Origin of the sequence: Kitasatospora sp. NPDC057595 (genome assembly GCF_042800875.1) — a bacterium.
Taxonomy (GTDB): domain Bacteria; phylum Actinomycetota; class Actinomycetes; order Streptomycetales; family Streptomycetaceae; genus Kitasatospora.
In genome coordinates, this window is the sequence record NZ_JBHVGL010000001.1 from 284,724 (window position 1) to 399,504 (window position 114,781).

General features: G+C 73.3%; 97 protein-coding genes, 2 tRNA genes and 1 pseudogene (1 of these 100 running past the window's edge). 66 read left to right on the forward strand and 34 right to left on the reverse strand.

The genetic code is table 11. The annotated features are described in order from the left end of the window. Positions 1–135: 135 nt before the first annotated feature. The gene (serC, locus tag ACFU9E_RS01270) at positions 136–1,254 is read right to left on the reverse strand and encodes a phosphoserine transaminase (protein WP_380684638.1); all 1,119 of its coding nucleotides are present in this window, start codon (positions 1,252–1,254) and stop codon (positions 136–138) included. Between the two features lie 146 nt (positions 1,255–1,400). Next, a complete protein-coding gene (locus ACFU9E_RS01275) occupies positions 1,401–2,501 on the reverse strand; it encodes a citrate synthase 2 (protein WP_380684637.1) in 1,101 nt (366 codons plus the stop codon). A gap of 415 nt (positions 2,502–2,916) precedes the next feature. On the opposite strand from ACFU9E_RS01275, the gene pdxH reads away from it, so the two are divergent. The 4 genes from pdxH to ACFU9E_RS01295 all read left to right on the forward strand — a co-directional run bounded on the left by pdxH (position 2,917) and on the right by ACFU9E_RS01295 (position 12,027). After that, the gene (gene pdxH, locus ACFU9E_RS01280; RefSeq protein ID WP_355375740.1) at positions 2,917–3,549 is read left to right on the forward strand and encodes a pyridoxamine 5'-phosphate oxidase; all 633 of its coding nucleotides are present in this window, start codon (positions 2,917–2,919) and stop codon (positions 3,547–3,549) included. A 240-nt stretch (positions 3,550–3,789) separates the two neighbouring features. Further along, positions 3,790–5,292, forward strand: a complete 1,503-nt coding sequence (locus ACFU9E_RS01285) for a TIR-like protein FxsC (RefSeq protein ID WP_380684636.1) — start codon at positions 3,790–3,792, stop codon at positions 5,290–5,292. Continuing rightward, complete coding sequence (gene fxsT, locus ACFU9E_RS01290) at positions 5,289–9,425, forward strand: FxSxx-COOH system tetratricopeptide repeat protein (RefSeq protein ID WP_380684635.1); 4,137 nt, start codon at positions 5,289–5,291, stop codon at positions 9,423–9,425. The genes ACFU9E_RS01285 and fxsT overlap by 4 nt, the downstream gene beginning before the upstream one ends. A 301-nt stretch (positions 9,426–9,726) precedes the next feature. Continuing rightward, positions 9,727–12,027 carry an FxsB family cyclophane-forming radical SAM/SPASM peptide maturase gene (locus ACFU9E_RS01295; RefSeq protein ID WP_380684634.1) on the forward strand — a complete coding sequence of 767 codons (2,301 nt, stop codon included), beginning with the start codon at positions 9,727–9,729 and terminating at the stop codon, positions 12,025–12,027. 449 nt (positions 12,028–12,476) lie between these two features. Here ACFU9E_RS01295 and ACFU9E_RS01300 read toward each other — a convergent pair whose 3' ends face one another. Continuing rightward, complete coding sequence (locus tag ACFU9E_RS01300; protein ID WP_355375709.1) at positions 12,477–12,671, reverse strand: DUF397 domain-containing protein; 195 nt, start codon at positions 12,669–12,671, stop codon at positions 12,477–12,479. Positions 12,672–12,673: 2 nt separating this feature from the next. Continuing rightward, a complete protein-coding gene (locus tag ACFU9E_RS01305; protein WP_355375711.1) occupies positions 12,674–13,543 on the reverse strand; it encodes a helix-turn-helix transcriptional regulator in 870 nt (289 codons plus the stop codon). A gap of 269 nt (positions 13,544–13,812) precedes the next feature. On the opposite strand from ACFU9E_RS01305, the gene ACFU9E_RS01310 reads away from it, so the two are divergent. Both ACFU9E_RS01310 and ACFU9E_RS01315 read left to right on the forward strand, forming a co-directional pair. Further along, complete coding sequence (locus ACFU9E_RS01310) at positions 13,813–14,181, forward strand: ATP-binding protein (RefSeq protein ID WP_380687164.1); 369 nt, start codon at positions 13,813–13,815, stop codon at positions 14,179–14,181. A gap of 174 nt (positions 14,182–14,355) precedes the next feature. Further along, entirely contained in the window at positions 14,356–15,318 is a 963-nt protein-coding gene (locus tag ACFU9E_RS01315; protein ID WP_380687162.1) for a 2-hydroxyacid dehydrogenase, read from the forward strand. 63 nt (positions 15,319–15,381) lie between these two features. Here ACFU9E_RS01315 and ACFU9E_RS01320 read toward each other — a convergent pair whose 3' ends face one another. The 3 genes from ACFU9E_RS01320 to ACFU9E_RS01330 all read right to left on the reverse strand — a co-directional run bounded on the left by ACFU9E_RS01320 (position 15,382) and on the right by ACFU9E_RS01330 (position 18,835). Then, positions 15,382–16,749 (reverse strand): phophatidylserine decarboxylase associated domain-containing protein, encoded by a 1,368-nt coding sequence (locus ACFU9E_RS01320; RefSeq protein ID WP_380687160.1) that lies wholly within the window; start codon positions 16,747–16,749, stop codon positions 15,382–15,384. 142 nt (positions 16,750–16,891) lie between these two features. Continuing rightward, positions 16,892–17,845 carry a DUF4231 domain-containing protein gene (locus tag ACFU9E_RS01325; RefSeq protein ID WP_380687157.1) on the reverse strand — a complete coding sequence of 318 codons (954 nt, stop codon included), beginning with the start codon at positions 17,843–17,845 and terminating at the stop codon, positions 16,892–16,894. 225 nt (positions 17,846–18,070) lie between these two features. Next, positions 18,071–18,835 (reverse strand): SIS domain-containing protein, encoded by a 765-nt coding sequence (locus tag ACFU9E_RS01330; RefSeq protein ID WP_380687155.1) that lies wholly within the window; start codon positions 18,833–18,835, stop codon positions 18,071–18,073. A gap of 223 nt (positions 18,836–19,058) precedes the next feature. Between ACFU9E_RS01330 and ACFU9E_RS01335 the strand changes: the two genes are divergently transcribed. From ACFU9E_RS01335 to ACFU9E_RS01345, 3 genes are all read left to right on the forward strand, one after another. Beyond that, positions 19,059–19,751, forward strand: a complete 693-nt coding sequence (locus ACFU9E_RS01335; RefSeq protein ID WP_355375726.1) for a metal-dependent transcriptional regulator — start codon at positions 19,059–19,061, stop codon at positions 19,749–19,751. A 912-nt stretch (positions 19,752–20,663) separates the two neighbouring features. Further along, positions 20,664–22,040 carry a transcriptional regulator gene (locus tag ACFU9E_RS01340; protein ID WP_350553764.1) on the forward strand — a complete coding sequence of 459 codons (1,377 nt, stop codon included), beginning with the start codon at positions 20,664–20,666 and terminating at the stop codon, positions 22,038–22,040. Positions 22,041–22,226: 186 nt separating this feature from the next. Then, entirely contained in the window at positions 22,227–23,375 is a 1,149-nt protein-coding gene (locus ACFU9E_RS01345; RefSeq protein ID WP_380680096.1) for a hypothetical protein, read from the forward strand. A 142-nt stretch (positions 23,376–23,517) separates the two neighbouring features. Here ACFU9E_RS01345 and ACFU9E_RS01350 read toward each other — a convergent pair whose 3' ends face one another. Beyond that, positions 23,518–24,816, reverse strand: a complete 1,299-nt coding sequence (locus ACFU9E_RS01350; protein ID WP_380680093.1) for an ABC transporter substrate-binding protein — start codon at positions 24,814–24,816, stop codon at positions 23,518–23,520. Positions 24,817–24,992: 176 nt separating this feature from the next. Between ACFU9E_RS01350 and ACFU9E_RS01355 the strand changes: the two genes are divergently transcribed. Together ACFU9E_RS01355 and purU are read left to right on the forward strand one after the other, a co-directional pair. Then, positions 24,993–25,508 carry a hypothetical protein gene (locus ACFU9E_RS01355; protein WP_355375735.1) on the forward strand — a complete coding sequence of 172 codons (516 nt, stop codon included), beginning with the start codon at positions 24,993–24,995 and terminating at the stop codon, positions 25,506–25,508. A gap of 203 nt (positions 25,509–25,711) precedes the next feature. Beyond that, positions 25,712–26,578 (forward strand): formyltetrahydrofolate deformylase, encoded by an 867-nt coding sequence (purU, locus tag ACFU9E_RS01360; protein WP_380680090.1) that lies wholly within the window; start codon positions 25,712–25,714, stop codon positions 26,576–26,578. 24 nt (positions 26,579–26,602) lie between these two features. On the opposite strand, the gene ACFU9E_RS01365 is transcribed toward purU, so the two are convergent. Then, the gene (locus tag ACFU9E_RS01365; protein WP_380680087.1) at positions 26,603–27,835 is read right to left on the reverse strand and encodes a zf-HC2 domain-containing protein; all 1,233 of its coding nucleotides are present in this window, start codon (positions 27,833–27,835) and stop codon (positions 26,603–26,605) included. Then, positions 27,832–28,512 carry a sigma-70 family RNA polymerase sigma factor gene (locus ACFU9E_RS01370; protein WP_380680084.1) on the reverse strand — a complete coding sequence of 227 codons (681 nt, stop codon included), beginning with the start codon at positions 28,510–28,512 and terminating at the stop codon, positions 27,832–27,834. Before ACFU9E_RS01370 ends, ACFU9E_RS01365 begins: the two co-directional genes overlap by 4 nt. A gap of 581 nt (positions 28,513–29,093) precedes the next feature. Here ACFU9E_RS01370 and ACFU9E_RS01375 point away from each other — a divergent pair. The 5 genes from ACFU9E_RS01375 (at position 29,094) to ACFU9E_RS01395 (ending at position 33,660) form a co-directional block, all read left to right on the forward strand. Further along, complete coding sequence (locus tag ACFU9E_RS01375) at positions 29,094–29,618, forward strand: ATP-binding protein (protein WP_380680081.1); 525 nt, start codon at positions 29,094–29,096, stop codon at positions 29,616–29,618. 493 nt (positions 29,619–30,111) lie between these two features. Next, a complete protein-coding gene (locus ACFU9E_RS01380) occupies positions 30,112–31,485 on the forward strand; it encodes an MFS transporter (RefSeq protein ID WP_380714696.1) in 1,374 nt (457 codons plus the stop codon). Positions 31,486–31,507: 22 nt separating this feature from the next. Beyond that, a complete protein-coding gene (locus ACFU9E_RS01385) occupies positions 31,508–32,035 on the forward strand; it encodes a GNAT family N-acetyltransferase (RefSeq protein WP_380680075.1) in 528 nt (175 codons plus the stop codon). A gap of 111 nt (positions 32,036–32,146) precedes the next feature. Continuing rightward, positions 32,147–32,524, forward strand: a complete 378-nt coding sequence (locus ACFU9E_RS01390; protein ID WP_380680072.1) for a DUF4229 domain-containing protein — start codon at positions 32,147–32,149, stop codon at positions 32,522–32,524. A gap of 11 nt (positions 32,525–32,535) precedes the next feature. Continuing rightward, positions 32,536–33,660: a LacI family DNA-binding transcriptional regulator gene (locus ACFU9E_RS01395; RefSeq protein WP_380680069.1), complete on the forward strand. Its 1,125-nt coding sequence runs from the start codon at positions 32,536–32,538 to the stop codon at positions 33,658–33,660. Between the two features lie 118 nt (positions 33,661–33,778). On the opposite strand, the gene ACFU9E_RS01400 is transcribed toward ACFU9E_RS01395, so the two are convergent. Continuing rightward, entirely contained in the window at positions 33,779–35,005 is a 1,227-nt protein-coding gene (locus tag ACFU9E_RS01400; protein WP_380680066.1) for an MFS transporter, read from the reverse strand. Between the two features lie 379 nt (positions 35,006–35,384). Here ACFU9E_RS01400 and ACFU9E_RS01405 point away from each other — a divergent pair, with 379 nt between their 5' ends. After that, complete coding sequence (locus tag ACFU9E_RS01405; RefSeq protein ID WP_380680063.1) at positions 35,385–36,716, forward strand: dicarboxylate/amino acid:cation symporter; 1,332 nt, start codon at positions 35,385–35,387, stop codon at positions 36,714–36,716. A 236-nt stretch (positions 36,717–36,952) separates the two neighbouring features. Here ACFU9E_RS01405 and ACFU9E_RS01410 read toward each other — a convergent pair whose 3' ends face one another. Next, entirely contained in the window at positions 36,953–37,156 is a 204-nt protein-coding gene (locus ACFU9E_RS01410; RefSeq protein WP_344337792.1) for a cold-shock protein, read from the reverse strand. 366 nt (positions 37,157–37,522) lie between these two features. Between ACFU9E_RS01410 and ACFU9E_RS01415 the strand changes: the two genes are divergently transcribed. The 7 genes from ACFU9E_RS01415 to ACFU9E_RS01445 all read left to right on the forward strand — a co-directional run bounded on the left by ACFU9E_RS01415 (position 37,523) and on the right by ACFU9E_RS01445 (position 45,565). Continuing rightward, on the forward strand, positions 37,523–38,425 hold the full coding sequence (locus ACFU9E_RS01415) for a menaquinone biosynthetic enzyme MqnA/MqnD family protein (RefSeq protein ID WP_380680060.1): 903 nt from the start codon (positions 37,523–37,525) through the stop codon (positions 38,423–38,425). Positions 38,426–38,548: 123 nt separating this feature from the next. Further along, positions 38,549–40,231, forward strand: a complete 1,683-nt coding sequence (locus tag ACFU9E_RS01420; protein ID WP_380680057.1) for a serine/threonine-protein kinase — start codon at positions 38,549–38,551, stop codon at positions 40,229–40,231. 130 nt (positions 40,232–40,361) lie between these two features. Next, a complete protein-coding gene (mqnC, locus tag ACFU9E_RS01425; RefSeq protein ID WP_380680054.1) occupies positions 40,362–41,585 on the forward strand; it encodes a cyclic dehypoxanthinyl futalosine synthase in 1,224 nt (407 codons plus the stop codon). Between the two features lie 14 nt (positions 41,586–41,599). Then, a complete protein-coding gene (locus ACFU9E_RS01430; RefSeq protein WP_380680051.1) occupies positions 41,600–42,391 on the forward strand; it encodes a hypothetical protein in 792 nt (263 codons plus the stop codon). Between the two features lie 292 nt (positions 42,392–42,683). After that, entirely contained in the window at positions 42,684–43,271 is a 588-nt protein-coding gene (locus tag ACFU9E_RS01435; RefSeq protein ID WP_380680048.1) for a hypothetical protein, read from the forward strand. Positions 43,272–43,414: 143 nt separating this feature from the next. Then, a complete protein-coding gene (locus ACFU9E_RS01440) occupies positions 43,415–44,107 on the forward strand; it encodes a demethylmenaquinone methyltransferase (RefSeq protein ID WP_380680045.1) in 693 nt (230 codons plus the stop codon). 174 nt (positions 44,108–44,281) lie between these two features. Beyond that, positions 44,282–45,565, forward strand: coding sequence for a geranylgeranyl reductase family protein (locus tag ACFU9E_RS01445; protein ID WP_380680099.1), 1,284 nt, complete (start codon positions 44,282–44,284; stop codon positions 45,563–45,565). 107 nt (positions 45,566–45,672) lie between these two features. On the opposite strand, the gene ACFU9E_RS01450 is transcribed toward ACFU9E_RS01445, so the two are convergent. Together ACFU9E_RS01450 and ACFU9E_RS01455 are read right to left on the reverse strand one after the other, a co-directional pair. Further along, positions 45,673–46,005, reverse strand: a complete 333-nt coding sequence (locus ACFU9E_RS01450) for a MazG-like family protein (protein ID WP_380680042.1) — start codon at positions 46,003–46,005, stop codon at positions 45,673–45,675. A 122-nt stretch (positions 46,006–46,127) separates the two neighbouring features. Further along, a complete protein-coding gene (locus tag ACFU9E_RS01455) occupies positions 46,128–46,799 on the reverse strand; it encodes a peptidylprolyl isomerase (RefSeq protein ID WP_380680039.1) in 672 nt (223 codons plus the stop codon). Positions 46,800–47,029: 230 nt separating this feature from the next. On the opposite strand from ACFU9E_RS01455, the gene ACFU9E_RS01460 reads away from it, so the two are divergent. Then, the gene (locus ACFU9E_RS01460; protein WP_380714697.1) at positions 47,030–47,959 is read left to right on the forward strand and encodes a DMT family transporter; all 930 of its coding nucleotides are present in this window, start codon (positions 47,030–47,032) and stop codon (positions 47,957–47,959) included. 16 nt (positions 47,960–47,975) lie between these two features. Here ACFU9E_RS01460 and ACFU9E_RS01465 read toward each other — a convergent pair whose 3' ends face one another. Next, positions 47,976–48,602, reverse strand: coding sequence for a hypothetical protein (locus ACFU9E_RS01465; protein ID WP_380680034.1), 627 nt, complete (start codon positions 48,600–48,602; stop codon positions 47,976–47,978). Positions 48,603–48,792: 190 nt separating this feature from the next. On the opposite strand from ACFU9E_RS01465, the gene ACFU9E_RS01470 reads away from it, so the two are divergent. The 20 genes from ACFU9E_RS01470 (at position 48,793) to ACFU9E_RS01565 (ending at position 72,536) form a co-directional block, all read left to right on the forward strand. Continuing rightward, positions 48,793–49,857, forward strand: a complete 1,065-nt coding sequence (locus tag ACFU9E_RS01470) for a sensor histidine kinase (protein WP_380680032.1) — start codon at positions 48,793–48,795, stop codon at positions 49,855–49,857. Between the two features lie 133 nt (positions 49,858–49,990). Beyond that, the gene (locus tag ACFU9E_RS01475) at positions 49,991–50,650 is read left to right on the forward strand and encodes a response regulator (protein ID WP_380680030.1); all 660 of its coding nucleotides are present in this window, start codon (positions 49,991–49,993) and stop codon (positions 50,648–50,650) included. Between the two features lie 437 nt (positions 50,651–51,087). Further along, a complete protein-coding gene (locus ACFU9E_RS01480) occupies positions 51,088–51,447 on the forward strand; it encodes an NADH-quinone oxidoreductase subunit A (protein ID WP_014137597.1) in 360 nt (119 codons plus the stop codon). A 60-nt stretch (positions 51,448–51,507) separates the two neighbouring features. Continuing rightward, complete coding sequence (locus ACFU9E_RS01485; RefSeq protein ID WP_030300882.1) at positions 51,508–52,062, forward strand: NADH-quinone oxidoreductase subunit B family protein; 555 nt, start codon at positions 51,508–51,510, stop codon at positions 52,060–52,062. Next, positions 52,059–52,772, forward strand: coding sequence for an NADH-quinone oxidoreductase subunit C (locus ACFU9E_RS01490; protein WP_380680027.1), 714 nt, complete (start codon positions 52,059–52,061; stop codon positions 52,770–52,772). The genes ACFU9E_RS01485 and ACFU9E_RS01490 overlap by 4 nt, the downstream gene beginning before the upstream one ends. Next, entirely contained in the window at positions 52,772–54,127 is a 1,356-nt protein-coding gene (locus ACFU9E_RS01495) for an NADH-quinone oxidoreductase subunit D (protein WP_380680024.1), read from the forward strand. The genes ACFU9E_RS01490 and ACFU9E_RS01495 overlap by 1 nt, the downstream gene beginning before the upstream one ends. After that, positions 54,124–54,879 (forward strand): NADH-quinone oxidoreductase subunit NuoE, encoded by a 756-nt coding sequence (gene nuoE / locus ACFU9E_RS01500; RefSeq protein ID WP_380680021.1) that lies wholly within the window; start codon positions 54,124–54,126, stop codon positions 54,877–54,879. The genes ACFU9E_RS01495 and nuoE overlap by 4 nt, the downstream gene beginning before the upstream one ends. Beyond that, the gene (nuoF, locus tag ACFU9E_RS01505) at positions 54,879–56,240 is read left to right on the forward strand and encodes an NADH-quinone oxidoreductase subunit NuoF (RefSeq protein WP_380680018.1); all 1,362 of its coding nucleotides are present in this window, start codon (positions 54,879–54,881) and stop codon (positions 56,238–56,240) included. The genes nuoE and nuoF overlap by 1 nt, the downstream gene beginning before the upstream one ends. Next, a complete protein-coding gene (locus ACFU9E_RS01510; RefSeq protein ID WP_380680016.1) occupies positions 56,237–58,720 on the forward strand; it encodes an NADH-quinone oxidoreductase subunit G in 2,484 nt (827 codons plus the stop codon). The genes nuoF and ACFU9E_RS01510 overlap by 4 nt, the downstream gene beginning before the upstream one ends. After that, positions 58,717–60,075, forward strand: coding sequence for an NADH-quinone oxidoreductase subunit NuoH (gene nuoH / locus ACFU9E_RS01515; RefSeq protein WP_380680013.1), 1,359 nt, complete (start codon positions 58,717–58,719; stop codon positions 60,073–60,075). Before ACFU9E_RS01510 ends, nuoH begins: the two co-directional genes overlap by 4 nt. A gap of 6 nt (positions 60,076–60,081) precedes the next feature. Then, positions 60,082–60,693, forward strand: coding sequence for an NADH-quinone oxidoreductase subunit NuoI (nuoI, locus tag ACFU9E_RS01520; RefSeq protein ID WP_380680010.1), 612 nt, complete (start codon positions 60,082–60,084; stop codon positions 60,691–60,693). Beyond that, positions 60,690–61,613 (forward strand): NADH-quinone oxidoreductase subunit J, encoded by a 924-nt coding sequence (locus ACFU9E_RS01525; RefSeq protein ID WP_380680007.1) that lies wholly within the window; start codon positions 60,690–60,692, stop codon positions 61,611–61,613. The genes nuoI and ACFU9E_RS01525 overlap by 4 nt, the downstream gene beginning before the upstream one ends. Continuing rightward, positions 61,610–61,909: an NADH-quinone oxidoreductase subunit NuoK gene (nuoK, locus tag ACFU9E_RS01530; protein WP_030300898.1), complete on the forward strand. Its 300-nt coding sequence runs from the start codon at positions 61,610–61,612 to the stop codon at positions 61,907–61,909. The genes ACFU9E_RS01525 and nuoK overlap by 4 nt, the downstream gene beginning before the upstream one ends. A 13-nt stretch (positions 61,910–61,922) precedes the next feature. Next, positions 61,923–63,818 (forward strand): NADH-quinone oxidoreductase subunit L, encoded by a 1,896-nt coding sequence (gene nuoL / locus ACFU9E_RS01535; RefSeq protein ID WP_380680004.1) that lies wholly within the window; start codon positions 61,923–61,925, stop codon positions 63,816–63,818. Between the two features lie 37 nt (positions 63,819–63,855). Further along, positions 63,856–65,517 carry an NADH-quinone oxidoreductase subunit M gene (locus ACFU9E_RS01540; RefSeq protein ID WP_380680001.1) on the forward strand — a complete coding sequence of 554 codons (1,662 nt, stop codon included), beginning with the start codon at positions 63,856–63,858 and terminating at the stop codon, positions 65,515–65,517. Further along, positions 65,514–67,148, forward strand: coding sequence for an NADH-quinone oxidoreductase subunit NuoN (gene nuoN / locus ACFU9E_RS01545; RefSeq protein WP_380679998.1), 1,635 nt, complete (start codon positions 65,514–65,516; stop codon positions 67,146–67,148). Before ACFU9E_RS01540 ends, nuoN begins: the two co-directional genes overlap by 4 nt. A gap of 323 nt (positions 67,149–67,471) precedes the next feature. Beyond that, positions 67,472–68,482: a polyprenyl synthetase family protein gene (locus ACFU9E_RS01550; RefSeq protein WP_355374374.1), complete on the forward strand. Its 1,011-nt coding sequence runs from the start codon at positions 67,472–67,474 to the stop codon at positions 68,480–68,482. 127 nt (positions 68,483–68,609) lie between these two features. Then, positions 68,610–69,272, forward strand: a complete 663-nt coding sequence (locus ACFU9E_RS01555) for a LuxR C-terminal-related transcriptional regulator (RefSeq protein WP_380688376.1) — start codon at positions 68,610–68,612, stop codon at positions 69,270–69,272. 235 nt (positions 69,273–69,507) lie between these two features. After that, positions 69,508–71,487, forward strand: a complete 1,980-nt coding sequence (locus tag ACFU9E_RS01560; protein WP_380688374.1) for a 2-oxoacid:acceptor oxidoreductase subunit alpha — start codon at positions 69,508–69,510, stop codon at positions 71,485–71,487. Further along, positions 71,484–72,536 (forward strand): thiamine pyrophosphate-dependent enzyme, encoded by a 1,053-nt coding sequence (locus tag ACFU9E_RS01565; RefSeq protein WP_380688372.1) that lies wholly within the window; start codon positions 71,484–71,486, stop codon positions 72,534–72,536. Before ACFU9E_RS01560 ends, ACFU9E_RS01565 begins: the two co-directional genes overlap by 4 nt. Before the next feature lie 74 nt (positions 72,537–72,610). Here ACFU9E_RS01565 and ACFU9E_RS01570 read toward each other — a convergent pair whose 3' ends face one another. Together ACFU9E_RS01570 and ACFU9E_RS01575 are read right to left on the reverse strand one after the other, a co-directional pair. Next, positions 72,611–72,811 carry a DUF6011 domain-containing protein gene (locus ACFU9E_RS01570; protein WP_380690226.1) on the reverse strand — a complete coding sequence of 67 codons (201 nt, stop codon included), beginning with the start codon at positions 72,809–72,811 and terminating at the stop codon, positions 72,611–72,613. A 98-nt stretch (positions 72,812–72,909) separates the two neighbouring features. Further along, complete coding sequence (locus tag ACFU9E_RS01575) at positions 72,910–73,329, reverse strand: winged helix-turn-helix transcriptional regulator (RefSeq protein WP_380690230.1); 420 nt, start codon at positions 73,327–73,329, stop codon at positions 72,910–72,912. Positions 73,330–73,451: 122 nt separating this feature from the next. Here ACFU9E_RS01575 and ACFU9E_RS01580 point away from each other — a divergent pair, with 122 nt between their 5' ends. Together ACFU9E_RS01580 and rarD are read left to right on the forward strand one after the other, a co-directional pair. Continuing rightward, positions 73,452–74,303, forward strand: coding sequence for an SDR family oxidoreductase (locus ACFU9E_RS01580; RefSeq protein WP_380690228.1), 852 nt, complete (start codon positions 73,452–73,454; stop codon positions 74,301–74,303). Positions 74,304–74,450: 147 nt separating this feature from the next. Beyond that, positions 74,451–75,431 carry an EamA family transporter RarD gene (gene rarD, locus ACFU9E_RS01585; protein ID WP_380714698.1) on the forward strand — a complete coding sequence of 327 codons (981 nt, stop codon included), beginning with the start codon at positions 74,451–74,453 and terminating at the stop codon, positions 75,429–75,431. On the opposite strand, the gene ACFU9E_RS01590 is transcribed toward rarD, so the two are convergent. Genes ACFU9E_RS01590 through ACFU9E_RS01600 form a run of 3 tightly spaced genes read right to left on the reverse strand, consistent with a single transcriptional unit; the run spans position 75,421 to position 78,615 of the window. Next, positions 75,421–76,305, reverse strand: coding sequence for an ABC transporter permease (locus ACFU9E_RS01590; protein ID WP_380690198.1), 885 nt, complete (start codon positions 76,303–76,305; stop codon positions 75,421–75,423). The two genes, rarD and ACFU9E_RS01590, sit on opposite strands and share 11 nt — an antisense overlap. Beyond that, positions 76,292–77,275 carry an ABC transporter ATP-binding protein gene (locus ACFU9E_RS01595; protein WP_380714699.1) on the reverse strand — a complete coding sequence of 328 codons (984 nt, stop codon included), beginning with the start codon at positions 77,273–77,275 and terminating at the stop codon, positions 76,292–76,294. Before ACFU9E_RS01595 ends, ACFU9E_RS01590 begins: the two co-directional genes overlap by 14 nt. 56 nt (positions 77,276–77,331) lie before the next feature. Beyond that, positions 77,332–78,615 carry an outer membrane lipoprotein carrier protein LolA gene (locus ACFU9E_RS01600; protein ID WP_380687324.1) on the reverse strand — a complete coding sequence of 428 codons (1,284 nt, stop codon included), beginning with the start codon at positions 78,613–78,615 and terminating at the stop codon, positions 77,332–77,334. A 188-nt stretch (positions 78,616–78,803) separates the two neighbouring features. Between ACFU9E_RS01600 and ACFU9E_RS01605 the strand changes: the two genes are divergently transcribed. Together ACFU9E_RS01605 and ACFU9E_RS01610 are read left to right on the forward strand one after the other, a co-directional pair. Further along, on the forward strand, positions 78,804–81,422 hold the full coding sequence (locus ACFU9E_RS01605; RefSeq protein WP_380687322.1) for a bifunctional FO biosynthesis protein CofGH: 2,619 nt from the start codon (positions 78,804–78,806) through the stop codon (positions 81,420–81,422). Positions 81,423–81,607: 185 nt separating this feature from the next. Then, entirely contained in the window at positions 81,608–82,723 is a 1,116-nt protein-coding gene (locus ACFU9E_RS01610; RefSeq protein WP_380687320.1) for an ADP-ribosylglycohydrolase family protein, read from the forward strand. A gap of 157 nt (positions 82,724–82,880) precedes the next feature. Here ACFU9E_RS01610 and ACFU9E_RS01615 read toward each other — a convergent pair whose 3' ends face one another. From ACFU9E_RS01615 to ACFU9E_RS01625, 3 genes are all read right to left on the reverse strand, one after another. Further along, entirely contained in the window at positions 82,881–83,090 is a 210-nt protein-coding gene (locus ACFU9E_RS01615; protein ID WP_380687318.1) for a DUF397 domain-containing protein, read from the reverse strand. Beyond that, the gene (locus ACFU9E_RS01620; RefSeq protein ID WP_380687316.1) at positions 83,087–83,950 is read right to left on the reverse strand and encodes a helix-turn-helix domain-containing protein; all 864 of its coding nucleotides are present in this window, start codon (positions 83,948–83,950) and stop codon (positions 83,087–83,089) included. Before ACFU9E_RS01620 ends, ACFU9E_RS01615 begins: the two co-directional genes overlap by 4 nt. A gap of 655 nt (positions 83,951–84,605) precedes the next feature. Beyond that, positions 84,606–85,361 carry a GPP34 family phosphoprotein gene (locus ACFU9E_RS01625; protein WP_380689382.1) on the reverse strand — a complete coding sequence of 252 codons (756 nt, stop codon included), beginning with the start codon at positions 85,359–85,361 and terminating at the stop codon, positions 84,606–84,608. 300 nt (positions 85,362–85,661) lie between these two features. Here ACFU9E_RS01625 and ACFU9E_RS01630 point away from each other — a divergent pair, with 300 nt between their 5' ends. Next, a complete protein-coding gene (locus tag ACFU9E_RS01630) occupies positions 85,662–88,013 on the forward strand; it encodes a hypothetical protein (RefSeq protein WP_380689379.1) in 2,352 nt (783 codons plus the stop codon). A 38-nt stretch (positions 88,014–88,051) separates the two neighbouring features. Here ACFU9E_RS01630 and ACFU9E_RS01635 read toward each other — a convergent pair whose 3' ends face one another. Next, the gene (locus tag ACFU9E_RS01635) at positions 88,052–88,999 is read right to left on the reverse strand and encodes a YhjD/YihY/BrkB family envelope integrity protein (protein ID WP_380687647.1); all 948 of its coding nucleotides are present in this window, start codon (positions 88,997–88,999) and stop codon (positions 88,052–88,054) included. Positions 89,000–89,098: 99 nt separating this feature from the next. Then, the gene (locus ACFU9E_RS01640; RefSeq protein ID WP_380714700.1) at positions 89,099–90,598 is read right to left on the reverse strand and encodes a glycosyltransferase family 39 protein; all 1,500 of its coding nucleotides are present in this window, start codon (positions 90,596–90,598) and stop codon (positions 89,099–89,101) included. Between the two features lie 270 nt (positions 90,599–90,868). On the opposite strand from ACFU9E_RS01640, the gene ACFU9E_RS01645 reads away from it, so the two are divergent. After that, positions 90,869–90,941 (forward strand) — tRNA-Arg (locus ACFU9E_RS01645). Between the two features lie 87 nt (positions 90,942–91,028). On the opposite strand, the gene ACFU9E_RS01650 is transcribed toward ACFU9E_RS01645, so the two are convergent. After that, positions 91,029–91,868, reverse strand: a complete 840-nt coding sequence (locus ACFU9E_RS01650) for a phosphatase PAP2 family protein (protein WP_380687643.1) — start codon at positions 91,866–91,868, stop codon at positions 91,029–91,031. A 393-nt stretch (positions 91,869–92,261) separates the two neighbouring features. On the opposite strand from ACFU9E_RS01650, the gene ACFU9E_RS01655 reads away from it, so the two are divergent. Together ACFU9E_RS01655 and ACFU9E_RS01660 are read left to right on the forward strand one after the other, a co-directional pair. Next, entirely contained in the window at positions 92,262–93,233 is a 972-nt protein-coding gene (locus ACFU9E_RS01655) for a sigma-70 family RNA polymerase sigma factor (protein WP_350553867.1), read from the forward strand. Positions 93,234–93,412: 179 nt separating this feature from the next. Beyond that, complete coding sequence (locus ACFU9E_RS01660; protein WP_380687641.1) at positions 93,413–93,643, forward strand: hypothetical protein; 231 nt, start codon at positions 93,413–93,415, stop codon at positions 93,641–93,643. Between the two features lie 21 nt (positions 93,644–93,664). Here ACFU9E_RS01660 and mscL read toward each other — a convergent pair whose 3' ends face one another. The 5 genes from mscL to ACFU9E_RS01685 form a co-directional block, all read right to left on the reverse strand. Further along, positions 93,665–94,084: a large conductance mechanosensitive channel protein MscL gene (mscL, locus tag ACFU9E_RS01665; protein WP_380687649.1), complete on the reverse strand. Its 420-nt coding sequence runs from the start codon at positions 94,082–94,084 to the stop codon at positions 93,665–93,667. Between the two features lie 29 nt (positions 94,085–94,113). Continuing rightward, on the reverse strand, positions 94,114–94,413 hold the full coding sequence (locus ACFU9E_RS01670) for a hypothetical protein (protein ID WP_380687639.1): 300 nt from the start codon (positions 94,411–94,413) through the stop codon (positions 94,114–94,116). Positions 94,414–94,645: 232 nt separating this feature from the next. Further along, positions 94,646–94,972 (reverse strand): FmdB family zinc ribbon protein, encoded by a 327-nt coding sequence (locus ACFU9E_RS01675; RefSeq protein WP_380687470.1) that lies wholly within the window; start codon positions 94,970–94,972, stop codon positions 94,646–94,648. Between the two features lie 128 nt (positions 94,973–95,100). After that, a complete protein-coding gene (locus ACFU9E_RS01680) occupies positions 95,101–96,375 on the reverse strand; it encodes an MFS transporter (protein ID WP_380687475.1) in 1,275 nt (424 codons plus the stop codon). A 455-nt stretch (positions 96,376–96,830) separates the two neighbouring features. Then, positions 96,831–98,321, reverse strand: a complete 1,491-nt coding sequence (locus ACFU9E_RS01685; protein WP_380687472.1) for a potassium/proton antiporter — start codon at positions 98,319–98,321, stop codon at positions 96,831–96,833. Positions 98,322–98,625: 304 nt separating this feature from the next. Here ACFU9E_RS01685 and ACFU9E_RS01690 point away from each other — a divergent pair, with 304 nt between their 5' ends. Continuing rightward, positions 98,626–101,370, forward strand: coding sequence for a penicillin acylase family protein (locus ACFU9E_RS01690; protein WP_380687474.1), 2,745 nt, complete (start codon positions 98,626–98,628; stop codon positions 101,368–101,370). Between the two features lie 103 nt (positions 101,371–101,473). On the opposite strand, the gene ACFU9E_RS01695 is transcribed toward ACFU9E_RS01690, so the two are convergent. After that, positions 101,474–102,049: a 5-formyltetrahydrofolate cyclo-ligase gene (locus ACFU9E_RS01695; protein ID WP_380714729.1), complete on the reverse strand. Its 576-nt coding sequence runs from the start codon at positions 102,047–102,049 to the stop codon at positions 101,474–101,476. A gap of 104 nt (positions 102,050–102,153) precedes the next feature. Between ACFU9E_RS01695 and ACFU9E_RS01700 the strand changes: the two genes are divergently transcribed. The 8 genes from ACFU9E_RS01700 (at position 102,154) to ACFU9E_RS01735 (ending at position 108,649) form a co-directional block, all read left to right on the forward strand. After that, complete coding sequence (locus ACFU9E_RS01700; protein WP_380687851.1) at positions 102,154–103,149, forward strand: GGDEF domain-containing protein; 996 nt, start codon at positions 102,154–102,156, stop codon at positions 103,147–103,149. A gap of 12 nt (positions 103,150–103,161) precedes the next feature. Further along, a complete protein-coding gene (gene galU / locus ACFU9E_RS01705; protein ID WP_380687853.1) occupies positions 103,162–104,082 on the forward strand; it encodes a UTP--glucose-1-phosphate uridylyltransferase GalU in 921 nt (306 codons plus the stop codon). A 26-nt stretch (positions 104,083–104,108) separates the two neighbouring features. Next, the gene (glp, locus tag ACFU9E_RS01710) at positions 104,109–105,464 is read left to right on the forward strand and encodes a gephyrin-like molybdotransferase Glp (protein WP_380687855.1); all 1,356 of its coding nucleotides are present in this window, start codon (positions 104,109–104,111) and stop codon (positions 105,462–105,464) included. A 187-nt stretch (positions 105,465–105,651) separates the two neighbouring features. Next, positions 105,652–106,107, forward strand: coding sequence for a cyclic pyranopterin monophosphate synthase MoaC (moaC, locus tag ACFU9E_RS01715; protein ID WP_380687857.1), 456 nt, complete (start codon positions 105,652–105,654; stop codon positions 106,105–106,107). Next, entirely contained in the window at positions 106,104–106,607 is a 504-nt protein-coding gene (locus ACFU9E_RS01720; RefSeq protein WP_355370300.1) for a MogA/MoaB family molybdenum cofactor biosynthesis protein, read from the forward strand. The genes moaC and ACFU9E_RS01720 overlap by 4 nt, the downstream gene beginning before the upstream one ends. Continuing rightward, on the forward strand, positions 106,604–107,230 hold the full coding sequence (locus ACFU9E_RS01725) for a GNAT family N-acetyltransferase (RefSeq protein ID WP_380286195.1): 627 nt from the start codon (positions 106,604–106,606) through the stop codon (positions 107,228–107,230). Before ACFU9E_RS01720 ends, ACFU9E_RS01725 begins: the two co-directional genes overlap by 4 nt. Before the next feature lie 150 nt (positions 107,231–107,380). Continuing rightward, positions 107,381–108,409 carry a hypothetical protein gene (locus tag ACFU9E_RS01730; protein ID WP_380714701.1) on the forward strand — a complete coding sequence of 343 codons (1,029 nt, stop codon included), beginning with the start codon at positions 107,381–107,383 and terminating at the stop codon, positions 108,407–108,409. Between the two features lie 166 nt (positions 108,410–108,575). Continuing rightward, positions 108,576–108,649: transfer RNA gene (locus ACFU9E_RS01735), tRNA-Ala, on the forward strand. Between the two features lie 178 nt (positions 108,650–108,827). On the opposite strand, the gene ACFU9E_RS01740 is transcribed toward ACFU9E_RS01735, so the two are convergent. Both ACFU9E_RS01740 and ACFU9E_RS01745 read right to left on the reverse strand, forming a co-directional pair. Then, entirely contained in the window at positions 108,828–109,706 is an 879-nt protein-coding gene (locus tag ACFU9E_RS01740) for a peptidase (protein ID WP_380689678.1), read from the reverse strand. A 2-nt stretch (positions 109,707–109,708) separates the two neighbouring features. Beyond that, positions 109,709–111,022: a VWA domain-containing protein gene (locus tag ACFU9E_RS01745; protein ID WP_355370292.1), complete on the reverse strand. Its 1,314-nt coding sequence runs from the start codon at positions 111,020–111,022 to the stop codon at positions 109,709–109,711. 293 nt (positions 111,023–111,315) lie between these two features. Here ACFU9E_RS01745 and ACFU9E_RS01750 point away from each other — a divergent pair, with 293 nt between their 5' ends. The 4 genes and pseudogenes from ACFU9E_RS01750 to ACFU9E_RS01765 all read left to right on the forward strand — a co-directional run. Beyond that, a complete protein-coding gene (locus tag ACFU9E_RS01750; protein ID WP_380689681.1) occupies positions 111,316–111,828 on the forward strand; it encodes a DUF1269 domain-containing protein in 513 nt (170 codons plus the stop codon). Between the two features lie 226 nt (positions 111,829–112,054). Beyond that, positions 112,055–112,642: pseudogene (locus ACFU9E_RS01755) on the forward strand (penicillin-binding transpeptidase domain-containing protein); the annotation flags it as partial. 247 nt (positions 112,643–112,889) lie between these two features. Next, the gene (locus tag ACFU9E_RS01760; RefSeq protein ID WP_380685675.1) at positions 112,890–114,377 is read left to right on the forward strand and encodes an amino acid permease; all 1,488 of its coding nucleotides are present in this window, start codon (positions 112,890–112,892) and stop codon (positions 114,375–114,377) included. 129 nt (positions 114,378–114,506) lie between these two features. Further along, positions 114,507–114,781, forward strand: the beginning of a protein-coding gene (locus tag ACFU9E_RS01765; RefSeq protein WP_380685677.1) for a glycosyltransferase 87 family protein. It continues 1,147 nt past the right edge of the window; only the first 275 of its 1,422 coding nucleotides appear in the window; the start codon lies at positions 114,507–114,509; its stop codon lies off the right edge, out of view.

Below are 114,781 nucleotides of genomic sequence, written 5' to 3' on the forward strand. Positions count from 1 at the left end.
TTGGTCCCCGCGGCGGTGGTCCGGCGGGTGGTCTTGGTGCGGGCCCGCTCGCGGGACACCGGGTACGGCCGCAGCGGGGAGAGGGCCCCCCGCCGCGGGGGGGGGCCCCTTCTCCCGTCTGTCCGTGCGGAGCGGTCAGAGCCGCTCGACCACGTAGTCGATGCAGACCGTGAGCGCCTCGACGTCCGCCGGGTCGATCGCCGGGAACATCGCGACGCGCAGCTGGTTGCGGCCCAGCTTGCGGTACGGCTCGGTGTCGACGATGCCGTTGGCGCGCAGCGCCTTGGCGACGGCGGCGGCGTCCACCGAGTCGTCGAAGTCGATCGTGCCGACGACCTGCGAGCGCTCGGCCGGCTTCGCCACGAACGGGTTGGCGAACGAGGACTTCTCGGCCCAGCCGTACAGCCGCGACGAGGAATCAGCCGTACGGGCGACGGCCCAGTCGAGCCCGCCGTTGCCGTTCAGCCACTCCAGCTGGTCGGCCAGCAGGAACAGGGTGGCGATCGACGGGGTGTTGTACGTCTGGTCCTTCGACGAGTTGTCGATGGCCGTCGGCAGGTCGAAGAACGGCGGGATGTACCGGCCGGAGCCGGCGATCTCGGCGGCGCGCTCCAGCGCGGCGGGGGAGAACGACGCCAGCCACAGGCCGCCCTCGGAGGCGAAGGACTTCTGCGGGGCGAAGTAGTAGACGTCGGTCTCGGCGATGTCCACCGGCAGGCCGCCGGCGCCCGAGGTGGCGTCCACCAGGACCAGCGAGCCCTCGTCGCCGCCGGCCGGGCGGGCGATCGGCATCGCGACGCCGGTGGAGGTCTCGTTGTGGGTGAGCGCGTAGACGTCCACACCGGCCTCGGCGACCGGCAGCGGGTGGGTGCCGGGGGCGGTCTTGATCACGCTCGGCTCGGCCAGCCAGGGCGCGGCCTTGACGGAGGAGGCGAACTTGGAGGAGAACTCGCCGAAGTCGAGGTGCTGGGACTTCTCCCGTACCAGGCCGAAGGCCGCGATGTCCCAGAAGGCGGTGGACCCGCCGTTGCCGAGTACCACCTGGTACCCCTCGGGGAGGGAGAACAGGCTGCTCACGCCCTCGCGCACGCGCTTGACCAGGTTCTTCACCGGGGCCTGGCGGTGCGAGGTGCCGAGCAGGGAGGTCTCGGTCGCGGCGAGGGCACTCAGGGCCTCGGGGCGCACCTTGGACGGGCCGCAGCCGAAACGGCCGTCGGCGGGCTTGATGTCAGCGGGGATCTGGATCTGAGCCACGGGGCGCAGCCTACCCGCCGGGATGGCCGGAATCGACGGCGGTCCGCCCGCTGAGATGGCCTCGACCGGCCTGCGAGCTGCGGAAACAGCGGGTCCGGTTCGAATGCCGGACCCGCTGCGGGGTGAATTCGCGGCCGACCTGCGGGTCAGCGGGCGATGGCCTCGTAGCCCTCGATGTCGCGCGGGCTGCGCGGGCCGGGGCCGATGTAGCGCGCGGCGGGGCGCACGAGCCGGCCCGTGCGCTTCTGCTCCAGGATGTGCGCCGACCAGCCGGCCGTCCGGGCACAGGTGAACATCGAGGTGAACATGTGCGCCGGGACCTCGGCGAAGTCCAGCATGATGGCGGCCCAGAACTCGACGTTGGTGGCGAGCACGCGGTCGGGGCGGCGGTTGTGCAGCTCCTCCAGCGCGGCCTTCTCCAGCGCCTCGGCGACCTCGAAGCGCGGGGCGCCGAGTTCCTTGGCGGTGCGGCGCAGCACGCGGGCGCGGGGGTCCTCGGCGCGGTAGACGCGGTGGCCGAAGCCCATCAGGCGCTCGCCCTTGTCCAGCGCGTTCTTCACCCAGGTGGTGGCGTCGCCGGTGCGCTCGATCTCCTCGATCATGCCGAGCACCCGGGACGGCGCGCCGCCGTGCAGCGGGCCGGACATCGCGCCGACCGCGCCGGAGAGGGCGGCCGCGACGTCGGCGCCGGTGGAGGCGATGACCCGGGCGGTGAACGTCGAGGCGTTCATGCCGTGCTCGGCGGCGGAGGTCCAGTAGGCGTCGATGGCCTTGACGTGCTTGGGGTCGGGCTCGCCGCGCCAGCGGATCATGAACCGCTCGACGACGGTCTCGGCCTTGTCGATCTCGCTCTGCGGGACCATCGGCAGGCCCTGGCCGCGGGCCGACTGGGCGACGTACGAGAGCGCCATGACGGCGGCCCGGGCGAGGTCGTCGCGGGCCTGATCGGCGTCGATGTCCAGCAGCGGCTTGAGGCCCCAGACCGGGGCGAGCATGGCGAGCGCGGACTGCACGTCGACCCGGATGTCGCCGGAGTGGACCGGGATCGGGAACGGCTCGGCGGCCGGCAGGCCGGGGTTGAACTTGCCGTCCACCAGCAGGCCCCAGACGTGGCCGAAGGAGACATTGCCGACCAGGTCGTCGATGTCGACGCCCCGGTACCGCAGAGCGCCGCCTTCACGGTCGGGTTCGGCGATCTCGCTCTCGAACGCGACGACACCTTCGAGCCCGGGTACGAAGTCGGACATGCACGGCTCCTTCAGTTCTGCGATCGGCGGCCGCCGTGGTGGGGAGGCGCGCCTCTGACCGAATGGTGGTTGGCACTCGGTGCCAGGGTGACAGGCACGGGGTGCATTGCGCCATACACCACGGTGGTGATGTTTCCCCCGGGCCCGCTTGACTTTTCGCCCGACGGCCGGTCGTACCCGGCGGATCCGCGGAAGCAAGGGCGCGGTTGCGGACAAATCACCGTACGACGGGCAGTCGATCGGTGGCGAGTCACCTTATCTCCAGCCGGGGTTTGTCCGGAGGTAGCGGTGCCGGTTGCTTGTCGTACGGGATGATGTTGACGTGCAGACCCCGGACCGCGCCCAGTCGACGCCCCTGACCCCCGCCACCCGGATCCTGGCCGACGAGGCCCGCCCCGGACCGGACCTCACCGTGATGCGCAAGCACTACGCGCACGAGGGCCTGGTCGAGGAGCAGCTCGCCGCCGAGCCGATCGGCCAGTTCGGCCGGTGGTTCCACGACGCGGACGACGCGGGGGTGGTGGAGCCCAACGCGATGGTGCTCTCCACCGCCGACGCCGCCGGGCGGCCCAGCGCGCGCACCGTGCTGCTCAAGGCGTTCGACGCCCGGGGCTTCGTCTTCTTCACCAACTACGGCTCCCGCAAGGGCACCGAGCTGGCCGCCAACCCGCACGCGGCGCTGCTCTTCCCGTGGGTCGCGCTGGCCCGTCAGGTGATCGTCCAGGGGCGAGTGGAGAAGGTCGGCCGGGACGAGACCGCGGCCTACTTCCGCACCCGCCCGCACGGCTCCCAGCTCGGCGCCTGGGCCAGCGAGCAGTCCAGCCCGGTCGCCTCGCGGGAGGTGCTGGAGCAGCGCTACGCGGAGCTGGAGCGGCGCTACCCGGAGGGCGAGGGGGTGCCGGTGCCGCCGTTCTGGGGCGGGTACCGGGTGGTGCCGGCGAGCGTGGAGTTCTGGCAGGGGCGGGAGAACCGGCTGCACGACCGGCTGCGGTACGTCGCCGAGCCGTCCGCCCCGACGGGCTGGCGGGTGGAGCGGCTCTGCCCCTGAGGCGGGCGCGGCGCTGCCCTTGAGGCGGGTGCGCCGCTGCCCCCGAGCCGGGCGCGGCGCTGCCCGTCAGGGCGCCCGGCGGACGCCGGGCGCTCCCCGGCCGCACGCCCCTGACCAGGGGCGTCGAGGTCACGGGCCGGAGTTGTGACGACACCGCGACAACTTCCTCCGCCCACCGGCTGACCGGCCGTCACCCCACCAGTATGGTGGGGACGTTCACCGGTCGGTGGGGGGTTGTCGGTGCGGCCGTACTTCTTCTTCAGCTACGCGCGGCGGGACCATCAGGTCGGAGGCGCCTTCGTCGACCAGTTCTTCACCGACCTCCGGGACGAACTGGCGCGGATCGAGCCCGAGGCCGGACCGGCCGAGCTGGCCTACCGCGACACCGAGCAGCTGAGGGTCGGCGACGACTGGGAGCGGCAGCTCTCCCGGATGGTCGGCGCCAGCCGCACCATGGTCGCGCTCTACTCGCCCGCCTACTTCGCCAGCGACTACTGCGGCAAGGAGTGGACCGCCTTCGACCACCGGACGCGCCGCCACCAGGAACAGACCGGCGAGAGCGTCGCGGCCCTGATCCCCGTGCTGTGGGAGCCGCCGCCCGAGGAACTGCCCGCCGAGGTGCGGCGGATCCAGTACGTGCAGGACGACTTCGGCGCGGAGTACGCCGCCGGCGGGCTGCGCCACCTGCTGCGCACCGACCCGCACGGCACCGCGTACCGCCTGGTGGTGCGGGTGATCGCGGAGCGGGTGCGGGAGGCCGCCGCCTGGCGGGTCACCGAGCACCGGGACCTCGACCTCGGGCGGGTGGAGGGCTGCTTCCCGCTGCCGGAGGTCGGCATGACCGCCGGACGCAGCAGTCAGGTCCGGCTCTTCGTCGCCGCCCGCTGGGCCGGGGACCGGACCGCCGCGGCGAACGGCGACCGCGTCCCGCCGCAGCGCTCCGAGGCCGGGCCGGCCGCGGGGACGGACGGCGCGGGCGGCTTCGACGAGCGGTACCACGGCGGCTGGTACGGGGCGCACCCCCGGGACTGGGCGCCCTACCACCCGCCCCGGCTGCCCTCGCTGGCGGTCCAGGCCCAGCAGGTGATCACCCGGGCCGGGCACAGCACCAGCCTGGAGACGATCGGCCCCGACCTCGCCGACGCGCTCGACCGGGCCCGGGAGAACAACGAGGTCAGCGTGCTGCTGGTGGACCCGTGGGCGGCCGGCCGGGAGCCCTACCGGCAGGCGCTGCGCGACTTCGACCGGCAGAACCACCCCGTCACCGCCGTCCTGCTGCCCGACAGCTCCGAGGACCCGCCGCCGGGTCCGGCGCGCACCCGGCTCTGGGAGGGGGTGCGCGACGTGTTCTCGCGCACCTGGTTGCACCGGTCCGGGCCCGAGCCGCTCTTTCGCATCCACGTCCGGCGGGAACGCTTCGAGCGCGAGCTCCTGTCGACGGTGACCGTGGCCCAGAACCGACTGCTGGACCAGATCGACGACGACCCGGTGACGGCCCGCGCCCAGTTCGGGCTCGGCCCCGACCCGCGGCCGATGCCCGGGCTCACCATCCCGGCCTGGCCGCCGCCCGCCTCGCCGCGCCCGCCCGAGCCACCGGACCCCCCGGCCCAGGCGGGCCCGCGACTGCCGCGCCCGGGGAACACTCCGGGGAACGGGGCCGCCCCCGGGGCACGGGCGGTCCTGCGAGAGGAGACCGTGCCCCCGGCCACCCGGGCGCCCAGTGAAGGAGAAGCGGACCGATGAGCCCCGAGCACGCCGCCCTCGCGGACCACGGGTCCGCCGCGCTGGCACCCCCAGAGACCGGCACCGTCGTCACCTTCTACTCGTTCAAGGGCGGCACCGGCCGCACCATGGCCCTCGCCAACCTGGGCTGGATCCTGGCCAGCCAGGGCCTGCGCGTCCTGGTGGTGGACTGGGACCTGGAGGCCCCGGGCCTGCACCGCTACTACCACCCGCTGCTGGTCGACCCCGAACTCCACGCCACCGACGGCCTGATCGACATGCTCCGGGCCTACGTCGACGAGGCGCTGCCCGGCCCCGACCGCCCCGGCCCCGGCCCGGACCCGCAGGACTGGCTGGCCGCCCCCGGCCGGCTGGAGCAGTACCTGTGCGGTCTGGCGCTCGACCTGCCGGACGGCGGCCGGCTCGACCTGATGCCGGCCGGCCGGCAGAACGCCGCCTACTCGGCCGCCGTCACCAGCTTCAACTGGCGCAGCTTCTACACCCGCGCCGACATCCGCGGCGCCGAGTTCCTCTGCGCGCTGCGCGAGCAGTGGACCAGCAGCTACGACTACGTGCTGATCGACAGCCGCACCGGCGTCAGCGACACCTCGGGCATCTGTACCGTGCTGATGCCCGACACCGTCGTGGACTGCTTCACCCTCGGCGCCCAGAGCATCCGCGGCGGCGTCGACGCGGCCCGCGCCATCGTCGACGCCGACGAGCGCGAGATCCGGGTGCTGCCCGTCCCGATGCGCGTCGAGGACGCCGAACGCGCCGGGCTCGCGGCCGGCCGCGACCTCGCCCACGACGCCTTCGCCCCGTACCTGGGCCGCTGGCTCGGCCCCGAGCACCGCGCCGCGTACTGGAGCGACGTCGAGGTGCCGTACAAGCCGTTCTACGCCTACGAGGAGGTGCCGGCCACCATCGTGGACCGGCCGCAGCAGGGCCGCACCCTGCTCGCCGCCTTCGAACGGCTCGCCGCCTGGCTCACCGACGGCCGGGTCCGCGAACTGCGGCCCGTCCCCGACGCGGCCCGCCGCCGGCTGTACGCGGCCTACCTGCGCAAGGGCCGCACCCGCTCCCGCCAGGTGTACGTCAGCTACGCCCCCAGGGACCGGGTCTGGGCCGAGTGGATCGCCGGGACCCTGCGCGGCTTCGGCTACCTGGCCACCCTGCACAGCGCCGCCGTGCCGCTCGACCCCGGTCCGCCGCAGGCCGCCGCGCTGCCCGAGGCCGCCGGGCCGCTGGACGGCGACGGCCGGCTGCTCGCCGTGCTCACCGGCGACTACGCCGCCCTGCCGCGGGCCCGGGAGATCTGGCGCCGGCTGACCACCCAGGACCCGGTGAGCGATGCCGGCGGCCTGCTGGCGGTGCGGGTCGGCGTGCCGGAGCCGGCGGAGCCGCCCCAGTTCGCCGGCCACCGGGCCCTGGAGCTGGCGACCGGCTCCGCCGAGCAGGCCGAGTCGCAGCTGTTCGAACTGATCGGCCCGCCGCCCGGTGCCGGGCGCTGGATGGACTCCGGCGAGTTCAGCGTCGCCCGCCTGCCGCGCTTTCCCGACAGCCGCCCCGCCATCCGGAAACTGCCGCCGCGGCTGTCCACCTTCATCGGCCGGACGCGGCTGCTGGAGGCCGTCCGCGACGGCTTCACCGCCGGCGCCGACGGGGCGCCGGTCCAGGTGCTCTACGGCATCGGCGGGGTCGGCAAGTCGCAGGCCGCGATCGAGTACGCGCACCGCTTCGCGTCCGCCTACGACGTGCTCTGGTGGGTGCCCGCCCAGCAGCCCGCGGTGATCCCGCAGCGGCTCGCCGAACTCGCCCCCGGCCTCGGTCTGGAGACCGACGGCGACGTCACCCGCACCGCGCGCGCGGTGCTCAAGGCGCTCGGCAGCGGCCGGCCGTACCGCCGCTGGCTGCTGCTCTTCGACAACGCCGAGGACCCGGAGCTGCTGGACCCCTGGCTGCCCGCCGCCGGGCCGGACGGCCACGTCCTGGTCACCTCGCGCGACCGGCGCTGGGCCCGCCGGCCCGGGCGCACCGAGGTGGAGGTGTTCGACCGCGCGGAGAGCGTCGAACTCGTCCGGAACTCCAACACCGGCGTCGAACGGGCCGATGCCGAACGGATCGCCGAGCTGCTGGGCGACCTGCCGCTCGCCGTCGGCCAGGCCGCCGCCTGGCTTCAGGAGACGCCGATGCCGGCGGCCACGTACGCCGACCTGCTCGACGAGACGCTCACCGACATCCTCGACCGCTCGGCCCGTTCCGGGGCCGGCAGTGGTTCCGGCGCCGGTTCGGGTGTCGGTTCCGGCGTCCCGGGTGCCGGTTCCGGCAGCGGCCCGGGCAGCGGGCGGGCCGCCGAGGAGGGCCCCAACGCCACGGTCACCGAAGCCACCTGGCGGATCGTGGGATCCGACCTGCGGCTGATCAACCCCCCGGCCGCCCGGCTGCTGGAGATCTGCGGCTTCCTCGGCCCGGAGGCGATCCCGATCGGGCTGCTGTACAGCCCGCCGGTGATCGAGGCGATCGACCTGCCGGCCGGCGTCGGCGACCACCGGCTCGCCGTCGGCGACATCCTGCGCACCGTCAACCAGTTCAACCTGGCCCGCTACGACCAGGCCGCCGGGACGCTGGTGGTGCACCGGATCGTCCAGGCGCTGCTGCGCGAGCAGGTCGCGGCGGCCGACTGGGACCGGGTCCGCGGCGTGGCGCACCGGGCCCTCGCCCTCGCCGACCCCGGCGACCCGGACGCACCGCACCACTGGCCCCGGTACGCCGAACTGCTGCCCCACCTGCGCCCGTCCGGCGCGGAGGAGTCGACCGACCCGGCGGTCCGGCAGTGGATCGTCAACTCGGTCCGCTACCTGTGGCAGCGCAGCCTCCACGAGGCGGGCCGGGAGCTGGCCGAGTGGGTCCTCGCCCGCTGGCGCCAGGTCGGCCCGCTGGACACCGAGCGCGACGTCAGGGTGCAGCTGCTGCGCGTCCAGCTCGGCAACATCCAGCGGACCCTGGGGCTGGCCCGGGAGGCGTACGAGAACGACCGGGACGCCTTCGAGCGGCTGACCTCGCTGCGGGGCCGGGACCACCGGGACGTGTTCCCGGCCGCCACCAGCCTCGGCGCGGACCTCCGGCACCTCGGCCGCTACGCGGCGGCACGGGAGCTGGACGAGGAGACGCTGGCGGGCGCCCGCCGGGTGCTGGGCCACGACGACCGGCGCACGCTGATGGCGGAGAACAACCTGGCCATCTCGATCGCCCTGGCCGGGGACTTCATCGAGGCGGTGGCCATGCACGTGCGGCTGTATCCGCGGAAGCTGGAGGTGTTCGGCAAGCACAGCCCGTACACCCTCGGCGGGTCGGTCACCTACGGTCACGCGCTGTCCGAGGTGGGGCGTCTGAACGAGGCACTGCCCCGGCTGGACAAGGCCGTCCGCCGGAGCCGGGACGTGTTGGGGGAGGACCACGACGACACCCTGCGCGCCAGGCGGTACCGCAGTGCCACCCTGCGCCGGCTGGGCCGGCTCCCGGAGGCCCTGGTCGAGGCCGAGGACGTCCACCAGCGGTTGTGCGGGCGCTACGGGGCGGACCACCCCGCGAGCGCGGCCGCCGCCGGGACGCTGTCGGCGGTGCTCGGCGTGCTCGGCGACGGCGAGCAGTCGGTCGAGCTCGCCGAGGACGCGCACCGGTACTACCGGGACCACCTCGCCGCGGGGCACCCGGCGGAGCTCATCGCGGCGGGCAACCTCGCGGTGGCCTTCCGCCGCTCCGGCCGGGTCGAGGAGGCCCGGCCGATCTCCGGCGAGGTCCTCGCCGGCCTGCGCGGGGTGCTCGGCGAGCACCATCCGTGGGTCGCCTTCGCCCGGCTCAACCGGGCGAACGACGTGGCCCGTACGGGTGCGTACGACGAGGCGCTCGCGCTGGCCGACGAGGCCGCCGTCCTGCTGGACGACCGTCTCGGCCCGGACCACCCGGACACGCTGGCGGCCTCGGCGAACCTCGCGCTGGCGCTCACCGCCGTCGGCGAGCCGGGGCGGGCGGCGGAGTTGGGGGCGCGGACGCTGGCCCGGGTCCGCGCGGTCCTGCCCGAAGGGCACCCGCTCACCGAGGCCATCCGGGTGGGGGAGTGGCTGGACACCTTGATCGAGATGCCGCCGACGTGACGGCGGGCCGGGCCGGCGGGAGAGGGGAGTCGTCCGTGGAGCGGACCGCGGAGCCGGGTGCGGTGCCCGGGCCGGCTGTGTCCGGGCAGGCTGTGCCCGGATGGGCCGGGCCCGGGCAAACGGGGCCGTGCGGCACCGGGGACCGCCCCGCCCTCGCCGACCTGGCCAGACTCGACGCGGGTGAGCTGGCCGGCCGGCTCGAACTGGCCCTGGCCGGTGCGGGGGTCCGACCGGTCTCTCCTTTCGACTCGGCTATTTGAAAAGATGATTAGCGGGCGTCCGGCCCTGGAAACGTGCCGACATGACGCCTCCTCCGCAGCCGCTCACGCAGGTCGTCCTGAAGGTCCACAGCCGGTGCGACCTCGCCTGCGACCACTGCTACGTCTACGAGCACGCCGACACCGGCTGGCGCTCCCGGCCGCGGGTGATCGGGGACGCGGTGCTGGCCGGGGCCGCCGAGCGGATCGGGGAGCACGCCGCCGCGCACGGGCTGACCGTCGTACGGGTCGTCCTGCACGGGGGTGAACCGCTGCTCGCCGGCCCGGCGGTGATCCGGCGGGCGGCGGAGCTGCTGCGGGCCGCGCTGCCCGAAGTCTGCGACCTGGACCTGCGGCTGCACACCAACGGGGTGCGGCTGGACCGGGAGCACTGCGAGCTGTTCGACGAACTCGGCATCCGGGTCGGCCTCTCGCTGGACGGCGACCGGACCGCCAACGACCGTCACCGCCGGTTCGCCGACGGCCGCTCCAGCCACTCGCGGGTGCTGCGGGCCGTCGGGCTGCTGCGCGAGCCCCGGTTCCGGCACCTGTACGCGGGGCTGCTCTGCACCGTCGACGTGGCGAACGACCCGGTGGCCGTCCACCGGGCGCTGGCCGAACTGGAGCCCCCGGCCGTGGACTTCCTGCTTCCGCACGCCACCTGGGAGCGGCCGCCGCGGCGCCCCGCCGGTGCGGGCGCGACGCCGTACGCCGACTGGCTGCTGGCCGTCCACGCGCGCTGGGAGGCGGACGGCCGCCCGTTCGCCGTCCGGACCTTCGACTCGGTGCACCGCACCCTGTCGGGGCTGCCCGGCCTGAGCGAGGCGCTCGGGCTGGAGCCGGTCGACCTGGTGGTGGTGGAGACGGACGGGACGTACGAGCAGGCGGACAGCCTGCGGACGGCGTACGACGGCGCGCCCGCCACCGGGATGGACGTCTTCCGGCACAGCCTCGACGACGTCGCCCGGCATCCGGGGACGGCCGCCCGGCAGTCGGGCCTGGCCGGGCTGAACGCCACCTGCCGGGCCTGCCCGGTGGTGCGCTCCTGCGGCGGGGGGCTGTACGCGCACCGCTACCGGGACGGCTCCTTCGACCACCCCTCGGTGTACTGCGCGGACCTGCGGGCGCTGATCGACGGCCTGGCCGACCGCGCCGGGGGCGTGCGGCGCCCCGCTCCGCCGGTGGACGTCGCCGGGCCGGCACTCACCGATGAGCAACTCGACGAACTGGCCGCCGGATTGGGCGGACCGGAGACCGTCCGCGCGCTGGCCCGGTCCCAACTCGCCCTCACCCGGGCGATGCTGGCCGCCGTGCACGGCTCCTCCGGGCTGCCCCGCTCGGCGGCCTGGGAACTGCTCGCCGAGCTCGACGCCGCCGAACCCGCCACCGTGGACTCGGTGTTGGCCCACCCGTACGTCCGGGCCTGGGCCGCGCGACGGCTGACCGGCGACCCGGGTGCCGGTCTCGGCCCGCTGGCCGAACTGGCCGCCTCGGCAGCGGTGTTGGCGGGGCGCGGGGACGCGGTGGCGGTGCCGGTCCAGGACGGTTCCCTCCACCTTCCGACCCTCGGCCGCCTGGTGCTCGGCGCGGGCGTCCGAGAGGTGCGGGTCACCGGCGGGCGGACGGGCTGGACGGCGCGCGCGGACGACGGCACGCTCACCGGTCCGGATGATCCGCGCTGGCAGCCGGTCCGCCGGATCGGACTGACCGGCGGCCGGACGCTCGCGCTGGAGGACGTGGACCCGCAGCGGTCCGCCCACCGCTGGCCGCTGGCGGACCGATTGGACGACGCCGAATTCTCCTTCTGGACGAGGGATTTGATCGATGCCGCCGACCTGCTCGACCGCGACCTGCCCGAGTACGCGGCCGGCCTCTGGGCGGGCCTGAGCACCGTCACTCCACTGCGGCCGAGGCCGGACAGGCACGACGTCAGCTCGGCGGCCCGGCAGGCCTTCGGCGCGGTCGGCATCGCCCGCCCGCGAACGGCGCCGACGCTGGCGCTGCTGCTGGCCCATGAGTTCCAGCACGTGAAGCTGGGGGCGGTGCTCGACCGCTGGGAGCTGTACGACCGCGCCGACACCCGCTTGTTTGAGCCCTTCAACCTCTCCCCGCGCCCGATCGGCTCCCTCTTCCAGGCGGTCTACGCCCATCTCGCGGTCACCGCCTTCTGGGGCACCCGCGCCCGCACGGACCCGTCCGCGCAGCCCCGCTTCACCCACTGGCGCGCCCTCACCGACGAGGCAGTGGACCTGCTCGCCACCAGCGGCGCGCTGACCCCCCTCGGCCACCGCTTCGCCACCGGGGCGAGGCACTCGGTGGACGCCTGGCTCAGGATCACGGCCTGAGCCCCCGGGTTGGTCGACCAGGAACAAGGCCAAGTAGCGCCGGCCGGTCCCGCACCGCGAACCCGGCCTCTACCTGTCCAACGTCAGCACGCTCGACTCGACGCGGGGCATCGTCCAGGATTTCCGGTAGCAAGGCGACGTTCACCGGCTGCGACCTCGGCCGGGCCGTTGTAGAGGCCTGCGCCCTGCGGTCGGCCGAGTTCGGCCGAGGGAAGTACCAGGACCTCGATCTGCGCGGAAACGATCTGAGCACCATCCGGGGCGTCGGAAACCTGGGCAAGGTCATCATCGACCGGACCCAGCAGGCCCAATTCGCCGAAGCCCTGGTCGCCGAGCCGGACGTGACATCCTCGACGACCGGCGGTGAGACCGTCTGACCGGGCCCCACCTGCCGTTGGTGTTCCGGGCTGCTCCCGCGCGTCGCGGGAGCAGCCCGGAGGAGTTGGGGGTCAGTGGGTGAGGTGGTCGAACTCGCCGGCCTTGGCGCTCTGGAGCCAGGCGGCGAGGTTGGCCTTGGTGATGGTGAGGACGGCGGCGGGGTCGTCGGACTCGCGGATGTGGATGGCGTTTCCGGCGGATGCGATCTCGACACACTCGGCGGCGTCCCCGCTGAACGTCGACTTCTGCCAGTTGAACTGCTCCATGGCTACCTCCCCAGGAGTTTGTAACGGACGTGCTGGATCATGCCCCACGAGTCTCGAAAGGCAGGCGATGGCCCGTCCACACTGGCATTCAGGGGCGGGAGCGCCATGCCCTTGAGGCGGTCGAACTTCCGTCGGAACGCGGCCACTCCCTCAGGATCTCCGACGAACGTCGGGCCATGTGGGTTCTCCAGCAGAACAGTGTCCAAGCGAGGGTGTGCCCCGTGCATCAGCAGGAACGCTGTGTCGGTCGACGCGTAGACCGTGGAGTCGAACGGGAGGATCTGGATCGTCACATGAGGCAGGCGAGCCATCTCGATGAGGTGGTTCAACTGCTCCCGCATGACGGCCGGACCGCCGTACATCATGTGCAGGGCGGCTTCGTGGATCACGGCATGGAAGGGCGAGGACCTCTCGGCCGTGATCATCTGCTGGCGACGAAGCCTGAACTCGACCTTCTTCTCGGCGTACTCGTGGATCACCTCGATGTACGCCTTCGTCTGCAGGAAGCCGGGGATCAGATGCGTCTGGTAGTTGATGAACGACGTGGACGTCGCCTCGAACTCGGCCAGATCGAGAGCTTCAGGCACAACGTGGGGCCGGTACTCGGTCCACCAGCCCTTGCCGTTGCTCTTGCACATGGCGATGAGGCCGGCCCGGTACTCGGGGTCATGGGCGCCGCAGGTGTCGAGCCAGAGGTCGAGTCGCTCAAGATTGAGGCCGAGTCGGCCAGCCTCGGTGTGGCTGACAGCGGGGCTCTTCATTCCGAGTACGTCGCCGATCTCGGCAGAGGACAGGCCTGCGGAGTTGCGCAGACGTCTCAGCTCATCGCCGAATCGACGCTGCCGTTCGCTGATGTCGGTCCTGAACCCCACGTACGTGCCTCCCTGTGTGGACGAGTCGAATCCTACTGACAGTATGGGGTCAAGCACAGAGTGTGTTGCACAATTGAGGGGCATTCCCCTAAAGTTGCTACCGACCGCTCGCCGAACGGTTTGTCAGTAATGCTCATCCTTGCGGCAGTTGGTACCGGCTGCCCGGGCACCGAAGAGCACTCGCATGCGGCGCCTCCAGTCCCGCTACGGGCTTGTTCACGGCGACAGACCCCAAGGTGTGCCCCCTCTACACCGCAGGGAGATTCCCCGTGTGTACCCCCAACCTCAACTCCCCCACCCTCACCCTCGCCCGGCAGTCGTTGCGCGACGCGATGGCGCGCGCCGGGTGGGAGGACGACCGCATCTTCGACGCGGAGCTCGCGCTCGCCGAGCTGATCGTCAACGCCTGGCGGCACGGCCTCACGGTTGCGCCCGTCGTCCTGGTCGTCATCGTCGACAACACCCTTCGAGTCTCGGTCGGTGATGAGAGCCACGACCTCCCCGACCAGCGGGGACCCCTCGAACTCGCCGAGTGCGGTCGGGGCCTTCAGCTCGTCGAAGGGCTCACCCACCGCTGGGGCGCGGACCCCCAAAAGAGGGGCAAGCTCGTCTGGTTCGAGCTGGACTCGGCCACGTGACGATCTTCTTCGGCCTCCTCGTCCTCGTCTCCGCATGCTTTGGAGCGGTTGGCGAGGTGCTGACGAGGTCACTACGGGACCGTGTCGACGAGGCCGGGCGAAAGCAGGTGCCATAGATGGCACCCGCCCCCTCGCCCTGCCCTGGCGAGGGGGCGGAGCGTACCCTCAAACCTCATGAACGAGCAGCCCCCGGTCCTGGTCACCCGCCGTCTCGCACCCGGTGTCGTCGAACGGCTCACCGCGAACCTCCCGGCCACCGTGCACGACTCGGACCTGCCGATGGCGCGCGCCGACCTCCTCGCCGCTGTCCGCGGTCGGCGGGCGCTGATCACCACGCTGGACGACCGGGTGGACGCCGAACTCCTCGACGCGGCGGGGCCCGGTCTCAGGGTGGTGGCCAACCACGCGGTCGGGTACCACAACGTCGACCTCGCCGCCTGCGCCGAGCGCGGCATTCCGGTCACCAACACCCCCGGCGTGCTGACCGCCGCCACCGCCGACATGGCCTGGGCCCTGCTCCTGGCCGCCACCCGCCGCCTCGGCGAGGGCGAGCGCCTGCTGCGCTCCGGCGAGGCCTGGGCCTGGGCGCCGAACTTCCTGCTCGGCCTCGAACTGACCGGCACCCGGCTGGGCGTGCTCGGCATGGGCCGGATCGGCCGGGCGGTGGCCCGCCGTGCGCGCGGCTTCGACATGCCGGTCAGCTACCACAACCGCAACCCGCTGCCGCCCGAGCAGGCCGAGGGCGCCGGGTGGCTGCCGCTGGAGCAGTTGCTCTCCACCTCCACCGTCCTCGTCGTCACCTGCCCGCTCAGCGACGCCACCCGCCACCTGCTGGACGCCCGCCGGCTCGCCCTGCTGCCGCGCGGTGCGGTGGTGGTCTCGATGACCGCCGGCGTCGTCGACGAGGATGCGCTGGCCGCCGCCCTGGAGTCCGGTGCGCTGTTCGCCGCCGCCGTCGACAACTTCGAGCACGAGCCGGCCGTTCCCTCCGCCCTGCTCGCCCAGGACCGCGCCGTCCTCGCGCCGCACCTCGGCAGCGCCACCGTCCGCACCCGCCAGGCCATGGGCGACCTCGCCGTCGACAACGTCCTCGCCGTCCTCGACGGCAAGGAGCCGGTGACGCCGGTCGGCCGCTGAGGCATGGACCCTGGCGCAGGAAGTCGGACCCGCCGACTTCCTGCGCCGGAGGCGTGCGTACGGCTACGGCCCGGTGAGGTGGTTGGTGGTGGCGATCCGCATGCCGGCGAAGATGGGCGGGCCGGCGTCCATGTCACCGCTGTTGTTGGGTGGGGTGTCGAACTGCTTGATGACGCCCTTGCTGAAGATCAGGCACACGCTGGAGCCGCCGTAGCTGAACCGCCCGATCTCCTCTCCCTTCGCGAGCCGTTGGCCCTTGGTGATCGGCTGGCCGTCGGCGTCGAGGAAGGCGACCGAGGAGATCTCGGTGATGCCGATGGGCAGGAAGCCGACCAGCATCTTCTTGCCGTCGTCGAGGCGGAAGTCGCTCTCGACGAGGAGCAGTCCGCGGGTGTTCACCGACGCCTGGTAGCCCTGGGACTGGGTGCCCGCGCTCGGGTCCATGCCCGCCGACCGCAGTTCGCTGAACATCAGGCCGGGAATGACCCGCGGCGCCTCGACGACGGTGCCGGCGATCGGGGTCCACCAGCGGTGGTAGTCGGCGCCGGACAGGAACGACTGGTACACGTGCCCGCCGACGAAGCGCTGCACGTAGTCGCCCGGCTTCCAGTCGGGGTCGCCGGGGTCGGTGAGCATGTCCGTGAGCGAGTAGGGCTGGCCCTTCAGGTAGTACTCGTCGGACGCCTGCGTCACCTGCGCCCAGCGGACGACGGTCCCGTCGTTGGACGAGACGATCACCTGCGGGTCGGTGGGGCCACTGACCGGGCGGAACTGCTCGCGCTTGATCTGCCGGTGGAAGAAGGCGTTGAAGGAGGAGGGGGTCGGCGTGATATCGAACTCGTACAGCTTGAGCTGCTCGTAGGCGGGCTGGGACAGCCAGCCGTCGGGCAGCTTGTCGTTGAGGTACTCGGCGCTCTTCTCCGAGTTCAGGAAGTCGTACCAGGCCTGGAGGATCTTCCTGAGCGCGTTGTTGAACTCCTGGTCCCGGAAGGCGTCCCAGCCCCACTCGGTGAACATCATGTACACGAACAGGGTCGACAGCGGGAAGAAGTTCCGCTTGGCGGGGTCCCAGTTGTAGGCGACCGGGCTGGTGACGATGTGGGCGAGCCGGTCGAGCAGGTCCTTGATCTCCTTGATGCCGTGCTGATGCTCCTCCGGTACGTCGGAGATCATTCCGTTCACGAGTTTGCGCAGCGGCTCGTCCGTCTTGAGCAGGTCGTCGAGGGCTTTGACGGACGGCGGCCAGTCCTTCGGATCCAGGCCGATGTCCTCGATCGTCCGGGTGAGCTCCTCGTGCCACTCGTCCACGGCGCCGCGACGTCGGGGGAGATAGCCGGCGGCGACCCCGTGCAGCGCTTGGTAGCGCCGGTCGAACTCCCCTTCCCGTTGCCGTGCCTCGGCCGGGGCGGTCTGGGTCTCGCTGGTGGTCACAGCAGTCACATCCTTGCTTACGCGGTGGGACGACTACTGCTTCCAGGCCACGCCGCCCGCCCTTCGGCCCGCAAATCGTGTAGGCCGAACGGGTGAATCTGGTGAACCGGGTGATCAGGTGACCAGGCGACCGGCCCCGGGGCTACTCGCGCTCGGCGGAGCTGTTGACCTCGCGACGGGCCTGCCAGGTGGTGTGCTCGCGGGAGACGGCGTCCTCGGCGTCGCGGGACAGCCGGGCCCAGACTTCCTCGGCGTCGGGGGAGCCGACGTCCAGCCGGGCGAGCTGCGCGCGTATCTGGGCCAGCTCGTCGGCGGCCAGCCCGTAGGCGGCGGCCAGCGGACGGTACTGGCGCAGCTGGGCCCAGGCGGTGACGGACGCGGCCACGGCGGAGACCGCGCCGAGCGCGTCGAAGGAGAACTCGCCCATCGCCCGCATCACCGCGAGCACCAGGCCGAGCAGCGGCAGCCCCACGCCCGCCACCCCGGTCCAGAAGCCGGCGCGGGCGCAGTAGCGGGCCTTGGACCGGTACCAGTCGTGCTGGACCTGGATGCGTTCGCGCAGGTAGACGTCCCGGCGGACGGCCAGCGGCTGCTCGCGCAGACCGCGCATCGCGGCCGTGATCTGACTCTCGGCGGGCCGGCCGGCCAGCCCGGGGCCGACCGCGCGGCTGCCCCGGAAGGCGTGCAGTACCCGGCCGAGCTGGAGGCCGTACAGGCCCTCGGCGTCCGGCAGCGGGCGCGGGGGCGGCTGGACGGCATCGGCGCGGACGGCGAACTTCCAGGCGAGCGTCTTCACCGACTCGGCGGCGGCCCGGCCCTCGTACCAGAGGCCCTGGGGGTTCTGCCGGCTGGTCACGGCGGAGAGGCCGATCGCGCCGAGGTAGGCGACGGCGGCGAGCCAGGCCCACGGCGTGCCGTCGGCGGAGCCGGCCGTGGCGGCCACGACCAGCAGCACCAGCTCGGTGGCGGACAGCCGGACCGCCCGGTGCTGCCCCTGCTGGGAGGCCGAGTCGGCCGCCCAGAAGAGCTCCGGCATCAGCTCCTGCTCCCGCACCCGGTCCATTCCGCCCGCGCCCGACGTCATCCCGTCCCCCACTCGCCGCTCCTCCGCCCGGCATTACCTGCCCCGGCGGGAGGCCCGGTACGCCTCGGGAGGGGTGGTCCGGGTGGGGCCGCAGTGGTGGAACGGGCCCTGTGGTGCGGGCGGACGGGCCCGCCGTGGGCGGGGTTGTCCATGGCGGGCGGTCGGCCGGTCGGCCGGTCGGCGTAGGCGACCCGGCGCCGACGGCCGACCAGCCGTACGACAAACGGACCGGTGCGATCAGAAGGTGTAGAAGATCCGCTCCGCGTTGTCGGACATCTGCTTGGCGTTCCACTCGGTGCCGCCGGGCACGTTGCCGGAGCGGAACAGCGGCGGGGTGGGGCCGGTGCCGGCGAGTGCGGCGTCGGCGAGCCGCTCCACCGCGGTGGCGACCACGGCCTGCATCAGCGCGCTGGTGACGATGGTGGAGACGGGGCCGAAGGTGGTCTCGGCTCCGGGGTGGGTCAGCTCGCCGTCACCGACCGCGATCTTGTTGTCCAGGACGACGTCGCAGTGGTCCTTGAGATACGTGCCGGAGGGGTGGCCGGAGCCGACCTCGCCGGGGTAGGCGAGCGAGGTCAGCCCGATCACCTTCAGGCCCCGGTCGCGGGCGTGCTGGGCCAGCTCGACCGGCATCACCTGGCGGCCGGAGAGCGAGATCACGAACAGCAGGTCGCCGCTGGTGGCGGGGGTGAGGTCCAGGGTGGTGGTGGCCAGGCCGGAGACCCGCTCCAGGGCACTGGACAGCGGCGCCGGCATCACCGTGACCCCGGCCATCCCGGGGACCTCCAGCAGGTTGATCGGGACCAGCCCGCCGGCCCGGTAGACCACGTCCTGGGCGGCCAGCGAGGAGTGGCCGGCGCCGAAAGTGAAGACCCTGCGCCCCTCGGTGATCGCGTCGGCCAGCAGGGCGGCGGCCGCCCCGATGTTCTCCGCCTCCTCCTCGCGGACCCGCCGGAGGTGGGCGATCGCGGCGTCGAAGTACCGGCCGACCAGCTCGCTCATCTGCTGCCTTCGCTCTCTGCCGGTGGGGGATCCGGCCGGGTGGGGGGCGGTCCGTGATGGTCCGGACCGCGGGGGAGAAAGCTATGGCGAGCACCGTGCTGCCTCACCGGTGCCGCTGTCAACAGGCACGGAATGCGGCCCCCCGCACCCCGGGACGGGCCCGGCAGTCGGTGCGGTAGGTCAGAATTGGCGATGAGGACACCGAGGAACGGAGCCAGCGGCGATGTCTGGGCTGATCGACACCACTGAGATGTACCTTCGCACCATCCTGGAGCTGGAGGAGGAGGGCATCACCCCGATGCGCGCCCGGATCGCCGAGCGCCTGGAGCAGAGCGGTCCCACGGTCAGCCAGACGGTCGGCCGGATGGAACGCGACGGACTGCTGCGCGTCGCGGGTGACCGGCACCTGGAGCTGACCGAGGAGGGGCGCCGGCTCGCGGTGCGGGTGATGCGCAAGCACCGCATCGCCGAGTGCCTGCTGGTCGACGTGATCGGCCTGGAGTGGGAGCAGGTGCACGAGGAGGCCTGCCGCTGGGAACACGTGATGAGCGAGACGGTCGAGCGCAAGGTGCTCGCCATGCTCGGCCACCCCACCCAGTCCCCGTACGGCAACCCGATCCCGGGGCTGGACGAGCTGGGCGACGCCAAGGCCGAGGGCGAGGGCTTCGACGCCGGGCTCGTCCCGCTGGACTCCGTGGCGCCGGGCGCCGACGGCGCCGACGTGGTGGTCCGCCGGATCGGCGAGCCGATCCAGACCGACGGCGACCTCATGCGCACGCTGCGCCGGGCCGGGGTCCGTCCGGGGTCGACGGTGCGGGTGAGCGCCGGGGTCGGCGGGGTGCTGGTGGGCACCGGCGACAACGCCGCCGAGCTGGGCAAGGAGATCGCCGCGCACGTCTTCGTCGCGCAGGCCTGACCGTACGGGCGGCGGCGGGACGGCGCGGCCGTCGCCGCGGGCGGCCGAACGAGAACGACCGGGCAACGCCGAACGGGGCCGGGCGCTCCCCGCGCTCCCGGCCCCGTTCGGCCCTCCCCGTCCCCACCCGTCCCCACCCGTTTCCGTGACACCGGCCTCCCCGAACCCGGCCGGTGCCACGGCCCCGCCCTGCCCCTCCCGTTTCCCTCCCGTCCCCTCCGGTCTCCCCTCCGTCCCTCCCGTCCGCCTCGCCCGGCTTCCCCGACCGAGCGCCCCGTCCGGCGGCCCCCCACGTTGGAAGTTCTCCCACTCGGACGATCAAGGCAATCCTTGAGTGCTGTCACTCGTACGAGGGGCTTTCCTCCCTGATCAGCGGGTACACCGAAGCCTTATCCGCACATGCGTATGACGGGCCCCGACTCCGGTGGGAGACAAGGCCCGTCACTTGTGCGCGGGGTCTCGCGCGTCGCGCGCCCTCACCCGATCGGCGCAGGGGCGGCAGTTCGGGAGGCGGTCAGTCCACCGCCGCCGGGAGGGCCGGCCGCGCGGCGGCGGGGGCCCGGGGGAAGTCGGCGATGGCGTCCACGGGGTACTCAACTACCGTGCGTGAGACGAGTTACGGGGGGATCCCGGTCGCTGCGCCATGCGGGGGCTCTTCACCCGAACCGGTGAGGCGGACCGTGCGGGAGCGCGCCGGGGGGAGGCGGGGTGGGCGCAGTGGGGGCGCACAGGAGCATTCTCCCGGGCGCGCGGGGGGTGGGGATCGTCACCGTGGGTATCCCGGTGGCGTTGCTGATCGCTAACCTTGTGTCAGTTTCCTTGAACGGTCGGACAGTCGGCAACTCGGCAACCGAGATCAGCAGAAAGCGTCGCCCGCCGGCCGGGACCGGAGGGTGTGGGGAGGCGAAGCCAATGGCCGCGAGACCACTTGTCGCACGACAGCCCAACGAGCGTCTCCAGCAGCTGATCCAGGAGGCCAGCTGCTCCAACGCCGGTCTGGCACGGAGAGTCAACCTCTGCGGTGCCGAGCACGGTCTTGACCTGCGGTACGACAAGACCTCCGTCGCGCGCTGGCTCCGCGGCCAGCAGCCGCGCGGGCAGGCCCCGGCGGTGATCGCCGAGGCGCTCGGCCGCAAGCTGGGGCGCAGCGTGTCGGTCGAGGAGATCGGCATGGCCGACGGCAAGAACCTCAGCTCCGGCATCGGTCTGCAGTTCGCGCCGACGCTGGGCGCCGCACTGGAGCAGGTGTGCGAGCTGTGGCGCAGTGACGTCGGCCGCCGGGACTTCCTGACCGGGGCGACGGTGGCGGCCTCCGCCCTGGTGGAGCCCAGCCGGGACTGGCTGATCACCCCGCCCGACCCGGTGGTGGCCCGCACCGGCGGCACCAGGGTCGGTCCGACGGACGTGGCGGCCGTCAAGGCGACCACCGCGATGCTGGTCGACCTGGACCACCGCTTCGGCAGCGGGCACGTGCGCCCGGTGGTGGTGCACTACCTCAACAGCGTGGTCTCTGGGCTGCTCGGCGGCTCCTACCGGGACGAGACCGGCCGCCAACTGTTCGCGGCCGTCGCGCGGTTGACCGAGCTGGCGGGCTACATGGCGGTGGACACCGGCCAGCCGGGCCTGGCCCAGCGGTACTACATCCAGGCGCTGCGGCTGGCCCAGGCCGCCGACGACCGGGGCTACGGCGGCTACGTGCTGGCGGCCTCGATGAGCCACCTGGCGGCGACCCTGGGCAACCCGCGGGAGATCGCCCAGCTCGCCCGGGCCGCCCAGGAGGGCGCCCGGACGGTGGCCACCCCGACCGCGATGGCGATGTTCTACGCGGCCGAGGCGCGCGGGCACGCCCTGCTCGGCGACGCCAAGGCCTGCGAGGCGGTGGCCGCCAAGGCGCTGGAGATGATGGAGAAGCGCCGCCCGGAGGACGACCCGGACTGGATCGTGCACTTCGACGACGCCTACCTCGCCGACGAACTGGCCCACTGCCACCGGGACCTCGAACAGGCCGGCCCGGCCGAGCACTACGCCCGCCGGGCGCTCGACCTGCACCCGCCGACCCGGGTGCGGCGCCGCGCGGTGGACCTCGTGCTGCTGGCGACGGCGCAGCTCCAGCAGCGGGACGTCGAGCGGGCCTGCGAGACGGGCGCCCAGGCGGTCCGGCTGCTGAGCGGGCTGCGATCCAACCGGGGCGTGGAGTACCTGGACGAGTTCCGGCGCCGTCTGGAGCCCTACCGGGAGCAGCGGGTGGTGCGCGAGTTCCAGGCCCGGGCCGAGGCGGAGGCCGCCTGATCCGGGGGCCGTCAAGGAGGACGGCGGGGAGCGTGCAGGGTCGGTGAGGGATGGACCGCCCACGTGGTCGGCCGGTTCCGTGAACCGGTAGCGTGGGCGCGACGTCCAAGGAACTGTGATGCCCCCAAGAACCGACGAGATGTGGTCCGCCGTCAGCGCGCGGTCGTGCACAGGTGAGGAATCGCGTTGAGCCAGCGCCGCTCGTACCCCAACTCGGGTGACTTCAACCTGGACGACCTGTTCCGGCCGGAGCCCGGTCAGCAGCCCGGTCAGCAGCCGGGTCCGCCACAGGGCCCGCAGCCGGGGCAGCAGTCGGGGCAGCAGCCCGGCCCGCCGTCGCCGGGGCAGCCGTACGGGCCGCCGCAGGGACAGCACCCCGGTCAGCCGGCGCAGGGACACCAGTACGGGCCGTACCCGGGGCAGCCGGCCGGGCAGCCGGAGTACCTCGGCGACAGCGCGCTGCCGACCCAGGCCATCCCGGTCCAGCAGCCGGGCTGGGGCGGCGCCCCGCAGCCGGGCTACCCGGCCGACCCGGCCCAGGCGACCCAGTACCTGCCGCCGTACCCGGCCGGGGACCCGCAGGCGGCGGGCGGCTACCCGCCCGCGCAGCCGGGGTACGCCGACCGGCCCGCGCCGGGCTACCCGGACCACCCGGGCGAGGCCCCGGGCGGACGGGACGGCGGCCGCGGCGGCCGTCCCTCGTCCAAGCTGCTGATCGGCGGCGTGGTGGCGGGCGGTGTCGCGGCGGCCGTCCTGGTCGCGGTGCTGCTGAACGGCGGCGACGACACGGCCGGTACGGCGAAGAAGGCCGTCCCCCCGGTGACCGGCAGCGGTACGGCCGCCGCCACGGCCCAGAGCGCGGGCCCGACGACCGCCTCGGTCAACCCGGAGGTCAAGGCGCAGGCCCAGTCGCTCTCCGACCTGCTCGGCACCGCCAACGACAGCCGGCAGGCGGTCATCGGCGCGGTCGCCGCGGTGCAGAAGTGCGACAAGCTGCCGGAGTCTCAGCAGGCGCTGACCGCCGCGGCCGGGCAGCGCCGGGAACTGCAGACCAAGCTGGCCGGGCTGAAGACCGACAAGCTGCCCGGCGGCCCGCAGCTGGTCGAGCAGCTGAACGCGGCGTGGACGGCCTCGGCGACCGCCGACGACGAGTACGCGGCCTGGGCCGCGGACGCCCAGGGCGGCTGCGACCCGAAGAAGAACGACAACCAGCACTACAAGAACGCCGTCGCCGCGAGCGGTACCGCCACCACGGCGAAGAAGCAGGCGGCCGGGCTCTGGAACACCGTCGCCGGCCAGACCGGTCTGCCCACCCGCACCGACGGCGACCTCTGACCCCGGCCGGACGGTACGGCGGCACCGTCCCGCACCGTCCCGCACCGTCCCGCACCGGACCGCGGCCGGCCGGCGCCGGAAACGCGAAGGGCCCGACCGGTGGACGGCCAGGCCCCGGGAACCGCGGGGTGGAACGGGCGGATCAGGCCGGCGGCTTGCCCCCGGTGAGCACCCAGCGCACGTCGACGAAGCCGGGCCGCTGCAGCGTCAGCTGCCCGCCCTTGACCACCTGGTAGGTGACCCAGGTGTTCACCAGCCGGGGCGACTCGGTGCTCGGCAGCATGTTGGTGGTCGCCCAGTTCAGCGGCGGGGTGAGCCCCACGTCGATCTGCTCGCCACCGTCCAGCAGGCCGGTGACCGCCTTGCTGGAGACCGCGCGTCCGGCCGCGGCCAGCCGGTCGGAGATCTGCCGGAACACCTCGTAGGCCACCCACGTGGTCTGCACCCCGGGGTCGGCGGCGTCGATGTGCCGGCCGGCGCTGTCGGAGCGGATCACCGCACGCAGGCCGTCCCAGATCTTGGCCGACTCCGGCGGGTACCAGCCGGTCACGAAGGCGCCGGCGAGCGGGCCGGAGTCGCCGCCGGTGGAGTCGACCACCGACTGCTGCACACTGCCGATCACCGAGGCGATCCGGGTGTTCTTGGCACCGGTCCGGCGGAAGGCGTCGAGCAGGTTGCCGGTCGGCTCGGCGCCCAGCGCGCTGGTGACGCAGCTGCCCGGCTGGTCGCCGCCGATCGCCTTGCGGACCTCCGGCGAGTAGTCGTTGGACTTCTCCGGCGCCTTGACGTCCAGCAGCTTCATCCCGGACGGCTTGAGCGCGTTGCCCAGGTAGCCGAGCAGGTTGTCGCCGGCCGGGGTGTCCGGGCGGATCAGCGAGACCGTCTTGCAGCCGGCCTCCACCAACTGCCGGCCGCTGCCGCCGATCAGCGCCGGCATGCCGCCGCCCACCGGGTAGGACAGCGGGCTGCTGAACTCCGGCTGGGACAGCCCGTAGCCGCCGATCAGCGGGATGCCGGCCCGTTCCAGGACGGGCATGAAGTCGTCGCCGAACTGGCTGTAGGAGCCGAGCACCGCGACCGCCTTGGCGTCCACCGCCTGCTGGGCGCAGGCCTTGGAACCGTCGGAGGTGTTGTGCTCGTTGCAGGTGATGACCCGCAGTCGGCGGCCGTGCAGGCCGCCCTTGACGTTGATGTCCCGCCCGATCGCCTCGGCGAGGGCGGTCATCCCGGGGCGGTCGGCCGAGCCGGTGTCGGACGGTGCCCAGGTCATCACGGTGAGGTCGCCGCTGCCGGTGGCGGCATCGGCCGGTCCGCCGCACGCGGAGGCCGAGAAGAGGGTTGGGAGCACCGCCGCGGCGGTCGCGACGGCAGCGATCGGGCGCCGGCGGCGCCGTCCCGCGATCGGGTGCATGGCCTGGGACGAGCCCCTGCGGCTGGTCATCGGTCTTTCCCTCCCTGGGCGCAGTGTGCTGCGCACTGGTTCCAGCCAATCCCCGGTGGAGCAAGCCGAGAGGGCCGTCCAGCCAACAGCCGGCAAACGGGGGTGGAAATCCGAGGGGGAACGCGTGTAGATCGGGAGTGGAGCACCAACGGTGGGGGAACGTACGATCGATTCCCATGTCCGCCAGCACAGAATCTTCGTATCGGTCTGCCCGAAACCCTTCTCGTCCGGGTCACCGCTCCAGCACGATGGGCGGCATGCCGCTCAACGACCTTCCCTGGTGGCGCTGGCGGGCCCGACTCCGCTCGGCGCTGCACATGCTCTCCGACCCCGGGTTCCAGCGGGAGGCCTGGCTGGCCGGCCGCGAGGGGTACGGCGACGTCACCGACGCCGTCTACCGCCTGGTGGAGGACACCTGGCTGGACCGCTGGTCGGCCGAGAAGTACGTCGGCACGATCTTCCGGGACTCCGCCGAGGCCACGCTGGTGGACGTCGCGGTGCTGCGGGTGGTGCGGATCCTGCACGAGGTCGGCGCGGACGCCCCCGCCTCCGCCTACCTGGAGCACCACGGCTGGCCGGAGGCGGTCCGGGCGGCCCGCGAGGCGCACGTCAAGCTGGCGGTCAACGACGGCGAGGACCCGGACGTCCCGCCGCGCTCGCTGGACGTGCTGCGGATCCTGACCCAGGTCTGACCCGGGTCCGGTCCGGGTCCGACCCGGGTCCGAACCGGGTGGGACCCGGGTCCGAACCGGGTGGGACCCGGACCGGAAGGGGCCCGGCGGCCCGGCGCCGGGCGGGCCCGTCCGCAGTGCGGGCAGCCGGGCGGGGGTCGTCCCGGAGTGTGACACGCTGGAGCATTCACACCAGTACGAGCCCAGGACGGGATACCCCCACCGTGGAACAGCAGCCGGCCAGCGCCCAGTACGTCCTCACGCTGTCCTGCCCGGACAAGCAGGGCATCGTGCACGCGGTCTCCAGCTACCTCTTCATGACCGGGTGCAACATCATCGACAGCCAGCAGTTCGGTGACGGGGACAGCGGTCTGTTCTTCATGCGGGTGCACTTCTCCGCCGCCGAGCCGGTGACCGTCGACAAGCTGCGGGCGAGCTTCGCCGCGATCGGCGCCTCGTTCGGGATGGACTGGCAGATCCACCCGAGCGAGGAGAAGCTGCGGATCGTCCTCCTGGTGAGCAAGTTCGGGCACTGCCTGAACGACCTGCTGTTCCGCACCCGGATCGGCGCGCTGCCGGTCGAGATCGCCGCGGTGGTCTCCAACCACACCGACTTCCGCGACCTCACCGAGGGCTACGGCATCCCGTTCCACCACATCCCGGTGACCCGGGAGACCAAGGCCGAGGCCGAGCAGCAGCTGCTGGACCTGGTCGCCAAGCAGAACGTCGAGCTCGTCGTGCTGGCCCGCTACATGCAGGTGCTGTCGGACCGGCTGTGCACCGAGCTCTCCGGCAAGGTGATCAACATCCACCACTCCTTCCTGCCGAGCTTCAAGGGCGCCAAGCCGTACCACCAGGCGCACGTCCGGGGCGTGAAGCTGATCGGCGCCACCGCGCACTACGTCACCGCCGACCTGGACGAGGGCCCGATCATCGAGCAGGAGGTGGCCCGGGTGACCCACGACATCACCCCGGACCAGCTGGTCGCGCTCGGCCGGGACGTCGAGTGCCAGGCGCTGGCCCGCGCGGTGAAGTGGCACAGCGAGCACCGGGTGCTGCTGAACGGCACCCGGACGGTCGTCTTCGCCTGAGCGAGCAGGCTTCGGGCCGGGACCCTAGGGCCGGGAGAGCAGCGGCGTCGCGCGCAGCACCTCGCGGATCGCGGCCCGGTCGCCGTGCTCGCCGACCGGCAGCCGGTCCGGGTCGCGGTGCGCGGCGGCCAGCTGGCAGAACTCCAGTCCGTCCAGCACCATCACGGCCACCGGTTCGCCGACCGGCGGGCCCGCCTCCGGACCGTCCAGCGGTATCAGCCACTCCCCGGCGGCCGGGCCGTCGATCACCAGCCGGACCCGGCGGCCGGTCCGGGCCCCGTCCGCGCGCCCGGGGCCGCCGTCCGGCGCGCCGACCGCCGCTCCGGTGAGCTCGGGGTGCGCCGCCCGCTGTCCGGCCAGCGCCGGCGGCAGCATCCGCACGGCCAGGTCGATCATCTGCCGCAGGTGCCGCGGGGCCGGCGGGTCGTACGGGTAGGCGACCGCGCGGGCGACGTCCTCGCCGTGCACGTAGCACTCGAAGGCCCGGTCGACGAAGGCGTCCCGGAGCGGGACGGTCGCGAAGCCGAAGTCCACCGGGGTGTTGCCCTGCGGGGCGAGCGCGGCCGAGCGGACCAGTTGGTGGCAGTGCCGGCGCCACCGGGCGCGGATCCGCTGCGGCGGCTGGCCGGCCTGTTCGGCGGTGAGCCGGGCGGTGCGCTCGGCGATCCGGGCCCAGGGCCGGCCGGCCTGCTGCGGAACCCGGGGCACCGATGGGAGGACGGCCTCCTGCGGCGGGACCCGGCGCTCGGCCACCGGCCCGGTGCCGGACGCGGCGGTGCCGACGGGACCGGTGCCGGACGGGACGGGGTCGGGCAGCCCGAGGGCGACGGCCAGGTAGCCGTCCACGGCGGCGAGGTGGCAGAGCACCTCGGCCGGGCGCAGGTACTCGGTGCCGCCGTGCCAGGGCAGTTCGGCGACCTCCTGCCACTCCTCCGGGCCGAGGTCGCGCAGCAGCGCGTCGAACTTGGCGGTCTCGGCCGCGTACGGCATGCCCCAGGCGGGGACCGGCAGATCGGCCGGGCGGCGGGCCAGGCACCAGTCGAGCACCTGCTTGCGCAGTGCGGCGGGCTGGTCCAGCGGCTCCTCGACGGAGAGCCAGCCGGCCGCCTCGCGCAGTCGCTCGGCCTGCTCGGCGCACTCCGGGCAGCCGGCCAGGTGGGCTTCGACCTCGGCGCCCTCGCGGGGCTGGACGGCGCCCAGCGCCCAGGCGCCGAGCAGCGAGCGCAGGGCCTCGTGCTGCTCGTCGGTGATCGTCACGTCCCCCCGCCCTCCTTCCACCGCGCGCTCCCGTCCGCTCGTTCCGTGGCCGACGGGTCCGCGCCGTCCGGGCCGGCTCGTTGCGCGTCGGCTCGTCCCGGGTCGGCCGGGGCGGGGCCCCGGTGCCGGGCGCGCTCCTGCTCCAACTCGGTGGCGAGCAGTTCCAGTCCCTGTCGCATCCGCTGCTTGGCGGCCTGCTCGCTGATCCCCAGCCGGCGGGCCGTCTCCTGGTAGGTGCGGCCGTCGTAGTAGGACTCCGTGATGGTCTCACGCAGCGGTTGCGGCAGGGCGGCGACCGCGTACTGGACCCGGGCGGCGGCGGCCACCGCGCGGATCTCGTCGTGGAACCCGTCCTGCGCGTCGTCGCCCGCGAAACCCGCCTCCGCGGCGCGGCGCGCCCGCAGCCGGTCCACCGCGCGGCGGTGGGTCAGCGCGCCGAGCCAGGCGCGGAGCGAGCCGCGGGCCGGGTCGAAGGCCTCGGGGTGCTCCCAGACGTGGGCGAATATCTCCCGGGTGAGTTGCGCCGCCGCGGTCTGGTCGGCCAGTATCCGCCCGGCCAACCCGTGGACCATCGGCGCGAGTTGGTCGTACAGCTCGCCGAGGGCAGTCTCTTCGCCGCGGGCCAGGCGCCGCTGCAGCTGCTCGTCCCGGCGCGGGGCGCCGTCGGTGGTGGCCACCGGTCACCACCCCTCCTGCCGGACCGACCGCTGACGGTCCCACGGTAACCCGCGCGGTTCGGGCGGCGCGCGGATTCGGCGGAGAACGGAGGCCGGGGCTTCGGATCGTCAGATCGTGGGATCTGCCGTCGATCCTGCGGTTGAGCTGTTCGAAGGGGGCTGGACATATGTCGCACGGGTGGTTCGCGAGTGGCGGGTGCGGCGGGAGGGGCGGACGGCGGTAGGTTCGCCTCTGCGTCGTGGGCCGGGCGGTCCGGGCCGGTCGGCTCGGGCCGGGCGATCGCCGGTCCGGGGCTCGCCAGAGTGAGCGGGACAGTATGCCCTGCCCCGTCCCCCGATCGCTGGAATATGCCCGAAGCGCTTGCTGCGGTCCGCCGGCCGACTCATCCTGAGGCGTATTCGTGTCGCGGCCGGTGCGGCGGCGGACGAGGTGGCGCGGGCGCGCCGCGGCGGGTGCGGCGTGCGGTCACCCCGCCGGGCGGCGGCCCGACGGACGGCCGGCCCGGTGCGCGCCCTGGCCGGGCGGGCGACCAGGGCCCGGCCGAGACGGTGGCCGAACTGCGAGTGCGGGTGGTGGAGCGGTGCAGGTTCTTCAGGTACAGCTTGCGGTGCAGGCGGACCCCGCCGAGGTCGGCCGGGCCCGTCGGTGGGTCCGCTCGCGGCTGCTCAACCACGGGGTGGACCCGGACGCTCCGATCGCCGAGACGGTGGTCCTGGTGGTCTCCGAACTGGTCACCAACGCCGTGGTGCACACCGGTTGTCCGGCCGTGCTGCGGCTCTGCTTCCCGCTGGGCGACCTCCCCGGCGCCGTACCGGACGCCGCCCCGGGCACGGCCGGACGCGACGGGGTGCGCGAGTCGGCGACGGTCGGTCCGCTGCGGGTCGAGGTCGCCGACGCCAGCCAGGTCGCCCCCGCCCCCCGGCACGCCGGGGCGGACGTCGACGCCACCAACGGGCGCGGCCTGGAACTGGTCGAGCTGCTCTGCGACCGCTGGGGCTGGTACCCCGACGGCACGGGCAAGCGGGTCTGGTGCGAGATCAGCCCGGACGCCCGGCCCGCGGATCCGCTCACCGCCGTCGACTGGGCGGCGCTGGCGCAGCCCTGACGGGCCCCGCCCGCGCGGCTCTGACGTCCCATGGGCCCCGGGGCCGAAAGCTGACGCAACCATTCCGAATTTCGGACAAACCATTGACGTGACGTATCCGACTGATCACGCTTGGGTGCAGCTCTCCGTCGCGAGGGGACGCCGAGGGAACACCCGAACGCCACTGCGGTGCTGCTGTCCAGGGGGACCACGTCAGCAAGGGGGGCCGCGGGTCGGCCGTACGTTGGCTCCTTGGCGAGTGCGGAGGGCGTGGCACGGGTTCAGGGCCCGTGTGCCGAGGTTGGATGGCGGCCGGCCGTGCCGTGCTCGGGGTGCGTGCGGCCCGCCGCCATCCGATCCGCCCGCCGCGGGTGGTCCTTTTCGGCCACCCGGCCCGCGCGCCGAACCTCGGATTCCGGCCGGGCCGGTTCCCGCCCCCGGTTGGCCCGATTCCGGCGGAAGTCGGCAGTCCCGCCCCTCGTGGTCCGTCCGCGCGGTCGGGAGACTCTGCCGGGTGAACGAGACCGACGCCCCCACCGGACGCCCAACACCCACCGGACGCCCAACACCCGCCGGACCGTCAGCGTCCGCCGGACCCTCAGCGCCCACGCCCGTCCGCGCGCCCCGGGTGCACTACGCCTGGGTGGTGGCCGGCGTCGCCCTGCTGGTGCTGCTCGGCTCGGCCGGATTCCGTTCCACGCCCAGCCTGATGATGGACGCGCTGCACACCGAGTTCGGCTGGTCGATGGGCACGATATCCGCCGCCACCTCGGTCAACCTCACCCTCTACGGCCTCACCGCGCCGTTCGCCGCCGCGCTGATGGACCGGTTCGGCGTGCGACTGGTGGTGGTCTGCGCGCTGCTGACGATCTCGGTCGGCGCCGGACTCACCATGCTGATGCGCCAGCCCTGGCAGCTGATGCTCTGTTGGGGCGTGCTGGTCGGCCTCGGCAGCGGCTCGATGGCCGGCGCGTTCGCCACCACGATCACCGGGCGCTGGTTCCGGGCCCGGCAGGGGCTGGTCACCGGCGTGCTGACGGCCGCCGGCGCGGCGGGCAACCTGGTCTTCCTCCCGCTCGGTGCCTGGCTGGTCGAACAGCACGGCTGGCGCACGGCGGTCGTGGTGGTCTCGCTGGCGGCCAGCGCGGTGGCCGTCCCGGTGCTGCTGCTGATGCGCGAACGGCCCGCCGACCTCGGCCTGCTCCCGTACGGCGCGACCGAGCCGCCGCCGGCGCCCGTCGGCGGGGACCGGGCGCTGGCCCGCTCGCTGCGGGTGCTCCGGGAGGCCGCCCGCACCCGGGCGTTCTGGCTACTGGCCGGCTCGTTCGCGATCTGCGGCGCGACCACCGCCGGACTGGTCGGCACCCACTTCATCCCGGCCGCCCACGATCACGGCATGCCGGTCACCACGGCGGCGAGCCTGCTCGCGCTGATCGGTGTGTTCGACGTGATCGGCACCGTCGCCAGCGGCTGGTTCACCGACCGCCTCGACGCCGGGCTGCTGCTGATCGTCTACTACGCGCTGCGCGGGCTCTCGCTGCTGGTGCTGCCGCAGCTGTTCGCGGGCTCGCTGGAACCGCCGATCCTGGCGTTCGTCATCTTCTACGGGCTGGACTGGGTGGCCACCGTGCCGCCGACCGTCGCGCTCTGCCGCCGCCACTTCGGGGAGGACGCGCCGATCGTCTTCGGCTGGGCGCTGGCCTGCCACCAGATCGGCGCCGCCGTGGTGGCCGGCCTGGCCGGATTCGCCCGGGACGCGCTCGGCGACTACGACCTCGCCTGGTACACGGCCGGCGGGCTCTGCGCGGTCGCGGTGCTGCTCTGCCTGGCGCTGCGGGAGCGCGGACCGGAAGGCGGGCGGGAACGGACCGCCGCCGTCGTGTCGTAAGGGGCGACTAGGCTCCGGAGTCATGACGCTGAGCTTCACCCTCGATCCCGCACTCGACCCCGCGCTGCGCGCCGAGATCACCGGCCTGTGGACGGCCGCGAGCAACGCCGGCGGGGCCGTCGGCTTCGTGCACCGGGTGACCGAGGAGGAGGTCCGGGCCGCCGGGGAGCGGCAGTTCGCCGGGACGGCACCGGCCGGACCGGACCGGCTGCTGATCGCCCGGGAGCCCGGGACCGGCCGGCTCGCCGCGATGCTGGTCTTCGAGTCGATGCGGTTCGGGCCGATGGACCACTGGCGGCTGGTGGTGAAGGTCATGGTCCACCCCGAACTCCAGGGGCGCGGGTACGGCGTCGCGCTGATGGCCGAGGCCGAGCGGATCGCCCGCGGCTGGGGCCTGGAGGGGCTGAAGCTCCAGGTGCGGGGCGGGCTCGGCCTGGAGTCGTTCTACGCCCGCAGCGGTTACGTCGAGGTCGGCCGGGTGCCGGCCACCATCCGGGTCGCGCCCGGTGACGACCGGGACGACGTCATCATGTGGCTCGACCTGCGCTGATCGCGCGGTCGCCCGGGCGCTGCCCGGTGGGACCCGTTCCCCGCCGGGGGTGTCGGGCATGCTTCACTGGGAGACCGGCCCGGTCCCCAGCGCAGTAAGGATGTGTCCCCGGTGGGCAGCAATGTCAGCAAGAAGTCGCACGCCACGCTCCGCTACACCTCGATGCGGGTCTCGATCTTCCTCGGCTGCCTGCTGATCGCGCTGCTCCTCGGGCACTTCCAGGTCATCCCGGTCTCCGGCGAGGCCGGCGTGGTCTTCCTCTTCCTGCTGGCGGCGGTCGCCTCGGCCCCGCTCAGCTACGTCCTGCTGAGCCGCCAGCGCGACGAGATGTCGGCGGAGATCTCCGGCAAGGTGGACGGCATCCGGACCCGGACCGCCTCCAAGATCGCCGCGCAGAACGCCGAGGAGGACGCCGCCGACGAGGCCGCCCGCGCGGCGGCCGCCAAGAAGGCCGCCTCCGGCCCCGCCGCCTCGGCCCCGCAGAACTGACCCGCGCCGCCGTGCCGGAGAACGCCGCACCGGGCAGCGCCGCACCGGAGAACGCCGCGCCGGACAGCGCCGCACCGGACAGTGCCGGGGCCGGGGACACCGGTGGGCCCGTGGCCGGAACCTGGCCGGCCCCGGTCCGCCGCCCCACCGGCCGGGACGTCGCCCGGCTCGCCGGGGTCTCGCAGGCCACCGTCTCGCTGGTGTTCTCCGGCTCCGAGGCCGGCCGCCGGGTCTCCGACGCCACCCGCGAGCGGGTCCGGGAGGCCGCCCGCGGTCTCGGCTACCGCCCGCAGGCGGCCGGCCGGCAACTGCGGCTGGGCCGCAGCGGCATGATCCTGCTGGCCGTGCCGAACATCCTCGGCCCGTTCTTCGGCCGGGTCCTGGAGGGCGTCCACGAGGAGGCCGGCAAGTACGGCCTGGCCGTGGTGGTCAGCTCCGGCTGGGGCAGTGCCACGCTCGCCGAGGCCGCCACCACCAGCCGCTTCGACGGCCTGCTGATCTGCTCCCCGGACGACAGCCAGCTCGGTGAGCTGCCCGCCGACACCCCCGCCGTCTTCCTGGACGCCGACCCGGGCACCGACCGGGCCCGGCCGACCATCGAGCTGGACGTGGCCGGCGGCATGCGGGCCGCGGTCGAGCACCTGGCCGCGCTCGGCCACCGCCGGCTCGGCCGGCTGCGCTCCACCCACTCCGCGTACACCTTCCGGGTCCGCCAGGCCGCCTTCGAGGAGACGGTCCGGGCGCTCGGCCTGGACGTGGTCGAACTCGGCGTCAGCCTGAACGAGGGCCACCCGGCGGCGCGCGAGGCCGCCCACCGGCTGCTCGCCCGCCCGGACCGGCCGCACGCGGTGATCTGCGACGACGACGTGGTCGCCTCCGGCGTCTACCAGGCCGCCGCCGAGCGCGGGCTGCGGGTGCCCGGCGACCTCTCGGTGATCGGCATCGACAACGTCCCGGTGGCCGCGCTGCTCGCCCCGCCGCTGACCACCGTCGACCTGCCCGGGGAGGAGCTGGGCCGGGTCGGGGTGGCGGCGCTCGCCGGGCTGCTCCGCGGTGAGCCGGTCGCGCCGGTGCCGCCGCTCGCCACCTCGCTGGTGCGGCGCTCCTCCACCGCCGCGGCGCCGGACGCCGGCTGACCGTCCGTTCGGACCGCGCCGTGGTCCGTGCGCTCGTCCGCGCCGAAGAAGTGGCTGCGCCCGTCGTCCAGACCACCCGGTCCGACGGGCACAGCCACGTTGGGGGATGCGGCGGGCGTCAGCCCGCCGGCACCGGTTCGGAGGGCAGCGACGGCGCCGCGGCCGGCTCGGCGACCGGCCGGAACCAGCGGCGGGCGCCGAACAGCAGCAGTGCGCCCAGGCCGATCCCGCCCGCCGCGCACAGCGCCACCGGGCGCAGCGAGCCCTCCGCGAGGTGGCCCGAGACGGCGTAGCCGAGCGAGTTGCCGGTCGCGAAGAGGGTGACCAGCCAGGCGAAGGCCTCGGTCACGGTGCCGGTCGGGGCCAGCTCGGCGACCAGGACGAACGCCGCCGCCAGCAGCGGGGCCAGCGCGATCCCGGAGACGAAGGCGAGCCAGGCCATCGCGACCGGTCCGGGGAGCAGGATCAGCGGCAGGTAGCTGACGGCCATGCCGAGCGCCATCAGCCAGGTGCGGGTGGCCGTCGAGCTGCGCCACGGCACCGCGCCGTAGGCGAGTGCGCCGAGCAGTCCGCCGAGCGCCGCGAGGGCCAGCAGGGTGCCGGCGCCGCCGGGCAGGCCGTCCGCCGCGTGGGCCTCGGCGTAGGCGATGAACAGCACGTTCTGCGCGCCGACCGCCCAGCCGGCGCCGGCCAGGCCGAGCAGCAGCAGGACCAGGCCCGGGGAGTGCAGCGGTCCGAGCAGGCCGGAGGAGTGCGCGCGCGGCGGGGCCTGCCAGGCCCGGGCCGGCGCGGTGGTGGCGACGACGGCCGCCCCGATCAGGCCGAGGGCCGCGGCCACCCAGAGCGCGGCGACCGCGCCGACCGTGCCCGCGATGCCGGCGACCGCGAGCGGGCCGGCGACGTAGAGGGTCTGCTGGGAGGCGGAGTCGAAGGCGTAGGCGGTGTCGAGCTGGTCCTCCTCGACGACGTCCGGCCAGAGCGAGCGCAGGCAGGGTTCGAGCGGGGGCATGGCCAGCCCGGCGATGGCGGCGCCGAGCGGGGCGGCGACCGCGGAGCCGGGGGCCAGCGCCAGCAGGGCGTAGCCACCGCCGGCGACCACCGCGGAGACCAACAGGACGCGGGGCTGCCCGGTGCGGTCCACGATCCGGCCGAGCACCGGTCCGCCGACGGCCGCCGCGATCGCGTACGCGGCGGTGGCCAGGCCGATCCGACTGTACGGCGCGTGGACCTCGCGCAGCGCGAGGGCGATCACCAGGGCGGTCATGCCGGCCGGGAGGCGGCCGAGCAGGGTGCCGAAGAGTAGGCGGCCGACGTGCGGGGCGCGGAGCAGGGCGAGGTAGCCCATGGGCGGGATCTCCGGTCGGGGCGGGCAGAGCGGGCGGGGATGCCCTCAAGTTATACGTATAACTGTCAACCGGTCAATTGGACCGTATCCAGAACTCAAACAACTACTTTGAACATCTCAAAGCTTTACTGCTAATGTGTCGGCCGTGACCACCTCAGACGCACGTTCGCCGCTCGGCCCGGGCCCGCTGCCCGGTGCCGCCCGCGCGTGTCGTCCGACTGGTGCTGTGGACAGCCCGCGCCGTTGTCGCGCCATGAGCTGTATTCAGGCGGCACGCCCCTGACCGGGGCCGGTTCCTCCCCCTCCGGCCCGCGCGCCGTGCCGCCGTCCCCCCTCTTCTCCTCATCACCAGCAACACCTCCCCCGGAGCCGCACCGTCATGTCCACAGCGCCCGAGGCGACTTCGTCGCCGTCCGTGCTCGGCAGAATCCGTAAGACCCCCTTCTGGGCCCAGATCGTCGCCGGCCTCGTGCTCGGCGTGGCCCTCGGCTACCTGGCCCGCGCGGCCGACATATCCTGGCTGGCCACCACCCTGGAGACGATCGGCCGGATCTTCGTCCAGCTGCTGAAGCTCGCCGTCCCGCCGCTGGTGTTCACCGCGATCCTGGTGAGCGTGGCGAACCTGCGGAACGTCACCAACGCGGCCCGGCTGGCCGTCCGCACCCTGCTCTGGTTCGCGATCACCTCGCTGATCGCGGTGGCCATCGGCCTCGGCCTCGGCCTGCTGACCAACCCGGGCTCGGGCACCGACCTCAAGACCGAGGGCCTCAAGGCGCCGAAGTCCACCGGCAGCTGGATCGACTTCCTGACCGGGATCTTCCCGACCAACATCGTCTCCGCGTTCACCGAGGTCGAGGTCCTGCAGATCGTCTTCCTGGCGATCGTGGCCGGCGCCGCCGTGATCAAGCTCGGCGCCAAGGCGGAGCCGGTCCTCAAGCTCAGCGAGTCGGTGCTGGAACTGGTCCAGACCGCCCTCTGGTGGGTCATCCGGCTCTCCCCGCTGGGCACCCTCGGCCTCATCGGCAAGTCCGTGGCCAAGTACGGCTGGGACCTGCTGGAGCCGTTCGCGACGCTGACCCTCGACGTCTACATCGGTTGCGCGCTGGTGCTGTTCGTCGTCTACTCGCTGCTGCTGAAGTTCGCCGCCGGCCTCAACCCGGTCAACTTCTTCAAGGGCGCCTGGCCCGCCATCCAGCTGGCCTTCGTCTCGCGCTCCTCGGTCGGCACCCTGCCGGTCACCCGGCGGGTCACCGAGCGCCTCGGGGTCCCGGGCGAGTACGCCTCGTTCGCCGTCCCGTTCGGCGCCACCACCAAGATGGACGGTTGCGCCGCGATCTACCCGTCGCTGGCCGCGATCTTCGTGGCCCAGGTGTACGGCATCGACCTCGGCATCAAGGACTACCTGCTGATCGCCTTCGTCTCGGTGATCGGCTCGGCGGCCACCGCCGGCCTCACCGGTGCGATCGTCATGCTGACGCTGACCCTCTCCACCCTGGGGCTGCCGCTGGAGGGCGTCGGTCTGCTGCTGGCCATCGACCCGATCCTCGACATGATGCGCACCGCGACCAACGTCGCCGGTCAGGCCCTGGTGCCGATCGTGGTCGCGGCCCGGGAGAAGACCCTCGACCTGGCCGCCTACAACAACCCCACGGGTGACCTCTACGACGAGGCCCCGGCCCCGGCCCCGGCCGCCGCTGTCGCGACGGCCTGACGCCCCTTCGGATCGGCAGGACGAAGGGCCCTCCTTCCCGGAAACGGGGAGGAGGGCCCTTCCGCGTGCGCGCGTCCGTGCCCGGCATGCCGCCGAGGGGGAGCCGGCACAAGGCAGGGGGCCCACCGGACGGCGGGCCCCCTTGGGTACTGCAGCTCTTGTGCTCACCGTGACGACCGGAGGCCGTCGGCGGACCCGACGGGGTCCCGAGCGATCAGACCATCATTTGAGGATGATCAGATAAGGGTGACGTTCTCCGCCTGCGGGCCCTTCGGGCCCTGGGTGACGTCGAAGCTGACCGCCTGGTTCTCCTCCAGCGAGCGGAAGCCGCTCGCGTTGATGGCGGAGTAGTGGACGAAGACGTCGGGGCCGCCGCCATCCTGGGCGATGAAGCCGAAGCCCTTCTCAGCGTTGAACCACTTGACGGTTCCCTGAGCCATGCCGTTCTCCTTGCGAGGGACGTGTCGGGGCCACACCGTGTGGCACCCGGTCCGCTGCGCTGATCGCCCTGCCTCCGGACGGGTCCGGAGTTTTTCGATATTGCTGAAAAACTACAAAAAGCCTGCGGTTACATGCTCCGCAGGCTTCAAGTACTGCAAGGGGAATCAAACTGCAACTGAGGGCAACGCTAGCATGCGGCTGCTGTGACGACCAGGGGTGACTTGCGGGCTGGACAGCGCGTGTCGTAAGGCTGTTGTGACCCGCGGCGCGGCGCGTCGCGGTGCCTCCCGGAAGGGCGGTGCGGGGCTCCCGCAGCGGCAGGCATACGCTGCGGGGAGGCGCACGAACAGCAAGGGAGCGGCGCAGTGGCAGTACCGGATGCGGAAACGCGGGAGCCCCAGGACAACACCCCGGTCCGGCCCCGGGTCGGGCATATTCAGTTCCTGAACTGCGTACCCCTCTACTGGGGCCTGGCCAGGACCGGCAATCTGCTCGATCTGGACCTCACCAAGGACACCCCGGAGAAGCTGAGCGACCAGCTGGTCGGCGGTTCCCTGGACATCGGTCCGATCACCTGCGTGGAGTACCTGCGGCACGCGGACGAACTGCTGGTGCTGCCGGACATCGCGGTGGGAAGCGACGGCCCGGTGATGTCCTGCGTGATCGTCAGCAAGCTGCCGCTGTCCGAGCTGGACGGCCGGCGGGTCGCGCTCGGCTCCACCAGCCGCACCTCGGTCCGGCTCGCCCGGCTGCTGCTGGAGGAGCGTGAGGGGGTGCGGCCGGAGTACTTCAGCTGCCCGCCCGACCTGGACGCGATGCTCGCCGAGGCCGACGCGGCCGTGCTGATCGGCGACCCGGCGCTGCGTGCCTACCTCGGGCAGGCGGCCGAGCAGGGCCTGGCCGTGCACGACCTGGGCGAGATGTGGAAGGAGTGGACCGGGCTGCCGTTCGTCTTCGCCGTCTGGGCCGCCCGCCGCGACTTCGCCGAGCGGCGCCCCGAGCTGACCGCGGCCGTCCACCGGGCCTTCCTGGAGTCCCGGGACCTGTCGCTGGTCGAGGCCCGTGAGGTGGCCGAGCAGGCGGCCCGCTGGGAGTCCTTCGACGCGGCGGTGCTGGAGCGGTACTTCAGCGAGGCGCTGGACTTCTCGCTCGGCGAGCGGCAGCTGGCCGGCGTCGCCGAGTTCGCGCGGCGGGTCGCGCACGACAGCGGCTTCGCCCCCGACGTGGCCGTCCGGCTGCTGGAGCCGGCGCCGGAGCCGGTGGCCTGAGCGGGGCCTGAACGGGTGGTGGTCGCGATCGTGATGGTTCGCGCCGCCGCCGCCCGATAGCGTCTGCACGCGAGACGGCCCCGGCGGCGGGGCGAGCGGGCGGGCGACGGGAGCGTGCGCGGGATGCAGCCACTGGGATCGGACGACCCGCGTCAGGTGGGCGCGTACCGGCTGCTGCGGCGGCTCGGGGCGGGCGGCATGGGCCGGGTCTACCTCGGCCGGACGGCGGGCGGCCGCACGGTGGCGGTCAAGGTGGTGCGCGGCGAACTCGCCGAGGACACCGAGTTCCGCGCCCGGTTCCGGCAGGAGGTGGCCGCCGCCCGCCGGGTCGGCGGGGACTGGACGGCCCCCGTCCTGGACGCCGACACCGAGGGCGCACACCCCTGGGTGGCCACCGGCTACGTCGCCGGCCCCGCGCTGGCCGCCGCCGTCCGGCAGTACGGGCCGCTGCCCGAGCCCGCCGTTCGCACCCTCGGAGCGGGCCTGGCGCAGGCGCTGGAGCACGTGCACGGACTCGGGCTGGTGCACCGCGACGTCAAGCCGTCCAACGTGCTGCTCACCCTGGACGGGCCGCGGCTGATCGACTTCGGCATCGCTCGGGCCCTCGACGCGGCCACCGGGCTCACCCAGTCCGGGTTCGTGGTGGGGTCGCCCGGCTTCATGTCGCCCGAACAGGCGAACGGCCGGCCGGCCGGGCCGCCCGGTGACGTCTTCTCGCTCGGCGCGGTGCTCGCGTACGCGGCCACCGGGGTGCACCCGTTCGGGGAGGGGGTGAGCGCCGCGGTCCTGCTGTACCGGGTGGTGCACGAGGAACCGGACCTGGCCGGGCTCGGCGGCGGGCCGCTGCGTTCGATCGTGCTCGAATGCCTGGCGAAGGACCCGGCGGCCCGGCCGACGCCGCGACGGCTGGGGGAGTGGCTGGACCCGGACGGCGCGGCCGTCGGGCGGCTGGGGCAGGGCGGCTGGCTGCCGCCGGTGCTGTCCGCGGCGGTGGGGCGCAGTGCGGTGCAGTTGCTGGACCTGGAGGCGGAGGCCGGGGCGGGGCCGGTGGAGGGGGAGTGGACGCCGACGTTCGTACCGGGCGGGGTCGGCGGGGGCGGCGAGGGCGGCGCGGCCGGTGGGGGTGCGGCGGTGGACGCGAGCGCCTCCCGGCGGCGGGGTGTGGCCGGGCTGGTGGTCGGGGCGGTGCTGCTGGCGCTCGCGGGCGGCGGGTACGGGGCGTACCAGGTGTGGGGGAAGGGCGAGCCGGGGCCGGAGCCCACCGCCACGGGGGAGGGCCCCTCGCAGCCGCCGCCGGTGCCGTCCGGGCCGAGCGCGGTGTTGCCCTCGTCGCCTTCGTCGCCCTCGTCGCCTTCGTCGTCGCGGCAGCCGTCGTCGCAGCCGCCGCAGCCGTCGTCGGCGCCCGGTACGACTGCCCCCGCCGGCACCGCGGCGCCCGGTCCGAACGCCGTACCGGAGTCGTTCCTCGGCACCTGGCGCGGGGAGATGACGACGCAGAAGGGCGTGCCAGCCGGGACCACCACGCTGGTCATCGGCCGCGCGGGGATCGGGCAGGACGCGGTCAGCAGCCGCAACGAGCTGACCGGGATCCTCTCGCTCACCTGCGAGGGCGCCTGGACGCTCACCTCGGTCGAGCCGGAGAAGCTGGTCTTCACCTCCCGGCTGGTCCGCTCCTCGCTGCCCGGGGCGTGCACCGGCGGTTCCTACGCGGAGACCCTCGCGCTGCAGAAGGACGGCACCATCCGCTTCACCTCCGCCGATCCCAGCGCCGGGAACCCGTCCGGGACGTTCCGGCGAGCGGGCTGACGCGGGGGCCGCGAAGCCCTGGCGTAGGCTGAACCGGATGCGGAAGCGGTGCCCCGGCAAGGCGTCGTCGCACCCGTCGCACCCGCCGCACATGTCGCACGTGAAGTCCCGAGAGAGAGAAGGCCGCCAGGTGTCCGAGCTCGCAGCGACCACCTTCGATGCGCCCAGCACCGACCTGCAGGCCGTCCTCGACCGGGCGGCCGGCGGTGGCCGGATCAGCCCGCAGGAGGCGCTGGAGCTCTACCGCTCCGCCCCGCTGCACGCGCTCGGCTCGGCCGCCGACGCGGTGCGCCGCCGCCGCTACGCGGGTACCGAGCACATCGCGACGTACATCATCGAGCGCAACATCAACTACACCAACGTCTGCGTGACGGCGTGCAAGTTCTGCGCCTTCTACGTGCCGCCGAAGAGCGACAAGGGCTGGTCCCGCGAGCTGGACGAGATCCTGCGCCGCTGCGCCGAGACCGTCGAGCTGGGCGGCACCCAGATCATGTTCCAGGGCGGCCACCACCCGGACTACGGCGTCGAGTACTACGAGCGCGCCTTCTCGGCGATCAAGGCGGAGTTCCCGCAGCTGGTGATCCACTCGCTGGGCGCGTCCGAGGTCGACCACATGGCGCGGATCTCCGGCGTCCCGATCGAGGAGGCGATCACCCGGATCCACCGGGCGGGCCTGGACTCCTTCGCCGGGGCCGGTGCCGAACTGCTGCCGGAGCGCCCGCGCAAGGCGATCGCGCCGCTCAAGGAGTCCGGCGAGCGCTGGCTGGAGATCATGGAGGCCGCCCACGGCCTGGGCGTGGAGTCCACCTCCACCATGCTGATGGGCACCGGCGAGACCAACGCCGAGCGGATCGAGCACCTGCGGATGATCCGCGACGTGCAGGACCGCACCGGCGGCTTCCGCGCCTTCATCCCCTACACCTACCAGCCGCAGAACAACCACCTGAAGGGCTCGACCCAGGCGACCGTCTTCGAGTACCTGCGGATGATCGCCATCGCCCGCCTGTTCCTCGACAACGTCGCCCACATCCAGGGCTCCTGGCTGACCACCGGCAAGGAGGCCGGCCAGCTGTCGCTGCACTACGGCGCGGACGACCTCGGCTCGGTCATGCTGGAGGAGAACGTGGTCTCGGCGGCGGGAGCCAAGCACCGCTCCAACCTCACCGAGCTGATCCACCTGATCCGGACCGCCGGCCGCGTCCCCGCGCAGCGCTCGACCACGTACGAGCACCTGCGGGTGCTGGACGACCCGGCCAACGACCCGGTCGACCCGCGGGTCGCCTCGCACATCGCCTCCACCGCGATCGAGGGCGGCACCGCGCACCCCGAGCTGAAGATCCTCGACAACGCCTGAGGTCCCGTCCCACCGTGCTGACCCTGCACCGGGCCGCCCTCGTGCTGCCCGACCCGGCCGATCCCGCCGCCCCGTCCTACCCGGACGGGGCGGTGCTGGTGCGTGGCGAGCTGGTCGAGGCGGTCGGCCCGTACGCCGGGCTGGCGGCGGCGCACCCGGCGGCCCGGGTCCGGGACTGGGGCGACGCGCTGCTCACGCCGGGGCTGCGCAACCCGTACGGGCACTGGCTGCTGGAGCGGGCGTACCACCCGGACCCGCGCGAAGGGGTCGGGGACGAGCCGGTGCCGGACGGGCTGGCGGGGGAGCAGGACGAGGCCCGCTGCGGGGCGAGTGCCCGGCGCGGGCTGCAGCGGATGCTCGGCTTCGGTGTGACGGCGGTGGCCGGGCCGTTCGAGCGTGCCGCGGTGCGGACGGCGGTGGCCCGGTCGGGGCTGACCGTGCTGCCGGGGGGCGGGGGCGGCGCAGAGGCGAGGGGCGCTGGGGACGGAGCCGGCGCGGGGGTGGCCGGGGACGGAGCCGGCGCGGGGGTGGCCGGGGACGGAGCCGGCGCGGGGGTGGCCGGGCCGCTGGACCCGCTGGCGGTGCTGCCGCTCGCCGGGGCCCTGTACGGGCGGGTGGCCGCCGGTGTCCGGGCGGACTTCGCGGTGTTCGCGTCCGGGGCGGAGGGCGTCGAGGGACACGGGGCCGGTCCGGTGGGTGCGGACGGGCCGACGGGCGTGGGCGGTCCGGTGGGTGCGGACGGTCCGCGGGTCGGGGGTTGCCGGGCTACGGTGCTGGCCGGCCGGCTGGTGTTCCGGCGGCGCTGAGGGCGTCGCCGCCCGGGCCCCGGTCGCACCCTACTCGTCGGTAGTCGTGCGGTTCGCCCGAGGGTCGCCCCCACTTCCTCGTACTCCCTTGCGACGGCCGGGACTTGCTTCGTGCGCCACTGAACTGCGGCTTCGTCGCGGTGGCCTGATTGTCCCTTCACCGTGACCTGAGGGCCCGCCAGCGGATAGCATCCGGCTCAGCTCAGTCCGTACCGTCCCACCTCACCTCCGCCCGTGCCCGCGGGCGACGGGGCCCCGTCCCAGGCCCCGGAAGCAAGCCAGGACAGGAACCATGCGATCCGCGACCGTCCCCCCGCAGCGATCCCCGCGGTTGGGCCGTGGCTGGTACCTCACCGCCGTGCTCAGCGCCGTGCTGGCCGTCGGGATGTGCCTGCTGGGGTGGCGCCAGGCCGAGCAGGCCGACCGGATCGGGGCCCACCCGGTGCGGGTCGAGGGCGTGGTGACGCAGCTGCCGACCGGTGGCGGCTCCTACAGCACCGTCAGCTACCAGGCGGCCGGCCAGCACCACACCGCCACCGCGCTGCCGCTGGCCGACGGCACCAAGGTGGGGGACGCCGTCTGCCTGGAGCACGCGGCCGACGAGCCGAAGGCGGTGCGGATCTGTGGCGACACCTACCCGCAGCCGGTGGGCGTCGGGCTGGCGCGGTTCAGCGTGCCGGTGGCGGTGCTGCTGTTCGCCGTCTGCATGCTGCGGATCCGGCGGCACCGGCGGGCGGTGGCCGTCCGTAGCGGGCAGAACCGGTTCGCCACCACCGTCGCCATGGCGACCGAGGCGCTGGCCGACGGGATGCCGGCGATAACGCAGGGCAAGCGCTCGCGCCGGCGGCGCCGCGCGGGCGGGCGGCGCGCCCAGCACTGAGGCGGCGGGCGGCTGCTCCGGCGGGCCCGGCAGGCCCGCGACCGTCGTCCCGGGTGTTCCCGAGGCGCCCGGCCGGGGTGCCCGGGGTGCCCGGAAGACGCCCCCTTGCCCGGATCGCCGGAGCCAGGGTGAACAATGGGGGCGTGACCCGAGCCTCTCTGGACAAGCAGCCGCACGAAGTCGCCGCCATGTTCGACGACGTCGCGGCCAAGTACGACCGCACCAACGACGTTCTCTCGCTCGGCCAGGCCCGTGCCTGGCGCCGTGCGGTGGCCGAGGCGGTGGCCGCCGGGCCGGGGGACGTCGTGCTCGACCTCGGGGCCGGGACCGGCACCTCCTCGCTGCCCTTCGCGGAGGCCGGGGCGCGGGTCGTCCCGTGCGACTTCTCGGTCGGCATGCTCGCCGAGGGCAAGCGCCGCCACCCCGAGCTGGCGCTGACCGCGGGTGACGCCACCAGGCTGCCGTTCGCCGACGACACCTTCGACTCGGTGACGATCTCCTTCGCGCTGCGCAACGTCCAGGACACCGACGAGGCGCTGAGCGAGCTGCTGCGGGTCACCAAGCCCGGCGGCAAGCTGGTCATCTGCGAGTTCTCCACGCCGACCTGGACGCCGTTCCGGACCGTCTACACCGAGTACCTGATGCGCGCGCTGCCGCCGGTCGCCACCGCGGTCAGCAGCAACCCGGACGCCTACGTCTACCTCGCCGAGTCGATCCGCGAGTGGCCCGACCAGCCGGCGCTGGCCGCCCGGCTGCAGGAGGCCGGCTGGTCCAAGGTGGCCTGGCGCAACCTGACCGGCGGGATCGTCGCCCTGCACCGGGCCTACAAGGTCTGACCGGCCCGCGTGGCCGGTTGCGCGGGCGAGTCGCGTGGCCGGCCGCGGCGCCGTGACCGGCCGCGACGCCGTCCGCAGCTCATAGACTCGTCCAAGCCCAGCCGCGCCGGCCCCCACCGGCCGGCCGACCCCCCCAGCAGGAGTGTGCCCACCGTGTCCGAGACCGCTGTTGACCTGAGCGCAGGCGTTGTGGAGAGCACCGCGGACGTCATCGTGGTCGGCGCCGGCCCGGCCGGGTCCACCACCGCCTACCACCTCGCGCAGGCCGGCCTGGACGTGCTGCTGCTGGAGAAGACCAGCTTCCCCCGGGAGAAGGTCTGCGGCGACGGCCTCACCCCGCGGGCCACCAAGCAGCTGGTGGACATGGGCATCGACGTGTCCACCGAGAACGGCTGGCTGCACAACAAGGGCCTGCGGATCATCGGCGGCGGGGTCCGGCTGGAGCTGGACTGGCCCGAGCTGTCGGCCTTCCCGGACTACGGCCTGGTCCGCAAGCGTGCCGACTTCGACGAGCTGCTCGCCCGTCAGGCCGAGAAGGCCGGGGCCCGGCTCTACGAGCGCTGCAACGTCAGTGGCCCGGTGCTGGACGAGCGGACCGGCCGGATCGTCGGGGTCACCGCCAAGCTCGGCGACGAGAAGCGCCCGGTGACCTTCCGCGCCCCGCTGGTCGTGGCCGCCGACGGCAACTCCACCCGGCTGTCGCTCGCGATGGGTCTGCACCGCCGGGAGGACCGCCCGATGGGCGTCGCCTACCGCACCTACTTCACCTCCCCGCGCCACGACGACGACTACCTGGAGTCCTGGCTGGAGCTGTGGGACACCCGCGGCGGGGAACGCAAGCTGCTGCCCGGCTACGGCTGGGTCTTCGGCATGGGCGACGGCACCTCCAACGTCGGCCTCGGCATCCTCAACTCCTCGCCGGCCTTCGGCGAGCTGGACTGGCGCGAGGTCCTGAAGGCCTGGTGCGCCAGCATGCCGGAGGAGTGGGGCTACACGCCGGAGAACATGACCGACCCGATCCGGGGGGCCGCGCTGCCGATGGCCTTCAACCGGCAGCCGCACTACACCCGCGGCCTGCTGCTGGTCGGCGACGCCGGCGGCATGGTCAACCCGTTCAACGGCGAGGGCATCGCCTACGCGATGGAATCCGGCCAGATCGCCGCCGGGGTCATCGTCCAGGCCCTCGCGCGGGTGACCGACGGCGGCCGGGAGCGCGCACTGCAGGCCTACCCGCGCATCCTCAAGGACGTCTACGGCGGCTACTACACGCTCGGCCGGGCCTTCGTGAAGCTCATCGGCAACCCGAAGGTCATGCAGCTCGCCACCCAGCGCGGGCTGACCCACCCGATGCTGATGAAGTTCGTGCTCAAGCTCCTCGCCAACCTCACCGACCCGCAGGGCGGCGACGCCATGGACCGCATCATCAACGGCCTGGCCAAGGTCGCGCCGAACGCCTGACCGGCGGGGCCGTCGGCGGTCGGGCGCTCGCTCCCGCCGGCGGTCCGGTCGGCGGTCCGGTCGGCAACCTCGGTCGGTGGCCCCGGCCGGTCCGGGCGGCGGCCGGGTCAGCGGTCCGGGTTGCGGCTGGCCGCGGAGCGCTGCTCGACGTAGGCGAGGCGGTCGGCGAACACCTGGGCGGCGTCCGGGGTGAGCGTGCGCAGCGCGACCAGCGCGGAGAAGACCACGTCGCACAGCTCGTGCTGGACGTCCTCCCAGCTGTGGGTGACTCCCTTGCGCGGGTTCTGACCGGTGGCGCCGATCACGGCGGCACTGACCTCGCCGATCTCCTCGGAGAGCTTGAGGATGCGGGCGAGCCGCTCCTCCTGCGGGGGGAGCGGGCTCTCCTCGTCGAGCCAGGCGACCAGGTGGTCGACGCTTTCCCAGATCCTGCTGTCCATGCGGTGCTGCTCCCGTACGGTGTCCGCGGCCGGTCGGGGTGGCCGGTCGGGTGGCCGGATTCGTGCGGCCGTTCGGTGGCCGTCGACGTTCTGCTCCACCGTACGGGAGTTCACCGGGTGGCTCAGCGGGCGGAGATCTTCACGTTGCGGATGTTCACCGGCAGGGTGGGGAAGCCGTCACCGGGGTTGTTCTGGTCGTCCTCACCTCCGGCGGCGATCTTCTGCAGCACGTCCAGGCCCTCGGTGACCCGGCCGAACGGGGTGTAGGCGGGGGAGAGCTTGGTGTCCTTCCAGACGAAGAAGAACTGGCTGCCATTGGTGTTGGGTCCCGCGTTGGCCATGGCGACCGTGCCGGCCGGGTAGGTGGCGCCCGCCAGGTTCTCGTCGGGGAAGGAGTAACCCGGGCCGCCGCTGCCGGTCCCGGTCGGGTCGCCGCACTGCAGGACGTAGAGCCGCTGGGTGGTCAGCCGGTGGCAGTGGCTGCGGTCGAAGTAGTCGCGCTCGGCGAGGAAGCGGAACGAGAAGGTCGTGCAGGGGGCCTTGTCGGTGAGCGCCTGGAAAGTGATCGAGCCCTGGGAGGTCTTCAGGGTCGCCTTGTACGGCTTGGCCGCCTTTCGGGCGTCGAAGACCGGGATGCCCTTGAAGTTGTCGGCCGGGACGGCCGGCGTGTAGGTGCAGGTGGTACCGGCCGCGCCGGCACCGGTCGACGGGGTGTCCGCGACGGCGGTGCCGGTGCTCGCGACGAGCGGGAGGACGGTGGCGGCGGCGAACAACGCCCAGTGCTTGCGCCTCATGTGACGGGCCTTCCGGTGGGTGGGGGACGGCTGCGTTGGCATGGCGACATCATTCACGGCGGGGTGGGGATCCGGTAGGGGGCGGGAATCCGTTGATCGCGAGTGGTCCGGTGCGCGAGGATGGCGGGCCCCGCTCCGCTCCGGGATCCGTCCGACGACGTGCGCGACTCTCGTGTGCCGGTCCGGCCCCTTCGAGGTCTCGGGCCTCGAACGCTTCGAGAGGCTTCGCCGTGCGTGCTCCGTCCTCCGCTCTGTTGCGCGATCTGCCGGTACTCCTGGTGGCGGTGGTGTGGGGATCGAGCTTCCTGGCGGTGCAGCGGGTGGCCGAACCGGGCACGGTGGTGGCGATGCTGGTGCTGCGGTTCGGTCTGGTGCTGCCCGTCCTGGGGCTGGCGGCCTGGCCCTCGCTGCGACGACTGCGGCGCGCCGAGTGGCTGGGCGGGGCCGGGCTGGGACTGGTGCTCGGTGGGATCTTCCTCCTTGAGACGTTTGGCGCGGTGCACACCTCGGCGACCAACGCGGGCCTGATCATCAGCCTCACGATCGTGTTCACCCCGCTCGCGGAGAGCGCGTTGGCCCGGACGCCGCTGCCGCGCTCCTTCCTCGCGGCGGCCGGTCTGGCGGTGGCGGGCATCGCGCTGCTCACCGGGGACGGCGGCCTGCGGGCCCCGGCCTCGGGGGACCTGCTGGTGCTCGGCGCCGCCGTCGTGCGGACGGTCAACGTGCTGGCCACCGCCCGGGCCCGGGCGATCCGGGAGAGCGACACGCTGGCCGTCACCTGGGTCCAGCTCGCGGCCGCGACGCTGGTGTTCGCGATCGTCGCACCGTTCGCCGGCCCGCTGCCCTGGACCGTCGCGTCCGCCTACGGGCCGGCCCAGTGGGGCTGGCTGCTGCATCTTTCCCTGCTCTGCACGCTGTTCGCGTTCTTCGTGCAGATGTGGGCCGTCCGCACCACCTCGCCCTCACGGGTCAGCCTGCTGCTGGGCACCGAACCGCTCTGGGCCGCGGTGTTCGGCATCACCCTGGCCGGCAACCACCTCGGGCCCTTGGCCCTGCTGGGTGGCGCCCTCGTTCTGGTCAGCACCGAGTGGGGCCGGCGGACCGCCTCGGCGCCGCGACCGGAGGCGGTGCCGGCGGAGCGGGAGCCGGCGGCGGTGTGACGGCCGGGCGCGGTGCTCACCGGCGCCGCCCCAGGGTGCGGCGGGCGTAGGCGAAGGTGACCGCGGCGAGCAGCGGACCCCAGGCGACCAGCGGCAGGTAGCAGAGGGTCATGATCACCCCGGCGAGGCCCCGCGGAGCGCCGGGACCGCTCATCGCCGAGGCCCAGCCGCCGAACAGCGCCGACATGCCGAGCACGGTCAGGACGGCTGAGCCGAGGGCCGCCGGAACGATCGCGGCCCACGGCCGGACGGCCCGTCCGCCGATCAGCGGGATCCGGCGCGGGAGCACCTCGCCCCAGGGGCGGACCAGCCCCAGAGTGAGGAAGGCCAGCAGCTCGGCCAGCCCGCTGAGCGCGAGGACGTACACGGTGCCCCAGCCCGGGACGTAGGGGTCGAAGGCCGCGGCCAGCTCCCCGCTGAAGCCGACCGGGACCCCCACCCCGAGGGCGAGCCGCCAGAGCCCGGACGGGACGGTCGTCCAGACGGTGGCGAGGGCGGCCCGCTCGGCCCAGCGCGGGGTGCCGGCGGGGCGGACGGCGCGGACGGCGCGGGTGCTGCGGGCGGTGTGAGTGGTGCGGGCGGTAGAGGTGGTACGGGCGGCGAACCCGGCGGCGGTGGGTGTGGCGGGTGCGGTGGCGGACATGATGGCGGACTCCCCTCCGGGACCGGCCGCGGCGGCCGGTCCGACGGATCAAGAGTGGCTGCCGGAGGGGGCCTTCCATCAGTGCCGATCGGGCTGTCTTGGCTGCTCGGAACGGGTGCGGAAATGTGCCGATCGGCACAGGCGGAGCGCTCCGGCGATCCGTAGGCTTCCCGACAGGAAGGAGGCGACGATGAGTCAGATGCTTTCGCTGGCCGCCCCGGTGGCGGTGCTCTGCGGGTGGTTGCTGCGCTCCCGGTTCGGGGTGGCGGCGGTGGCCGGCGCGGCCGGTGCGGTGTCGGCCGGGGCGTCGGCCGGTGTCTGGGCCGCCGGGCGGTGGACCGAAGCCGATCGCCGGCCGGCCCTGGTCGGTCTGCTCGAACTCGCCCTGCTGCTGCTCCTGGTGGTCGTGGCGCTGCGGGCCGAGGGCGGTCGGCGCGGGGCGGTGGCGGTCTGGACGGTCGGCGGCGCGGTCGCGCTCTGGCCCTCCCGGTTCCAGGCGATCGAGGGTCCGCAGGACGCGCTGACGCTCTTCGGGTTCGGCTCGGCGTTCGCGCTGCCGGCGGTCCTGGTCGGGCTCTACCTGCGCGGGCTGGACGAGGCCCGGCGCCGCTCGGTGTCCGCCGCCCGCCGCTCCCAACGGCTCGAACTCGCCCACGACCTGCACGACTTCGTCGCCCATGACGTCAGCGGGATGGTCGCCCAGGCGCAGGCCGGCATGGTGCTGGCGGCCTCCGACCCGGTGCGGGCGGCCGCCCTGTTCGAGCGGATAGAGCAGGCCGGGCTGCAGGCCCTGGCCTCGCTCGACCGGACGGTCCAACTGCTGCGCAGCGAGGACGCCGACGGTCCGGAGCGCGGTCCGCAGCCCGGCCTGGCCGAACTCACACAGCTCACCCAGCGATTCGCGGACTCGGGCGGAGTGGCGGTGCGGCTGGATGCCCCGGCGGAGGAGCCGGGAGTGCCTCGGGAGGTGGCGGCCACCGCCTACCGGGTCGTGGTGGAGGCCCTGACCAATGTGCGGCGGCACGCACCGGCCGCCCGCGTGGTCGAGGTCCGGGTGCGCCGCGAGGGGCGGCGGCTGTCGGTGCGGGTGCGGGACGACGGCGGTGCGGCGGCGCAGCCGTCCGGGCCGCGCCGGGGAGGCAGTGGGCTGGCGGGGCTGGCCGCCCGGGTGGAGGCGCTCGGCGGCACGCTCGCCGCCGGCCGGGAGGGTGGCGGCTGGCAGGTGGCGGTGACCATGCCGCTGAAGGCGCGGTGACGGGCCCGGCGGTGTGCGCCGGGGGAACGGCACGACCGGCGAGAACGGCGTGACCGGTGCGAACGGAACGAACGACGGGAACGGCAAGAACGGCGCCGGGACGGTACCGGCACAAGGACGGAGGCGTGGGCCGATGACGATCAGGGTGCTTCTCGCCGACGACGACGAGGCGATCCGCAGCGCGTACCGGATCATCCTCGACGCCCAGCCGGACATCGAGGTGGTGAACGAGGCCGCGGACGGCGAGGCGGCGGTCGCCCTGGCCCAGCGGCTGCGGCCGGACGTGATCCTTGCCGACATCCGGATGCCCCGGCTGGACGGGCTGGAGCTGACCAGGCGCCTGGGCGGGGAGTTCCGGGTGGTCGTGGTGACCACCTTCGACCTGGACGAGTATGTGCACGAGGCGATCCGTGCGGGTGCGGCGGGCTTCCTGCTCAAGCGCTCGGGACCGGCGCTGCTGGCGGAGGCGGTGCGGTCCGCCGTCGCGGGTGACGCGTTGATCAGTCCGCAGATCACCGTCCGGCTGCTCCGTCGATGGTCGGGCGGCACAGCGCAGCGGCCGGCGGCCGGTGGGAGAACGGAGCGCCCGCAGGTCGGCCCGGTCGAGGAACTCACCGCACGGGAGAAGGAGATCGCGCGGCTGGTCGCGGACGGTGCGACCAATGCGGAGATCGCGGCGGAGCTGTTCATCAGCGCCGGGACGGTGAAGAACCACCTGGCCTCGGTCCAGCGGAAGCTCGGTGCCCGGAACCGGGTGGGCATCGCCGCCTGGGCCTGGGAGAGCGGGGCCTGAGCACGGCTCGCGCGCTTGTGAACGAAGGGTCAAGCGGGCGTTCGCGGAGCCGCCACCCCTGCGGGTGAGACGCTATAACACGTCAACATGACGCCCGGAAATTTGCTCTCAGCGATGCATAGTTGATATAGGCGTGCGGCTCTGACCAGCCGCTTCGCAGATAAAAGCGACAGCTTGTGACCATTTGACTTCTTTGCGTTGACAAATATCGTCATGCTCACCTTCGCCATCATTCGCGAGGTGTCGTAGATCACAAAGATCGTCCTGAACTGCGTGTCGCAGATCACAAGCAGACGGGCATAGGATGCGCTCGTTCCAGGCTTTGTGAACTGCCTCACATGGGGTGGATCCGGGAACTGGAGCGCCGGGTTCACCCCAGTGTGACCCGTCGGTTCCGATCTGCAGTCAAGGACGACTGGACGGAGGGAGCGGGGGCTATGAATGCCTACGCGCCGATCCTCGTACTCGGTGCCATCGCGGCGGCGTTCGCGGTCGGCTCCGTCGTGATGGCCTCACTGACCGGCCCCAAGCGCTACAACCGGGCCAAGCTGGAGGCGTACGAGTGCGGCATCGAGCCGACCCCGCAGCCCGTGGGCGGCGGTCGGTTCCCGATCAAGTACTACCTGACGGCGATGCTCTTCATCGTCTTCGACATCGAGATCGTCTTCCTCTACCCGTGGGCCGTGAGCTTCGACGCCCTGGGGATCTTCGGGCTGGTCGAGATGCTCCTGTTCATCGCCACCGTCTTCGTCGCCTACGCCTACGTCTGGCGCCGCGGCGGTCTGGAGTGGGACTGACCGCTGACTTTGTGAACGTGCGGACAAGCCAACGGACTTGAGGGCATTGAGAGGGATCTGATGGGAATCGAGGAGAAGCTGCCGAGCGGCTTTCTGCTCACGACCGTGGAGACGGCCGCCGGCTGGGTGCGCAAGGCGTCGCTCTTCCCGGCCACCTTCGGGCTGGCCTGCTGCGCGATCGAGATGATGACCACCGGCGCGGGCCGCTACGACCTGGCCAGGTTCGGCATGGAGGTGTTCCGGGGCTCCCCCCGGCAGGCCGACCTGATGATCGTGGCCGGTCGGGTGAGCCAGAAGATGGCGCCCGTGTTGCGCCAGGTCTACGACCAGATGGCCAATCCGAAGTGGGTCATCTCCATGGGCGTCTGCGCCTCCTCGGGCGGGATGTTCAACAACTACGCGATCGTGCAGGGCGTCGACCACATCGTCCCGGTGGACATCTATCTGCCCGGCTGTCCGCCCCGCCCGGAGATGCTGATGGACGCGATCCTGAAGCTGCACGACAAGATCCAGCACGAGCCGCTCGGCGTGAACAAGCGCCGCGCCGAGGAGCTGGGCGAGGCGCTCGCGCTGCAGGCGACCCCGGTGAGCGAGATGCGGGGGCTGCTGCGATGAACGACCAGGTACCCGAGACCCGCCGCGAGCAGCCGCACCGCGAGATCCCGGTCGAGGTGGTCGGCCGCCGGCAGGGCATGTTCGGCGCCCAGGGCACCGGCGACACCTCGGGCTTCGGCGGGCTGGTGGCCCCGATCGCCCTGCCCCCGGCCAGCGAACGCCCCTACGGCGGCTGGTTCGACGAGGTCGCGGACGAGCTGGAGGGCGCCCTGGAGGAACAGGGCCTGGACCCCGCCGAGGTGATCGAGAAGACCGTCGTCGACCGCGCCGAACTCACCTTCCACATCGCCCGCGAGCACCTGCTGCGCACCGCCCGCACCCTGCGCGACGACCCGGCGCTCCGCTTCGAGCTCTGCCTCGGGGTGAGCGGAGTGCACTACCCGGGCGACCAGGGCCGCGAACTGCACGCGGTCTACCACCTGCGCTCGATCACCCACGGCCGGCTGATCCGGCTGGAGGTCACCGCGCCGGACGCCGACCCGCGCGTCCCGTCGGTGGTCAGCGTCTACCCGACCAACGACTGGCACGAGCGCGAGGCCTACGACTTCTTCGGCCTGGTCTTCGAGGGCCACCCGGCGCTCACCCGGATCATGATGCCGGACGACTGGCTGGGTCACCCGCAGCGCAAGGACTACCCGCTCGGCGGCATCCCCGTCGAGTACAAGGGCGCCCAGATCCCGGCGCCCGACCAGCGGAGGTCGTACAGCTGATGAACACCCAGCACTACGAGGAGACGCACCGGGACGGCACCGCCGAGGCGGGTGCCCGGGACACCACCGAGGGCCGGGTCTTCACGGTCACCGGCGGCGACTGGGGCGAGGTGGTCGAGGCCGTCGGCCGGGCCGACGACGAGCGCATCATCGTCAACATGGGCCCCCAGCACCCCTCCACCCACGGGGTGTTGCGGCTGATCCTGGAGATCGACGGCGAGACGGTGACGGAGGCCCGCTGCGGCATCGGCTACCTGCACACCGGCATCGAGAAGAACATGGAGTTCCGCAGCTGGGTCCAGGGCACCACTTTCGTGACCCGCATGGACTACCTGACCCCGCTGTTCAACGAGACCGCCTACTGCCTGGCGGTCGAGAAGCTGCTCGGCATCACCGACGACGTCCCCGAGCGGGCCGACGTCATCCGGGTGCTGATGATGGAGCTCAACCGGATCTCCTCCCACCTGGTCTGCCTGGCCACCGGCGGCATGGAGATCGGCTCCACCACCCTGATGATCTACGGATTCCGCGACCGCGAGCTGATCCTGGACGTCTTCGAGCTGGTCACCGGCCTGCGGATGAACCACGCGTACGTCCGCCCCGGCGGCCTCGCCCAGGACCTCCCGCCCGGCGCGGTCGACCAGATCCGCGAGGCCGTGAAGACCATCCGCTCCCGGATGCACGAGTACGACAAACTCGCCACCGGCAACCCGGTGTTCAAGGCCCGCCTGGTCGACGTCGGCTTCCTCGACCTGCCCGGCTGCCTCGCCCTCGGCGCCACCGGCCCGATCCTGCGCGCCACCGGCCTGCCGCACGACCTGCGCAAGACCGACCCGTACTGCGGCTACGAGAACTACGACTTCGAGGTCGCGATCGCCGACAGCGCCGACTCCTACGGCCGCTTCCTGATCCGGCTGGAGGAGATGAAGCAGTCGCTGCGGATCGTCGAGCAGTGCCTGGACCGGCTGCGCCCCGGCCCGGTCATGGTGGCCGACAAGAAGATCGCCTGGCCGGCCCAGCTCGCCGTCGGCCCGGACGGGATGGGCAACTCCCTGGACCACATCCGGAAGATCATGGGCACCTCGATGGAGGCCCTGATCCACCACTTCAAGCTGGTCACCGAGGGCTTCCGGGTCCCGGTCGGCCAGGCCTACGCGGCGGTCGAGTCGCCCAAGGGCGAGCTGGGCGTGCACGTGGTCAGCGACGGCGGGACCCGCCCGTACCGGGTCCACTTCCGGGACCCGTCGTTCACCAATCTGCAGACGATGGCGGCGATGTGCGAGGGCGGCCAGGTGGCCGACGTCATCGTCTCGGTGGCCGGGATCGACCCGGTGATGGGAGGCGTGGACCGGTGACAGACGTCCAACTGGGGATGCCGGCGCTGCCGGCCGGGCCGTACCCCGAGGAGGTGCACGCCCGGCTGGCCGCCGACGCCGCGGAGCTGATCGGCCGCTACCCGGTGGCCCGGTCCGCCCTGCTGCCGCTGCTGCACCTGGTGCAGGCCGAGGAGGGCTTCGTCAGCCCGACCGGCATCCGGTTCTGCGCGGAGCAGCTCGACCTGACCACCGCCGAGGTCACCGCCGTCGCCACCTTCTACACCATGTACCGGCGCCGACCCGCCGGCGAGTACCACGTCGGGGTCTGCACCAACACCCTGTGCGCGGTGCTCGGCGGCGACCAGATCTTCGCCGAGCTCCAGGAGCACCTCGGGATCGCGAACAACGAGACCACCGAGGACGGCCGGATCTCGATCGAGCACATCGAGTGCAACGCGGCCTGCGACTACGCACCCGTGGTGATGGTCAACTGGGAGTTCTTCGACAACCAGACGCCGGAGAGCGCCAAGCGGCTGGTCGACGACCTGCGCGCGGGCCGCGAGGCCGTCCCCACCCGCGGCGCCCGGCTCTGCTCCTTCAAGGAGACCGCCCGGATCCTGGCCGGCTTCCCCGACGAACGCCCCGGCGCCGTCGACGAGTCCGGCGCCGGCGGTGCCCCCTCGCTGGCCGGCCTGCGGCTGGCCCGCGGCGAGGCCCTGCCCGGCACCGGCGGCACCCGCGTCGTCTCCCCCCGCCACGCGGGCACCGGCCAGGAAGGGAGTGAAGCGTGATGACCTCCGCCGAGCCGGCCGAGAAGCTGCTCACCCCCGTGCTGTCCGCCTCCTGGGACGACACCCGGCCCTGGAGCCTGGCCACCTACCGCCGCCACGCCGGGTACGAGGGCCTGCGGACCGCCCTCGCCATGCCCCCGGACGACGTGATCGCCCTGGTCAAGGACGCCGGACTGCGCGGCCGCGGCGGCGCCGGCTTCCCCACCGGCATGAAGTGGCAGTTCATCCCGCAGAACGACGGCAAGCCGCACTACCTGGTGGTCAACGCGGACGAGTCCGAGCCGGGCACCTGCAAGGACATCCCGCTGCTGTTCGCCAACCCGCACTCGCTGATCGAGGGCATGATCATCGCGTCCTACGCGATCCGCTGCGACCACGCCTTCATCTACCTGCGCGGTGAGGTCGTCCCGGTGCTGCGCCGGCTCCAGGCGGCCGTGGCCGAGGCCTACGAGGCCGGGCTGCTCGGCCGGGACATCCTCGGCTCCGGCCTCGACCTGGACATCACCGTGCACGCCGGCGCCGGCGCGTACATCTGCGGCGAGGAGACGGCCCTGCTCGACTCGCTGGAGGGGCGCCGCGGCCAGCCGAGGCTGCGCCCGCCGTTCCCGGCCATCGCCGGCCTCTACGCCTGCCCGACCGTGGTCAACAACGTCGAGTCGATCGCCTCGGTGCCGCCGATCCTGGCCCGCGGCAAGGCCTGGTTCAAGGGCCTGGGCACCGAGAAGTCCCCCGGCTTCACGCTCTACTCGCTCTCCGGCCACGTCACCAACCCCGGCCAGTACGAGGCCCCGCTCGGCATCACGCTGCGCCAGCTGCTCGACATCAGCGGCGGCGTCCGCCCCGGCCACCGGCTCAAGTTCTGGACCCCGGGCGGCTCCTCCACCCCGATGTTCACCGACCAGCACCTCGACGTCCCGCTCGACTACGAGGGCGTCGGCGCGGCCGGCTCGATGCTCGGCACCAAGGCCCTGCAGGTCTTCGACGAGACGACCTGCGTGGTGCGCGCGGTCACCCGCTGGACGGAGTTCTACGCCCACGAGTCCTGCGGCAAGTGCACCCCCTGCCGCGAGGGCACCTACTGGCTGGTCCAGCTGCTCAAACGGATCGAGGCCGGCCAGGGCGCCGAGGGCGACCTGGAGAAGCTCCTCGACATCGCCGACAACATCAACGGCAAGTCCTTCTGCGCCCTGGGCGACGGCGCGGCCAGCCCGATCGTCTCCTCGCTCCAGCACTTCCGGGCCGAGTACGAGCAGCACCTCGCGGAGCGCCGCTGCCCGTTCGACCCGGCCGCCTCCACCGTCTGGGCCGACGGCCCCCGCCCCGGCCACCAGTCCGCCACCGAAAGGGAGGTGCACGCGTGACGATCACAGAACCGTCCACCTCCCAGGGCGGCCAGGCCGCGGTCGAGCTGGTCACGCTCACCATCGACGGCGTCGAAGTGCGGGTCCCCAAGGGGACCCTGGTGATCCGGGCCGCCGAGCAGATCGGCACCCAGGTCCCGCGCTTCTGCGACCACCCGCTGCTCGACCCGGCCGGCGCCTGCCGGCAGTGCATCGTCGAGATCGAGGGCCAGCGCAAGCCGGTCGCCTCCTGCACCGTCCCGGTCGCCGAGGGCATGGTGGTCCGCACCCAGCTCAGCTCGCCGGTCGCCGAGAAGGCCCAGCGCGGCGTGATGGAGCTGCTGCTGATCAACCACCCGCTGGACTGCCCGGTCTGCGACAAGGGCGGCGAGTGCCCGCTGCAGAACCAGGCGATGTCCACCGGCGACGCGGACTCCCGCTTCGAGGGGATGAAGCGCACCTACGAGAAGCCGGTGCCGATCAGCAGCCAGGTGCTGTTGGACCGGGAGCGCTGCGTGCTCTGCGCCCGCTGCACCCGGTTCTCCCAGCAGATCGCCGGGGACCCGTTCATCGACCTGGTCGAGCGCGGTGCCCTGCAGCAGGTCGGTACCGGCGAGGGCGACGACTTCGAGTCGTACTTCTCCGGCAACACCATCCAGATCTGCCCCGTCGGCGCCCTCACCTCGGCGGCCTACCGCTTCCGCTCCCGCCCGTTCGACCTGGTCTCCTCGCCGAGCGTCTGCGAGCACTGCTCCTCCGGCTGCGCCCAGCGCACCGACCACCGGCGCGGCAAGGTGCTGCGCCGGCTGGCCGGCGAGGACCCGGCGGTCAACGAGGAGTGGAACTGCGACAAGGGCCGGTTCGCCTTCCGCTACGCCCAGCAGCGCGACCGGATCACCGCCCCGCTGGTCCGCCGGGACGGCGAACTCGTCGCCGCCTCCTGGCCGGAGGCGCTGGCCCGGGCCGCCGAGGGACTGCGCGGGGCCAGCACCGGCGTGCTCACCGGCGGCCGGGTCACCGTCGAGGACGCCTACGCCTACGCCAAGTTCGCCCGGGTGGTGCTCGGCACCAACGACGTGGACTTCCGGGCCCGCCCGCACAGCGGCGAGGAGGCGCAGTTCCTGGCCGCCGCGGTCGCGGGACAGGGAGTGGACCTCACCGGTGAGGGCGTGACCTACCAGGATCTGGAGGCCGCGCCGGTGGCGCTGCTGGTGGCCCTGGAGCCCGAGGAGGAGTCGCCGATCGTCTTCCTGCGGCTGCGCAAGGCCAACCGCAACCGCGGGCTCGCGGTCTTCTCGATCGCCGCGCACGCCTCCCGGGGCCTGGCCAAGCTGCACGGGGCGCTGCTGCCCGCCGCCCCCGGCACCGAGGCCGAGTGGCTGGCCGCGCTCGCCGCCGACGAGCCGCTCAACGACGAGGCCGGCCGCGCCGCCGAACTGCTGCGCACCCCCGGCGCGGTGATCCTGGTCGGCGAGCGGGCCGCCGCCGCACCGGGCGCGCTCACCGCCGTGCTGCGGCTGGCGCACGCCACCGGTGCCCGGCTCGCCTGGATCCCCCGGCGGGCCGGCGAGCGCGGCGCGGTCGAGGCGGGCGCGCTGCCCGGCCTGCTGCCGGGCGGCCGCCCGGTCGGCGTCCCGGCCGCCCGGGCCGAGGCCGCCGCCGTCTGGGGCCTGCCCGGGCTCCCCGAGCGGCCCGGCCGGGACACCGAGGACATCCTCGGCGCGGCCGTCGGCGGCGAACTCGGCGCGCTGCTGGTCGGCGGCCTCGATCCGGAGGACCTCGCCGATCCGGCGCAGGCCGAGCTGGCCCTGGCCGCCGTCCCGTTCGTGGTCTCGCTGGAGCTGCGTCCGTCCGCCGTCACCGCGCACGCCGACGTGGTGCTGCCGGTGGCCGCGGTCGCCGAGAAGTCCGGCACCTTCCTGGACTGGGAGGGCCGGGTGCGGATGTTCGAGGCCGCGCTCAAGCCGGACCAGCAGATGGGCCGTCATCTGCACCCGGACCTGCGGGTGCTGAACATGCTCGCCGACGCGCTGGGCCACCGGCTCGGCCTGCCCGACGTCCGCGCCGCCCGGCTGGAGCTGGACCGGTTCACACCCTGGACCGGCGAGCGCCCGGCCGCCCCGGCCGCCCACCCCGGTGTGCTGCCCCGCCCGGCCACCGGCCAGGCGGTGCTGGCCGGTTGGCGCCTGCTGCTCGACCGCGGCTCGCTCCAGCAGGGCGACCCGCACCTGGCCGGCACCCGGCACCCGGCCGTCGCCCGGATCTCGCCGACCACCGCCGAGGAGATCGGCGCGGTGGGAGCCCCCGCGCTGCGGCTGACCGGCCCGTCCGGCTCGGTCACCCTGCCGCTGGAGATCGGCAAGGAGATGCCGGACCGCACGGTCTGGATCCCGCTCAACTCCACCCCGGGCGGCGCCCACCGCGCGCTCGGCACCACCACCGGCCACCTGGTCACCATCGCCCCGGCGCAGGGCGTCGAGTCCGAGGAGGAGGAGAAGTGAACCCCACCGCGCACCCGCTCGCCGGGTACGACCTCGCCGCGTACGAGACGCTGGGCTTCTTCGGCCGCGACCCCTGGTGGCTGGTCCTGCTCAAGGCGGTGTTCTGCTTCGCCTTCCTGGTCGGCACGGTCCTCGTGGCGATCGTCTGGGAGCGCAAGGTGGTGGCCTGGATGCAGCTGCGCATCGGGCCCAACCGGCACGGCCCGTGGGGCATGCTGCAGTCGCTCGCCGACGGCGTGAAGCTGGCGCTCAAGGAAGACCTGGTGGTCAAGGGCGCCGACAAGGCGGTCTACGTCCTGGCCCCGATCGTCTGCGCCATCCCGGCGTTCATGGCCTTCGCGGTGATCCCGTTCGGTCCGGCCGGCAACGAGATCTCGATCTTCGGCACCCGGACGCCGATGCAGCTGACCGACTTCCCGGTGGCGCTGCTCTACATCCTGGCCACCGCCTCGGTCGGCATCTACGGCATCGTGCTGGCCGGCTGGTCCTCCGGTTCGACCTACCCGCTGCTCGGCGGCCTGCGATCCTCGGCCCAGATGATCAGCTACGAGATCGCGATGGGCCTGTCCTTCGCGGCGGTGTTCATCTACTCCGGCTCGATGTCCACCTCGGAGATCGTCTCCTCGCAGCAGCCGACCTGGTTCGCGGTGCTGCTGCCGGTGTCGTTCATCGTCTACATCGTGGCGATGGTCGGCGAGACCAACCGCGCGCCGTTCGACCTCCCGGAGGCCGAGGGCGAGTTGGTCGGCGGCTTCAACACCGAGTACTCCTCGCTGAAGTTCGCGATGTTCATGCTGGCCGAGTACATCAACATGGTCACCGTCTCGGCCGTCGCCTCCACCCTGTTCCTGGGCGGCTGGCGGGCCCCCTGGCCGGTCTCCACCTTCTGGGAGGGCGCCAACCACGGCTGGTGGCCGCTGCTCTGGATCACCCTCAAGATCCAGCTGCTGCTGTTCTTCTTCATCTGGCTGCGCGGCACCCTGCCCCGGTTCCGCTACGACCAGTTCATGAAGCTCGGCTGGAAGGTGCTGATCCCGGTCTCGCTGGTCTGGCTGGTGATGGTGGCCGCCGTCCGGGCGCTGCGCAACGAGGGCTACGGCTTCGGCGAGGTGGTGCTCTACGTCGGTGCCCCGGTCGGCGCGCTGCTGCTGCTCGGCCTGCTCCGGGACGCCGTGAAGCGCCGGCCGGAACCCGTGGACGGCGCGCCGAGCGGGGAGTTCGACCCGATGGCCGGCGGCTACCCGGTGCCGCCGCTGCCCGGCCAGCAGCTCCCGCAGGTCCCGCGCAGGCCCAGCCGCGCCCCGAAGCAACTCCAGGACGCCCTCAACGGGGCCGACCATTCCGAAGGGAGCTGAACCGAGATGTCGTCCGACCAGAACCACCGGACCGACCGGCCCGAGCGGGCCGAGAAGCCGTCCATCCTCGGACCGGCCGCCGGCTTCGGCGTGACCTTCAAGGCCATGTTCAAGAAGCGGCTCACCGAGCAGTACCCGGAGCAGAAGAAGCCCACCGCCCCGCGCTTCCACGGCCGCCACCAGCTCAACCGGCACCCGGACGGCCTGGAGAAGTGTGTCGGCTGCGAGCTGTGCGCCTGGGCCTGCCCGGCCGACGCCATCTACGTCGAGGGCGCGGACAACCAGGAGGAGGAGCGCTACTCGCCCGGTGAGCGGTACGGCGCGGTGTACCAGATCAACTACGCCCGCTGCATCCTGTGCGGCCTGTGCATCGAGGCCTGCCCGACCCGGGCGCTCACCATGACCAACGAGTACGAGCTCGCGGACTCCTCCCGCAAGGACCTCATCTTCACCAAGGAGCAGCTGCTGGTCGGCCTCTCCGAGGGCATGGTCGACACCCCGCACGCGATCTTCCCGGGCGCCGACGAGGGCGCGTACTACCGCGGCGAGATCACCGCGGCGGCGCCGGGCACCGAGCGTCAGGAGCGCACCGACCGGGAGAAGGAGGCGCAGTCGTGACCGCCGCCCCCGCCACCCTCGCCGCCGTCACCGGCGCGACCTCCACCGGCGAGGCCGTCCAGTTCTGGGTGCTCGCGGTGATCGCCGTCGGCGGCGCCCTCGGGATGCTGCTGATGAGGAAGGCGGTGCACAGCGCGCTCTGCCTGGCCGCCACCATGCTCGCCCTGGCGGTCTGTTACATGGCCCAGGGCGCGGTCTTCCTGGGCGTGGTGCAGATCGTCGTCTACACCGGCGCGATCATGATGCTCTTCCTGTTCGTGGTGATGCTGGTCGGCGTGACCAGCGCGGACTCGCTGAAGGAACAGCTGAAGGGCCAGCGGTTCGCCGCCGTGGTCTGCGGCCTCGGCTTCGGCGTGCTGCTGGTCGCCGGGATCGCCAACGCCAAGCTGCACACCTTCGCCGGCCTCGGCGAGGCCAACGCCGAGGGCAACGTCCAGGGCCTGGCCCGACTGATCTTCACCAAGTACGTGTGGGCCTTCGAGGTCACCGGCGCGCTGCTGATCACGGCCGCGATCGGCGCCATGGTGCTGACCCACCGCGAGCACGTGAAGGCCCCGAAGACCCAGCGCGAGTTGGCGGCCCAGCGGGTCGCCGACAACCTGCAGGTCCCGCCGCTGCCCGCGCCCGGCGTCTACGCCCGGCACAACGCGGTGGACATCCCCGGCCTGCTGCCGGACGGCTCGATCGCCGAGGACTCGGTGATGGCGACCCTGCGTGAGCGCGGCCAGATCCGCGACGTCAGCCAGCAGATGCTGGCGCGGATGGCCGAGCTGGAGTCCAGCACCGCCGACTGGCTGGGCCGCCCGCCGTCCGAGCGCCCGCCGGTGACCGGCCCGCGCCAGGCGCTGGAGCCGGTGGCCGCCAACCACCAGGCGCCGGCGAACCGCCCGGCGTCCGACCACGACGAGGAGGCGGAGTGAATCCGGTCAACTACCTCTATCTCTCCGCCCTGTTGTTCACCATCGGCGCCTCCGGCGTGCTGATCCGGCGGAACGCGATCGTCCTGTTCATGTGTGTCGAACTGATGCTCAACGCCTCCAACCTGGCGCTGGTCACCTTCTCCCGGATGCACGGCAACCTGGACGGCCAGATCATCGCGTTCTTCACCATGGTGGTCGCGGCGGCCGAGGTCGTGGTCGGCCTCGCGATCATCGTCTCGATCTTCCGGACCAGGCACTCCGCTTCGGTCGACGACAGCAACCTGATGAAGCTGTAGGCGGAGGGCCTCGGTGAACTCTCTCATTCCGCTGCTGGTCGCGGCCCCGCTGGCCGGCGCCGCCCTGCTGCTGCTCGGTGGCCGCGCCTTCGACCGGTTCGGCCACTGGCTGGCCACCGCGCTCGCCGCACTGTCCTTCGGCTTCGGCCTCGCGCTGTTCTCGTCCATGCTGGGCCGGGACGCCGAGGAACGCGCCGTCACCGAACACCTGTTCAGCTGGATCCCGGTGAACGGCTTCCAGGCCGACGTCTCGTTCCGGCTCGACCAGCTCTCGATGACCTTCGTCCTGCTGATCACCGGTGTCGGCACGCTGATCCACCTCTACTCGGTGGGCTACATGCAGCACGACGAGCGCCGGCGCCGCTTCTTCGCCTACCTCAACCTCTTCCTGGCGGCCATGCTGCTGCTGGTGGTCGCCGACAACTACCTGCTGCTGTACTTCGGCTGGGAGGGCGTGGGCCTCGCCTCGTACCTGCTGATCGGCTTCTGGCAGCACAAGCCGAGCGCCGCGACGGCCGCCAAGAAGGCGTTCATCGTCAACCGCGTCGGTGACCTGGGCCTGTCCATCGCGATCATGCTGATGTTCGTCGAGTTCGGCTCCTTCGCCTTCGAGCCGGTCTTCGCCACCGCCGGCAGCGCGAGCGAGGGCAAGCTGACCGCGATCGGGCTGATGCTGCTGCTCGCCGCCTGCGGCAAGTCCGCGCAGGTGCCGCTGCAGTCCTGGCTCGGGGACGCGATGGAGGGCCCGACCCCGGTCTCCGCGCTGATCCACGCGGCCACCATGGTCACCGCCGGCGTCTACCTGATCACCCGCTCCGGGGCGATCTTCAACCTGGCGCCGGACGCCCAGACCGCCGTCGTGGTGGTCGGCACGGTCACCCTGCTCTTCGGAGCGATCGTCGGTTGCGCCAAGGACGACATCAAGAAGGCCCTGGCCGGCTCGACCATGTCGCAGATCGGCTACATGATCCTCGCGGCCGGCCTCGGCCCGATCGGCTACGCCTTCGCGATCATGCACCTGGTGACCCACGGCTTCTTCAAGGCCGGGCTGTTCCTCGGCGCCGGGTCGGTCATGCACGGCATGAACGACGAGGTGAACATGCGTCACTACGGCGGCCTGCGCAGGTACATGCCGGTCACCTTCGTGACCTTCGGTCTCGGCTACCTGGCCATCATCGGCTTCCCGGGCCTGTCCGGCTTCTTCTCCAAGGACAAGATCATCGAGGCCGCGTTCGCGAAGGGCGGCACCGAGGGCTGGATCCTCGGCCTGTGCGCGCTGACCGGCGCCGCGGTCACCGCGTTCTACATGACCCGGGTGATGCTCCTGACCTTCTTCGGCGAGAAGCGCTGGCAGCCGGACGCCCAGGGCAACGACCCGCACCCGCACGAGTCGCCGCGGACCATGACGATCCCGATGATCCTGCTGGCGTTCGGCTCGGTGTTCGCCGGCGGGCTGTTCGCGTTCAACAGCTCCTTCCTCACCTGGCTGGAGCCGGTCACCGGGCACGAGGAGGGGAACTCCCCGCTCGCCCCGCTGGTGGTCACCCTGCTCACCAGCGCCTGCATGGTGCTCGGCGTCGCGCTTTCCTACCTGATGTACGGCCGTTCCGCCGTCCCGGTGGTGCCGCCCTACGGCTCCCCGCTCACCCGGGCCGCCCGCCGCGACCTCCTCCAGGACGACTTCAACCACGCCGTCCTGGTCCGTCCCGGCTCGGCGCTCACCGCCGCCCTGGTCTACTTCGACAGCCGCGGCCTGGACGGCTTCGTCAACGGCCTGGCCGCCGCCATCGGCGGCGCCTCCAGCCGGCTGCGGCGGATCCAGAACGGCTACGTCCGCACCTACGCGCTCTCCATGTTCGGCGGCACGCTGGTGCTGGTCGCCACGACTCTCCTGATGAGGTCCGTCTGATGCACTCGGATTACACACGCCGTCAGGAGGCCGAGGCATGAGCGTCCTCCTCACCGCCACCTGCGCGGTCCCGGCCGCCGGTGCGGTGGTCACCGCCGCCCTGCCGGCCGGGACCACCGAGGGTCGGCGGCGCACCGCCAAGACCGCGGCACTGGTCTTCTCCGCCGTCACCCTGGCCCTGGCCGGCGCGGTCGCCGTGCGGTTCGACCCGGACGGCGCGCGCTACCAGCTGACCGAGTCCTACAGCTGGATCCGCTCCTTCGGCATCACCTTCGCGCTCGGCGTGGACGGCATCGGCGCCGTGCTCGCCCTGCTCACCGCCGTCCTGGTGCCGGTCGTGCTGCTCGCCTCCTGGCACGACGCCGACCCGGCCGCCCCCGCGCCCGCACCCGCGCCCGAGGGGACCTTCGAGAACAGGCGCCGCACCCAGGGCTTCTTCGCGCTGGTCCTGGCGGTGGAGGCGATGGTGATCGTCTCCTTCTACGCCACCGACGTCTTCGTCTTCTACGTCTTCTTCGAAGCCATGCTGATCCCGATGTACTTCCTCATCGGCGGCTTCGGAGACCGGGCGGGCGGCCCCGACGCGGCCCGTCAGCGCTCCTACGCGGCGGTCAAGTTCCTGCTGTACAACCTGCTCGGCGGCCTGGTCATGCTGGCCGCCGTGATCGGCCTGTACGTGATCGCGCAGGACCAGGGCCTGGCCACCTTCGACCTGCAGACCCTCACCGGCGCGGTCGCCGACGGCCGGCTGCGGTTCAGCGGCACCGCCGAGAAGGCGCTGTTCCTCGGCTTCTTCTTCGCCTTCGCGGTCAAGGCCCCGCTCTGGCCCCTGCACACCTGGCTGCCGAACGCGATGGGCGAGGCCACCGCCGGCACCGCCGTGCTGATCACCGCCGTGGTCGACAAGGTCGGCACCTTCGCGATGCTCCGCTTCTGCCTCGGGCTCTTCCCGGACGCCTCGAAGACCTTCGCCCCGGCGATCCTGGTCCTCTCAGTGATCGGGATCATCTACGGCGCGCTGCTGGCCATCGGCCAGAAGGACATCAAGCGGCTGGTCGCCTACGCCTCGATCTCGCACTTCGGCTTCATCATCATGGGCATCTTCGCGCTGACCAGCCAGGGCCAGAGCGGAGCCACCCTCTACATGGTCAATCACGGCATCTCCACCGCCGCGTGGATGCTGGTGGCCGGCTTCCTGATCTCCCGCCGCGGCTCCCGGCTGATCGCCGACTACGGCGGCGTGCAGAAGGTCGCCCCGGTGCTCGCCGGCACCTTCCTCATCGGCGGCCTGGCCACCCTCTCGCTGCCCGGCCTCGCTCCCTTCGTCAGCGAGTTCCTGGTCCTGGTCGGCACCTTCACCCGCTACCCGGCGGTCGGCATCGTCGCCACCTTCGGCATCGTGCTGGCCGCGCTGTACGCCCTGCTGCTCTACCAGCGCACCATGACCGGCCCGGTCAAGGAGGGCGTCGGCGCCATCACCGACCTCAAGGTCCGCGAACTCGCCGTGGTGGCACCGCTGGTGGCGCTGACCGTGCTGCTCGGGGTCTACCCGAAGCCGCTCACCGACCTGGTCAACCCCGCGGTGAACGCGACCCTCTCGCAGGTCCACCAGACCGATCCGGCACCGGCCCACCCGGTCGCCGCCGACCACGGGTCCGGCCAGGACGGGGCCGCCCGCTCAGGAGGTGAGCACAAGTGAGCAGCACCGGATGGCTCGCCGCCGCCGGCGGCACCCAGAGCATCCCCGTACCGCACATCGAGTACGGGCAACTCTCGCCGATGCTGGTGGTGTTCGGCGCCGCCGTGACCGGCATCCTGCTGGAGGCCTTCCTGCCCCGGCGGCTGCGGCACTGGGCCCAGGTGGTGACCGCGCTGACCGGCCTGGCCGGCGCCTTCGTCGCCGTCCTGGTGCTCGCCGCCCAGGGCTACGGCACGACCAAGGTCGACGCGGTGGCGATGGGCTCGGTGGCCCTGGACGGTCCGACGCTGTTCCTCCAGGGCGTGATCCTGCTGGTCGCGGTGGTCGCGGTGCTGACCTACGCCGAGCGCCGGCTGGAGCCCAAGGCCGGGGGAGCGCCGGCCGACGCGTTCGCCGCGCAGGCCTCCGCCACGCCCGGGGGCGAGCAGGAGCGCGGCGCGATCCGGGCCGGCTTCACCACCAGCGAGGTCTTCCCGCTCACCATGTTCGCGGTCGGCGGCATGCTGCTCTTCCCGGCGGCCAACGACCTGCTGACCATGTTCGTCGCGCTGGAGGTCTTCTCCCTCCCGCTCTACCTGCTCTGCGCGCTGGCCCGGCGCCGCCGGCTGCTCTCCCAGGAGGCGGCGGTCAAGTACTTCCTGCTCGGCGCCTTCGCCTCGGCGTTCTTCCTGTTCGGCACCGCGCTGCTGTACGGCTTCGCGGGCACCGTGCGGCTCGGCGAGATCGCCGACGTCATCTCCGGCAACGCGCTGCTCACCCCGGCGCTGGTCTCCTCGACCCAGAACGACGCCCTGCTGCTGGTGGGCCTGGCGATGCTGGCGGTCGGCCTGCTCTTCAAGGTCGGCGCGGTGCCGTTCCACGCCTGGACCCCGGACGTCTACCAGGGCGCGCCGACCCCGGTCACCGGTTTCATGGCGGCGGCGACCAAGGTGGCCGCGTTCGGCGCCGTGCTGAGGCTGTTCTACGTGGCCTTCCCGGCACTGCGGCTGGACTGGCGGCCGGTGCTCTGGGGTGTGGCGATCCTCACCATGGTGGTCGGCGCGGTCCTGGCCGTCACCCAGCAGGACGTCAAGCGGCTGCTCGCCTACTCCTCGATCGCGCACGCCGGCTTCATCCTCACCGGTGTGATCGCCAGCAACCGGCAGGGCGTCGGCTCGGTGCTGTTCTACCTGCTGGCGTACTCCTTCGTGACGCTCGGCGCGTTCGCCGTGGTCACCCTGGTGCGCGACTCCAAGGGCGAGGCCACCCACCTGTCCAGCTGGGCCGGCCTGGGCCGGCGCTCCCCGCTGGTCGCGGCGGTGTTCGCGCTCTTCCTGCTGGCCTTCGCGGGCATCCCGCTGACCTCCGGGTTCACCGGGAAGTTCGCGGTGTTCCAGGCCGCGGCGGCCGGTGGGGCGACCCCGCTGGTGATCGTCGGCGTGCTCAGCTCGGCGGTGGCGGCGTTCTTCTACATCCGGGTCATCGTGCTGATGTTCTTCTCCGACCCGCAGCCGGGCGGCCCGACCGTCGCCATTCCGAGCGCCTTCACGGCGACCGCGATCGGCGTCGGCGTCCTGGTGACGCTGGGCCTCGGACTGCTGCCGCAGTACTTCCTGGACCTCGCCTCGAAGGCCGTGTTCTTCGTCGGCTGAGCGCCCACGGACCGCGCACGGGCCGCGCGCGGACCGTCCGCCGACCGTCTGCGGACCGCTCGCGGAACGCGCCCCGACGGCCCGGTCGACCGCCCCGGCGGCGGCCGGGCCGACCGCTCCGACGACCGTCCGGGTCGCGCCCCCGCGCGCGGCCCGGACGCCCCGTTCGGGTATCCGTGCTGGCCAGCGGGGACGCCCCGGGCGCGACAGAGCCGCACGCCCGTGCAGTGATCCACTCGCGACCGGATACCCTGCCTGTATGGCCAGCGGCGGCACTCAGGGACCGGGCCGCTAGATCGACCAGGGACAGAGGAGTGGTCTTCGTGACCGTCGTGGGACCCTTTGGGCTCAGCGTGCAGGACCGCGATCTGACCCGCGACGTCCAGGCCGGGATGGACGCGGTGGAGACCGCGCTCACCGACGCCGTGAAGAGTGACGTCCCGTTCATCACCGTGACCGCCAGCCACCTGATCGAGGCCGGCGGCAAGCGCTTCCGCCCGCTGCTGGTACTGCTCGCCGCCCAGTTCGGTGACGCCGGCGCGCCCGGGGTGGTCCCGGCGGCCGTCGTCGTCGAGCTCACCCACCTGGCCACGCTGTACCACGACGACGTCATGGACGAGGCCCCGGTGAGACGCGGCGCGCCCAGCGCCAACTCGCGCTGGGACAACTCGGTCGCCATCCTGACCGGCGACTTCCTCTTCTCCCGCGCCTCCCAGGTGCTCGCCGACCTCGGCCCGGAGGCCGTGCGGCTGCAGGCCGACGCGTTCGAGCGGCTGGTCACCGGACAGATCCTGGAGACCGCCGGCCCCGGCCCGGAGGACGACCCGCTCGACCACTACCTGAACGTGCTGGCCGGCAAGACCGGCTCGCTGATCGCCGTCTCCTGCCGGATAGGAGCGCTGGCGGCCGGCGCCGAGCCGTGGGTGATCGACATCCTCAGCGCGTTCGGGGAGCGGATCGGCATCGCCTTCCAGCTGGCCGACGACGTCCTGGACATCGCCAGCGACGGCCACGAGTCCGGCAAGACCCCCGGCACCGACCTGCGCGAGGGCGTGGAGACCCTGCCGACCCTGCTGCTGCGCCAGATGCCCGCCGACCCGGCCGATCCGGAGGACACCCGGCTGCGCGAGCTGCTCCGCAAGGACCTCGCCGACGACGAGCTGCACGCCGAGGCCCTGCGGCTGCTGCGCCGCCACCCGGCGCTGGAGCACGCCCGCCGGGAGACCCTGCGGCACGCCGAGGAGGCCCGCACCCTGCTGGACCCGCTGCCCGACGGCCCGGCCAAGGAGGCGCTCCAGGCGCTCTGCGACTCGGTGGCCATCCGCACCATGTGACGGTGCGGCGGCCCGGTCCGGGGCGGGCCGGGCGAAATGGGGTCCACGGTCCCGAGGGGCGCGCGGATGGGGGAGACTGACACCCGTCAGCACCGTGTCCGCACCTCCGCCCATCCGGAAGGCCGCCATGCTTCGCGTCGTCATCGCCGAGGACTCCGTACTGCTGCGGGAGGGGCTGACCAGGCTGCTCACCGACCGCGGCCTGGAGGTCGTGGCCGGCGTCGGGGACGGCGAGGCGCTGGTCAAGACGATCCACGAGCTGGCGGCCGACGGCGCGCTGCCCGATGTGGTGGTCTCCGACGTGCGGATGCCCCCCACCCACACCGACGAGGGCCTGCGCGCCTGCGTCACCCTGCGCGGCCTGTTCCCGGAGCTCGGCGTGCTGGTGCTGTCGCAGTTCGTCGAGGAGCGCTACGCCTCCGAACTGCTGGCCGGTTCCACCCGTGGTGTGGGCTACCTGCTGAAGGACCGGGTCGCCGAGGTCCGCGAGTTCGTGGACGCCGTGGTCCGGGTGGCCGAGGGCGGCACCGCGCTGGACCCGGAGGTCGTCCAGCAGCTGCTGAGCCGCAGTCGCAAGGGCGATGTGCTGGCCGGGCTGACCCCGCGCGAGCGGGAGGTCCTGGGGCTGATGGCGGAGGGCCGGACCAACACCGCGGTGGCCAAGCAGCTGGTGGTCTCCGAGGGCGCGGTGGAGAAGCACGTCAGCAACATCTTCCTGAAGCTGGGGTTCGCGCAGAGCCCGGGCGACCACCGCCGGGTCCTTGCGGTGCTGACTTATCTGAATTCCTGACCGGCTCGCCGACGGGCCGTTCCAGGGGTGCGTTCGCGTTCGAACCGAATTGTCGCTCCGTGGTCCGAAATCGGTCGTCCACGGCGTTTTTCGTGAGCTCGGCGGTGATTTTCCGCCGCATCGGGGAGTTCCGTCCAAGGCAATCCTTACCCGCATAGGATGCGAGAGGTGCACCAGGCGGACGGGGGCACACGGCTCACGCCCGCGGCTGGTGCCCACGAGGAGGTCCGCGGCAGTGACCAGTCAGGTCGATCAGTCAGAAGCAGTGGACGGCTCGGACGGCGACGAGGGCCGCTCCGGGCCCGACGGGGGCCGCTCCGGCCCTGCCGCGCCGGTCGGTCCACAGCCCCGGGGCACCAAGCCGATCCGCAGGCTGGACCGGGTGATCATCAGATTCGCCGGGGACTCCGGCGACGGCATGCAGCTCACCGGCGACCGCTTCACCTCGGAGACGGCGTCCTTCGGCAACGACCTCTCCACCCTGCCCAACTTCCCGGCCGAGATCCGCGCTCCCGCCGGAACGCTGCCGGGTGTCTCGTCCTTCCAACTCCACTTCGCCGACCACGACATCCTGACCCCGGGTGACGCGCCCAACGTCCTGGTGGCGATGAACCCGGCCGCCCTCAAGGCCAACCTCCCCGACCTCCCGCGCGGCGCGGAGATCATCGTCAACACCGACGAGTTCACCAAGCGCGCGCTGGCCAAGGTCGGGTACGCCGCGGACCCGCTGGCGGACGGCTCGCTGCAGGGCTACCACCTGCACAAGGTGCCGCTCACCACGCTGACCCTGGAGGCGCTCAAGGAGAGCGGGCTAGCCCGCAAGGACGCCGAGCGCGCCAAGAACATGTTCGCGCTGGGCCTGCTGTCCTGGATGTACCACCGCCCGACCCACGGGACCGAGTCCTTCCTGCGCACCAAGTTCGCCAAGAAGCCGCAGATCGCCGAGGCCAACATCACCGCCTTCCGGGCCGGCTGGAACTTCGGCGAGACCACCGAGTCCTTCGCGGTGTCCTACGAGGTGCCGCCGGCCAAGCTGCCGCCGGGCCGCTACCGCAACATCTCCGGCAACCTGGCGCTGTCCTACGGCCTGATCGCCGCCTCCCGGCGCTCGGGGCTGCCGCTCTACCTGGGCTCCTACCCGATCACCCCGGCCTCGGACATCCTGCACGAGCTGAGCCGGCACAAGAACTTCGGCGTGCGCACCTTCCAGGCCGAGGACGAGATCGCCGGCATCGGCGCGGCGCTCGGCGCGGCCTTCGGCGGCGCGCTCGGCGTGACCACCACCTCCGGCCCCGGCGTGGCGCTCAAGAGCGAGACCATCGGCCTGGCCGTCTCGCTCGAACTCCCGCTGCTGGTGGTGGACATCCAGCGCGGCGGCCCGTCCACCGGACTGCCGACCAAGACCGAGCAGGCCGACCTGCTGCAGGCGATGTTCGGCCGAAACGGCGAGGCCCCGGTGCCGATCGTGGCGCCGGCCACCCCGGCCGAGTGCTTCGACGCGGCCCTGGAGGCGGCCCGCATCGCGGTCACCTACCGCACCCCGGTCTTCCTGCTCTCGGACGGCTACCTGGCCAACGGCTCGGAGCCCTGGCGGATCCCGGAGGTCGACGAACTGCCCGCGATCGACCCGGACTTCGCCACCGCGCCGAACCGCGAGGACGGCGCGTTCTGGCCGTACCTGCGCGATCCCAGGACGCTGGCCCGGCCGTGGGCGCTGCCCGGCACCCCGGGGCTGGAGCACCGGATCGGCGGCATCGAGAAGCAGGACGGCACCGGCAACATCTCCTACGACCCGGCCAACCACGACTTCATGGTCCGCACCCGGCAGACCAAGGTGGACGGCATCACGGTGCCCGACACGGGCGTCGACGACCCCGACGGCGAGGCCCGGGTGCTGGTGCTCGGCTGGGGCTCCACCTACGGACCGATCACCGCGGCGGTCCGCCGGGTCCGGGCGGACGGTGGCCGGATCGCGCAGGCGCACCTGCGCAACCTCAACCCGTTCCCGGCCGATCTCGGCACGGTGCTGCGGAGTTACGACAAGGTCATCGTGCCCGAGATGAACCTCGGCCAGCTGGCGCTGCTGCTGCGCGCCAAGTACCTGGTGGACGCCGAGTCCTACAACCAGGTGCGCGGACTGCCGTTCAAGGCGGCGCAGTTGGCGGACGTGCTGTGGGCGGCGATCGGCACCCTGGACGAGGAGGACAACCGATGAGCGAGAAGTTCCCCTCGTTGAAGCTGGTCCCGAAGGCCGAGGCGCCGCAGAGCGCCAAGGAGTTCAAGACCGACCAGGAGGTGCGCTGGTGTCCCGGCTGCGGTGACTACGCGATCCTGGCCGCGGTGCAGGCGTTCATGCCGGAGCTGGGGATCAGACGGGAGAACACCGTCTTCGTCTCCGGCATCGGCTGCTCGTCCCGGTTCCCCTACTACATGAACACCTACGGGGTGCACTCGATCCACGGTCGCGCCCCGGCGATCGCCACCGGGCTGGCGACCTCCCGGCGGGACCTCAGCGTCTGGGTGGTGACCGGTGACGGCGACGCGCTGTCGATCGGCGGCAACCATCTGATCCACGCGCTGCGCCGCAATGTGAATCTGAAGATCCTGCTGTTCAACAACCGTATCTACGGCCTGACCAAGGGCCAGTACTCGCCGACCAGTGAGCTCGGGAAGATCACCAAGTCCACCCCGATGGGCTCGCTGGACGCGCCGTTCAACCCGCTCTCGCTGGCCATCGGCGCGGAGGCCACCTTCGTCGCCCGGACCATCGACTCCGACCGTCAGCACCTGCAGTCGGTGCTGCGGGCGGCGGCCGAGCACGAGGGCACCGCGCTGGTCGAGATCTACCAGAACTGCAACATCTTCAACGACGGCGCGTTCGAGGTGCTGAAGGAGGCCGGCACCCGGGACGAGGCGCTGATCCGGCTGGAGCACGGGCAGCCGGTCCGCTTCGGCGCGGACGGCGCCCGGGGCGTCTTCCGCGGCGCCGACGGCGAGCTGTTCGTCGACGCCGTCACGGCGGCGAACGAGGCGGCGCTGCTGGTCCACGACGCCCACGCGGCCGGCCCGGCCACGGCGTTCGCGCTCTCCCGGATCGCCGACGCGGACACCCTGCACCACACCCCGATCGGTGTGCTGCGCGAGGTCCGGCGCCCGGTGTACGACGAGCTGATGGCCGACCAGCTGGCCACCGCCGCCGCCGACCGCGGCCCGGGCGAGCTGGCCGCGCTGCTCGCGGGCGGCGACACCTGGACGGTCGACTGAGCCCGGCCGACGAGCGCGGCGGCGCCCCCGGCCCTTCCCGGCCTGGGGGCGCCGCCGCGCGTTCCGGCCCGCGGCTAGCCCAGCCCGGGCAGCGGGTCCTGGTCGACCTCGTAGCGGGGGACGCGCTCGGCCGGATCGCGGCACTCCGGGCCGAGGCGCAGGATGCGCGACTCCGGGTCGTGCAGGGGGCGGTGGCAGCGGCGGCAGGTCACCCGGGGGCGGACGGCCTCAGGGGTGGTGGTGCCCGGCAGCGGGTCGGGGTCGGCGGTGGTCATGGAGCCGACCGTACCCGTGGGCCCGGCACGGCCGCCGGGCCGAGGACGGGCCGAGGACGGGAGGGGGACGGGCCGAGGACGGAAGGGGGCGGGCCGGTCTAGCGCCCCCGGGCGTCGTACTCGTCGCGGGCGGCCAGCACGGCCGGGACGCGTTCCTCGGTCCAGTGCGCCAGCTCGGCGACCAGCCGGGAGGCCTCCCGGCCGAGCGGGGTCAGGCTGTAGTCGACCCGGGGCGGGATGACCGGATGGGCCTTGCGCAGGACGAAGCCGTCGCGCTCCAGCGTCTGCAGCGTCTGGGCGAGCATCTTCTCGCTCACCCCGGTGATCCGGCGGCGCAGCTCGCTGAACCGGTAGCCGCGCTCGTGCAGCGCGCCGAGCACCAGCACGCCCCAGCGGCTGGTGACGTGTTCCAGAACGCCCCGGGACGGGCACATCCGGTCGAAGACGTCGGGCGGGGGCAGCGGGCCGGCCGGGGCGCCGGGGCCGCCGGCCGAGGGCACCTGGGTCGCGGTGTTCATTACCTGCATATCAGTACCCTACTTTGAAGTGCGTACTTACGAAAGGTTAGTGCCGTCCCTAAGGTGAGTTCCGAAGCCGAAAGTCCAATGGACAGCCACCTCAGGGAACAGGGAGCAGCACCATGTACGTCGTCACCGGAGCCACCGGACAGCTCGGCCGCCTCGTCGTCGAGGGGCTGCTGGCCAAGGTCCCCGCGAGTGAGGTGGCGGTGGTCGTCCGCTCCGCGGAGAAGGCCGCCGACCTCGCCGAGCGCGGCGTGACCGTGCGGGTGGCCGACTACGACCGCCCGGAGAGCCTGGCGGGTGCCTTCGCCGCCGGCGACCGGGTGCTGTTCGTCTCGGGCAGCGAGGTCGGCAACCGGATGCCGCAGCACACTGCCGTGGTCGAGGCGGCGCGCGCCGCCGGGGTCGCGCTGCTCGCCTACACGAGTGCGCCGGGTGTGGCCACCTTCAAGCTGGCCGACGAGCACAAGGCCACCGAGGCCCTCATCCGCGAGTCCGGGCTGCCCTTCGCCCTGCTGCGCAACGGCTGGTACACCGAGAACTACCTGGGCGACGCGGCCGGCACGGTCGAGCGCGGCGCGGTGGTCGGCAGCGCCGGCGAGGACGGCCGGATCGCCACCGCCCCGCGCCGGGACTACGCCGACGCGGCGGTGGCCGTGCTCACCGGCGAGGGCCACGAGGGCGCGGTGTACGAGCTGAGCGGCGACGCCGCCTGGAGCCTGCCGGAGCTGGCCGCCGAGCTGGCCCTCGCCTCGGGCAAGCCGGTCGTGTTCCACCCGGTGACGCCGGAGGAGCACCTGCGGATCCTGGTCGGCGCGGGCCTGCCGGAGGGCTTCGCGGGGATCCTGGTCGACGTCGACGCCGGCATCGCGCGCGGCGAGCTGGCCGGCACCCCGGGCGACCTGGCCCGGCTGATCGGCCGCCCGACCGTTCCGCTGGCGCAGAGCGTGCGGACCGCCCTGGGTGCCTGAGCCGCCCCGGTCGGGCACCCGGTCGTGACATCGCCCGCGGCACCCGCCGCGGGCGATGTCATGACCAAAAACCGAATACGGAGATGACAGGCCCGGCCGTGCCCGCTACCGTCGGCTCGACACTCGCGCGCGGAGGGCGGACGGGCCATGCCAGAGACAACCCAGCACGAGGCCGGACGCGGCCTCTGGTACGGCTTCGCGGCCTACGGCATATGGGGCCTGTTCCCGCTCTTCTGGCCGCTGCTGGAGCCCGGCGCCGCCGACGACATCCTGGCCAACCGGATGGTCTGGTCGCTGGTCGCGGTCGTCCTGCTGCTGGTCGTCCAGCGCCACTGGGGCTGGATCCGCCCGCTGCTGCGCCAGCCCCGCCGGCTCGCCATGCTGGGCGCCGCCGCCACCGTGATCTCGGTCAACTGGGGCGTCTACATCTGGGGCGTCAACGCCGGGCACGTGGTGGAGACCAGCCTCGGCTACTTCATCAACCCGCTGGTCACCATCGCCTTCGGCGTGCTGGTGCTCAAGGAGCGGCTGCGCACCGCCCAGTGGGCGGCGGTGGGCATCGGCGTCCTCGCGGTGGTGGTGCTGACCATCGGCTACGGGCGGCTGCCGTGGATCGCGCTGACCCTGGCGTTCTCCTTCGCCACCTACGGGCTGCTGAAGAAGACGGTCGGACTGAGCGGGCTGGAGAGCCTGGCCGCCGAGACCGCCTTCCTGTTCCCCTTCGCCCTCGGCTACCTGGTCTACCTGCAGGTCTCCGGTCGCGGCACCTTCGGGCACACCGTGCCCGGTGAGTACGGCTGGGGGCACACCGGGCTGCTGGTGCTCAGCGGCGTGATCACCGCCGTCCCGCTGCTCCTCTTCGGCGCCGCCGCCGTCCGGGTGCCGCTGAGCGTGATCGGCCTGCTGCAGTACCTGGCGCCGGTGTTCCAGTTCCTGATCGGCGTCGCGGTCTTCCACGAGTCGATGCCGCCCGCCCGCTGGGCCGGCTTCGCCCTGGTGTGGGTGGCGCTCGCGCTGCTCACCTGGGACGCGCTGCGGCGGGTCCGGGCCGACCGGGCGGCCGTCCGGGCCCGGACGGCCGCCGCTTCGAGCACCGCTCCCGCCGACGCGGTGCCGGTCAGGCGGTGATGTCCCGCGAGGTGAACCGGGACCACGCCGCCGAGCCGAACACCGCCACGTAGGCGGCCTGCAGCCCGAGGTTCTTCAGCACCCCGTCCCAGTACATCGGCTCCCGCAGCAGGTCGCCGAAGGTGAGCCAGTGGTGGGTGAAGAGGAACGGCTGGATGGCGTGCAGCTGCGGGAAGGCGTCCAGGATCTGCACCGTGACCACCAGACCGACGGTGGCCGCCATCGCCGCGATGCCGCTGCCGGTGAGCGTCGAGACGAACAGCCCGATCGCGACCAGCCCGGCCAGCGAGGCGGCCACCACGGCGGCCACCAGCACCGCCCGCAGCAGCGCCGGGCCCAGGCCGATGGTCTCGCCGGAGATCAGCGTGACGTCGCCGACCGGGAACAGCACCGTCCCGGCGATCACCGCGGAGAGCGCGACGGTCACCGTCGCCGCCAGGCAGAACGACAGCCCGGCGGTGAACTTGGCGGCCAGCAGCCTGGTCCGCCCGGCCGGCGCCACCAGCAGGTAGCGCAGGGTGCCGGTGGCCGCCTCGCCCGCCACCGAGTCCCCGGCGACCACGCCGACCGTCATCGGCAGGAAGACCGGCAGCGCCACCGCCAGCGCGGTGAACACCAGGAACAGGCCGTTCTGGGTGACCTGGGCGATGAACGCCGGGCCCTCGCCGCCGCGCGCCCCGTCCGTGTTGATCTTGACCACCACGCCGATCAGCACCGGCAGCACCGCCAGGATCCCGAGCAGCACGATCGTCCGCATCCGGCGGAAGGTCAGCAGCAGCTCGTTGCGGAACAGCGCCAGGAACCCGGCCGCCGTCTGCGGCCGCCGCCCGGGCGCCACGGCCGCGAGGGCCGGCACCGCCTCAGCCCGCGACATCGAAGCCCTCCCCGGTCAGCGCCACGAAGGCGTCCTCCAATGTGCCCCGCTCCACGCCGAAGCCGTGCACCCGGACGTCCGCCGCGACCAGCGCCGCGACCAGCCCGGGCAGCGCGTCCTCGGCGAGCGAGGTGATGTCGCCGTCCACCCGGCCCTCGCCGATCCGGACCTCGGTGACCTTGTGGGCGAGCAGCACCTCACCGGCCCGGTGGGTGTCCGGGGTCCGTACCACCAGCCGGCCGCGGACCCGGGCGGCCAGCTCGGCGACGGTGCCCTGCACCACCAGCCGGCCGCGCGACATCACCGCGGCGTGCGTGCAGACCTGCTCGATCTCGTCCAGCAGGTGCGAGGAGAGGAAGACCGTGGTGCCCTCGGCCGCGACCTCCCGGACCAGCGCCCGGATCTCCCGCATGCCCTGCGGGTCCAGGCCGTTGGTGGGCTCGTCCAGGACGAGCAGTTCGCGCGGCTGGAGCAGCGCCGAGGCCAGGCCCAGCCGCTGCTTCATGCCCAGCGAGTAGGCCCGGGCCTTCTTGCCGGCCGCGGCGGCCAGACCGACCCGGTCCAGCGCCTCGGCGACCCGGAGCTTGCGGGTGCGCGGATCGGACGTCGGGTCGGCGGCGTCGAACCGGGCCAGGTTGTCCCGGCCGGAGAGGAAGCCGTACAGCGCCGGCCCCTCGATCAGGGCGCCGACCCGGGGCAGCACCGAGGCCACCGACTGCGGCATCGGCTCGCCGAGCACCGTCGCCACCCCGGCGCTGGGGGCGATGAGGCCCATCAGCATCCGGATCGTGGTGGTCTTGCCGGAGCCGTTGGGGCCGAGGAAGCCGAAGACCGAACCCCGGGGGACGCTCAGGTCCAGCCCGTCCACGGCGAGCTGGCCGCCGCGGAACCGCTTGGTCAGACCCCTGGTGCTGATCACGTCGTCGGACGGGCGGGAGGGCGAAGCGGCACCGGGGGCCGGGCGCGACACCGCGCCCGGCCCCCCGGCCGGCTCCGTAACGTCCCCCGTTACGGGAGCCTGGGTCACTACTTCACCCCGGCCGCACTCTGCAGCACCGACGGGGTGACCGCGCCCGCGAAGACCCGTCCGTCGTCGGTGACCAGGACGTTGAGCACCTTGGTGCTGATCAGCGAGCCGCCGGCGACCGGCTTGCCCAGCGACTTGACCAGCGCCAGCGGGTTCTGGGTGGTGCCCGCGCCGGCACCCGGGCGTCCGCCCGGACCGTGCCCGCCCTTGCCGCGCGGACCCTTGCCCTCGGCCGGGACGAACACGTCGCCGCTCGGCAGCTTCGCGGACAGCACGGCCGTCCAGCCCTCACCGATCACGTTCAGGCCCTCGGTGGCGGCCTTGGCCTCCTCCGGGGCCGCCTCGGCGCGCGGCGCGTCGGACGCCTTCTGCTCCGTCACCTTGGCGCCCTTGGGCAGGGTGAACTCGAAGGTCTTCGCGTCCGGCCGGGCGAACGAGACCTGGGTGAAGTGCACGTCCAGCACCGTGCCGCCGTCCGTGCCCTTGACCACGACCGACAGCGGCACCCCGTTGTCGGCGGCCACCGCGATCCGCACCTCGCCGATCGTCGAGCCGGACCCGGTGGGCTTCACGCTCAGCCGGTAGGCCTTCTGCCCGGCCACGGTCGCGGTGCCGTCCACGGTGACGGCGGTGGTCTGCGCGCTCGCGGTCAGGAACTGCCGGGCCGCCTCCTGCGGGGTGGTCGGCACGCCGGTCAGCGGAGCCTTGCCCCGGTGGCCGTCCGCCGCGTCCCGCCCGGTCCCGGTCAGGTGCACGGCCTCGTTGGTGCTGCTGTCCCAGGCCCAGGCCTGGTCGCCGTTGCGGATCAGCTCGTAGCCGGAGAGCTGCTCCAGCAGGCCGATCCGCTGCCGGTCCGGCCCGTCCACCGCGACCCGCAGCGTGTGGTCACCGCCGAGCAGACCGGTGAGCTTCGCGGTGGGCGCGGCGCCCGACGGCTTGTCCCCGCCGCGCTCCCCGCCACCGGCCGCCGCGAGCCCGCCGCCCGCCGCGCCCAGCAGCTGGGTCGGCACACCGAGGTCGGTCGAGACCGACACCGTGCCGGAGAGCGTCTGCGCCTCCGAGCCGAGCACCTTCGCCACCACCTGCTCCGCCGTCAGCGCGGGCAGCTCCGGCGGCGAGGAGTCCGCCAGCGCCGGCACCAGTCCCACCCCGGCGGCGATCGTGGCCGTGATCGCCAGCGGCACGGCCACCCGCACCAGGGTGCGCCGGCGCGACCGGTAGGGAGCCGTGCCCTGCCATTCGTCCGCCGGGCCGCCGCCCGCGGTCGCCCTGTCGTCCGTCATCCGTCCAACCCCTCCGTCGGTCAACGACTTTCCCTGGATACCCATTAGACGGTCCCGGGGCGCTCGCGTCATCGCCCTGCAGGGTTGGTTCCGGGTCGGCCTCGCGGCGCACCCGACCCTGAGGGGGACTCAGGGTCGAGTCCTCCGAACGCACGAGGAACGTACGTGAACTGGCGTAGGGTCGCGGCATGGACGCAACCAACAGCCCGACCGCGAATGCGATGCGGCGCGCCCTGCGCCGGGCCCGGGACGGCGTCGCGCTGGACGCGACCGAGGCGGCGGTACTGCTCCGGGCCAGAGGCGATGACCTGCGCGACCTCTGTGCGAGCGCCGCCCGGGTCCGCGACGCCGGCCTAGACGCGGCCGGCCGGCCCGGCGTCATCACCTACTCCAAGAGCGTGTTCATCCCGCTCACCCGGCTCTGCCGGGACAAGTGCCACTACTGCACCTTCGTCACCGTCCCCGGCAAGCTGCGCCGGGAGGGACACGGAATGTTCATGTCTCCGGACGAGGTGCTGGAGGTCGCCCGCCGGGGCGCGGAGCTCGGCTGCAAGGAAGCGCTCATCACGCTCGGGGACAAGCCCGAGGACCGCTGGCCGGAGGCCCGCGAGTGGCTGGACGCGCACGGCTACGACGACACCATCGCGTACGTGCGCGCCATGTCGATCCGCATCCTGGAGGAGACCGGGCTGCTCCCGCACCTCAACCCCGGGGTGCTGAGCTGGACCGACTTCCAGCGGCTCAAGCCGGTCTCCGCCTCGATGGGCATGATGCTGGAGACCACCGCCACCCGGCTGTGGAGCGAGCCCGGCGGCCCGCACTTCGGCTCGCCCGACAAGGAGCCGGCCGTCCGGCTGCGGGTGCTGGAGGACGCCGGCCGCAGCTCGGTGCCGTTCACCAGCGGCCTGCTGATCGGCATCGGCGAGACCTACGAGGAGCGCGCCGAGTCGCTGTTCGCGCTGCGCCGGGTCGCGCGGGCCTACCACGGCGTGCAGGAGCTGATCCTGCAGAACTTCCGCGCCAAGCCGGACACCGCGATGCGCGGCATGCCGGACGCGGAGCTGGACGAGCTGGTCGCCACCGTCGCGGTGGCCCGGCACATCATGGGCCCGTCGGCCTGCCTGCAGGCGCCGCCGAACCTGGTGGACGGCGAGTACGAGCGGCTGATCGCGGCCGGCATCGACGACTGGGGCGGCGTCTCCCCGCTGACCCCCGACCACGTCAACCCCGAGCGCCCCTGGCCGCAGATCGACAAGCTGGCGGAGCGCTCGGCCGCGGCCGGCTTCGAGCTGCGCGAGCGGCTCGCCGTCTACCCCGAGTACGTCCTGCGCGGCGAGCCCTGGCTGGACCCGCGGGTGCTGCCGCACGTCCGGGCGCTGGCCGACCCGCGGACCGGCCTGGCCCGGCCCGACGCGGTGGTCACCGGGCACCCCTGGCAGGAGCCCGAGGACCTGCCGGACTCGTACGGGCGCACCGACCTGCACAGCACCATCGACACCGAGGGCCGGACCGGCGACCGGCGGGCCGACTTCGAGGACGTCTACGGCGACTGGGAGGTGCTGCGCGAGCAGGCGGCCGCCTCGGCCGCCTCCGCACCGGGCGCCTCCGGCGGTCCCGGCGGCTCGGCCGGGGCGCCGGAGCGGCTGGACGCCGAGGTCCGGGCCGCCCTCGCGGTGGCCGCCGACGACCCGGTCCGGCTGACCGACGAGCAGGCGCTGGCGCTGTTCCAGGCGGACGGCCCGGCGCTGGACGCGCTCTGCCGGATCGCCGACGCGGTGCGCCGCGACGCGGTCGGCGACGAGGTCACCTACTGCGTCACCCGCAACATCAACTTCACCAATGTCTGCTACACCGGCTGCCGGTTCTGCGCCTTCGCCCAGCGCCGCACCGACGCGGACGCCTACAGCCTCTCGCTGGAGCAGGTCGCCGACCGGGCCGCGCAGGCCTGGGAGGTCGGCGCCACCGAGGTCTGCATGCAGGGCGGCATCCACCCCGACCTGCCCGGCACCGCCTACTTCGACATCGCGCGCGCGGTGAAGGAGCGGGTGCCCGGCATCCATGTGCACGCCTTCTCGCCGATGGAGGTGGTCAACGGCGCCACCCGGACCGGGCTGTCGATCCGGGACTGGCTGCAGCGGGCCCAGGAGGCCGGGCTGGACACCATCCCGGGCACCGCCGCCGAGATCCTCGACGACGAGGTCCGCTGGGTGCTCACCAAGGGCAAGCTGCCGGCCGCGACCTGGGTGGAGGTCGTCACCACCGCGCACGAGCTGGGCATCCGCTCCTCGTCCACGATGATGTACGGCCATGTGGACACCCCGAAGCACTGGGTCGGCCACCTGCGGCTGCTGGCCGGGATCCAGCAGCGCACCGGCGGCTTCACGGAGTTCGTGACGCTGCCGTTCATCCACACCAACGCCCCGGTCTACCTGGCCGGGATCGCCCGGCCGGGCCCGACCGCGCGGGACAACCGGGCGGTGGTCGCGATGGCCCGGCTGCTGCTCCACCCGCACATCCGCAACATCCAGACCAGCTGGGTGAAGCTGGGTGCCGAGGGGGCCGCCGAGATGCTCCGCTCGGGCGCCAACGACCTGGGCGGCACGCTGATGGAGGAGACCATCTCGCGGATGGCCGGGTCGGCGTACGGGAGCTACAAGTCGGTCCGGGAGCTGCGGGCGATCGCCGAGGCGGCCGGGCGTCCGCACCGGCAGCGCACCACCACCTACGGCGAGGTGCCGGCCGAGCGGCTGGCCGCCGCGCTGGCCTCGGACGGGCACCTGCCGGAGCTGCTGCCGCTGGTGGACTGAGCCGTCACACCCGGAAGGGCGCGTTCCAACCCGGGGAGCCCGTCGGCCGGCCGAACATCCGGTGGCGATCCGGTGGAGCGGGAACCCTGCCGTCCCGTTCGGGCATTCGAATACAGTGCGAGGGCGCGCGACCGGCCGTGCGTCGCGCGACCCCGCCCGAACCCGGACGAAAGGCGCCCGTCGTGATGCCACTGTGGTCCCGCGCCCAGCAGCAGGACTTCCGCAGCCGGGTGCGGGGGTGCCTGCTGGGCGGGGCGGTCGGGGACGCCCTCGGCGCGGGCGTCGAGTTCGAGTCGCTGGAGAAGATCCGGGCCGCGCACGGGCCGCTCGGCGTCACGGGGTACGTCCCGGCGTACGGGCGGCTCGGCGCGGTCACCGACGACACCCAGATGGTGCTGTTCACCCTGGACGGGCTGATCCGCGCGCACATCCGCCGGGACACCGGCAGCTGGCACCCGCCCACCGACGTCCACCGCGCCTACCTGCGCTGGGCCGCCACCCAGCGGGACTGGGGCCCGGACGAGCGGCGCGCCGACCTCGGCTGGCTGGGCCGCGAGGAGTGGCTGTACGCGCAGCGCGCGCCGGGCCAGGCCTGCCTGTCCGGCCTCTCCGGTCCGGACGCCGAGCGGCTGGGCACCCTGGAGGTGCCGAAGAACCCGCACTCCAAGGGCTGCGGCACGGTGATGCGGGCGGCCCCGTTCGGGCTGCTGACCACCTGGGAGCCGAGCCTGGTGTTCCAGCTGGCGGTGGAGTGCTCGGTGCTGACCCACGGTCACCCCACCGGCTACCTCTCGGCCGGCGCGCTGGCGGTGATCGTCCAGACCGCGGCCCGCGGCGGCACCCTGGAGGAGGGGGTGCACCTGGCGCTCGCGCTGCTCTCCGAGCGGCCGGCGCACGAGGAGACCACGGCGGCGCTGCGGGCGGCGCTGGACGCGGTGCGGGCGGGGGAGCCGTCCGCCGAGCGGGTCGAGGCGCTGGGGGAGGGCTGGGTAGCCGAGGAGGCGCTGGCGATCGGGGTGTACTGCGCGCTGGTCGCGCACGACGTCCGGTCCGGGCTGCTGCTGGCGGTCAACCACTCCGGGGACAGCGACTCCACGGGGGCGATCTGCGGCAACCTGCTCGGGGTGCTGCACGGTGACACGGCGCTGCCGCCGGGCCTGGTGGCGGGGCTGGAGGGGCGCGGGGCGCTGCTGGAGCTGGCGGACGACTTCGTCCTGGAGCTGATGCACGGGCCCGAACTGCACAGCGCGGACACCCCGGAGGGCGCGGCCTGGGCGGCCCGCTACCCGGTGCTCGGCTGAGACCCGGCCGCCGGAGGAGGGGGCGGTCTTCTCCACCGGGAATTCTTTGACGAGGTCATGCCTGCCGGACGCGAAGATGCCCGTAGCGGTGTCCGCCGCCCGGGGAGGGCGGTGGACACCGCTACGGGCACCTGGCCGAGAAGCGGTACGGAGCGGATCAGAACCCGCCGAACACCCCGGCGCCCGCGTCGGCGGCGAACGCGTTCCAGGCTTCGGCGGAGAACCGCAGTTGAGGACCCTGTGGGTCCTTGGAGTCACGGACCGCCACCAGGTCGGTGGCCGGTACGCGGATCTCCACACAGGCGCCGTTGCCGCCGCTGTGACTGCTCTTGCGCCAGCTCGTGCCGTTCTCGAAGGTGGTGCTCATCGGTGGTATCCCTCTTCAATGTCGGCTATCAGTGTCCGGGTCTCGGCCACCCCGAGCGCGGCCGCCCGCAGGTGGTCGTAGAGACTGGTATAGCGGCGCACGTCGGCCTCCTTCTCCAGGTAGAGATCGCTCGTCACCCCTTCGAAGTAGACAACTGTGGAATCGGCTGACTCGGGGAACTCCAACAGGGAGAATGTCCCGGTCATACCGGGGTGGGCACCGTGCGAGAACGGGATGACCTGGATGGTGATGTTGGGGCGCTGACTCAGCTCCAGCATGTGCTTCAGCTGGTGGGCCATCACCTCCTTGCTGCCGACCTCCCGGCGCAGCACCGCCTCGTCTATCACGGTCCACAGGCTGCCCAGCTGGTTCTCGCCGTTGACCCGGTCCTGGCGCTTCATCCGGACCTGGACCCGGCGCTGCACGGCGAGCGCGTCGGTGTCCGGCTGGGTGCCCTCGACCACGGCCTGCGCGTACTGCTCGGTCTGCAGCAGGCCGGGCACGAAGGAGGACTCGTAGGCGCGGATCGAGGAGGCCTCGGCCTCCAGGCCGATGTACACGCTGTAGGGCGTGGGCATGTCGTTGAAGTCGTGCCACCAGCCGCGCTGCCGGGACTCCCGGGCCATCTCCATCAGGCTGGCCCGCATCGCGTCGTCGGTGACGTCGTAGACGTCGCAGAGGTCACGGACGTCCCGCTGGCTGATGCTGCGGCGGCCGTTCTCCAGGCGGCTGATCTTCGACTGGGAGACCATCAGCCGGCCGGCCACCTCCTCGGCGGTCATCCCGGCCTGGTCCCGGAGCTTGCGCAGTTCCGCGCCGAGGCGCCGGCGGCGCACCGTGGGATTGATGTTCGCGGACACGTCGGCCTCCGGTCGGACCTCTGGTGATCGTTGGAACGGAAGTCCTCGGAACACGGTGGAAATCTGGATCAACCCCCTGACGGTGAGCAGCATGTCACCCCGGATCAGTTCGGCGCCGGGAAATGACCGGAGCGCAGTAGAACAGATCATCGGAAAAGCGCTTCGGCGAGACAAGGGGGACCCCCGAGTGGTAGGGGCGCCGGGGTCCGGTCCGGTGGTGGTGCGACGGCGTGACGGGCGTGGTGCGGGTGCGGCCCCTGGGGCTGCGCAGGTGCTGGTGGCACGTGCGGGGGCGGTATGCGGCCGAAGGTCCGGGTGGGGTCCGGGTCGGGGCCGGACCGGCCGGGGGGATGCCGGAGGGGCGGTCGCCCGGCGACTTCCGGCGCGGGCGACCGCCCCTTCTCGGTACGGGTGCTGCTGGTTGCTCATCGCCGCCGTAGGGCGTGAGCGGTGCGGTGTGCGCTGCTCCGTGCGCCGGTCGATGGCCGGCGCGCCAGGTGGTGCGGCGGGGCGCGTCCGGCTCCGGGCACGGCCCCGGGGGTCCGGCGGCCGGACCCGGTGCCGCGGGGCACCGTCGCACCGCGTGGTCCCGTGGGGCCGTGCGATCCGGTCGGTTCCGCGGCCGCGGAGGCGCCGCAGAGGCACCGCGGAGGCGTCAGCGGACTCCGACGCGGGACGCCGCGACCCGTCCGCCGCCGCTGCCGCGCCCGGCCGCCGGGCGCTGGCCGGCCCGGCCGCCCGAGCCCGCCGCGGCCGGCCCGGCCTGGGCGGAACGGTTCTGCTGGCCCGGCAGGCCGTTCTGCACGTCCATCACGGCGTGCGCGACCATCCCGCCCAGCGGGTCGTAGCGGATCAGATCGCGCAGCCGGGAGCGCGAGGAACGGCCCTCGTTGCCCGGGTAGAGGTGCTTGCCCAGCCCGACCGAGTGCGCCAGCGCGGCGAGCGCCGCCGTCCGTGGGTCCGGCGGCACGCCGGTGCGGATCGCGGTGTCCAGCCGTTGCTTGATCGCGGCGTTGGTGCAGTCGTCCGACGCCTGGTAGCGGGTCGTCGGCAGCACCCCGCACACCTGACCGGGCACGGCGGTGACCATGCCGCACCGCTCCAGGTGCGCCAGATAGGTCTGCCGCAGCCCCAGCCGTGGCCCGCCGATCCAGTGCGCCGCGCGGACCGGACTGCCGCGTCGGCGCAGCAGTTCCAGCGCGTGGTCGAGTGTCGGGTCGCCGGTAGGCCGTGGCAGCACCACGGCGATCCGGTCGCCCTCCGGAATGATCCGTCCGGCCAGGGACAGCTCGACGAGCTGGGCCCCGGCGAGTCCGAGGTCGAGGGTCTGCGGCTGCGCAGTGGTACCCGTGGCCGGGTCCAAAGCGAGCAGCAAGAGCTCCTCGGGAACAGTTCTGCGGCTCTTGCCCATCCAAGCCTCCCCGCGTGGATGGGAAACAGCGTGACGCCTCTCACACGGGCTTGTCGAGTACGCCTCCGAATCGTGACCTTGCGATCGAGCGGGGGAACCGGCCGTGGCGGGCCCGGCGTCTGACCGTTGAACAGGCCGGAGCGCGGCCGTGCCGCGGCAATAAGCGCCGGTCGGGCGGGGTGTGGGCGACCCGATTCGGGCGCCGGTGGCGGAGACTGTACAGGTACACGGGGCGGGGTGCCGGCTTCCCGAAATACGGGCTTGCCGGCGCCCCGCCGGGCGTTGAGGAGGCTGGGTTACGTGGGCGAGTCCCCCGACAGGGTGCTGCGGGACGGCGAGCGGGCGCGGGAGCGGGACGGCGAACGGGCCGGTTCCGACGCGGTGACCGAGGGGACGGCCGCGGCGACGGCCGGCCCGGCGGGGGAGCCCGAGCGGCCGGAAGCGTCCGCCGAGGCCGCCGACGCCGATCACGCCCCCGCCGCCGACGCCGGCTCCTCCGCCGCCGCCGGCTCCTCCGCCGACGCCGACCCGGACGCGGACGCTGACACCGACGCGGACCCGGACGGTGGCGGGGAGGCCGACGCGGCCGAGGCCGACAAGGCGGCGCCGGCGGTCCGGCCGGGCCCCACGGTGCAGCTGCGCGTCCGGGATGCGGACATCCGGACGACCTCCCTGCGACTGCCCGCCGACCAGGCCACCACCTCCCTGCGGATGCCCGCCGACGACCGGACCACCGCGCTGCGCCTGCCCGATGAGCTGCGCGAGCCCGCCGGCGCCACGGCGAGCGGCAGCGCCGAGCCGGCGGGCTCGGCCGGGGGCGATGCGCCGGAACGCCCGGTCGGCACCGACCCCCGTCTCGCCATGCGGACCGGCCCGGCGGTCGGCCGGGAGGGCCGTCCGGCCGCCGAGGCCGACGTCGAAGCCGACGTCCACGATGCCTCGGACGCCTCGGACGCCTCGGACGCCTCGGACGTCTCCGACACCTCCGACGTCGACGCCGGGACCTCCGGGACGGAGACCGAGCCGCCCGCGCGTGCCGAGAAGTTCGAGAAGCGGGAGAACGCCGAACGGACCCGCGTCCTGCGCCTCCCCGCCGTCGCGGCCGCGGCCGTCCCCGACACGGACACCGTCCCGGCCCCGCCCGCCCCGGGCCCGCTGCCCGAGCCGGCCCCCGTCCCGGAGCCGGTTCCCGAGCCGGAGCCGGAGCCGAAGCCGCTGCCCGAACCCGAGCCGGTCCCCGGCCCGGAGCCGCTGCCCGCCCCCGCGCCGAAACCGAAGCCGAAGCCCGCCCCGGCCCCGCAGCCGCTGCCCGTGCCCGAGCCGCTGCCGACCCCCGAGCCGCTGCCGGCGCCCGCGCCGGAGCCGCAGCCCTTCCCGGAATCCACCTCCGAGGCGATGGAGGTGCTGGCCGCGCTCAACGGCCGGCCGGTCTCGCCGCTGCGCCGCGCGCTCAAGCGGATCACCATCTGGACGCTCTTCCTCGCCGTCGTCCTCGGCGCCGTGGTCACCGCCCAGCTGCTGCGCCCGCTGCCGGCCGGCAAGGTGCGGATGACCGCCGCCGACGGCTTCGGCTTCCCCGGCGGCCCGCTCGACCTGGCCTGGCCGGCCAAGGGGCAGTCGGCCGCCGAGGTGGTCGGCATCGGCAGCCTGGGCAGCTCCGGCCCGGAGACGCCGGCCTCGATCGCCAGCGTCACCAAGGTCATGAACGCCTACCTCGTCCTCCAGGCGCACCCGCTGAAGAAGGGCGAGGCCGGTCCGAAGATCACCGTCGACAAGCAGGCCGCCCAGGAGTCCGGCAACGTCGACGAGTCCCGGGTCACCCTGACCGAGGGCCAGCAGATCAGCCAGTACCAGGCGCTGGAGCTGCTGATGCTGCCCTCCGCCAACAACGTCGCCCGGCTGCTGGCCCGCTGGGACGCCGGGTCGGAGGAGGCGTTCGTCAAGAAGATGAACGACGCCGCCGCCAGGCTCGGCATGGCCAACACCACCTACACCGACCCGGCGGGCTTCAACCCGGAGACCAAGAGCACCGCCAAGGACCAGCTGAAGCTGGCCGGACAGGTGATGCAGGACGAGATCTTCCGGCAGATCGTCTCCACCCCGGACACCACCTTCAACAACCAGAAGATCTCCAACACCAACACCCTGATCTCCCCGAAGAACGGCATCATCGGGGTCAAGACCGGCTCCAGCACCCCGGCCGGCGGCTGCCTGATGTGGGCCGCCTACAAGGAGATCGCCGGTGTCCGGCGACTGATCCTCGGCGTCACCCTGGGCCAGCCGGCGACCACCGCCGAGCCGAGCATCCTCAAGGTGGTGCAGACCGTCAGCGCCAAGCAGATCCAGGCCGCGCAGGACGGGCTCACCGGGCAGACCCTGGCCAAGCAGGGCGACGTGGTCGGCCGGATCGAGGACGGCCTCGGCGGCTCCGTCCCGGTGGTCGCCGCCCAGGACCTCACGGTGGCCGGCTTCCCCGGCGTCACCGGCACCCTGGTGCTGGACCCGCTGAAGGTCGGCCACCAGGCGGCGGCCGGCACCAAGGTCGGCGTGCTGCGCGCGGGCGAGGGCGACAGCCGGGTGGAGGTGCCGGTCGTGCTCCGCTCCGACCTCGCCCCGCCGTCCATCGTCTCCCGGCTGACCCGCGCGCTGTGAGCCGCGCCCGTTGAGGACGGCTTGGGGCGGCCCGCGGTTCAGAACCGCGGGCCGCCCCACTGTCCCGGTGCGGTGCGCGAGCCCAGCAGCCGGGCGACCGCCTCCTCCTCGGCGACCACCCGGCCCAGCGCGATGGCCAGGGTCAGCCCGGTGAACACCACGATCAGCCAGGACAGGCCGGTGAACACCACGCCGAACGGGCCGAACTTGCCGATGCTGCGGTTCATCGCGGCCGGCAGGTAGACCCGCGAGGCCACCCCGATCCCCACCACCCCCACGCCGCAGAGCAACGCGCCCGGCAGGAGGGGCAGCCAGCGCACCCGGGCGCCCAGCAGCAGGTGCTGGGTCCACCACCACAACGCCGTCGCGAGCAGGAAGGTCAGCGGCACGCCCAGCCAGGCGCCCAGGCCGAAGCCGTCCTTCACCGGGGTCTGGAACGCCAGGCAGACCAGCCAGACCAGCAGCCAGGCGAGCCAGCGCCAGGCCGCCACCCTGGTCCCTGACCTGGGCAGTTCCCAGCAGCGTTCGCAGACCCGCTGCATCGCCCGGCTCAGCGCCGTCGCCGACAGCAGGGTCACCAGCGCGCCGACCATCCCGAAGCCGGTCTCCTGCTCGTGCCCGTTCCCGAGCATCTGCTGCACCGACTGCGCCGCCTGGCCCTGCAGGCCGAGTTCCTTGCGGAGCGAGTGCACCACGCCGTCGCGGATCGCCGCGGGGGCGAAGACCGCGACGACGAACAGGGCGGGCAGCGCGCTCAGGAACGCCTGGGCGGCCAGCCGGGTCGCGGAGTCCAGCAGGTTGACCCGGAGCAGCTGGCGCAGCGCGCGGCCGACCACCGGGACCTGGTCGGGCAGTCCGCGGGCGGATCCGGCCAGGTCCGCCGACCGGCGCCGCCACCGGGTGGTCCGCCGCTCGTCGTGGGTGGCGTGCTCGTCCCGGTCGTCGCCGCCCGGGCCCGCCGGTTGCCCGTTCGGCTGCTCGCTCACCGCCGTCCTCCCGACCATGGTCGCCGTGCTCCATGGTCGCCCCGCCCCGGGCCCCGCGCACCCGGATCGCCGACGCGCGCGGGGGTTCAGCCCGCGGGTTCAGCTCCCGGCGCGGGTCCCGTCCAGCAGCGCCAGCGTCATCCCGCCCAGCGGCGTCACCTGCTGCGGCGTCCCGAACCGGGCGCGCAGCGCGTCCGCCTGATCGGCGGGCACCGCGGCCAGCGGGTCCGCGGTGTTGCCCAGGACGACCAGCCAGGCGCGGCTGCCCGTGCCGGTGCACTCCGCGGGGTGCGGGCACGGCACCGGGAAGAGGTCCTCGGCCCGGACCGCCCCGGTCGCCTCGAACAGGGGGTACGGGCGGACACCGGCCGGAAGGTAGTAGGAGACACCCGGGCCGACCATCGACCAGGCCTGGTCGCCGAGCGGCACCGCCAGCCCGTCGCCCGGCCGGTAGCCGGCCGCGATCAGCCGGGCCACCTCCCGGTACGGCTCCTTCGACTGCGCGTGCGAGCCCGCGTAGCGCACCAGGGACTGCTTCGGCAGGGCCGTCACCCCGGCCACCGCCACCACGCCGACCGCGAGCAGCAGGCCGGCCGCCCGCACTTCCGGCGGGGTCCGGCCGGGCCGGGCCGCCGCGGTCACCGCCGCGTAGCCCGCGCCTATCCCGCAGCCGGCCAGCGCGGCCCACGCGGGCACCGTGAACAGCAGGTACCGGTCGAGGAAGTACGAGGTCGGGCCGAACGAGAAGGCCCAGACCGCCAGCACCGGCAGCACCGCGAGCAGCAGCAGCCGCAGCGCCGGACCGCGCCGCCCGGGCAGCGCGAGGGCCAGCAGCGCCAGCACCAGGAAGACGTGGAAGACCCGGGCCGAGCCGAACAGCGGCTCGCCGAAGTGCCACAGCTGGTCCAGGGTCGGCCGGCCGAGCCAGCCCAGCTGGCGCTCGGACTGCCGGCGGCCCAGCAGCGCCACCGGAAGCACCGCCGCCACCAGGGCGGCGAGCACCAGCACGAGCCCCGCGAGCAGCCGCCGCCGCGCCGGTCCACGGGTCCGCCACAGGTACGGGGCGACCAGCGCGGCCTGACCGGCCAGGGCGCTCAGCGAGACCAGGTGCGCCGCGCCGGCCACCGCCATCGCCAGGCCGTAGGGCGCCCACCGGCCCAGCGTCGGCCGTTCCAGGGCGCGCAGCAGGAACCAGCCCGCCGCCGCGACGGCACAGGTCACCAGCGCGTACGAGCGGGCCTCCTGGGCGTACCGGGAGATCAGCGGGACCATCGCGAAGAGCAGCCCGGCGCAGACGCCCGCGACCCGGCCGCCGAACAGCCGCTCGGCGGTCAGCGCGGTGAACGCGGCCGCGCCCGCCATCGCCAGGACGGAGGGCAGCCGCAGCGAGATCTCGGAGTCGCCGAACAGGGTCGTCCAGCAGTGCAGCAGGACGTAGTAGGCGCCGTTGCTGGCGTCCACGTGCTGCAGCATCCGCAGCAGGTCGCCCAGCGTCCGGGTGGCCGAGACCCAGCTCGCCACCTCGTCCCGCCACAGTGCCGGTGTCCCCAGCCGGTAGGCGCCCACCGTCAGCATGACCAGCGCGGGCGCCAGCCACACGAACGGCCCGGCCGCCTTCCGTGCGAGACGGAGGACGGGCCCCCGGTCCCACCGGTCACCCGACGCCATCTGCCGCTCCCGTCCTCTTCCCCCGCCGGAGGGGCCCCGGGCCCCGTCGGTCCGAGGTCCGTTCCCCCAGGCTAACCGCGCCCCGATCGGCCGGGCGGACGGCCCCCGTCCCATCTGACCCACCGTCGGCCGCTCCGCCCGCCCGCTCCGTGCCGCCCACCCCCGCGCCCCCGATCCGCTAGGCTGTCTGCGGTCGTCCCCGCCTCAGTAGCTCAGGGGATAGAGCACGGCTCTCCTAAAGCCGGTGTCGCAGGTTCGAATCCTGCCTGGGGCACAGCGCCGGTCACGGCGGATGACGTGAATGCGGGCCCCCTCGGTTGCGATCGAGGGGGCCCGCGGCGTTCTCCGGGGTGAGGGGGTGTCAGCGCAGCAGGCCGTCCGGGTGGTCGGCGGTGTTCTCCGGGGCGGGCCCCGGCACGGGGTCCGGGGTGCGGCCGACGGGGTTCCGGGGCCGGTGGGTGGGGGAGACGAGCACGCGTTGGACGCGGGGGCGGGTGCGCCGGTTCACCCGGCGGAAGTCGCGGGCCAGCGCACCGGGGCGGGCGAGTTCGACGAGGACGGTGACGCTGCCGAGGACGATGCCGGCGGCCAGCCAGCCGCCCATGACGTCGCTGGGCCAGTGGACGCCCAGGAAGACCCGGGAGGCGCCGATCCCCAGGACGGTCAGCGCGGCGATCGAGCAGGCGGTGATCCGGCCGGCCCGGCCCGCCCGGGGCCAGAGCAGGCCGACCAGGACGGCACAGGCGATCGCCGAGGCCATCGCGTGTCCGGAGGGGAGGGCCGGGCCGCCGGCGTGCGCGACCGGGTCGGAGAAGGTGGGGCGGTGGCGGCCGAGCGAGAGCTTCAGCACCCACTGGCCGCCCCAGCCGGCCAGGGTCTGGGCCGCGACCCAGCCGCCCAGCGTCCGGGCGCCGATCAGCCAGAGCCAGAGGGCGGCCGCGCCGAGCACCGAGCGCATGGTGACCGTTCCGCCGATGTCGGAGAACAGCTGGACCGAGGCGGTCCACGCGGTGTGATCGGCGGCGAAGCGGTGCAGGCGGTCGACCGGTTCGCGGTCGAGCCGGGAGAGCGGGCTCCAGCCGGTCTGCACCAGGGCCGCCAGGACGGCGAACAGCACGGCGCAGCAGACCGCGAGGGCCGCGTGCCGGAGCAGGTGGCGATCACGCGGGGTGATGGAAGGCGAGCTGTTGGTCAGGTGCATGGCTGACACCTTCCCAGCCGCCCATGCCGATCGTGCGCTGCGGCGATAGCGATTTGGCATCTTTTGTGCGGAGGACCTGCGTGCGCCGGGGCGTGGGTGCGTCCCGCGCGGGAACGCGCTCGCGGCCGGCGGGGTTGTGGGAAGGGAGGGCGTGCGCGGGGGTGCGCCGAGAGGCCCCGAGGAACGCGTCCGGTGGCCGGCCCGTCACCCTCGGTCCGCATCGCGGGTGAAATCGGGCAGCATACTGCATCGCCGGAAGAAGTCTGAGTGACTTGGGAATGTTGTCCGGATTCTGTTCGTTGGATCGTTACGTGTGAGGCCCGCGGGGCCCGCACTTCTTGCCCTCTCCGGGCAGGCAGCCAGACCGCGGCAACACCAGCAAAGGGAGCAAGCATGGCCACCCGTGCCGTCGTTCGCGACAGGGCCGACCGGACTCGCGCGGCCCGCCCGACCAACCTTGAGGCCGACCGTGACCTGGTCGGCATGTACCTCGACGAGATCGCCAGGACGCCCCTGCTCGATGCCGCCGAGGAGGTCGAGCTCTCCCTGCGGATCGAGGCCGGCGTGTACGCCCAGCACCTGCTGGACGAGGGCGGGCTTCCCGAGGGCGTGCGGCGCGAGGAGCTGGAGGCGATAGCCGAGGACGCCGAGCGCGCCAAGGACGTCTTCATCCGGTCCAACCTCCGTCTCGTGGTCGCGGTGGCGCGGCGCTACCCGCGCAGCGGCCTGCCGCTGCTCGACCTGATCCAGGAGGGCAACGCGGGCCTGGTCCGTGCGGTGGAGAAGTTCGACTACGCCAAGGGCTTCAAGTTCTCCACCTATGCGACGTGGTGGATCCGTCAGGCGATCACCCGGTCGATCGCGGACCAGTCGCGCACCATCCGGCTGCCCGTGCACCTGGTCGAGGAACTCGGCCGGATCCGCCGGGTGCAGCGGGAGAAGTCGAAGGAGCTGGGCCGGGAGGCCGAGCCCGCCGAGATCGCGGCCGAGCTGGACACCACCGAGGCCCGGATCAAGGACGTGCTGGACTGGGCGAGGGACCCGGTCAGCCTGAACATGTCGGTGGACGATGAGGGCGAGACCCAGTTCGGCGACCTCGTCGAGGACACCGGGGCGACGTCCCCGGAGGACGCCGTGATGGTCATGCTCCGCCGTGAGGAGCTGGACGGCCTGATCGGACGGCTGGACGACCGGACGGCCTCGATCATCCGGTCGCGGTACGGCATGGAGGACGGCCGCGAGCGCACCCTGACCGAGGTGGGCAAGCAGCACGGGCTGACCCGTGAGCGGATCCGCCAGATCGAGAAGCACGCCCTGGCCGAGCTGAAGAAGATCGCCGACCACGCGGGCTTCGAGGCGGCGTGACGCGGGGGCGTGGGACCCGGCGCGTGTCCCGGGGGTGACGACGGCCTGCGGGCCCGGTGCGGAAGCGGTCCGCACCGGGCCCGCCGTCGTGCCGGCCGCGTTCTAGGCTGGTGACGGCGGGGCCGGTGAGGGCGGGCGGGAACGTCGGCGGCGGAGGATCGGGAGCTGTGGAGGCGAAGGTGGCGGAAGAGCAGACGGCCGAGGAGCAGGCGGTCGACGGGCAGGCGGCCGAGAGGAAGACGGCCGGGCGGGCGGCGGCGAAGGCCCGGCTGGTCTTCGGCGACCCGCTGGAGCGGCAGTCCCGGGACGACACCGACACGGGCTGGGGCGACCGCCCCGGGGCGGGGGAGAGCGGTGGGCGGGGACTGGACTGGTACCTGAGCCAGCGCCCGCCGCACCACGGCGACTGACGGCCCCGCCCCCGCCGGGCCTCAGCCGGCCCGGGTGACCAGGGCGTCGCGGATCTGGGTGAGCAGTGCCACCTCCTTGACCTCGGCCTCGGTCTGGATCTCGGCCAGGGTCTTGCGCTTGGCGGTGAACCTGGTCATCGGCAGGATCAGGAAGAAGTAGACGACGGCCGCGGTGATCAGGAACTGGAGGGCCGCGCTCAGCACGCTGCCCCAGAGGATGAGGATGCCGGACGTGACCTCGCCGGTGGCGGACAGCTCGCAGGGTCCCTTGAGGCAGGAGCTGTAGGACGCGAGGTCCTTGGCTCCGAACGCACCGACGATCGGGTTGATCACGCCCTTGACGAAGGCGTTGACGATGTTGGTGAACGCCGCGCCGATGACCACGGCGACGGCCAGCTCGACGACGTTTCCGCGCAGCAGGAATTCCTTGAAGCCTTTCATGCCGCGTGAACGACGGAGTCGTACGGCGGTCACGGGTGCTTTTCTCCCCCCTCCGCCGGACAACCCGTTCGGCCCACCGGGGGCGGTGCTCCCGGTGCGGGCGGCCCCGCCAGGACCGGGCCGAGGGTGAGCACCGCCGCCGCCGCGAACAGCAGCACGGCCGGGACGGGCGCGCGGTAGCGCAGCACCTGCCGCAGTCGGCACCGCGGGCCCGCACGGCCGCCGATCGGCGGGAACGACGGCACCGGCTGCCGGGGCGGCACGCTCGGCGCGGGCAACGGCGGGATCGGCAGCGGGCGGGGGGACAGGACGGGCGAACCGGTGCGCACGGGCACCTCCGGGGTCGGTCACGGGTTCCGTTGACCGCCACTGTGGGCCGCAGGCGCCGCCGCCGGAAGCGGCTTTTCCCGGCCTGTGGAAAACCCGGGGCTGTGGACAAAAACCTTCACCCCGACGAGTGAACCGGCCGCCCCCCCGGAGACGACGGACGGCCCGCCGCGCCCGCCGGGAAGCGGGAACGGCGGGCCGTCCGGAACGCTGGTGCCGGTGCCCGGCCGAAGGTCAGCCGGCCGCCGGAGCGGGGCTCGCGGCGGGGGTCGACGGCTTCGACGAGGACGAGCCCGACGAGCCCGAGGAGCCCGACGAGGACGGGGCGGCCGACGTCGACGAGGAGGACGAGGACGAGCCCCCGCCCACCGAGCTGCTGGAGGACGAGCGGCTGTCGGTCCGGTAGAAGCCGGAGCCCTTGAAGACCACGCCCACCGCGGAGAAGACCTTGCGGAGCCGTCCCTGGCAGTCGGGGCAGGTGGTCAGCGGCTCGTCGGTGAACTTCTGCACCGCCTCCAGGCCGTTGCCGCACTCGGTGCACTGGTACTGGTACGTGGGCACTTGTCTTCCTCCTGGCACTCTCGCCTGATGAGTGCTAACGATGGTCAATGATGCGGCATTCCGGTGGATCAGTCCAGCGACTCGAATGTGAGATGAGCCGGGCCGCCGGTCCGATCCGGCCGTTCCGCTCAGCCCTCGGCCGCGCCCACCAGCCGGCCGCAGGTGCCCCGCTCCCCGGAGGCCGCGGCCACCGGGCCGCGCGCGGCCCGCGGAACCAGCAGCCCCCGCAGCGTCACCAGCGCGATCAGGCCCAGCCCGGCGCCGGCCACCGGCACCAGGAAGCCGATCGAGGGCCCGTGCGCGTCGATCAGCTGCCCGGCCGCCGTCGCGCCGGTCGCCAGGCCCAGGCCGATGGCACCGGTCAGCCAGGTGAAGGCCTCGGTCTTGGCGCCGTCCTCGACCAGCGTCTCGACCAGGGTGTAGCCGCTGATCAGGGTGGGCGCGATGGCCAGGCCGCAGACCAGTCCGGCGATCGAGAGCGCGACCAGGCCGGGCATCGCCCACAGGGTCGAGCAGCCCAGCACCAGCAGGCCGTAGCTGATGATCATCCGCTGCTGGACCGGGCGCCGCCAGGCGATCACGCCGTACAGCACGCCGGCCACCATCGAGCCACCGGCGAAGATGCCGTAGACGGTGCCGGCGGAGCCGTGCTGCTCGACCGAGTCGGCGAAGGCGTTCACCGAGACCTGCAGGCCGCCGAAGACGGTGCCCACGCCGAGGAAGGCCCCGGCCAGCAGCCGGACGCCGGGCGAGGCGAGCGCGGAGGCCTGCCGGACGCCCGGCTCGCGCACCACCCGGGCGGGCGCGGTGCGCCGCTGGGCGGCGAAGGCCAGGCCGCCGACCAGGGTCAGCGCGGCCTCGGCGACCAGCCCGGTCGCGGGGTTGACCGAGGTGGCGACGGCGGCGGCCAGGATCGGGCCGATCACGAAGGTGAACTCGTCGGTCACCGACTCGAAGGCGAAGGCGGTGCCCACCTTGGCGGCGGAGCCGGCCGAGGCGCCCTCGGCGGAGAAGGTGGCGATCCAGCGGGCGCGGACCATGGCGCCGATCTGCGGGACGCTCGCCCCGGCGGGGGCGGCGGCCAGGAAGAGGCTCCAGGCCGGCGCGTGCCCCAGCGCGAGCGCGATCAGTGTGCCGACCGAGACCGCGTGCACCAGGACGGCCGGGACCAGCACCGCGGCCTGGCCGTACCGGTCGGCGAGCCGGCCGGTCTGCGGGCCGATCAGCGCCTGGGCGACGGCGGCCACCGCCGCGACGGTGCTGGCGGTGCCGTACGAGCCGTGGGTGTCCTTGACCAGCAGCAGGATGCCCATGCTGAGCATCGCGTAGGGCAGCCGCGCGACGAACGCGGGGGCCAGGAAGGTCCAGGCGCCGGGCGTGCGCAGCAGCGCCCCGTAGCCCACGCGGGCGGGCGCGGCGGCGGGCGCGGCGGCCGCGGCCGCGGTCTCGGCGGTGGCGGTCTCCGCGGGAGCGGTGGCCAGGGCGTGCTGGGCGTCCTCGACGTCCTCGACCGTTCGGCGCGCCGTCACGGTCGGTCCTTCCTGCTGCCTGGTAGCGCGGCAGGGCATGGGGAGGCCCCGACGGCGCCGAGAGTCGTCCTCTCGCGCGTCGACCGGGGTAGATACCGGGCCGGTCCGGCGGTGGGCCGGGGCCGGGCCGCGGCCGCCGAGCGGTCGCGCCAACTCTGCTTCAGACAGATGTTGGGGATTCGGTGTATCAACCAAAGAAATTTACGCGCGTAGATGCGCGCTCACCCCGACCTTACCGGACGGACCCAAACTTGTCCCGTGACATCGGGGTGAACACTCGAACACCGGGCCGGGGCCTCGGTCGCCCGTCCGCCCGGTCGCCCGCCCGTTCAGCCACCCCGCCCGTTCAGCCAGCCGGCCAGCTTGCCGCCCTTGTCCACGGCCCGCAGCCGCCGCTCGGCCGCCTCGCCGACCTCGTCGGTGGTCACCACCAGCAGCTCGTCCCCGCCGCGCAGCACGGTCGCCCGGTCCGGCACGAAGCTGTTCCCCTCGCGCACCACCAGGGTGACCGCCGCACCGGCCGGCAACCGCAGCTCACTGACCTCCACGCCGGACATCTTGGAGTCCGGCGCCAGCGCGACCGACAGCAGGTGCCCGTGCAGCTTCTCCAGCGGCGCGGACTCGATGTCGAGGTCCTGGCCCATCGAGCCCTCGCCGATCCGCAGGGCCTTGGCGACCCAGGGCAGGGTCGGGCCCTGGAGCAGGGTGAAGACCACGACCAGGATGAAGACGATGTTGAAGACGTCCTGCGCCAGGGGTGCGCCGGAGACCAGCGGGATGGTGGCCAGCACGATGGGCACCGCGCCGCGCAGCCCGGCCCAGCTGAGCAGGGCCTGCTCGCGGGCCGGCAGTCCGAACGGCGTGAGGGTCAGCACCACCGAGAGCGGCCGGGCGAGGAAGACCAGCACCGCGCCGATCACCAGTGCGGGCACCACGGCCGAGCCCATCGACTCGGGGGCGCAGAGCAGGCCGAGCAGCACGAACATGCCGATCTGCCCGATCCAGGCCAGGCCGTCGGCGAAACCGCGTACGGCGGGACCGTGCGGCAGCTTCGCGTTGCCGAGGATCACCGCGCTGACGTAGACGGCGAGGAAGCCGGAGCCGTGCAGCAGCGCGCCGCCGGCGTAGGCGAGCACGGTGAGCGCCATCACGGCGATCGGGTAGAGGCCGGAGGACGGCAGTGCGACCCGCTTGACGCCGAACGCGCCCAGCTTGCCGACCGCGAGGCCGATGGCCAGGCCGACCGCCAGCTCGGCGGCGATCGTGCCCAGCAGCACGTACCACGAGTCGTGCGCGCCGACCGTGGCGAAGGAGACCACCAGGATGACCACGGGCGCGTCGTTGAAGCCGGACTCGGCCTCCAGCAGGCCGGTCAGCCGGCGGGGCAGCGGCACCGTCCGCAGTACCGAGAAGACGGCCGCGGCGTCGGTGGAGGAGACGATCGCGCCGAGCAGCAGCGAGGTCCGCCAGTCCAGGCCGACCAGGTAGTGCGCGCCGGCCGCGGTGACGGCGACGCTGATCCCCACGCCGACGGTGGCCAGCACCGTGGCCGCCGGCATCACCGGTCTGGCCTCGCGCCAGTTGGTCTTGAGGCCGCCCTCGGCCAGGATCACCACCAGCGCCGCGTAACCGAGCACCTGGGTGAGCTCGGCGTTGTTGAACGAGATGCCCAGGCCGTTCTGGCCGAGCGCCACGCCGATGCCGAGGTAGATCAGCAGGCTGGGCAGGCCCGATTTCGTGGACACCCGCACGGCGACCACCGCGACCAGCAGGATCACGGAGAACTCGAGGAGCAGCTGGTTCAGGTGGTCGACATTCACGCAGGGGCACCTCGGGCGTGGCGGCGGGCGGCGGACGGGGTACCGACAGGGGTGGCGGCGGAAGGCACCGACTTACTCCCCTTGCGGATCGTTACTCAGTCTAACATTTTGCCATATCTTTAAGTTCACTTGTCGACGGCGCCGTCACCTCCCGCTTCCGGCTCCGCTTCCGACCTCCCCCGATCCCACCGTGAGCGTCCCCCGTGCACGGCCGCCAGTCGGGGCGGCCTAATGTGGTCCCCTGTCACGGCTCCGTGCTCCTGACACGTCCGCCCGCCCCCCAGTGAGGACCGCAAGGACCCAGATGCCCCGCTCCAAGAAGTTCCGGCGCGCCCGTCTGATCGTGATCGTGCTGGTCGTGCTGATGGTGGCCGGCGCCGGCTACGGCGGATACCGGGGGGTGGCCGCGGTCCGTGCGTCCTTCCCGGAGGTCGACGGCAGCGTCAAGCTGGCGGGCCTGAGCGCGCCGGTCGACGTCAAGCGCGACGCCAACGGCATCCCGCAGCTCTACGCCGACACCTCCGAGGACCTCTTCCGCGCCCAGGGCTACGTCCAGGCCCAGGACCGCTTCTGGGAGATGGACGTCCGGCGGCACATCACCGCGGGCCGGCTCTCCGAGATGTTCGGCGACAGCCAGGTCGAGACCGACTCCATGATCCGCACCATGGGCTGGCGCCAGGTCGCGCAGAAGGAGTTCGACACCGTCCTCAGCGCGGACACCAAGAAGAACCTCCAGGCCTACGCGGACGGCGTCAACGCCTGGCTCGCCGAGCACCCGGGCGGTTCCTCCGCCTCGCTGGAGTACGGCCTGCTCGGCGTCGTCAACGGCGGCTACAAGCCCGAGCAGTGGTCCCCGGTCGACTCGGTGTCCTGGCTCAAGGCGATGGCCTGGGACCTCTCGGGCAACCTCCAGGAGGAGATCGACCGCTCGCTGCTCGCCCAGGACTTCAGCCGGGAGAAGATCGACGAGCTGTACCCGGACTACCCGTACGCCCGCAACGGCACGATCGTGAAGACCGGCACCGTCAACGGCACCGCCTACAAGCCGGCCGACGGCTCCACCCCGGCGGGCAACGGCACCGGGGCCGGCGCGACCGGCGGCACCGGTACCGGCACCGCCCAGGGCGCCGCCGCCACGAAGGCGCTGCTCAAGGACGTCACCGACCGGATCGACGCGCTGCCCGAACTGCTCGGCCGCAACGGCCAGGGCATCGGCTCCAACTCCTGGGTGGTCGCCGGCAGCCACACCACCACCGGCAAGCCGCTGCTGGCCAACGACCCGCACCTCGGTCCCGGCCTGCCCTCGGTCTGGTACCAGATGGGCCTGCACTGCCGGACCGCCTCGCCGGCCTGCCAGTACGACGTCTCCGGCTTCACCTTCGCCGGGATGCCCGGTGTGATCATCGGCCACAACAAGGACATCGCCTGGGGCCTCACCAACCTCGGCGCCGACGTCACCGACCTCTTCCTGGAGAAGGTGACCGGCCCGGACACCTACCTGGTGGACGGCAAGGAGGAGAAGTTCGAGCTCCGCAAGGAGACCATCAAGGTCGCCGGGGGCGAGGACCGCACCATCACCGTGCGCACCACGAAGACCGGCGCCCCGCTGATCTCCGACCCGAGCACCGAGCAGCAGAACGTCGGCAAGTACGCCCCCAACGGCGACTCCGCCCCGGACCGCGGCACCGGCGGCTACGGCGTCGCCCTGCAGTGGACCGCGCTGATCCCGGGCAAGACCATGGACGCGATCTTCTCGCTCGACCGCGCGAAGGGCTGGGACGACTTCCAGAAGGCCGCCGCGGACTTCGCCGTCCCGGCCCAGAACCTCATCTACGCCGACGCCAAGAACATCGGCTACCAGGCCCCCGGCTACATCCCGGTGCGCGGCAAGGGCGACGGCCGCTACCCGGCGCCGGGCTGGGACTCCGCCTACCAGTGGAAGAAGGACCCGGTCCCGTTCAGCGCCCTGCCGTGGAGCCTCAACCCCGCCAGCGGCTACATCGTCACCGCCAACCAGGCCGTCGTCGACCCCTCGTACAAGTACGGGCTGACCAGCGACTGGGAGTACGGCACCCGGGCCAAGGAGATCACCGACCAGATCGAGGCCAAGCTCAAGAACAACGGCAAGATCTCGCCGGACGACATGCAGGACATGCAGCTGGACAACACCAGCATCCTGGCCAAGACGCTGGTCCCGATGCTGCTCAAGGTCGAGATCGACGACCCCTACGTGCGCGAGGCCCAGGACCTGCTGAAGGACTGGAACTACCACCAGGACGCCGACTCGGCCGCCGCCGCCTACTACAACGGCGTCTGGCGCCAGCTGCTCACCCTGGCCTTCGGCCAGAAGTTCCCGGCCGACCTGCGGGCGAAGGACAACTGCCTGCTGGTCCGAGAGCAGGCCGACCCGACCAAGCCGGACAGCAAGTCGAAGATCGTCACCGAGTGCGGCACCCGTGACCCGGGCCGGGCGCAGCCGGACGGCGGCGACCGCTGGAACGAGGTGGTCCGGCAGCAGCTGGAGAAGCCCGACAGCGGCTGGTGGACGTACATCGACTCCCAGCACAAGGAGCAGAAGGGCCTGGACAACCTGCTGCGCGAGGCGATGACCAACGCCCGCCAGGAGCTGACCTCGCTGCTCACCAAGGACATCACCACCTGGAGCTGGGGCCGGCTGCACAAGCTGGAGCTGCGCGAGCGCACCCTCGGCTCGGACGACTCCTCGATCGCCTCGGGCGCCGTCCACAAGCTGCTCAACCGCGGCCCGTACCGCCTCTCCGGCGGCTCGGCGGCGGTCGACGCGGCGGGCTGGAACGCGGCCGCCGGGTACCAGGTCGACTGGATCCCGTCGATGCGCATGGTGATCGACCTGAACGACCTCGACGCCTCCCGCTGGATCAACGTCGGCGGCGCCTCGGGCCACGCCTTCCACGAGAACTACAACGACCAGACCGACCTCTGGCTCAAGGGCAAGCTGTTGACCTGGTCGTACTCGCCGGACGCGGTCGAGAAGGCGACCAAGCACAAGCTGACGCTGACCAACGGCTGACGCCGCCCCGCAGCGACGGCCCGACGGCGCCGACGACCGACGGCCCCGCCCCCGGACATCCGGGGCGCGGGGCCGTCGCCGTACCGCCGGGTGCTCCGCCCGCTCACCCCAGGCGGTGGGTGCCCGAGGGGGTCAGCGCGAGGTCCACCGGCCGGTCGTGCGGCTCCGCCGGCACCCGGTCCAGCAGCTCGTGCTCGTACAGCAGCACCGCCAGCACCGGCCGCGCCCCGGACCGCTCCAGCCGGGCCAGCACCCGGTCGTAGGAGCCGCCGCCGCGCCCCAGCCGCAGTCCCCGGCGGTCCACCGCCAGTCCCGGCAGCAGCACCAGGCCGGCCTCGGTCACCGCCTGCGGACCGAGCCGCTCGCCGACCGGCTCCAGCAGCCCGCGCCCGGCCGGGGCCAGCGCCTCCGGGCCCGCGTACGGGGCCCAGTCCAGGTCGTTGTCGGGCAGCAGCACCGGCAGCAGCACCCGCACCCCGCGGGCCCGCAGCGCGTCCAGCAATGGACGGGTGCCCGGTTCGGCGCCCACCGAGACGTACGCCGCCACCGTGGCCGCCGCTGCCGCCAGCTCGCCGGCGTGCCCGGCCAGCGCCTCGGCGGCCCGCTCCCGGGCCTCGGGCGGCAGCGCCCGCCGTTCGGACAGCAGCCGTGTCCTCAGCTCGCTCTTCTCGTTGTGCATGGGATGGTCCACCGCTCCTCCACCGCTCGACCTCGACCGCTCTGGACCCCGGCCCCGGTGCGACCGGGACGCCCCAGAGCCTGACACGCGGAAGGCAGCCCCCGATGTCCACCCCGCTGCTGGTCCAGGCGCTGGCCGCGCTGAGTGCCCCCGCGCTGGCCGGCGCCGCCGTGCTCGGCGGCCGGCTGCGGCGCGGCTCGGCCCGCGCGGCGCGGCGCGAGGCCGCTCTGCGCGAGCGCCTGGCCGCGCTGGAGTCCCGCTGCGCCGAGCTGGAGCGCACCGCCTCCTGCGACCCGGTCACCGGCGTCTGGAACTACCGGCACCTCCAGCTCACCCTGGACCGGGAGATCGACCGGGCCCGCCGGGCCGAGCGGCCGGACCCGGCGGACGGGCCGCGCCCGCTGGCCGTCCTGCTGCTGGAGATCAGCGGCTTCGACGCGGTGGTCGCCGAGCACGGCCGGGCCCGGGCCGGGACGGTGCTGCGCGACCTCGCCCAGCGGCTCGGCATGGAGATCCGCCGCTCCGACACCCTCGGCCGGTACAGCGGCGAGGAGTTCCTGGTGGTGCTGCCGGACACCGGCGCCGAGGGCGCGGCCCAGGTCGCCGACCGGCTGGTCTGGTCGGTCCGCCGCCACCTGCTGCTGGACTGGTCCTCCGGCGACCGGGAGGGCCGCCGCCCGTACGGCAACGGGCTCACCGCGGCGGTCGGCCTGGCCGTGCTGCCCGAGGACGGCGCGCACGCCGCGGTGCTGCTGCGGGCCGCCGACCGGGCGCTCGCGGCGGCCCGGGCGGCCGGTGGCGACTGCTGGCGCCGGGCCGCGCCCCGGACCGTCGCGGCGGACGCTCCGGCGGGTGTGCCGAAGGCCGCGCCGGCGGGTGTTCCGACGGGTGTTCCGGCGGGTGTTTCCGTGCGGCCGGAAGGAGTCTTCGCAGCCGAACGTGACCGTTCGGGAAAGGCGGGTAGTCTGTCGCCCTGTGTCGGAGGGGACCCCCTCACCCCGCCCGCCACGTCCCCTTTGCCTGCCATTTCGGCCGGGTCCGGCGACGTGCTGCCCAAGCATCGGTCAACTGCGCCCGGTCAGGCGAAATACGTGCCTTAGTAAGGTAAACGCATGACGACGACGAACTCCCGTACCCCGGTAACCAAGGCAGTGGTCCCCGCGGCCGGTCTGGGTACCCGATTCCTGCCGGCCACCAAGGCGACTCCGAAGGAGATGCTGCCCGTCGTCGACAAGCCGGCGATCCAGTACGTCGTCGAGGAGGCGGCCTCGGCCGGCCTGTCCGACATACTGATGGTCACCGGCCGCAACAAGCGTGCGCTGGAGGACCACTTCGACCGCGCCTACGAGCTGGAGGAGCTGCTCGCCCGCAAGGGTGACCAGGACCGTCTGCGCCGGGTCCGCGAGTCCGTCGAGCTCGCCAACATGCACTACGTCCGCCAGGGCGACCCGAAGGGCCTCGGCCACGCCGTCTCGGTCGCCGAGCAGCACGTCGCCGGCCAGCCCTTCGCCGTCCTCCTCGGCGACGACCTGATCGACCCGCGCGACCCGCTGCTGTCCCGCATGATCGAGGTCCAGCAGGAGCTCGGCGGCTCGGTCGTCGCGCTGATGGAGGTCGACCCCTCCCAGATCCACCTGTACGGCTGCGCCGCCGTCAAGCCCAACGGCTTCGGCGACGACGTCTTCCAGGTCACCGACCTGGTCGAGAAGCCGGAGACCGCCGACGCCCCGTCGAACTACGCCGTCATCGGCCGCTACGTGCTCGACCCGTCGGTCTTCGACGTGTTGCGCGAGACCGAGCCGGGCCGCGGCGGCGAGATCCAGCTCACCGACGCCCTGCGCGAGCTGACCAACCGTCCCGCCGACACCGGCGGCCAGGTCCACGGCGTGCTGTTCAAGGGCCGCCGCTACGACACCGGCGACCGCGCGGACTACCTGCGCGCCATCGTCCGGCTGGCCTCCGAGCGCGAGGACCTCGGCCCGGACTTCCGCACCTGGCTGCGCGAGTTCGTCGCCTCCGAGCTGCAGGACTGACACACCGACAGAGAGCGAGTGCGCCGATGACCGGGTCCACGGAGAGCGGTACCACCCCCGCAGCCTGCTGCGACGACTCCGCGGGCCCGGCCCCGGCCACCCGCTCCGCCGCCCGTCCGGACGGTCTGTGGACCGTGGACGAGCACCTCGCCGACGTCCTGGCCACCGTCGGCCCGCTGCCCGCGATCGAGCTCCAGCTGCTCGACGCGCAGGGCTGCCGGCTGGCCGAGGACGTGCTCGCCGAGGGGGACCTGCCGCCCTTCGACAACAGCGCGATGGACGGCTACGCGCTGCGCACCGCCGACACCGTCGGCGCCGGCTCCGCGTACCCCTCGGTGCTCACGGTGGTCGGCGACATCGCCGCCGGCACCGGTGAGCTCCCCAAGGTCGGCCCCGGCCAGGCCGCCCGGATCATGACCGGCGCCCCCGTCCCGCCCGGCGCCCAGGCCGTCGCCCCGGTCGAGTGGACCGACGGCGGCACCGGGACCGGCCGCCCCGCCGACGCGATGACCGCTCCGGTCGAGGGCGAGGAGGTCCGGGTGCTGCGCCCGGTCGCCGAGGGCGCCCACATCCGCCGCCGCGGCGGCGACGTCACCGCCGGCACCCGGGTGCTGGCCGCCGGCACCCGGCTCGGCCCCGCCCAGCTCGGCCTGCTCGCCGCGGTCGGCCGGGCCACCGCCACCGTTCGCCCGCGCCCGCGGGTGGTGGTGCTCTCCACCGGCAGCGAGCTGGTCCAGCCCGGCGAGCCGGTCGGCCCCGGGCAGATCACCGACTCCAACAGCTTCGCCCTCACCGCCGCCGCCCGGGACGCCGGCGCGATCGCCTACCGGGTCGGCGGGGTGCCCGACGACGCGGCCAGGCTGCGCGCGGTGTTGGAGGACCAGCTCGGCCGGGCCGACCTGATCGTCACCAGCGGCGGCGTCAGCGTCGGCGCGTACGACGTGGTCAAGGAGGTCTTCGCCGAGTACGGCGGGGTCGACTTCCGGCGGCTGCGGATGCAGCCCGGCAAGCCGCAGGGCTTCGGCCGGATCGGCCCCGGGGCGGGCGTGCCGCTGATGGCCCTGCCCGGCAACCCGGTCAGCGCGTACATCTCCTTCGAGCTGTTCGTCCGCCCGGTGATCCGCGCGATGCTCGGTGCCGAGGACGTCCACCGCCCGGTGGTCCGGGCGCGCTGCCCGGTGGCGCTGCGCTCGCCCGCCGGGCGCCGGCAGTTCCTGCGCGGCCGCTACGAGCGGCGGGACGGCCTGGTCGAGCCGGTCGGCGGCGCGGGATCGCACCTGGTCGGCGCGCTGGCCCGGGCGGACTGCCTGATCACCGTGCCCGAGGACGTCACCGAGCTGCCCGCCGGCAGCGAGGTCGATGTGGTGCTGCTCGACGGCTGAGCGCCGGGCCGGCGGGCGAACTCCCGTCCGCGGCGGGGCGTCTCGGCGACGCGGCCCGTCCCACGCCCGGACCGGACCGGGGGGTACGGTAGCGCGGTATTCGACCTGCGCGCCCCTGGAGCCACCCGTGACCACCTCGCCCCCCGGCGACCGCCTCACCCACGTCGACGAGCAGGGCGCGGCCCGGATGGTCGACGTCTCCGAGAAGGCCGTGACCGCCCGGACCGCCGTCGCGGCCGGCCGGGTCAGGGTCTCCCCGCGCGTGGTCGAGCTGCTGCGCGGCGAGGGCCTGCCCAAGGGCGACGCGCTGGCCGTGGCCCGGATCGCCGGGATCATGGGCGCCAAGAAGACCCCCGAGCTGATCCCGCTCTGCCACCCGATCGCGCTCTCCGGCGTCAAGGTCGAGCTGACCGTCGCCGACGACGCGGTGGAGATCACCGCCACCGTGCGGACCACGGACCGGACCGGTGTCGAGATGGAGGCGCTGACCGCCGTCGCGACGGCCGGGCTGACCGTGATCGACATGGTCAAGGCGGTCGACAAGGGCGCCGCCGTCGAGTCGGTCCGGGTGCTCGCCAAGACCGGCGGCAGGAGCGGCGACTGGACCGCCCCCGAGGCGCCCGCCGCGGAGGCCTCCGCATGAGGGCGCTGGCGGTCACCGTCTCCAACCGCGCCTCGGCCGGCGTCTACACCGACCGGGGCGGCCCGCTGCTGGTCGAGGGCCTGCGCGCGCTGGGCTTCGCCGTCGACGGCCCCCGGGTCGTCCCGGACGGCGAACCGGTCGAGGCGGTGCTGCGCGAGGCCGTGGCGGCCGGCTACGACGTGGTGCTGACCACCGGCGGGACCGGCGTCTCGCCGAGCGACCTCACCCCCGAGATGACCGCCCGGGTCCTCGAACGCGAGATCCCCGGCATCCCCGAGGCGATCCGCGCGCACGGTCGGGAGAAGGTGCCGACCGCCGCGCTCTCCCGCGGGCTGGCCGGTGTCGCCGGACGTACCCTGGTCGTCAACCTGCCGGGCTCGACCGGCGGCGTCCGGGACGGTCTGGCCGTGCTGGCCCCGCTGCTCGCCCACGCCGTCGACCAGCTCGCCGGCGGGGACCACCCCCGGCCCGACGCCGCAGCTTCCGGGAGCGCGCACTGAACGCCGGCTGGCCGGTCGAACTCCACGAGGGGGACGTCGTGCTGCGCCCGATCCGGGCCCGCGACCAGCGCGAGTGGCAGGAGGTCAGCCGGCGCAACCGGGACTGGCTGCGGCGCTGGGAGGCCACCGTGCCGCCCGGCCCGGCGGGCCTCGCGGCGGGCCCGCGCCCGACCTACCGGCAGATGGTGCGCTACCTGCGCGGCGAGGCCTCGGCGGGCCGGATGCTGCCCTTCGTGGTGCTCTACCGGGGCCGACTGGTCGGCCAGTTGACCGTCGGCGGGATCACCTGGGGCTCGATGTGCTCGGCCAACGTCGGCTACTGGATCGACGAGGGGGTGGCCGGCCGGGGCATCATGCCGACCGCCGTGGCGCTCTCGGTGGACCACTGCTTCCGCACCCTCGGCCTGCACCGGATCGAGGTGTGCATCCGGCCGGAGAACGGCCCCAGCCGGCGGGTGGTGGAAAAGCTCGGCTTCCGTTCGGAGGGAATGCGCCCGCGTTATCTGCACATCGACGGCGACTGGCGGGACCACCTGGTGTTCGCCCTGACCGCCGAGGAGGTCCCCGAGGGGATGCTGGAGCGCTGGCGCTCCCTCAGCTCGGGTCGGCGTCCACGAAATTGAATACATGTTCGAATGAAATATCGATATGGCATCGGCGCGGCGACGGAGGGGCACAAATACCGGCAAAATAGTCGGAGAATCAGCTTGATCACACGACACGCCGTGCCAAATTGCTACCGGCCCTTCCTTCACGCCCGTACGGTGTGAATCGTGAGCAGTAGCGGCCTTATCTACGCCGTCATCGTAGGGGCCTGGGCCGCCTATCTGGTGCCGATGTGGCTCCGCAGGCAGGACGAGCTCAACGAGGCGCGCCCGACGGAACGCTTCAGCACCGCCATTCGCCTGCTGGCCGGGCGTTCGGCGCTGGAGCGGCGGGCGTCCCGGGCCCTGGGCGACGAACCGCGTGACGACGAGCAGACCAAGGACGGCCCTCCCGAACGGGACGCGGCCGTCTCCGACGACCCCGCGGCCGCACCCGCGGAGGAACCGGCGGCCCCCCGCCCGGCGGTGCGGGCCGAGGCGCGGCCGGCGCCCGAGGGCGGCGGCTCCGAACGCCGGGCCCGGCTGCTGGCCCGTCGGCGCCGGATGGTCACCGTCCTCTTCCTCGCCTTCGCCCTGGGTGCGGTGGTCGCGGCGGTGGCCGGACTGGCCTTCCTCTGGGTGCCCGCCGTGCCGGCCGTCCTGCTCACCCTCTACATCGGCCACCTGCGCCGGCTGGAGCGCCAGCGGTACGCGGTGAAGCTGGACCGGGTCCGCGCGGCGCAGGCCGCCGAGCGGCTGCGCAAGCGCGAGCAGCAGCGCGCCGAGGCCCTCGGCGCCAAGGCCGCCGCCGAGCCCGGCCCGGCCCCGGCACCCGCCGAGCCGGCGTCCGGGGCGCCCGGCGGGCGCGGACGCCCGCACCTGCGGCTCGCCACCGAGGCCGATGCGGCCCGGGCGGCCTCCGAGGGCGCGGCGGCCGTCTCGGCCTCGGCCGTGGCGGAGGCCACCGAGCACGAGGAGTGGGTCGACGGCATGCGGGAGCGCGGCGCGGCCGGCCCGGACTCCTGGGAGCCGGTGCCCGTCCCGCTGCCGACCTATGTGACGGCCCCGGTGGCCCCCCGGGTCAACCGCGGGCTCGACCTGTCGGCGCCGGGCACCTGGACCGCCGGCCGCCCGGCCGAGTCCCGGAAGACCCCGCTGTTCGACCAGTACGCCGAGCCCCCCGCTCCGGAACCGCGGCCCCGCGCCGCCAACGAATAGCTTCGAGGCCCCCTCCCCGGGGGCCTCTTCGCTTTCCGGGAGCCCCCGGGACCGCCTGGGGACCGCCTCGGGACCACCTCGGTGTTGCCGCGGTGCCGCCCCGGGGGCTCCCACCAGGGGGGTGGTCACGGACCCCCTCCGAAAGGTGCTAGAGTTTCTTCTCGTTGGGGCTGTGGCGCAGTCCGGTAGCGCACCTCGTTCGCATCGAGGGGGTCAGGGGTTCGAATCCCCTCAGCTCCACCCAACGGAAGTCCCGCCCGATCGGTTGATCGGGCGGGACTTCCGCGTTGTGGGGGCGCGTCGGCCGACGGGGGGTCAGCCGGGGCGCTCCGGGGGTGGTGTGAGGCGGATCACCTGCGGGAACGGCCGAGGGCCGGACCGGAGCGGTGCTCCGGGCCGGCCCTCGGGGTCGGACGGGTCAGGGCCGGCCGGAGTCCGCGTACGGGCCGGGCTGCGGGGCCCCGGACTGCGGCGGGACCGCGCCGTAGCCGGACGGACGGCGGCCGCGCGGGTGCCGGGTGAGGGTGTAGCCCGCGACGCCCGCCAGGGCGGCCAGGGCGCCGCCGGCGAGGGTCCAGAACCAGCGGCTGTTCCAGCCGGAGAACCAGCCGGTGTACCAGTGCTCCTCGGGCTCCTCCGGGGCCGCCGCCTTGGCGGTCGCGGCGCCGCCGCCGGCCGGTGGGACCAGCGGGGCCTTGAGCTCGCCGCCCTCCGGCTGGGCGTTGTCGGCGTCACCCTTGGCGGCCACGTGCAGCTGCACCGAGGCGGCCAGACCGAGGTCGGGCTGCGGGGCGTCGGCGACCGAGAGCCGGACGTAGTAGCTGCCCGGCAGCGGGTCGCCGGACCACGGCTCGGCCCAGGAGCGGACCTCGCGCAGGGTGCAGCTGAGCGCCAGCGAGGTGGTGGCCTGCTCGGCGGTCGCGTTCTGGGTGCCGTCGGTGCAGGCCTGTCGGCGGCGCAGGCCGTCGAACACCTCGACGCTCCAGCTCTGCGGGCCGTGCCGGTCGGCGGGCGGGGCGAGGGTGACCGTCAGGTCCACCTTGGCGGTCTGGCCCTCGGCGGCGCCGAAGGCCCAGTACAGGTAGTCACCGGTGGAGACCGGGACCGCGGCATCCTGGCCGGGGGCCAGGTTGACGGCGGTCAGGAAGGAGGTGCCGGCCTTGTTGGCGGGGGCCGGGCGGCCGCTCGCGTCGGCGCTGGGCGAGGGCGAGGCGGCCGAGGCGGCCGGGGCCGTCAGGGCGAGCGCCGGGAGCAGGGTCAGCGCGGCCGCGGCGGTGCGGAGGAAGGTCGTACGCATGGTCAGTTCTCCTGCCAGACAGCGATGCGCCAGCGGGCGATCCAGCCGAACAGCAGGCCGGTCACCAGGCCGGCCAGGGTGAGCACGAGCAGCAGGATCCAGCCGCGGCCCAGGCCCATCGCCGGGCCGTCCGGGGCGGGGGAGGCCGCGGTCAGGTCGACCGTCAGCTCCAGCGGCAGGCCGGGGTCGGCCGCGACGCCGGCCTGCGGGGCCAGCGAGTTGGAGACCACCAGGCAGACGGTGGTCTCCGGCTTGCCGCTCGGCGAGGCGGAGGCGGTGGCGGTGGCGTAGCCCTTGGAGTCGTCGGCGGACCAGCGCAGTCCGGTGGAGACGACGTCGGTGCGGCCGCTGCCGGCGTCGGTGCCGCGGACCAGCTCCTGGCCGGCGGTGCTGGTGGCCTGCAGCAGGACGCCGTAGTCACGGGCCACCGCGCGGTCCAGGGAGACGCTGACCGAGGCGCGCAGCTCCTGGCCGGCCTTGACCGGGACCCGGTAGACGCGGTGCTCGGAGAACTTCTCGCGGTCGCTGTAGACGCCGGGGGTGAGGACCGGCGCGGACTCGCACTTGTCGGTGCCGGCGGTCTTGACGGGGGCGACCGCGTAGGTGTCGTTGGAGCGGTCGACCAGCTGCTTCACCTTCTCGGTGAGCTGCTCCTGGGTGCGCACGTCGGTGTAGGTGCCGCCGGTGGCGTTGGCGATGCAGAGCAGCTGCTGGCGGGTCTTGTCGTCGTGCGCCAGGCCCAGGGTGTCGACCACCAGGTGGATGCCCTGGGAGGCGAGCTCGCGGGCGACGTCGCACGGGTCGGGCGGGGTGCAGGTGTCCTCGCCGTCGGTGATCAGCACCACCCGGCGGGTGGTCTCGCCCTTGCCGAGGTCCTCGGCCGCGCCGCGCAGGGCCAGGCCGATCGGGGTGTAGCCGGTCGGCCGCAGGGTGGCGACGGCGGTCTTCGCCTCGGTCTTGTTGGTCTTCCCGACCGGGAAGAGCTGCTTGGTGTCCAGGCAGCCCTGGGTCTTGTCGGTACCGGGGTAGTTGGCGCCCAGCGTGCGGATCCCGAACTCGGTCTCCGACGGCAGGGCGTCGATGACGTCGTTCAGGGACTGCTGGGCCACCGAGATCCGGGTCTTGCCCTGGATGTCGGCCTCGCGCATGGAGCCGCTGACATCCAGGACGAGGTCGACCCGGGGGGCCTCCTTGCCGGCCGCGCCGGCTGATGGTTCGTCGGCATGGGCGGGCAGGCCGCTGAGCAGCGCCCCGCCCGCTATCGTCAGGGCGGCCAGCAGGCTGCCGAGCCTGGCCTTCGGTCGTCGTCCGTTCATCACCCGCCCGATCCTAGGGATCATCAGTTCGCCGTGGCCAACGCGCGATGGTGCGCGAAGGGGCCGGATCCGGCGTGAACTCGCGGGCGCCGGTGGGGGATCGGTGCGCGGGTGCTCCGGGGTGCGCCGGTCGTGCGGTGCGGTGGTGACGGATCCTCGGGCAATACGGGACACACCGGGTGAAAAGTCGATTGATAGGGATTTCCTCGTTAGGGTGACGAGGGGGCGAGGGCGCCGTCGTACCGGCGCGCCCGTCCCGGCCGGCACGTCAGCTTCAGGGGAAGGACCCGTACGTGAGCAACCTCTTCGCGATCGCCTATCCGGATCTGGCCACCGCCCAGGCGGTGCGCAACGAGGCGGTGGGTCTGCAGAAGCAGCGGCTGATCGAGCTGGAGGACGCGGTCGTCGTCGAGCGCCGCGAGGACGGCAGGATCAAGCTGCACCAGCAGGTCAGCACCACCGGGGCCGGGGCCGCCTCGGGCGCCGTCTGGGGCGGGGTGATCGGTCTGCTGTTCTTCATGCCGATCCTCGGCGCGGCGGTCGGCGGCGCGGCCGGGGCCGCGGTCGGCGCCACCACCGACATCGGGGTGGACGACGACTTCATGCGCCAGGTCGGGCAGCACCTCCAGCCGGGCACCGCCGCGGTGTTCCTGCTGGTCCGCACCGCCACCGCGGACAAGGTCGTCCCGGCGCTGGCCCGTTACGGCGGCCGGATCATCCAGACCTCGCTCTCCGCCGAGGCCGAGGCCGAGCTGAAGGCCACCGTCGAGGCCTCCCGGGCGCAGGCCGCCCCGGCGTCCGCCTGACCCGGGGCCGAGCCGCTCGACCGTCCGATCCGTTCCACCCGTTCCACCGTCTGATCCGCTCCTCCGTCTGACTCCCGGATCCCGCCGGAACAGCCGCTCACACCGGGGCGGACGGGCCCACTGCCCGTCCGCCCCGGTCGTCACCCCGGCGCGTCCCGCAGCCCCGACTCCCTGGACGGCCCGTGGCGACACCCCCCGCCGTGACGAGCGCCGCCGGCCGCAGCGGATGGCCGCGACGGCGGAGGCCTTCGGTTTCAACGACGCCGGGCTGGACATCCCGGTGCGGGCGGCCCGCTCCGTCTTCGACACCCGGATGGACGAGTCCCAGCTGGCGCTCTCCTCGATCGGCCAGTTCGACACCGCGGCCACCCCGCTGGTGATGGCGATGGTCGCGGCCGGGGTGGCGGACAACGGCACCGTGATGCGTCCACAGCTTGTGGACAGACCGACCAGGAGCGACGGCACCACCGTCCAGCTGATGCGGCCCGCGGTGTACCGGCAGGCGATGGGCCCGGGCACCGCCGCACAGGTGCGGCGGCTGATGACCGACGTGGTGGAGCGGGGCACCGGGGGCGCCGCCCGGATCGCCGGCGCGGTGGTCGGCGGGAAGACCGGCACCGCCCAGCACGGGGTGGACAACACCAGAACGCCGTACGCCTGGTTCGTCTCCTGGGCCGCCCCGGCCGGCTCGACCGCGGTGCCGCCGGTGGCGGTCGCCGTGGTGATCGCGGACAGTGACGCGACCGATGTGACGGGCGGCGCCCTCGCCGCCCCCGTGGCCCGTGCGGTGATGCAGGCGGTACTGGCCGGGTGAGCCCCTTACCAGCTGCCCCGACCTGCGGGTCTAGCCGCTCGCCGGGAGATCCGCCGTCTGCGAAGTGTCCGGTTTGTGCCTGCCGGTGCGACGCTTCGTACAATGCGCGCGACGGGACTGTTCGTTTGCGACACTGGTGTTTTCGCGGTGTACTGCCCATCTTTGTTCGGTTGGTCCCCGATGACACCTTTCGGCGCGTCGGGTGACCGGCCGCTCGAACCCTCCACCGCCCAGAAAGACCCCCGTTTTGGCCAGCAACACGCTCGGCGCGCGCCTTCTGCGGCGCAAGCCCGTCATCACCCTGATCGCCGAGAGCGAGGGCCGCGAGGGCCTGCCCGCCGGTGCGCCCGAGGAGGGCGGACGTTCCGGCATCCACCTGCGCCGCTCGATCGGGCTCTGGCAGCTGTCCGCGATCGGCATCGGCGCCACCATCGGCACCGGCATCTTCTTCGTGCTGAACAGCGCCGTGCCGTCGGCCGGGCCGGCCGTCATCCTGTCCTTCGTGATCGCCGCGGTCACCGCCGGCCTCACCGCGCTCTGCTACGCCGAGATGGCCTCCGCCATCCCGGTCTCCGGCTCCTCCTACTCCTACGCCTACGCCACCCTCGGCGAGGGCGTCGCCTTCGCGGTCGGCATCTGCCTGCTGATGGAGTACGGCGTCTCGGCCTCGGCGATCGCGGTCAGCTGGGCCGAGTACCTCAACAAGTTCTTCGACCTGGCCTTCGGCTTCAAGCTCCCGGAAGTGATCTCCGGCGCGCCCGACCAGACCCACTGGTTCAACCTGCCGGCGCTGCTGCTGGTCGCCATGGTCTGCTTCCTGCTGATCCGCGGCGTCAGCGAGTCGGTGAAGGTCAACGCGGCCATGGTGGCCATCAAGCTGCTGATCCTGCTGCTCTTCATCTGCGTCGGCCTGACCGGCTTCCACTCCGGCAACCTGACCCCGTTCATGCCGCTGGGCATCGGCGGCGTGCAGGTCGCGGCCTCCACCATCTTCTTCTCCTTCATCGGGCTGGACGCCGTCTCCACGGCCGGCGAGGAGGTCAAGAACCCCCGCCGCACCCTGCCGCTGGCGATCATGATCTCGCTGGTGGTGGTCACCCTGCTGTACATCCTGGTGGCCCTGGCCGGCGTCGGCGCCCAGCCCTGGCAGAAGTTCAAGGGCCAGGAGGCCGGCCTCGCCCAGATCCTCCAGGACATCACCGGCCAGAGCTGGCCGGCCATGCTCTTCGCGATCGGTGCGATCGTCTCGATCTTCTCGATCACCCTGGTGGTCATCTACGGTCAGACCCGCATCCTGTACTCGATGGGCCGCGACGGCATGCTGCCCAAGCGCTTCGCGGAGCTCTCGCCGCGCACCGGCACCCCGGTCTGGAACACCATCGTGGTCGGCCTCGGCGTCGGCGCCCTGGCCGCCTTCGTCCCGCTGCGGGTGCTGGCCGACATCACCAGCCTGGGCACCCTGATCGCCTTCTCGGTGGTGGCGATCGGCGTGATCGTGCTGCGCCGCACCCAGCCCGACCTGCCGCGCGGCTTCAAGGTGCCGGGCTACCCGGTCGTCCCGCTGATCAGCGTCGCCTTCTGCGCCTACCTGATCAAGGGCCTGCACGCGGACACCTTCAAGGCGGGAGGGATCGCCCTGGCGCTCGCGGTGGCGGTCTACTTCGGTTACAGCGTCAAGCACTCCAAGCTGGAGCGGGCGGAGCAGCCGACGGAGAACGGGAGCACGGTCGGCTGAGCCGGCGGTGCGCCGCCGACGGGGCCGGCAGGGGGTGGACTGCTCCCCCCGCCGGCCCCGTCCGGGTCGGCGGACACTCCCGTCCCCGAGATGGCGACAGCGCACCGCCCCCGGCCCTAACCTTCCACCATGGTGAGCACCCGCACGCCCGGCCATTCCCGCCCGCGCGGCCGCTTCACCGGCCGGGGCGCGACCCCGACGACGCCCGCCCCGACCGTTCCCCCGGCCTCCTCCGCCCGGCGCGGCCGCCTGCGCGGCGGCCCGGCCCGCCGCTCGTTCCCCCACCAGCGCGGCGGGAGCGGCCCGCCGGCCCTGCCCGATCGGCTGAACCGGCCCGGCCTCGTCGCCCACCGCGGCTTCCAGCTGCTCGGCTGTCTGGTCGCCACCGCCTGGGCGGCCGGCTT

What these genes read in the sequence shown, in the direction of transcription:
- ACFU9E_RS01275 (WP_380684637.1), bottom strand. Translation starts at nt 2,501, where the DNA reads ATGTCCGACTTCGTACCCGGGCTCGAAGGTGTCGTCGCGTTCGAGAGC.
- pdxH (WP_355375740.1), top strand. Translation starts at nt 2,917, where the DNA reads ATGCGCAAGCACTACGCGCACGAGGGCCTGGTCGAGGAGCAGCTCGCC.
- fxsT (WP_380684635.1), top strand. Translation starts at nt 5,289, where the DNA reads ATGAGCCCCGAGCACGCCGCCCTCGCGGACCACGGGTCCGCCGCGCTG.
- ACFU9E_RS01295 (WP_380684634.1), top strand. Translation starts at nt 9,727, where the DNA reads ATGACGCCTCCTCCGCAGCCGCTCACGCAGGTCGTCCTGAAGGTCCAC.
- ACFU9E_RS01300 (WP_355375709.1), bottom strand. Translation starts at nt 12,671, where the DNA reads ATGGAGCAGTTCAACTGGCAGAAGTCGACGTTCAGCGGGGACGCCGCC.
- ACFU9E_RS01315 (WP_380687162.1), top strand. Translation starts at nt 14,356, where the DNA reads ATGAACGAGCAGCCCCCGGTCCTGGTCACCCGCCGTCTCGCACCCGGT.
- ACFU9E_RS01330 (WP_380687155.1), bottom strand. Translation starts at nt 18,835, where the DNA reads ATGAGCGAGCTGGTCGGCCGGTACTTCGACGCCGCGATCGCCCACCTC.
- ACFU9E_RS01335 (WP_355375726.1), top strand. Translation starts at nt 19,059, where the DNA reads ATGTCTGGGCTGATCGACACCACTGAGATGTACCTTCGCACCATCCTG.
- ACFU9E_RS01340 (WP_350553764.1), top strand. Translation starts at nt 20,664, where the DNA reads ATGGCCGCGAGACCACTTGTCGCACGACAGCCCAACGAGCGTCTCCAG.
- ACFU9E_RS01350 (WP_380680093.1), bottom strand. Translation starts at nt 24,816, where the DNA reads ATGACCAGCCGCAGGGGCTCGTCCCAGGCCATGCACCCGATCGCGGGA.
- ACFU9E_RS01355 (WP_355375735.1), top strand. Translation starts at nt 24,993, where the DNA reads ATGTCCGCCAGCACAGAATCTTCGTATCGGTCTGCCCGAAACCCTTCT.
- ACFU9E_RS01385 (WP_380680075.1), top strand. Translation starts at nt 31,508, where the DNA reads ATGACGCTGAGCTTCACCCTCGATCCCGCACTCGACCCCGCGCTGCGC.
- ACFU9E_RS01400 (WP_380680066.1), bottom strand. Translation starts at nt 35,005, where the DNA reads ATGGGCTACCTCGCCCTGCTCCGCGCCCCGCACGTCGGCCGCCTACTC.
- ACFU9E_RS01405 (WP_380680063.1), top strand. Translation starts at nt 35,385, where the DNA reads ATGTCCACAGCGCCCGAGGCGACTTCGTCGCCGTCCGTGCTCGGCAGA.
- ACFU9E_RS01410 (WP_344337792.1), bottom strand. Translation starts at nt 37,156, where the DNA reads ATGGCTCAGGGAACCGTCAAGTGGTTCAACGCTGAGAAGGGCTTCGGC.
- ACFU9E_RS01420 (WP_380680057.1), top strand. Translation starts at nt 38,549, where the DNA reads ATGCAGCCACTGGGATCGGACGACCCGCGTCAGGTGGGCGCGTACCGG.
- ACFU9E_RS01435 (WP_380680048.1), top strand. Translation starts at nt 42,684, where the DNA reads ATGCGATCCGCGACCGTCCCCCCGCAGCGATCCCCGCGGTTGGGCCGT.
- ACFU9E_RS01450 (WP_380680042.1), bottom strand. Translation starts at nt 46,005, where the DNA reads ATGGACAGCAGGATCTGGGAAAGCGTCGACCACCTGGTCGCCTGGCTC.
- ACFU9E_RS01455 (WP_380680039.1), bottom strand. Translation starts at nt 46,799, where the DNA reads ATGAGGCGCAAGCACTGGGCGTTGTTCGCCGCCGCCACCGTCCTCCCG.
- ACFU9E_RS01465 (WP_380680034.1), bottom strand. Translation starts at nt 48,602, where the DNA reads ATGTCCGCCACCGCACCCGCCACACCCACCGCCGCCGGGTTCGCCGCC.
- ACFU9E_RS01470 (WP_380680032.1), top strand. Translation starts at nt 48,793, where the DNA reads ATGAGTCAGATGCTTTCGCTGGCCGCCCCGGTGGCGGTGCTCTGCGGG.
- ACFU9E_RS01475 (WP_380680030.1), top strand. Translation starts at nt 49,991, where the DNA reads ATGACGATCAGGGTGCTTCTCGCCGACGACGACGAGGCGATCCGCAGC.
- ACFU9E_RS01480 (WP_014137597.1), top strand. Translation starts at nt 51,088, where the DNA reads ATGAATGCCTACGCGCCGATCCTCGTACTCGGTGCCATCGCGGCGGCG.
- ACFU9E_RS01485 (WP_030300882.1), top strand. Translation starts at nt 51,508, where the DNA reads ATGGGAATCGAGGAGAAGCTGCCGAGCGGCTTTCTGCTCACGACCGTG.
- ACFU9E_RS01490 (WP_380680027.1), top strand. Translation starts at nt 52,059, where the DNA reads ATGAACGACCAGGTACCCGAGACCCGCCGCGAGCAGCCGCACCGCGAG.
- ACFU9E_RS01495 (WP_380680024.1), top strand. Translation starts at nt 52,772, where the DNA reads ATGAACACCCAGCACTACGAGGAGACGCACCGGGACGGCACCGCCGAG.
- nuoF (WP_380680018.1), top strand. Translation starts at nt 54,879, where the DNA reads ATGACCTCCGCCGAGCCGGCCGAGAAGCTGCTCACCCCCGTGCTGTCC.
- nuoI (WP_380680010.1), top strand. Translation starts at nt 60,082, where the DNA reads ATGTCGTCCGACCAGAACCACCGGACCGACCGGCCCGAGCGGGCCGAG.
- ACFU9E_RS01540 (WP_380680001.1), top strand. Translation starts at nt 63,856, where the DNA reads ATGAGCGTCCTCCTCACCGCCACCTGCGCGGTCCCGGCCGCCGGTGCG.
- ACFU9E_RS01555 (WP_380688376.1), top strand. Translation starts at nt 68,610, where the DNA reads ATGCTTCGCGTCGTCATCGCCGAGGACTCCGTACTGCTGCGGGAGGGG.
- ACFU9E_RS01565 (WP_380688372.1), top strand. Translation starts at nt 71,484, where the DNA reads ATGAGCGAGAAGTTCCCCTCGTTGAAGCTGGTCCCGAAGGCCGAGGCG.
- ACFU9E_RS01570 (WP_380690226.1), bottom strand. Translation starts at nt 72,811, where the DNA reads ATGACCACCGCCGACCCCGACCCGCTGCCGGGCACCACCACCCCTGAG.
- ACFU9E_RS01575 (WP_380690230.1), bottom strand. Translation starts at nt 73,329, where the DNA reads ATGAACACCGCGACCCAGGTGCCCTCGGCCGGCGGCCCCGGCGCCCCG.
- ACFU9E_RS01580 (WP_380690228.1), top strand. Translation starts at nt 73,452, where the DNA reads ATGTACGTCGTCACCGGAGCCACCGGACAGCTCGGCCGCCTCGTCGTC.
- rarD (WP_380714698.1), top strand. Translation starts at nt 74,451, where the DNA reads ATGCCAGAGACAACCCAGCACGAGGCCGGACGCGGCCTCTGGTACGGC.
- ACFU9E_RS01590 (WP_380690198.1), bottom strand. Translation starts at nt 76,305, where the DNA reads ATGTCGCGGGCTGAGGCGGTGCCGGCCCTCGCGGCCGTGGCGCCCGGG.
- ACFU9E_RS01600 (WP_380687324.1), bottom strand. Translation starts at nt 78,615, where the DNA reads ATGACGGACGACAGGGCGACCGCGGGCGGCGGCCCGGCGGACGAATGG.
- ACFU9E_RS01605 (WP_380687322.1), top strand. Translation starts at nt 78,804, where the DNA reads ATGGACGCAACCAACAGCCCGACCGCGAATGCGATGCGGCGCGCCCTG.
- ACFU9E_RS01610 (WP_380687320.1), top strand. Translation starts at nt 81,608, where the DNA reads ATGCCACTGTGGTCCCGCGCCCAGCAGCAGGACTTCCGCAGCCGGGTG.
- ACFU9E_RS01615 (WP_380687318.1), bottom strand. Translation starts at nt 83,090, where the DNA reads ATGAGCACCACCTTCGAGAACGGCACGAGCTGGCGCAAGAGCAGTCAC.
- ACFU9E_RS01625 (WP_380689382.1), bottom strand. Translation starts at nt 85,361, where the DNA reads ATGGGCAAGAGCCGCAGAACTGTTCCCGAGGAGCTCTTGCTGCTCGCT.
- ACFU9E_RS01650 (WP_380687643.1), bottom strand. Translation starts at nt 91,868, where the DNA reads ATGCACCTGACCAACAGCTCGCCTTCCATCACCCCGCGTGATCGCCAC.
- ACFU9E_RS01655 (WP_350553867.1), top strand. Translation starts at nt 92,262, where the DNA reads ATGGCCACCCGTGCCGTCGTTCGCGACAGGGCCGACCGGACTCGCGCG.
- mscL (WP_380687649.1), bottom strand. Translation starts at nt 94,084, where the DNA reads ATGAAAGGCTTCAAGGAATTCCTGCTGCGCGGAAACGTCGTCGAGCTG.
- ACFU9E_RS01690 (WP_380687474.1), top strand. Translation starts at nt 98,626, where the DNA reads ATGCCCCGCTCCAAGAAGTTCCGGCGCGCCCGTCTGATCGTGATCGTG.
- ACFU9E_RS01695 (WP_380714729.1), bottom strand. Translation starts at nt 102,049, where the DNA reads ATGCACAACGAGAAGAGCGAGCTGAGGACACGGCTGCTGTCCGAACGG.
- ACFU9E_RS01700 (WP_380687851.1), top strand. Translation starts at nt 102,154, where the DNA reads ATGTCCACCCCGCTGCTGGTCCAGGCGCTGGCCGCGCTGAGTGCCCCC.
- galU (WP_380687853.1), top strand. Translation starts at nt 103,162, where the DNA reads ATGACGACGACGAACTCCCGTACCCCGGTAACCAAGGCAGTGGTCCCC.
- glp (WP_380687855.1), top strand. Translation starts at nt 104,109, where the DNA reads ATGACCGGGTCCACGGAGAGCGGTACCACCCCCGCAGCCTGCTGCGAC.
- moaC (WP_380687857.1), top strand. Translation starts at nt 105,652, where the DNA reads ATGGTCGACGTCTCCGAGAAGGCCGTGACCGCCCGGACCGCCGTCGCG.
- ACFU9E_RS01720 (WP_355370300.1), top strand. Translation starts at nt 106,104, where the DNA reads ATGAGGGCGCTGGCGGTCACCGTCTCCAACCGCGCCTCGGCCGGCGTC.
- ACFU9E_RS01740 (WP_380689678.1), bottom strand. Translation starts at nt 109,706, where the DNA reads ATGCGTACGACCTTCCTCCGCACCGCCGCGGCCGCGCTGACCCTGCTC.
- ACFU9E_RS01745 (WP_355370292.1), bottom strand. Translation starts at nt 111,022, where the DNA reads ATGAACGGACGACGACCGAAGGCCAGGCTCGGCAGCCTGCTGGCCGCC.